Below are 115,343 nucleotides of genomic sequence, written 5' to 3'. Positions count from 1 at the left end.
CTCGTACCAGGGCGGCCACGTCGAGTACTTCAAGTACATGGTGGACCTGCTGCGCCAGCGCGGCGGCAGCCAGATCCAGGTGTTTGGCGGCGGCGGCGGGGTGATCGTGCCCGACGAAATCCGCGAACTGATGGCCTACGGCGTGGCCCGCATCTACAGCCCCGAAGACGGCCAGCGCATGGGTCTGGCCGGCATGATCGGCGAAATGGTGATGCGCTGCGACCAGGACCTGACCTTGCACGCTCCGAGCAGCCTTGACGCCATCCAAGGTCACACCGACGCCGCCTGGCGGGCGCTGGCGCAACTCATCACGGCGCTTGAAAATTCACAACAAAATCACCATCTGTCGCTTGATCTGAAAGCGCAAGCAGCTACAAAAACAATACCCATCATCGGCATCACCGGCACGGGCGGTGCGGGCAAGTCCAGCCTCACCGACGAGCTGATCCGCCGCTTGCGGCTGGACCAGGACGACCGCCTGCGCGTGGCCGTCATCAGCATCGACCCCAGCCGCCGCAAAAGCGGCGGCGCCCTGCTGGGCGACCGCATCCGCATGAACGCCATTGGGCCGTGGAAGACGGACGCGGGAAGCGCGGGGGCACGCATCTTCATGCGCAGCCTGGCCACCCGCGACTTTGGCAGCGAGATCAGCGCCGCCCTGCCCGACGTGCTGGCCGCCTGCAAGGTGGCGGGCTTTGACCTGATCGTGGTGGAAACCTCGGGCATTGGCCAGGGTGATGCCGCCATCGTCCCGCATGTGGACGTGCCCCTGTACGTGATGACGCCCGAGTTCGGGGCCGCCAGCCAGCTCGAAAAAATCGACATGTTGGACTTTGCCGAGTTCGTGGCCATCAACAAGTTCGACCGCAAAGGCGCGGGTGACGCCTTGCGGGACGTGGCCAAGCAGGTGCAGCGCAACCGCGAAGCCTGGACGCAAGCGCCCGACCAAATGCCCGTGTTCGGCACCATGGCCGCCCGCTTCAACGACGACGGCGTGACCGCGCTCTACCAGGCCTTGAAGCCCCGGTTGGCCGCGCTGGGGCTGCCCCTGACCGAGGGCCGACTGCCGGTGGTGAGCGTGCGCCACAGCACCAACCAGACGCCCATCGTGCCGCCCAGCCGCACCCGCTACCTGGCCGACATTGCCGACACCGTGCGCGGCTACAAGCAGCGCGCCCGCAGCCAGGCCCGCTTGGCACGCGAGATCCAGCAACTGCGTGCCGCCGCCGCCATGCTGGAGGTGGACCGACCGGGCAAAGCCAAGGCCGCCGAGGCCGCCCTGGAGCTGGCCCTGCAGCGCGAGGAACGCATGGACCCGTCGGCCCGCAAGCTGCTGGCCCAGTGGCCCGACATGCAAAAGGCCTATGCGGGTGACGAGTACGTGGTGAGAATCCGCGACAAGGAAATCCGCACCGCCCTCACCACCAAATCACTCAGCGGCACCCCCATCCGCAAAGTGGTGCTGCCCACCTACGAGGACCATGGCGAAATCCTCAAGTGGCTGATGCTGGACAACGTGCCCGGCAGCTACCCGTACACCGCGGGCACCTTCGCCTTCAAGCGCGAGGGTGAAGACCCCACCCGCATGTTCGCGGGCGAAGGCGACCCCTTCCGTACCAACCGCCGCTTCAAGCTGGTGAGCTCTGGTCTACCCGCCAAGCGCCTGAGCACCGCGTTCGACTCGGTCACGCTGTACGGCAACGACCCCGACCTGCGCCCCGACATCTACGGCAAGATCGGCAACAGCGGTGTGAACGTGGCCACGCTGGACGACATGAAGGTGCTCTACAGCGGCTTTGACCTGTGCAGCCCCAGCACCAGCGTGAGCATGACCATCAACGGCCCGGCCCCCAGCATCCTGGCCATGTTCATGAACACGGCCATCGACCAGCAACTGGAGAAATTCCAGGCTGACAACGGGCGCGACCCCACCGACACCGAGGCCGCCAAGATCCGCGAATGGGTGCTGGCCAACGTGCGCGGCACGGTGCAGGCCGACATCCTCAAGGAAGACCAGGGCCAGAACACCTGCATCTTCAGCACCGAGTTCAGCTTGAAGGTGATGGGCGACATTGCCGAGTACTTCGTGCACCACAACGTGCGCAACTTCTACAGCGTGTCCATCAGCGGCTACCACATCGCCGAGGCCGGGGCCAACCCCATCAGCCAACTGGCGTTCACGCTCAGCAACGGCTTCACGTTTGTGGAAGCCTACCTGGCGCGGGGCATGCACATCGACGACTTTGCGCCCAACCTGAGCTTCTTCTTCAGCAACGGCATGGACCCGGAGTACACGGTGCTGGGCCGCGTGGCACGGCGCATCTGGGCCACCGCCATGAAGGAAAAATACGGGGCCAACGAACGCAGCCAGAAGCTGAAGTACCACATCCAGACCAGTGGGCGCAGCCTGCACGCGCAGGAAATCCAGTTCAACGACATCCGCACCACGCTGCAGGCGCTGATCGCCATCTACGACAACTGCAACAGCCTGCACACCAACGCGTTCGACGAGGCCATCACCACGCCCACCGAAGACAGCGTGCGCCGCGCCATGGCCATCCAGCTCATCATCAACCGCGAATGGGGCTTGGCCAAGAACGAGAACCCCAACCAGGGCTCGTTCATCATCGAAGAGTTGACCGAGCTGGTCGAGGAGGCTGTGCTGGCCGAGTTCGAAAAAATCGCCGAGCGCGGCGGTGTGCTGGGTGCCATGGAAACCGGTTTCCAGCGCGGCAAGATCCAGGACGAGTCCATGCACTACGAGATGCTGAAGCACACGGGCGAATACCCCATCATCGGCGTCAACACCTTCCGCAACCCCAAGGGCGACCCCACGCCCGACACGCTGGAGCTGGCCCGCTCCACCGAGGACGAAAAGCAGAGCCAGTTGCGCCGCCTGCACGACTTCCACACCCGCCACGCCGACCAGGCCCCCGCCATGCTCAAGCGGCTGCAGCAGGCCGTCATCGACAACCAGAACGTGTTCGATGTGCTGATGGACGCGGTGCGCGTGTGCTCGCTGGGCCAGATCACCCACGCCTTGTTCGAAGTGGGCGGACAATACCGGCGAAACATGTAACCCTTGCCCATGCCTGTACCCCCACCCCCATCGCCAAACGTTCCGAAACAATCCGATTGGCGGGTGTACTGGCGACTGACGCGCCCGGGTTTTCTCAGCATCACCGTGGTGGCGGTGCTGCTGGGTCTATCCACGGCGTGGGCCTGCGGTTGTGGCTTCGACCCCGTCACGGCCGTAGTCACGCTGGTGCTGGCCTGCGCGGCGCACGCCGGGGCCAATGTGCTCAACGACTGCGAAGACGCGGTCAATGGGGCCGATGCGGCCAACCAGCAGGGGCTGTTTCCATTCACCGGCGGGTCACGCCTCATCCAGGCGGCTGAGGTGTCGGTTCGTGACGCCCGCAGCTGGGCCTGGGTGCTGCTGGGCTTGATGGTGCTGGGGGGCTTGTGGTTGGCCCTGCGCGCCGGGCCTGGGTTGGTGCTGATCGGTGCCGCCGGGCTGTTCCTGGCCTGGGCCTATTCATCCCCGCCGCTGGCCCTGATGAGCCGAGGCGTGGGTGAACTCACGGTGGCGCTGACGTGGTGGCTGGTGGTGGTGGGCGCCGATCACGTGCAGCGTCGGCATTTTTTCATCATGCCAGCGTATGCGGGCGTGAGCCTGGGCCTGCTGGTGGCCAACATCCTGCTCATCAACGGCGTGCCCGATGCCCCCGCAGACCAAAGCGTGGGCAAACGCACCTTGGCCACGCGCCTCCCCCCCAAAGCCCTGACAGCGCTGTACACCGGCCTGGCCCTGTTCGCCCACGCCTGGGTGGTGTGGGGGGTTTGGGCCTTGATTCCACCGCAAACGGCGCTGTGGTCCCTGCTGTCGCTGCCGTTGTCGCTGGCAGCCGCGGCCATGCTGTTCCGCCATGGCGAGACGCCTCAACGGCTGCGCCCTGCCATCGGATTGACGATTGCCAGCGCCAACCTCCATGGGCTGGCGCTGGCCGTGGGCATGGTGTTACCGCGCTGGTGACACCCGGGTGCCCGGGGCACCGCCCACCGTGGGCCCGGGCGTGGGCCGCGTGGGAAGAGCAGACGACGACGGGACGGCCCACAACGGGGGCACCTCGGGCACACCGGCCTCCGGGAACGGCACCTGCAAAGGCTGCGGCGCCATGCCCAGCGCAGCCTGCCCTTCCACTTGCGCCATCCAGCGCTGCAAGCTCAACAGATTGGCGGCAATGTCGGCCCGCGCCGGGGCCAGCTTCACCGCCCGCTGCAACAAACTGGCCGCCTGCTGGTAACGCCCCCGGGCAGCCTCGGCCACGGCCTGGTTGTTCAAGGCAATGGGGTCGAACGGGTTGATGGCGGTGGCATCCACGGCATCCAGACCTCTGCCAAAGGCGCTGCCCCCACCTTGGGTCGCGGCGGCAGGGAACACCAGTCCGCTGGGCTGGGGGTTGGATGTTCCGCACGCACTCAGGAGCGCAACGGCCCCCAACCAAACCCCGGTGCGCAACCCTCGAAAAACACGTCGTTGAACCATGATCACTGCCCCACCTTCAACACCTTGGGTGGCATCTTGGCCTGGGTGTAGATGGGGTCGAAGCTGTACCGCAGGTACACCATGCCCGCCGTCTGCGTGTAGTCAGACGCGTTGTCGATGGACACCTTGCCCCCCACGGCCCATTGCGGCGCAAACTGGTATTCGGCCTCGCCGCCCAGACGGAAGCCCAGCCCCGTCTTGGACTGGCTGGGGTAGAACGAGTTATAGCTGACCCCCACGGGTGCGGCCACCGAGTTGGCGGCGGCCACGGTTTCCCAGTTGGACTGCAGCGTCGCATCGCCCGGGAAGTAGGCGGCACTGTTTTCGCGGAAGCTCTGGATGCCAATGGAGCCATCCACCTTGTAGGCCACCTTGCCGTACCGGCCCGTCAACTCCAGCGGCAAGGCCAGGCTGAAATAACGTTGCGGGCTGAAGTAGCCCCCATGGCCCAGCGTGAAGTAACGGAGGTTGCGCTTGTAACCCAAGGCCGTGACGGCCACACCGGCCGTGAACTCCATGTCGGTGTCCTGGATGACCTTGTAGTACGCCCCACCGCCCACTTCAAAGCGGCTGTTGTTGACCACGTTCTTGCCTTGCAGGACGTGCAGGCCGCCGTAACCAAAGATGCCAAAGCGGCCTTGCTCAACCCCCACTTCCATGCGCCCGCCGGTGGCGGTGACACCGCCCCAGGTCCGCCCGGTCACGTCGTCCACCGTCCCGGCGTAGGACAGCAGGCTGTCCGTCACCGGACGCCTTGACAAGTCCAGCTTGAGTTTCACATCGCCAAAGCTGTCGTTGTAGGCCACGCCACCGACCACGTTGGCCACCTGGAACCCCAGCGGGGTGGTGCCCAAATCCAGTTTGAGGTGTGCGGTTTCATAACCGATGGACAAGGCCAGACCGGAGTCTTGCTGCTCCCGGGTGGTGCCCGTGCCGCCACCCACAATGGCCAGGGCGTTGGCCCCGAAACGCTGGGAGGCATTGAGGTCGGTGGCGTTGATGCGCCCGGCGCTCAAGAACACCGGCTCCATGCGCAACACCAGGTGCCCGCCCTGCCCCAAGGGATACCGCCCTTCGACCACGGTGCTGAAGTCGGTCAGCTCACTGGTGCCGGAATCCCCACTGCGTCCACGCCACATGCCGCCCGCGGAGATGGAGCCTGCGCGATCGGCCCGCAGCTCGTCGATTTCGCGCTGCAGGGACCCTGGACCCGCGGCCCGCCGCGCGGGAACCACCGGTGTGGGGGTTTCCCACGACGCCGCCGGCATGGGGCGAGGCGCTTCCACGACAGGTTGCGGTGCCGCCTGGGCGGTGAACGAGGGCGGCGCCTGCAACGGCTGCTGGTAGGGGGCTGGTGCGCTGCGATAGGCATCGGCCCCGGCGTTGAACGCAGACGACGGGGTGGCCGCCACCGGGGTGAGCACCGGAGCCGACATCACCACCGTGGGCGGGGCGAACACCGATGCGGGCGCAGCAGGCTGCTGCCAGGGGATGGACGCCGCGGGGGCCTGAATCGGCTCCTCGGCGTACACCGATGTCGGAACACTGCGCTGCGGTTGGTACTGCACCGGACGCATGGCATTGCGCGAGACGTCATGGTCTGCGCCATACACCGAGTCCGCCGGGCCCACACCCTCGCCCGCGCCGTTGAAGGACATCTGCTGCGGGTAAGTGGACGGGTAGCGAGGCGACACAGGCGCCGCCGACGAGGGCTGCCCCGTGGGCACAACAGGGGGCTGCATCACCGGCCGTGCGGCGGGCATTGGGCTGTTGACGACCGAGCGGCCCCCCAAGGGATTGGGAATGGGCGGCATGGCCTGCCCCGCCGCGGCACCGGAGCGCACCGGCGGCGTGGGCAGGGTGTAGTCCACCATGTTGACCCCCAGCGGACCGACCTTGGCCATCTGGCTTTGCGCCAGAGACACCTGCTGGGCCTGCTGAAGCAGCTCCACGGCCAGTTTGTTCTTGCCCTGCGCCCGAGCCAAACGCCCTTGGGTGGACAACACGTCGGGGTTGGACGGGGCCATGCGCCCCGCGGCGTCCAGCGCCGATTGGGCGTACTGCAAATCGCCCGCGGCCAAGGCCGCACCGCCAGCCGCCACCAAGGTGGGCACGTCCGGCTCGTCCATCAGCTGCAGCACCTGGTGGTACCAGGCCAAGGCCCGGGCGGGCTCCCCGGCGCTGTTGTACAAGCGGGCCAGCGCCTGTTGGGCGGGGATGTCGTTCGGACGTTCGCTCAGCAGTTGGGCGGCGATTTCATACGCTGCCGCGTAGTTGCCCGCCTCGCGCTGGGCATCCGCCTGGCGCACGCTGTAGGCCCAACGGATGTCGTCCACGTCTTTGCGCTGCGTGGGGTTCAGGATCTGGGCGTACAGCTGGCGCAACTGGGCCGCCAGCTCCACGTCCTGACGGGTGCGCAGCAGCAATCCGGCGTATTGCACCAGCAAATCGAGGTCGGGCTTGGGGGTCTGCGCCAGCAGGGTGCGCATCATGCCGATGGAGCGCGCTTCATCGCCCAGGTTGACCATGACCTGGGCGATGGCGGCCAGCAGATCGGCGTCCCGTCCGGCGGCTTTCAGGGCCTGATCCAGCGTGGACATGGCCGGCGCCTTTTGCCCCATGCGGGCCAGCACCTCGGCTTTGCCCACCTGCGCCCGAACCCACATCTTGCGCTGCAACTCAGCCATTTCCCGGGTGCGGGCCGACGTGGGGATTTTTTCGAGCATGTTGAGGGCCAAGGTGTATTCCTTGGCCTCGGCACTCATCAGTGCGGCGGCGTGCAATGCGTCGGGCATGTCGGGGCGGCTTTGCAGCAGCCCGTCCATCAGGCCAAAGGCTTCGCTGGTGGCCCCTGAGCGGTGGTACAGGCGGGCCAACTCCAGGCGCAACCAAGGGCTGTTGGGGTCCCACAGCAAGGCTTCTTCAAACGCCTGCATCGCCGCCACCGGGTCGCCCCGGGCGATGTCGGCCATGGCCTTGAGGCGGTACTGCTCCGCACGCAAACTGCCGTAGCCCAACTCTTCCTTGTCGGCTTCAGACAGCGACTCGGCCAGCGCCAGCGCTTCTTCTACCTTGCCTTGGCGCACCAACACCCCGGCAAAGCCTCGCAACACATCCACCGACTTGGGGTGCTGGGCCCTCACGACACGGTAGGCTTTCTCAGCGTCGTTCAACCGGCCTTCCTGAACCAGAAGGTCTGCCAACGCGGCAGGCGGGCGTTCCGCCTTGGGATCGAGTTGGGCGGCACGCTCGTACAAGCGCCGCGCCTGCGCAATGTCACCGCCTGCAGCAGCTTGGTCGCCCTCATCCAGGGCACGCCAGAAGCGGGCGGTGCCCAGGGCTTCTTCCCATTTGCGGTTGCCGCTGAGGCGAATGGCGTCCAGCAGCAGCTTTTCGGCTTCGGCAAAACGTTCCTGCTTCAGGCGCACCACGCCCAACCCACCCAACGCATCGGGATTGCGGGGGCCCGAAGACAGCAAGGTCTCGAAACGCTTCTCGGCCTCACCGATGTCCCCGATGTTGAGCGCCGAATAAGCATCGCGCAACGCAAGGCTGCGCGCATCCAGAGGACGGGGTGCCGTGGCCTGGTTCAGACCGGCCAAGCGTGCGCGGATGGCGGCATCACCCGGCTGCACATTCAGGTACGACTGATACAACCCGGCGTCTGTCCGCCCGGCCTCCAGCCAGATCAGGCCTTTGCGCCAGGCGTCGGTGGCGGCCACCCCCACGCTGGGCTTGCGCGCCAGTTCGGACAACAGGCGAATGCCCTCTCGACGGGTGGCCGCACGGTACGTCAGGTGCTGGGCATAGGCCAGTGCAACCACGGCATTCGACGGGTCTTCAGCAGACAAACGCTCCAGGCCTCGCCGGGCTTCTTCCCAGCCCGAACTGGTGCCCCCCAAGGTCTGGAAATACTCCAGCGCAATGGGGCCATTGAGGGAGCGCCCTTCCAGCAGCTGCCGGTACAGGCCCACGGCCTCGTCTTGGCGTCCGGCCCGCGCCGCGGCGCGTGCCTGGTCCAGCAATTTGGTGTTCAAGGACTTCTGCGTCACCGCCCCTTCGATGCGACGAATGGCCTCCTTGTTGGCCAGGGGCTGGCGCTTCAACTCCTCGGCAATCTGCCGGGCGGCTTCGGGTCGGTTGCTGTCAATCTCGTGCTGGGCCATGCCAGCCAGGGCGTCCGAGTTCTTGGGGTCGAGTTGAAGCAGGCGTTTCCACGCAGCGGCCGCCAAGTCCGAACGCCCCTTGGATTCCCAGAAACGGGCCTGCTCGGTCAAGGTCTTGATCGCCAGCGTGTTGTCCTGGGCAAACGCAGGCAAACCCGACAGGCACAGGGCCGCCGCAGACGCCGACGCCCACATGGCCAGCCATGGCTTGCGGTTCAAATGAGAAGGGTGATTCATGGTCGCAAAACCCGGTGTGGAACGTTGTGGGACGTTCTTCATTTGCCACTGACCCGACGGTTCGCCTGGCGCCGCAACAGGGTGTAGAGCACACCGGCCAGCAGGATCGCCACCACCACGATCAGAACCGCCGCCATCCAGGGGTTGTTGGACAGCAGCCAACGCACGGCCATCCAGGGCGGCAACGAACCCATGTAGTACGGCGATGCCGATTCCATGGCATCCACGTCCTTGCCACGGATCACCGAGATACCCCCTTGAATCTTGGACACCACATCGTCATCCATCAGGGCATTGAGCACGTCGGCCTGGCCTGCCGTGCGATCACTGGTGACGGCAACCACACTGCGGTTGGAGTTCATCGGGGATTTGAACCCGAACAGCACCGTTTCCCGCGCCAGCGTGGTGGCAGACAGGTCCGCCGTGACCAAGGTCTTTTCATCGGACGTTTCGTACCATGGCAGGTAGCGTTTTTTCAGGTCGGAGAGCGAAAACACGCGGGTCTCGCCATCGGCGGAGAATGGCATGGACTTCGCCCAGTCCTTGAACAAGGGCTGGTTGGCGGGGCCGCCCAGCAGCAAGATGTCCTTGTCTGCAAACTTCTGGGCATCCGCCGCACGTCCCACACTGACGCCATAAACCGCCAGGCCGGTTGAGTACCCCATGCGCCCCATCAGGGTGAGGTAGGTGCCGATGTCACCCGAGCTGTAGTTGTCGGGCAGGATCACCGCCGTTTCGGACAGGTCGGCCATGCGGGTGAAGGGAAAGCCCGAGTTGGCGAACGCACTCATGTCGGGCAACTTGATGTAATGCGGGAACTTGCTGATGTCGATGGTGGACTCGGGGTCGATGGCCGCCCTCACGTTGTCCAGCACCACGTCCTTGCAAGCACCTTCCTTGGGATAGTCAAAGCTGAAGTGGAACTGCACTTGGCTGCGCGAACGCATGTGCACCGCAGGCAGGTGAAAGGAGGCCTCCCCCGGCATCAGTTCGCCGGGCGCGATCTTGCTCACCAGGTTCATCAACGTGGAGTCGGGCGCCATGGAGCCTGGGTAGGCCAGCAGAGGGTACGACGCCACATAGTTGCCGTTGACCAGCACATTGAGGTTGGACTTGTCGGACTTGGGCCGGGGTGTGTAGCGGTATTTCAGGTTCACCGGAACCCCGGTGGTGTTCCACGCAAACAGGTCCGGGGGCGACATCAGGTTGAGCCGGACCAGGTCTGGCGTGAGGCCGCGCACATTCAACTCGCGCAGTGTGGCCACCTCGCCGAACTTCACCACACGGTCACTCGGCAGCCAGCGGGGGGCGTCATACGGCAGGCGAGACTTCAGGCCATCCAGCTTTGTCGCGGACACGGTTTGTCCGGCCAGCCCGGCCTTGCCCAGGCCCAATGACGAGGCGGCCGTTCGCAACTCAGCCCCGTCACGCCCCATGACCAACAGGACCTTGAAGCGGGGATCGGCCGGGTGGGTCACCACCGACAAGGTGGGGCCATTGATGGGAGGAATGTTCAGCAGGCCCTGCGGTTTGTCGTCATTGGTGGCGAAGACCACCACGTTGTCCGTGGGCAAGCGGTTCAAGTGGGCGGGAAACCAGGCACCACGGTAGCTGGCCAAGTCCCCAAACCACGAGGCCACGATGCCCGCCGCCTCCAGGGTGGCCGCAGAAGGGGTGGCACCGAACACAAACGGACGCTCCAGCCGACGGCCATCGCGTCGATCGAAAAACGGCGACGGCAGCAGCACCAGATCGTTCACCACCGACACGGGGGCCACCGTGAGCTGGACCGAACTGAGGTTGCTGACGTTCATCCACAAACTGGAGTGGAACGGGTCTTCACAATCCAAGGTGTAGTGGCCGATGAACTGCAAACTCAGTTGGTTGAAGTCGCTCGCCAGCCGGGGGTCGATGGTCACCTCGCGGATCAGGGCGGCCCCCGCCGTCTCCTTGGGCAAGGGGATGGTCTGAGCCACTTCCCCGTTGAGCATGACCTTGAGGTGCGACAGGTTGGTGAGCAGCGACGGGGAGTAGGAAAAATCAAGCTTGAGCTTGATTCCGGTGACCACCTCATCGGCCGGAATGCTGAACGGCACCGAATAGATGGAGTCGATGCCCCTCAGTTGAAACGATTGGGCGACCCCCAACTGCTTGAATGTGAAGCCGTAGGTGCGTTGAGGCAGAGGGACCGTCGCCGGAGCCTCCGCCGTTTCGGCTGCGACATCTGCCACCACCGCCGTTTTGGCCTTTTTGGTTTGCGCCCAGACATCGGGCGTCAATGAAGCCGACCCCACAGCCGCCCCCAACATGGCCGCGAGCAACAGTTGTTTTTTGAACATGATGTTCCTTGATCTCTCAAAATTCATGCAGCGCGAGTGTCGCCCGACACTTCGCTGGCGGATGCCAAAACAGGCGGAGTGGTCGAGGCCGACTTCGTCGATCCCTGCCCGGAGGCTGATTTTTTCTGCGGTGACGAAAGCAACCGCGATGTGCGCTCACGCCACCAGCCGACCGACAAGGTGCCCAGCACCTTGAAGCCAGCCAATCCCATGGACAGCACTTGCTTGAACGACTCCATGGGTTTGTCGGGCTTTCGACGGTCACCCCACACCACCCAACTGTCGGCACGGGCAAATGTGCATTGAACAAATTCCATGGACTGCTCGCTGGTCATGGGCTCGAACTGAATGCCGATCCGACCGCCACGATTCAAGGTGACCTTGCCTTCAAACTCATACTCGTCCAAACCCCGGCTGAGCGCCAGCTTGACCGACTCGCCCAAAGCCACGTCAACAGGCGCGGACACCGCCAAACCCACACCGCCATCGGAGTAATCGCTGGTCATGCAGGCGAACGATCGCCCATTGGCCAACCGCAATGCCGCGGGGAGTTTCATCTGCACCCGATGCGAATGCCTGACCTGACGGGTCTCGTTCGCCACCGCCACGCTGGCCCCCAGCATCATCAGGTTGTAGATGGTCCACAAGAGGTTGAGCAGGATGGTGTCGACGTCCGGGTCGGTCTGAAAAATCAGGCGCGCCACCCCCATGAAAAACCCAAAAACGCTCAAGCCCATCAAGATCAGGTAGGGCCGGGAAATGTCCCAGTCAAAATATTCCTTTTCATTCACCCCCCCTTTGGCCGTCACGTTGAACTTGCCAAACCTGGGGTTGATGACCGCCACCAGCACCGGGCGAAGGATGTACCAGGCCAGCACGGACTCGTACACCTCAGCCCAGAACGAATGCCGGAACTCCCCTTGCACCCGCGAGTTGGTCAAGTTGGCATGGAACAAGTGAGGCAAGGCAAACAATGCAATGTTGAGCGCCGAAGCCGAAATGACCTGAGAACCCAACACCAGGTAAGCCAACGGCGCGGTGAGGAAAATCAGGCGCGGCAAACCGTAGAAGAAATGCAGCATGGCGTTGGCGTAACAAAGCCGCTGCGCCAAGCTGAGCCCTCGCCCCAGAAAGGGGTTGTCCACCCGGAAAATCTGGGCCATGCCGCGCGCCCAACGGATGCGCTGGCCCACATGGCCGCCGAGGGATTCGGTCGCAAAACCTGCCGCCTGGGGAATGGCCAGAAAGGCGGTGGAATATCCCCGTCGATGCAGCTTCAACGCCGTGTGGGCGTCTTCGGTCACGGTCTCGGTGGCGATGCCACCCACCTCATCCAGACAAGAACGCTTCAGCACAGCACAAGAACCGCAGAAGAACGAGGCATTCCAAAGGTCGTTCCCATCTTGAAGCAAGCCGTAAAACAACTCGCCCTCGTTGGGCACCTTCTTGAAGGTGCCCAGGTTCTTTTCAAACGGATCAGGGGAAAAGAAATGGTGGGGCGTCTGGACCATGGCCAGCTTGGGGTCTTTGCCAAACCACCCCATGACCACCTGCAGGAAAGTCCGCGTGGGGATGTGGTCACAGTCAAAAATGGCCACGTACTCCGCGCTGCTTTGACTCAACGAGGCGTTGATGTTGCCCGCTTTGGCGTGGTTGTTGTTCGAACGGATGACATACACCGCCCCGGCTTCCGCTGCAAATTCGCGGAACTCGTCTCGCCGCCCATCGTCCAGGATCAGCACCCGAAGTTTGTCTTTGGGCCAATCCATGGCCAAAGCGGCATACACCGTTGAACGAACCACTTTCAAGGGCTCGTTGTAGGTCGGGATGAGGACGTCGACTGTGGGCCATGACGAAGTGTCCGCAGGCATGGGCACGGGTTTGCGCTCCAAGGGCCATGCGGTTTGGAAATACCCGAACACCAGCACGATCCAGGCGTACAACTCGGCAAAAAACAGCGTCGACCCAAACAGGCCATTGAGCCAGGTGTCGTACGAAATGGTTTCCGTGACCCGCCAATACAAGTACCGGGTCGAGGCCGTCAACGACAACACCATCAAGATCTGGGTGACGTACCGCCCAGGCAAGGTCCGCAAGAACAACGCCGAACCGAACGACATGACGGCCAAAGCAAACTGTTGGCCCGAAGTCAGCGGCACGGAAATGACCAGCCACACCACCGGCAACGACACGGCCAGCACCAACCACTGGACCCAGGACAACTGCCACCCGGTCCACCCGGCCAAGCGGCGAACGGCCTTGACAGCCAGCGCAAACCCCTTGCGCCGCGCCAACAGCCGCATTTGCAGACGCGCATACCGAATTCGACGAACGTTCATGGCTTCCTCGATCCGGCGAACGGCTGTGCCCGTTCAATCCATTCGTCCACCCAGGCCGCCAACTGATTGATGTCTCGGGTGGCCTCCCCGTGGGGCGCATATTGAAGAACCGGCTGATCAAAGGCCAGCGCTTCGCGCACCGATTCATCCTGATGCACGATGATGGGCGCCACACGATCTCCCAGACCGGATCGGACCACGCGGACCACATCACGCGACAGCGCACTGCCCGGGGGCACATCGTTGAGCACATAGGCAGAGCCCGCAAACCCGTGTCGCCCATGGCAATAGGTGTTCAGGATACGCTCCATGCCGGGGATGGTGGCGTAAGACGCCGCATCGGCATGAACCACCACCAAAGTCATGTCGGCCGCTCGAAGGGCCTGCTGCTGGTACAGCGACGGTCCCGGCGGGGAGTCAATCAAGACAACACCACGTGCAGGCACGCCCATTCGACCCAGCTGAACCGCCAGCCAGTCGGGGTGGCGAGAGAAATGCACCTCCAATGCATCGCGATCAGGCTCTCCCAGCCCACCAAACGGCAGCACCTGGACGCCACTGGTGGCACTGTGACGGACAGCGGACGACCAAGGCCGGTCAGCCAATGTAGCAAGCCCCAACCCATCCACTTCGGACACGGAAATGCCCAGATGCAAGCGCAAGGCATTCTGTGGATCAAGGTCCACCGCCAAGGTCGGCCGACGCCTGGAAAGCGCCATGGCCAGGTTGGCCGTGAGCGTGGTTTTGCCCACCCCCCCTTTGGCCGACACCACAGACAGAATCACCACTTGGCCAGCCTCTTGATCGGATTTCCAGAGATGGCTGGCGATGGCGTTTGCCGCTGCCCCACCATCCGACGAAACATGGACTGCAGCCCGGAGCCCTTGGAGGCGACCGCCTCTGCCGCCACAGCGCCAGAGGACCCGACACCGGCTGACACGACAGGAACGGCGGTGACCACCGGCGACACGCTGGCCCCAGTGGCATTGCCTCCCACAGACGAAACCGATCGCCCGACAACGGGCGCAACCGTTGGCACCGCCTCGGGAGCCAACGCGGGCGTCAAAGGGGCCGACATCAAAGGGGCTGACGTCACCACGGCCTGGCGCAACCGCTCCTGGTTCGCCAGGCTTGTCAACGGCTCCGAAGGGGCCGTGGGCGGGATCTGCACGCGAATCTGATCGAGCATGGGCCACTTGGACTTGGCCGAATCGACCTGCTGCGTGGCCACAATTTCCTGGTATGTCCCTGCATCGCCACCGAACCGGCGGAACAGGGTGTTGACATCTTCCGCTCGGGACATGTCTTCTCCTCAATGGTTTGAATGACCGCGGACAACCCGCAATCAACCGGCCTTCAGCTCGAAGGCCATGTGCATGGGTGCCCCGCTGTCTGGCAACGGGGACAACACCAACTCGGGCGGCGCCCCCGCCGCCTTGAGCCATGTGCTGTAAACACCCTCCAAAAATCCCCCCACCACTTCGGCATCAGCCTGCAGCGCGGCGGGCAGGGGACAGGCCCGATGCACCACCAGCAACGCCCCGCCTTGGTCCGTCAAGTTCACATACCCCCACGCCAGGGGTTGCCACACGGCGTTGATGGCCTGCTCCAGCGCGTCCAAACCCTCGACCTCGGCCAACGGGTGCAAGCCCGCAAAACGCTCACCGAGGCGCAACAAGAAGTGCCGATACTCCGTGGGGGACAGCTGTTCGGCCAACGCTTCTGACAAGACCAACAAGAAACCCGACCATTGGGAGGACACCCGCTCCAACGCCAAAAAACGCATCAAGTCAAGGGTGTCTTCAGCGCTGGGGACTTGATCGGGCATGACGAATCTCTGTTTGAAGTCAATTGGGGTTCATTTTCCCTCAGTGCAGCGGAACTTTCGCAGGCACAGCCGACACAACCGGCACCAGAACGGACCAGTTTGCACGCCCTGTTGTATTTCGGTGTCATGCATGTTGAACATGACATACTTGCCTCGCCATGCACTTGGCGCAGGATGCTGCCAAGCATTGTGAGGACCAACCCCCAGGGTTTGTCAACACACAGCGCCCCAACCCTGGGCATGCGCCAGCACGTCCGGACGAACCAAGCATCCACCGTGCCAGCCCTTCACCGCACCCCGTGCCCCATGCGTCTATTGCTCCACCGACTGCCCTTCCTCTCATTCCTGTTGCTGGCATGGAGCGTTTTGTGCGCCCATGCCCAGATCCCCGGCCTGCCCGGTGCGAGCGACCCTGCCCAGTTCCGATCGGAGCAGGTCCAAGCCCGACTCGTGGCCCACATGCCCGACGGGCTCGCGGCCCACAAAACCGTGTGGGTGGGACTGCAACTCACCCACAGCCCCCACTGGCACACCTATTGGAAGAACCCCGGTGACTCGGGCCTGCCCACCCAACTCGATTGGCGTTTGCCCGCTGGCGTGAGTGCTGGGGACATCCGCTGGCCCACCCCCCAGAAGTTTCCACTGCCGCCACTGGCCAACTACGGCTACGACGGTGAAGTGTTGCTGCCGGTCGCCCTCACCTTGCCCGCCGATTGGCAAGGCAACCGCCTGGAGGTGGGCCTGCACGCATCTTGGCTGGTGTGCAAGACCGAGTGCATTCCCGAAGAAGGCGACTTTCGCCTGACCCTCCAGGCCGAAGCCCCCCTCACCGTCGACGGAAGGCGGTTCGAAGAGGCCGCCCAGGCAGCGCCCCAGGACATGAAACCGGGCACATCCCTCGTGGAGATTGACGGGAGCTTTCTGCGCCTGACCCTGGACAACCTGCCCCCCGCATGGCGCGGCAAGACCTTGGAGGTGTTCCCCGAAGAGCCCAACCTGGTGGAGCCCGGCGGGGCGTGGGCGCAGTCCTGGCATGGCACGCAGTGGCAGGCACGTGTGCCCCAACACAGCATGCGCAGCGAAAGCCCGGACCACATGACCGTGGTGCTGTCCGCCCCCTCCGGCGGCCACGCGCCCGCGGGCGTTCGCCTCTCGCTCCCCGTGAAAGGCACCTGGCCCCCAGCCGCCTCAGCCCCAACCCCCCTCAGCCCCGAGCTGGAAGCTGCCCTGAGCCGCAATGCCAGCGCAGCCAGCCAAGCAACCGCTCCGGCCATCGCCCCGGCCTCGACCGGCACCTGGTTGCTGGCCTTGGCCTCGGCCTTGCTGGGGGGCTTGATCCTGAACCTCATGCCCTGCGTGTTTCCGGTGCTGGCCATCAAGGTGTTGAGCTTTTCATCGCCACAGGGGCAGCCACGCTCCCACCTCGCATCGGGCCTCGCATACACCGCAGGCGTGGTGCTGTCGTTTCTGGCGTTGGGCGGGGTGCTGATGGCCTTGCGCATGGCCGGCGAACAACTGGGCTGGGGCTTTCAGCTGCAAAGTCCCGGCGTGGTGGCCGCCCTGGCGGTGCTGTTCACCCTCATCGGGCTGAACCTGGCCGGGCTGTTCGAGCTGGGCTCCTGGCTGCCCAGCTCCTTGGCCAGCCTTGAGCTGCGGCACCCGGTGCTGGACGCCTTGCTCACGGGTGTGCTGGCCACCGCCATCGCCTCGCCCTGCACCGCACCGTTCATGGGGGCCTCGCTGGGGCTGGCCGTGGGCCTGCCCACGGCCCAAGCCTTGGTCGTGTTCGCCGCCATTGGCCTGGGCATGGCCCTGCCTTACCTGGTGGCCAGCGGGGTGCCCGCCGTCGCTCGTCTGCTGCCCCGCCCCGGGGCTTGGATGAACACCTTCAAACAGCTGATGGCCTTTCCCATGTTCGCCACCGTGGTGTGGCTGGTGTGGGTGCTGGGCCAGCAGACCGGCATCAATGGCGCGGCCGCCCTGCTGGGCTGGCTGGTGGCCCTCACCCTCGTGCTGTGGGCGTGGCAACAGCCGGGGCGCAGCCGCTGGTGGCTGGGCAGTGCTTCGGCGCTGCTGTGGACGGCCCTGACCGTGGCCTGGGCCCCCCTGGCGCTCACCGAAGAACCCGCAACACCCGCGACGACATCGGAGGCGGACACCCAGCCCCTGGCCGCTGGCGTCTGGCACCCCTGGAACGCCGAACGCATGGCCCAGGTCCGCCGCTCGGGGCAAACCTTGCTGGTGGACTACACCGCGGCCTGGTGTGTCACCTGCCAATACAACAAACGCACCGTGCTCACCCGCCCGGAGCTGCTGGCCGACCTGGCCCGCGGCCAGGTGATGCTGCTGCGCGCCGACTGGACCCGGCGCGACCCGGCCGTGACCGCCGCCTTGGCGGAGGTGGGACGCAACGGGGTTCCCACCTACGCGGTCTACCGCGCCGGGCAGCCCCCTCAACTGCTGTCGGAACTGCCCAGCCTGGACGAGGTGCGGCAGGCGGTGCTGAGCCACTGAGCACGGTGCCGTGGAAATTTCTCATTAAGGTGGGCAGGGATAATCCATCCATCGCGCGCCAACACACATCCAACATGAGCTTCGCCCCCCTGCACAACGACACCTTTTTGCGCGCCTGCCTGCGCCAAGCCACCGACCACACCCCCCTGTGGCTGATGCGCCAAGCCGGACGCTACCTGCCGGAGTACTGCGCCACCCGAGCCAAGGCCGGCAGCTTCATGGGCCTGGCCACCAATGTGGACTACGCCACCGAAGTCACGCTGCAGCCGCTGGAACGCTACCCGCTGGACGCCGCCATCCTGTTCAGCGACATCCTCACCGTGCCCGACGCCATGGGCCTGGGCCTGAGCTTTGCCGCGGGCGAAGGCCCCAAATTCGCCAAGAACGTGCGCGACGAAGCCGCCGTCAACGCCCTGGCCGTGCCCGACATGGACAAGCTGCGTTACGTGTTCGACGCCGTCACCAGCATCCGCAAGGCCCTCAACGGGCGGGTGCCCCTCATCGGCTTCTCGGGCAGCCCGTGGACCCTGGCCTGCTACATGGTGGAAGGCGGCGGCTCGGACGACTACCGCGCCGTCAAGACCCTGATGTACAGCCGCCCCGACCTGATGCACCGCATCCTGGCCATCAACGCCGATGCGGTGGCGGCCTATCTGAATGCACAGATCGACGCCGGTGCCCAGGCCGTGATGGTGTTCGACAGCTGGGGCGGCGTGCTGGCCGACGGCAAGTTCCAAGAGTTCAGCCTGGCCTACACCCGCCGCGTGCTGGAGCAGCTGAAAACCGAGAAAGACGGGCAGCGCATCCCCCGCATCGTGTTCACCAAGGGCGGCGGCCTGTGGCTGAACGACATGAACAGCCTGCCCTGCGAGGTGCTGGGCATGGACTGGACCGTCAACCTGGCCCGCGCCCGTGCCGTGGTGGGCGGTGACGTGGGCGGCCCCGGCAAGGCTTTGCAAGGCAACCTGGACCCCAACGTGCTGTTCGCCTCGCCCGCCCAGATCGAGGCCGAAGCCATCCGCGTGCTGGAAGACTTTGGCATGCCCCACACCGACCGTGGCACCACCGGCCCCACCCACATCTTCAACCTGGGCCACGGCATCAGCCAGTACACCCCGCCCGACGCCGTGGCCGCACTGGTGCAGGCCGTGCACAGCCACTCGCGGCGCATGCGCACCGGCGGCTGAGGACGCGCGGCCGATCCACCGGGGGCCCAGAGCCGACCGCGGGTCGGCTTTTTTTTTGGGGCTCTAGCACAAAAACAGCCGAAAATCACGCCGCCACCCACCGCGTTATGCACACTTTTTGGGAATCCGGTGGCCTCAGCCCACGCCCGATAGCATCCCCTGCTACAGAACGGCTAGCGATTGCAAGTCATTGATTTTCAAAGGAATCGCAGAATTGCCTTTTTTTTGAGCACCCCAGTCAAACCCTTGATTTCCGTGGGGTCGGACCGGTTTTGGACACGCTGTCCACAAAGTTATCCACAGAAAACGGGGATACCCCAGGAAACGGTGACAAATCAATGACTTGCGCCCGGATTCATGAGTTCGATTGAAAAAACCCCTGCAAGCCAGCCCTTTGCGGTGTCCGTGGTGGTGGCCCTGCCGTCCCACGCTGGGTTGGGGGCCGAACTCAGCTACCTGAGCGCCCAGCCCTTGCCCGCGGGCACCCTGGTCCGCGTGCCCCTGGGCAAGCGGGAGGTGTTGGGGGTGGTGTGGGACGCCGTCCCGCCCCCTCCCGACCTGGACGCGAACTGGCGCAGCGTGCTGGAGGTGTTGGACGGCCTCGCCCCCCTGGGCGCCGATTGGCGGCACCTGCTGGGGTTTGCCGCCCGCTATTACCAGCGCAGCCTGGGTGAGGTGGCCCTGGCCGCCCTGCCGCCGTCGCTGCGGGAGCTGACGGCGGTGCAATGGCAACGCCGACTGCGCAAACTCGACAAACGCGTGGCCCTCGGCCCAGAACACGCCCCCGACAGCGCCACGACAGACGCGCCGGCCGAGGCGCCACAGCCCAGCGAGCAACAGCACGCGGTGCTGCAAGCCCTGGCCCAGCCCGACGCCCAGGCCCGCCCGGTGCTGCTGCACGGCGTGACCGGCAGCGGCAAGACCGAGGTCTACCTGCAATCGGTGTCCCGCCTGCTGGCCGCTGACCCCGCCGCCCAGGCCCTGGTGCTGGTGCCCGAAATCAACCTCACCCCGCAGCTGATGGGACGCTTCATCGCCCGCTTCGGCCCCCACGACGTGGTGGCCTTGCACAGCGGCATGACCCCGGCCCAACGGCTGGACAGCTGGCTGCTGGCCCACCAAGGGCGTGCCCGCATCGTGCTGGGCACCCGCACCGCCGTGCTGTGCAGTCTGCCCGGGCTGCGGCTGATCGTGGTGGACGAGGAGCACGACCCCAGCTACAAAAGCCAGGAAGGGGCCCGCTACTCGGCGCGGGACCTGGCCATCTACCGCGCCCGGGCCTTGCAACAGGCGGGCACGCCGTGCCAGGTCATCCTGGGTTCGGCCACCCCGTCGCTGGAGAGCTGGCATGCCGCCGAGCAAGGCCGCTACCTGCGGCTGGACATGCCCGCCCGGCAGGGCGACGGGGCCCTGGCCACCCTGCGCCTGATCGACATGGCCCGCCAGCCCAAGGGCGCGGTGCTGGCCCCGGCCTTGGTGGACGCCATCACCGAACGCGCCCAGCGCGGCGAACAAACCCTGCTGCTGCTCAACCGCCGCGGCTACGCCCCGGTGCTGAGCTGCCACGCCTGCGGCTGGAAAAGCCATTGCCCCCATTGCAGCGCGTACCGGGTGTTCCACAAGGTGGACCGCACGCTGCGCTGCCACCACTGCGGCCACAGCAGCCGCGTGCCCCACGCCTGCCCCGATTGCGGCAACTTGGACATCAGCCCGGTGGGCAAAGGCACGCAGCAGCTGGAAGAACAGGTGTCGGCCCTGTTGTCGGGCGTGTCCGGCCCCCACGGGCGGGCCTTGCGCGTGGCCCGCATGGACGCCGACACCACCCGCACCAAGGGCAGCCTGGAGGAGCAGCTGGACCGCGTGCACCGCGGCGAGGTGGACGTGCTGGTGGGCACCCAGATGGTGGCCAAGGGGCACGACTTTCGGCGCATCACCCTGGTGGCAGTGCTGAACGCCGACTCCGCCCTGTTCGCCAGCGACTACCGCGCCCCCGAGCGCCTGTTTGCCCTGCTGATGCAGGCCTCGGGCCGCGCCGGGCGGGATGCCGAGCTGAGTGGCCGCAGCGAAATGTGGGTGCAGACCTGGCACCCGCAGCACACCGTGTTCAAGTCCCTGGCCCGGCACGACTTTGCCGGGTTTGCCCGGGCCGAACTGGCCGAACGCGAAATGGCCGGGCTGCCGCCCTACGTGCACCAGGCCCTGCTGCGGGCCGAGGCCCGCACCCAGGAGGCGGCCCAGGCCTTCCTGAGCGCGGTGCGCACGGCCATTGGCACGCTGGACGGTGCGGAACACCTGACCGTCTACCCGCCCATCACCCCCACCATCCAGCGCGTGGCCAATGTGGAGCGGGCCCAAATGCTGTTGGAAAGCCCCTCACGCCCCGCCTTGCAGCATGTGCTGGCCCATTTGCCCCCGCACCTGGCGCAGGCCCGCAGCCTGCCCGAGGCCAAGGGCTTGATCCGCTGGGCCGTGGACGTGGACCCGCTGGGCATCTGACACTACACATTTCATAGCTGCTTGCGCTTATAAAAAAGCGCTAGAGGCCAAAAAAGCTTCAAGCCTCTGGGTGAATTCCTCAGGGGCGCAGCAGGCTGACCGCCGCCGAAAAGGTCAGGAACGCCGCCGCGGTGGACACCAGGATGATGCGGGCGATGCGGCCGGTGTCCGCCCCAAAACGCTCGGCCAGCAGCGACACGTTGCTGGCACTGGGCAGCGCCGCCACCAGCACCATCACCGTCAGGTTGAAGCGCTCCAGCGGCACCCCCAGGCGGATGGCCGCCAGGCCCACCAGCAGCACCAGCACGGGGTGCAGCAGCAGCTTCATCAAGGCCACGGGCACGTAGTCGGACAGGGGGGCGGGGTGGTCCACCGTCATCTGCGCCCGCGCCAGCACCGCCCCGATGGTGAACAGCGCCACCGGCGAAGCGGCATCGGCCAGCAACCAGGCGGTTTTTTCCACCGGCGCGGGCAGTTTGAACTGCACCGCCGACGCCACCGCCCCCAGCACGATGGCCCAGGGCATGGGGTTGGTGAGCACGCCGTGCAGCGCCTTGCGGGCCGCGGCCAGCGCCCCTTTGGCGCCGCCCTGGGCACCGTCCAGGCGCGACAGCGCAATGCACAGCGAACTGGTGACCACCATGTCCACCACGATGAGCACGATCACCGGCCCCACGCTGCGCGGGCCGATCAGCGTGGCCAGCAACGGCACCCCCATGAAACCGGTGTTGGGAAACGCCGCCACCAGCGCACCCAGCGAGGCGTCGTTCCAGCGGATGCGCTTGTTGCGGGTGGTGGCAATGGCAAACGCCACCATCACCAGCGCGCACAGCAGGTAGACCCCGAACACCGAGGCGTCCAGCAGCTCGGCAATGGGGGTGGTGGAGCCAAAGCGGTACAGCATGCACGGCAAGGCGAAGAACAGCACAAAACCGTTCAGGCCGCCAATGGCGTCCAAGGGCAGCACCCGCCGCCGGGCGGCCACAAATCCACAGGCCACCAGCGCAAAAAAGGGAAACGTCACCCACAACACGTTGAGCATGGGCGCTGATTGTGTCAGCGCCTGCACGCCGGTGGGCGGTCGGGGCCATGGGGTGGATCGCGGCGCATTGGGGCGACAATCGCCGCCGTGTCAAACGCAGCCCCCCTTTCCGCATCCGCCGTTCCCGTCTATTCGTCGCTGACGAATGGCCTCAACCCCGCCCAGGCCGAGGCCGTCATGCACCTGAGCGGCCCCAGCCTGGTGCTGGCCGGGGCCGGTTCGGGCAAGACGCGGGTCATCACGCACAAGATTGCCCGCCTCATCGAGGCCGGTCTGCCGCCCGAACGCATTGCCGCCATCACCTTCACCAACAAGGCCGCCGCCGAAATGCGCGAACGCGCCCGCCACCTGGTGGGCAAGGCGGCGCAGAAGGTGGTGATCTGCACCTTCCACGCCCTGGGCGTGCGCCTGCTGCGCCAGGACGGCAAGGTGCTGGGGCTGAAAGACAGCTTCAGCATCCTCGACACCGACGACATCACCAGCCTGCTGAAGGACTGCGCCGGTGGCACCACCGACGCCGCCACGGCCCGCCAATGGCAATGGACCATCAGCAACTGGAAAAACGCCGGGCTGGACGCCGCCGCCGTGCTGGCCCAGGCCCGCAACGACGACGAGCGCGCCACCGCGGTGCTGATGCAGCGCTACGAAGAGCGCCTGTCGGCCTACCAGGCGGTGGACTTTGACGACCTGATCGGCATGCCCCTCAAGCTGCTGCGCGAGCACGACGAAGTGCGCGAGCGCTGGCAACAGCAGCTGGGCCATGTGCTGGTGGACGAATACCAGGACACCAACGCCACCCAGTACGAGCTGCTCAAGCTGCTGGTGGGCCACCCGCACAACGAGCGCGCCCGCTTCACCGCCGTGGGCGACGACGACCAGAGCATTTACGGCTGGCGCGGCGCCACGCTGGACAACCTGAAAAAGCTGCCGCTCGACTTCCCCGCGCTCAAGGTCATCAAGCTGGAGCAGAACTACCGCTCCACCAGCGCCATCCTGCGGGCGGCCAACAGCGTCATCGGCCCCAACCCCAAGCTGTTCCCCAAAAAGCTGTGGAGCGACCTGGGCGAAGGTGAACCCGTGCGCGTGGTGGCCGCGGACAACGAGGACCACGAGGCCGAGCGGGTGGTGGCCCGCATCCAGAGCATCCGCGCGGGCACCGGCCCCAGCAGCAGCCCGCACCGCGAGTTCAAGGACTTTTGCGTGCTCTACCGCGCCAACCACCAGGCCCGCCAGTTCGAGCAGGCGCTGCGCAAGGCGCAGATTCCGTACAAGGTGTCGGGCGGCACCAGCTTTTTCGACCGCGCCGAGATCCGCGACCTGTGCGCCTGGCTGCGCCTGCTGGTCAACAACAACGACGACCCCGCGTTTCTGCGCGCCATCACCACGCCCAAGCGGGGCATCGGCCACCAGACGCTGGCGGCGCTGGGCGAGTTTGCCGGGGCACACAAGCTCAGCCTGTTCGAATCGCTGTTTGCCCATTCGCTGCCCGCCGCCCTGCCCGCCCGTGCGGTGCACGGCCTGCATGAGTTCGGCCGTTGGGTGAACGAGCTGGAGCACCGCGCCCGCCACACCACCGGGGCCGACAACGCCCGCACCTTCCTGGCCGAGTGGCTCAAGGACATGGGCTACGAGCAGCACCTGTACGACAGCGAAGAGCACGAAAAGGCCGCCGCCGCCCGCTGGAGCAACGTGACCGACTTTTGCGACTGGATGGCCAACCGCTGCGGCGGCGTGACCGAAGAATCGGGCGGCAGAACCACCGATATGGGCACCGAGACCGAGCGCAAAAGCCTGTTGGAGGTGGCCCAGACCATCGCCCTGCTGTCCACCATTTCAGAGCGGCAGGAAGAGCAGAACGTGGTCACCCTGTCCACCCTGCACGCCTCCAAAGGGCTGGAGTGGCCGCATGTGATGCTGGTGGGCGTGAACGAGGGGCTGCTGCCCTTCAAGCTGGACGAGCTGGAGTCCAACCCTGGCGACGGCCCGGACAGCAGCGCCGCATCCCTGGCCGCACGGCTGGAGGAAGAGCGGCGGCTGATGTACGTGGGCATCACCCGCGCCCGCAACACCCTGGTGGTGAGCTGGTTGAAGCGCCGCAAGAAGGGGCGCGAGTACATCAACGGCAAACCCAGCCGCTTCATCGCGGAAATGGCCCTGGACGAAAAGACCAGCCGCGAAGACCCCCGCGAAAAGCTGCGCGCCTTGCGGGCAGAATTCGCTCTGCGCGCCAGCAACGCCACGCCCCCACGCTGAACCGCCCCCCGCCTTCCCTTCCATGAAACGCCTTGCACACGCTCTGCTTTTGGTAGCTGCTCTCGCTTTTGATGAAAGCGCTACCGCCCAAAAGGACCTCAAAGATTCCACCCCCTCGGTCACCGCCGCCTGCCTGTCGCCTGCGCAGGTGGACAGCCAGCACCTGCACGGGCTGTGGCAGGTTCGGCTGTACGACGGCCCCCTGCCCGCGGACGCCCGAACGCCCGTCACCGCCACCCCGCTGCTGCAAGGCACCTTGCTGTTCGAGCGCCACCCCGAGCACGACGACAGCCTGCGGGGCACGCTGAAGCTGAAAGGCGAATCGGCGGTGCACTGGCTCTCCGGCGACCTGGACGAAGGCGAACTCATCCTCGACGAGTCGGACGACGGGCACCGCATTTCCGCCGTGTGGGTGGCCTACCCCACGGCCCCGGGCTGCGGACGCGAGTTGCGTGGCAACCGCCGCCTGGCCGACGACGATCGCCTTCAGACCCTGGTGCTCACCCGCGCCCCCGGCTGGCAATGACGCCTGACGCCCCCGCGCCTGCGCCTGCGGTAGGCGTCCTCACTTTTTCACAACGACAGGGAGAACACACATGTCCATGGCCCACGATGCCTTGATGCAGCTGCTGAAAATGGTGGCCGCCAACCAGGCCTCTGACCTCTACCTCACCACCGGCGCCCCGCCCTCCATTCGCATCCAGGGCGCCAAGCACAACGTGGGCGAACAACGCCTGGCCGTGGGCCAGACCCGCGAGCTGATCTACTCGGTGATGAGTCACGAGCAAATCATGCAGTTCGAGGCCACGCGCGAGGCCAATTTTGCGCACCGCGCCGAAGGGGTGGGCCGCTTTCGCTTCAACGTGTACCAGCAACGGGGCGAGGTGGCCGTGGTCGCCCGCTTCATCAACAACGACGTTCCCGACCTGGCTCACCTGGGCTTGCCCAGCGTGGTGTCGCAGCTGTCTTTGCTGCCCCGAGGCCTGGTGTTGGTGGTGGGCTCCACCGGATCGGGCAAAAGCACCACGCTGGCGGCCATGATCAACCACCGCGCCCGCTCGGCAGCCGACCACATCATCACCATCGAAGACCCCATCGAATACCTGCTGCAACACCAGCGCTCCACGGTGGACCAGCGCGAGGTGGGCGTGGACACCCTCAGCTTTGACGATGCGCTGCGCAACGCCATGCGCCAGGCCCCCGACATGATCGTGATTGGCGAAGTCCGGGACCGCGCCACCATGCAACACGCCATGGCCTACGCCGAAACCGGGCACCTGTGTGTGACCACGCTGCACGCCAACAACGCCCATCAGGCGGTCAAACGCATCCTGAACTTCTACCCCGACTCCGCCCACCAGCAGCTGCTGATGGACCTGTCCATGAACCTCAGTGCCGTGGTCGCCCAGCGCTTGTTGCCCGGCACGCAGGACAACATGGTGCTGGCCAGTGAAGTGATGCTGCGCACCGCGTTTGTGGCCGACCTGATTCGCAAGGGCCAGGTGGACGAGTTGAAGGCCGCCATCGTGAAAAGCGGGGAAGCGGGCATGCAGTGCTTCGACCAATGCCTGATGGACCTGGTGGCCCAAGGGCACATCAGCCCAGAAACGGCCATGGCCCATGCCGATTCACGCACCGACTTGAGCCTGAAGCTGAGGCTGGCGGGCAGCACCAGCCGCTGACGCCCACCACCGTTCCGGTCAAGCGGTCCACCGCCAAGGCGGTGGTTTCGACGCGCCACAAAGCAAAAAAGCCTCATCGGAGACCGATGAGGCTTTCAAGCAATACAACGTGGTGCCCATGGCGGGAATCGGACCCGCGACCTCTCCCTTACCAAGGGAGTGCTCTACCACTGAGCCACATGGGCCACTGCCACTAGTGGCGAATTGGAGCGGGATAAGAGGCTCGAACTCTCGACCTATACCTTGGCAAGGTATCGCTCTACCAACTGAGCTAATCCCGCAAAACTTGGTGGCCTGGGTAAAAAAACAGAATCAACAAAATGCTGAATCCATCCATTCACGTTCCCAAGCGATCTCAGAATTATACACAAATTTTCCAACCATCGGCAAGCATGGCGTACACCGCTGCGAGGTAATGCTTGGATGTCGATTGCAGTCCACATGGGTGACGGGCTCAGCAAGAGCTGAGCCCGTCACCCATCACAAGAAGCAGGCCGGAGGACCGTCCATCGCCCCCTGCTGAACCGTCATCCGTCAAAAAAGCCGATCGTAGGAAACCGTGGCACCTTTCAGAATTTGGCATTGCGTCGAATACGCGTTACCCAATGCGGTGTTTGACGAGTCTGTGAACGTCACTGTTGCCGTCGTTGCATTGAACACGACCGAAGCGGAGACCGCACAAGCGGCGTGCATCATCTGACCACTCACATTGAGCGTGCTCCCACTCCATGACCCCAGCAGCAAGTCCCACATGTTTACTTGAGAAGGGAAGACAGCGCCCACAATCGATGTGATGCTAATCCCCGTGGCAGGCACAATGGTGTAATGCGTCACAACCGCCGAAGACCCGTTTGAATGTACGGAAATCCAGTCATTCGAAGCGGATCTCAATTGGTAAATGCCGTCATAGGTACCAGCAGCCTGAGAAAGCGCTGACAGCCCCGCAAGTGCCACCGCTGCAATCGTCTTTTTCATTTTTCACCCTTTTGAAAAAATACCCCATGCCATGGGGTGTTGTAGAAAGCCTGCGCCAGATGTAGAAAAGCCCTAGAACCGAAAAACGGCGCTAGGGCTTATGGTGCTTGGTGGCCTGGGGCGGAATCGAACCACCGACACGCGGATTTTCAATCCGCTGCTCTACCAACTGAGCTACCGGGCCAAGACCAAAATTATAGCACTACTTTTTGGACTCTTTCAAGTGGTTGAAAAATCACAGCGCTCCGCGCTTGCTGCGGGCCAGGTCCACCCCCAGCTGCTTGAGCTTGCGATAGAGGTGGGTGCGCTCCAACCCGGTCTTCTCGGCCACGCGGGTCATGGAGCCGGACTCCTTGGCCAGGTGGAATTCGAAATAGGCTTTTTCGAACGCGTCGCGGGCATCGCGCAGCGGTTTGTCCAGATCGAAGTTCTGGGTGGGCACGGGTCCCAGCTCCAGCACAGGCTCGGCCAACACACCACCGGTCATGGCGTACTCAACCGTGATGTCGGTCACGGTGCGGGGGGGCACCCCTGCGGCGGGACGCACCCGATCCACCGACTTGACCAGCCCCTGCTCCACTGCTTTGAGCAGCTTTTGCAAAGTGATGGGCTTTTCGAGGAAGGACATGGCCCCAATGCGCGTGGCCTCCACCGCCGTGTCGATGGTGGCGTGTCCGCTCATCATCACCACAGGCATGTTCAGCAGCCCGGCACTGGACCACTCTTTGAGCAACGACACGCCATCGGTGTCGGGCATCCAGATGTCCAGCAGGACCAGGTCGGGACGCGACGCCAGCCGGGCCGCACGGGCCTGGGCTGCGTTTTCTGCCAATTCCACCGAATGGCCTTCATCGTTCAGGATTTCCGACAGGAGATCCCGAATCCCCAACTCGTCATCCACCACCAAAATGTTGGCCATGAAACCTTGCTCCCATGAGGGCTGTTGTTAATTCGCAACTGCGAATGATACCGTGACTTGCCCCCCCACCGTCCGGCCTTCGGCCTGCCGGTTGCTGAGCTCAATGCGGGCGGCATGCTCGTCCAGGATTTTCTTGACCACGGCCAACCCCAGCCCCGTGCCTTTGGCCTTGGTGGTGACATAGGGCTCGAACGCGCGCTTGAGGATGTGGTCAGGGAAGCCCGTGCCGTGGTCTTGCACCACCATGCGCACGCGGGCGCCCGTGCCCGACAGACGCGTGCGGATGCACACGGGCGCCCCACCGGGCGGCGTGGCGTCCTGGGCGTTTTGCACCAGGTTGTGGATGACTTGGCGCAACTGCTGGGCATCGGCCCGGATGGGCGGGCACCCTTCGTCCAGGTCCAGCACCACCTGCCCCCCCGCGGGCTCGTACAAGGCCATCACATCGGTGATCAGGGCATTCAGGTCCAGTGGCTGGAGGTTGGCGGCGGGCAAGCGGGCGTAGTCGCGGAACTCGTTGACCAGACGTTTCATGGCGTCCACCTGGTCCACGATGGTCTTGACGCTGCGGGTCAGCAAGGCCCGTTCGGTGCCCTCCAGCTTGTCTTCCAGCTTCATGGCCAGGCGTTCGGCAGACAGTTGAATGGGGGTCAGCGGGTTCTTGATTTCGTGGGCCAGACGGCGAGCCACCTCGCCCCAGGCTTTGGCGCGTTGGGCGGACACCAGTTCGGACACATCGTCGAACACCAGCAGGCGTTTGCGCCCCGGCAGCCAGGCCCCGCGGGCCACGATGGTGATGCTTTCGGCAAACGGGCCGTCGGCCGAGGTGGCCCCCCACTCGAAGGACTGCTGCCAACCGCCGCTGCCCAGGGGTGCCTCGGCGTCGGCGTGCCCGCCCTCGTCGTTCACGTCGCCCAGGTCAGCGGCCATGCGCTCGAACTCGGTCAACGCCCCCTGGGCCAGCACCGCCAGCCCGGGCACGGCCTCCAGGGGCTGGCGCAGGTAGGCCGCCATGGGCGTGCGCAGGATGCGGGTGGCACCGGGGTTGATGGAGTCGATCAACCCATGCTCGTCCAGCACCACCACACCAGCCGTCAGGTTGTCCAGGATGGTCTGCAAATGGGCCCGGGCGGCGTCGGCCTGGCGAACGCTGTCGTCCAGGGCGTGTCGCGTGTCGGCCAGCTGCTGCGTCATGTCGGCAAACGCCCGGGTCAAGCCCCCCAACTCGTCACGGGACGACAGGGCGGCGCGCGGGGTCAGGTCGCCCTTGGCCACGTCGCGCACCCCCTCAGCCAGCATCAGCAAGGGGCGCACCAGCTGGTTGCCGACCAGTGCCGCCAGCAAGATGGCCAGGAACACCGACAAGAACAGGGCCAGCGTCAAGGTGCCGATGTACATGCGCCGCAGACCGGTGCGCACCAGCGCTCGCTCCTGGTACTCGCGGTTGGCGGCCTGCACCGCCAGGGCGTCGGCCACCACCGCATCGGGCAGGTTGTAGACGACTTGCAGGTAACGGGGCTCGGTCCCCAGGCCGAAGCCCGGGTTGTTCACCAGGGTCCACACCCGGATGCGCGCGGCCCCCCGCTGGGTGGCAATGCCGCCGATGTCGGGGGCGTCGTCCAGCCCTTCGGTCTGGCTGACCGTGCGTTGCGAACGCACGGACCGCAGCAGGCTGGGGGAGGGGCGTTCGGGCCGCAGGCTGAAGCGGGATTCGCCCGCGCTGGCCACCAACTGCCCGGAAGCGTTCCACAGCTGCACGTCGGCCACCGAGGTTTCTTCGCGGATGCGCTCCAGCACCAGGCCCGCCCGGTTGTCGGACACCGAGGTCAACTGGGTGGCGGCCGATTGGCTTTTGGTCATCACGTCCACCACCAGGGCGTCAATGACCGAACGGCCCAGGTTGACGCCCGCGGTCAAGGCCGACTCGACCCGCACGTCAAACCAGCTCTCAATGGAGCGGGACACGAACTGGTAGGACACCCCGTAAATCAGCAGCCCTGGCAGCACGCCCACCAGCGCAAACACCCCGGCAATTTTGGCCAGCAACTGGCTGCCGAATTTCTTGCGCCGAAAACGCGCCACCAGCCGCGCCAGGGCCCAGAAGATCACCCCCCCCAGCGTGAGGGCCACGAGCACGTTGACCAGCAGCAAGCGGCCAAAGTTTTCTTCGTACAAGGCCCGGTTGTCGGTGGCCACGGTGAGCATGAACAGCAGCACCAGGATGAGGCCGCTGAAGAACACGGCCGCCACCAGCAGGGCCCAACGCCGACGCACGGCGCGTGCGTGAGCGGCATCGGCCAAAGGGTCGCCGGTGTGTTTCATGGCGAACGGGTGGAAGAAGGGTCAGAGCCCTCGTCGGCGGTCGGGGCCGCCGGGGAGAGCTGGTCAGGGACCTCCAGCCGCCGCCGAAGGTCCACCCCCCAGTCGTTGCGGGTGTTCACCCCCAGCTGAAAGGGCCGGGGCAACAGCGCGGGGTCCAGCCAGAAACGGAAGTCCAGCAGCAAGCCCTTTTCGCCCTCGACCTGGGCGGTCTCGGCCACCTCCCACCCCGCCACCCGCGAAATGGCCGCCAGCGCCGTGGCCAAGGTGGCGTGGTTCTGGTGCAAGGCGTATTGGAGCGAGCCTCCCGGCCCGCCCCCCGACGCCACGCTGACGCGCCACTGGCGGGTGAGGGGTTGGTAGGCCAGGCGGTAGGTGCGGGCCCGGCTGGCCAGCTTCTTGTCGGACCAATACCAACGCTCGCGCAGCACCTCGGTCTGCATCACGAAGTACAAGGGCACAGACTTGAGCAAGGCGTCTTCCACCGTGGGGGGCAAGTCCACCAGGATGGCGGCCGACAAGCTCAGGCCTTCGGACGTGCGTTGCACGCTGACCTCTTGCAACTCGGCTGCCGCGTGGGCCGCTCCCAGCAGCCCGGCCCACACCACCAGGGCGGCCAGCATCGCCCGCAGGGCAGGGGCGCACAGGCGCCACGCAAGCAGGCCCCGCCGCGCCCCCAGTCGGTCAGGGGGCTGCCTTGTCCCAGCGTGCGTAGAAAAAGCCATCGTGCTCACACCCGGGATTGTCGGCCATGGCCGCTGCACCCCCGCGGTGGGAGGGGAACAAATGCCCGGGCGCGGGGCACGCCACGGCGTCGCTGTGGCGCTGTTGAAACGCCGCGACCTGGGCGGCCCCTTCGGCCTTGAAAACCGAGCAGGTGGCATACACCATGCGCCCCCCGGCCCGCAGCAGCGGCCACAGGGTGTCGAGCAGTTGCTGCTGGGTCTGGGCCAGGGCGGCCACGTCAGCCTCGCGGCGCAGCCAGCGCACATCGGGATGGCGGCGCACGATGCCCGAGGCGGTGCACGGGGCGTCGAGCAGGATGGCGTCAAACGGCTGGCCGTCCCACCAGCGGTCGGGGTGGGCGGCATCGGCCACCTTCACCGTGGGGGCAAGGGGCAAGCCCATGCAGCCCAGCCGGGCCAGGTTGTCGTGGATGCGTTGGGCGCGCTGGGCGTCGATCTCCAGCGCCAACAGGTCCACCACCAAACCCATGCGGTGCGCCAAGGCCAGCACATGGGCGGTTTTGCCACCGGGTGCGGCACAGGCGTCGAGCACGCGCAAGGGCCGTTGAACACCACCGGGAGCAGTCGACTCGGGCGTCCACCCCGACAACAGCAGCGGCGCGGCCAGCTGCGCGGCGGCGTCCTGCACGGCAAAGCCGCCCTGGGCGTAGCCGGGCAAGGCCTCCACCGCGGTGTGCTGCGCCAGCCAAACGGCATCTGACTCGCCCGCCATGCCCTGGGGGACCGCCTCCGGTACCCCCCACGGCAAGTCCATGGCTTGTGCCGCCACCCCGGCCTGCGCCAGCTGCTGGAGGTGGGTGGAACGGTCCGTGCACAGGCGGTTGGTCCGCAACACCAGCGAGGCCGGCTGCTGGCTGGCGGCCAGCAGCGCCTGCCAATGCTGGGGATGGTCTCGGCGCACCCGCTTCACCCACCACGCGGGGTGGTTGTAGCGGGCCTCCCAATCGGCGGCCTGGACTTCGGGCACCAGGGCGTCCTGCTCACGCAGGAAGCGGCGCAGGCAGGCATTGACCAGCGCCACCTGCCGACGGCCGATGGTGTGCGCCGCGTCCACCGCCTGGTCCACCACCGTGAAGGCTTCGTAGTGGGGGGCGGCCGGGGCATCGCGGGCCGCCAGCAGCGACAACGCCACCTCCAGCAACGCCGACACGGCGGGCGCGGGTGCATGTTCGGTCAAACGGCGCAACAAGGCCCGCGCCAGCCCCAGCTGCCGCAGGGCATGGAAGGCCAGGGCTTGCACGCCGGGCCGCAGGGCCGCGGGCACCTGGGGCAGTGCATCGGACAGCGAACGCCCGGCCTCCACCGCCTGCACACAGCGGGCGGCCTGGATGAGCTGTTGCGACAGCGGCGCGGGGGTCACGCCGCGGCCCGCCGGTTGAGCAAGGCCACCGACACACGCGAGTTGGGCTTGCGGCCCAGGTGGTCGCTGATGTACTGGGCGGCGTCGACCAGGCGGTCCAGGTCCAGCCCGGTGTCAATGCCCATGCCGTGCAGCATGTAGACCACGTCTTCGGTGGCCACGTTGCCGGTGGCGCCCTTGGCGTAGGGGCAGCCACCCAAGCCGGCAATGGAGGTGTCGAACTGCGCCACGCCCAGCTCCAGCGCGGCCAGGGTGTTGGCCAGCGCCTGGCCGTAGGTGTCGTGGAAGTGGCCGGACACCTGGGCCACGGGGTAGTGGCGCAGCGCAGCGTCCAGCGCGGCCTGCACCTTGCGCGGGGTGCCCACGCCAATGGTGTCGGCCACACCGACGTGGTCCACGCCAATGTCCTTCATCAAGCGGGCCACCAGGGCCACCCGCTCGGGCGACACCTCGCCTTCGTAGGGGCACCCCACTGCACAAGAAATTGCGCCTCTCACGCTTAATCCAGAAGCGTGAGCAGCTACAACAACAGGAGCAAACCGCTCGATGGACTCGGCGATGGAGCAGTTGATGTTCTTCTGGCTGAAGGCCTCGCTGGCCGCGCCGAACACCACCACCTCGTTGGCCCCGGCGGCCAGCGCGCCTTCAAAACCTTTCAGGTTGGGGGTGAGGACCGAATACACCACGTCGTTGCGCCGCGGCAGACCAGCCATGACCTCGGCGGCATCGCCCATTTGCGGCACCCATTTGGGCGACACGAAACTGGTGGCCTCCAGGTGGCGCACCCCGGCTTGTTGCAGGCGGTCGATCAGCCCGATCTTGATGGCGGCGGGCACCATCTGCTTTTCGTTTTGCAGCCCGTCGCGGGGGCCCACATCGACCAGTTTGACGCGGGCAGGAAGGTTTTGGAGGCTCATTTCTAATCCTGAATATTCGTTTTACAGCTAAAATATGCTCAACACGGCCCCCTTCAACCCAACTGCTTCGGCAGGCAAGTTGCTTGGGGGTTTTTTATTGACCGGTCGCCTCAGCGCCCAACTGGTCTGCCCAGGTGGCTCCCGCGCCCATGCTGGCCAAGTTCAAACCCAGATGATCCAAATTCGGAAACGTCCTGAGATGGGTTTTGACACGGTCAGCCCAAGATGAGGTCGGATTGATCACCCCCAGCAAGTGGCGTAACAAACACAACAGCAAAAAACAACGCGCCAGCGCATGGGCATTGCAGGCAAACGGCACAACCCAAGGCATTTCCGATGCGGGTGGCAGCCTGGGTTGATCGACCATGTTGCGGTTCCACAAACGGCTGTGGTGGGCGCACACGTTGCGCAGGTAATTCAAGCTGCGCAGCCAGGTCGCAAACACCCGCCCATTGCTGACCCCATATTTGGCCGCGATGGCATCTTGCTCGGCCTCGCGCATACCGGCAAACAAGGTAGACAGTGCGCCAAAGTCCCACACCTCGCACGCCACCCAAATGGCCAAGGGCAAGCCGTATTTGGTTTTGTTGTGGGTCACAAACTCTTCTTTGGAACGGCCGATCAATTGCGCATGTTTGGTCAACCACTCGTGATGTTTGGTCAAGCCAGAGTCTTTGCCCACCTCCTTGCTGAAGGTGTCGTGAAACAAGTCTGCCCGCAAGTAGGCAAACGGATCCAACTTGCCGAGCGTGTACGACACATCGACGCGCAACGCCACTTCCACCCGTTCCAGCGCATCCATGACCAACAAGCGCAACTGCTTGTCAAACACATACAGGTGCACCGCATTTTCAAACGTGGCACCGGGTTTGAAAGTGTCCAGCGCCATGGTTTCCACCTTGGCCTTTTGCTTGCCATGTCGAGGCTTATCAAGCACACAACAGGGACCAGACCGTTCACGCAAAGCAAACCAGTACCCACTGAGGCGGTAGTACCCAATGCGGTGCAAGTAGGTCAACGCCTTGTCGCGATCCGATACCGCCAAGCCACGGGCCTGCAGCCGTTCAAGCTGCTGATCCAGACTGAGCCAAGGTTTGAGATAACTCATGCCGCGATTGTGGTGTGCGCAACAACAGCCAGCGCAAGCTCAGTAGCCGAGAGACCGGTTCACCACGCCCGCCACGGGCTGGCCCGCCGCCAGGGCGCGGATTTTGCCCGCAATCTGCGCAATGCTCTCGTCGCGCAGGGTGCGGGCCGAGGTGTGGGGCGTGAGCGTCAGTTTGGGATGCCCCCAGAACGGATGCCCCTCCGGCAAGGGCTCGGTGCGGAACACGTCCAGCGTGGCCCCAGCCAGATGGCCTTCGTCCAGCAGGGCCAGCAGGTCGGCCTCCGCCAGGTGGGCACCACGGGCCACGTTGACCAGGTAGCCCCCGGGCTGCAGCCGCGACAGGGTGTGGCGGTTGAGGATGTTCTCCGTCTGCGCCGTCAGCGGCAGCAGGTTGACCAGCACCCGGCACGACGCCAGGAAGTCGTGAAACCGCGCCTCGCCCGTCAGCGTCTGCACGCCCGGCACGTCCTTGGGGGAACGGCTCCAGCCCAGCACGGGGAATTCGAACACGCGCAGCGCCTGCGCCACCCGCGTGCCCAGCACGCCCAGGCCCATGACGCCCACCGTAAAGTCGGATCGCAGCCGCGGCTTGCGGAAGGCCCAGCGACCTTGGGCCATGTCGCGTTCGGACACGTCGAACTCGCGGAAATGGCGGATGACGGCCTGGCACACGTACTCGGCCATCTGCACCGACATGCCGGCGTCGTCCAGCCGCACCACCTGCACGCCCGGCGGCAGTTGCAGGCGCAACAAGGCATCCACCCCGGCCCCGATGTTGAACAGGGTTTGCAGCCCAGGCTGCTCGTCGATGAAGGCCTGCGGCGGGGCCCAGACCACCGCGTGGTCGGCCTGCGGGGCCCCGTGGGTCCACAAGAACACGTCCGCTTCGGGCAAGGCCGCCCGCAGGCCCGCGAGCCAGGGTTCAGGGGCCGTGCCCGTGCAGCAAAACACAATTCGCATGGCTACAAAAACAATAGCTGCCTGCGCTTATTGAAAAAGCGCCAGGCAGCAAAAAAGCTTGAAGGAATCCAGTCCCCTGGTTCCCCGCGGGGGTCAGGCGGGGGTCAGCTTGAGCAGCTCGGCCCCTTCGGTCACCTGATCGCCCGCAGCGTACAGCAGTTCGGCCACCACGCCGTCGGCGGGGGCGGCGATGGTGTGCTCCATCTTCATGGCCTCCATCACCGCCAGGGCCTGGCCCTTGCGCACCGTGTCGCCCGCCTGGACGGCGAAGGACACCACCTTGCCCGGCATGGGCGCGGTCAGCCGACCGCCTTCGCCCTGGCCGTCGCCCGCGTGGGCCAGCAGGTCCACCGACACGATGTGGGTGGCCCCGGCGTCGGTGTGGATGTGGGCCACCTCGCCGCGGCGGTAGACGGTGACGCGGGTGCGCTGCCCGGCAAATTGCAGGTCAATGGCGTCACCCTGGCCGCTGGCATGGGGCTGGAACGACAGGGGCCCTTCGGCCACCGCCCCACCCTCGCCCACCGCCAGGTGCAAGCCACCGCCGTGTTGGTAGGTCAGCGCGGCGGGCACGGTGCCGTCGTGCCCGGGGTATTCAAACGCAAAGCGGCGCACCAAGGTGCCGTGGCTGCGCCAGCCATCGGTGCGGCTGAAGGGGTCAGGGCCTTCCCCGGCCCGTTCGTCCAGCAGGGTGCGGGCCACGTCGGCGGCGGCGGCCAGGGCCAGGCCCACGGGGTCTTGCTGGAACAGCACCGCCGATTCGCGCTGGATGAGGGCGGTGTCCAGCCGGGCCTGGGCAAACGATTCGCTGCGGACCACATGGCGCAGGAACTGCACGTTGGTGGTCAGGCCCACGATGTGGGTCTGGGCCAGCGCGGCGTCCAGCCGGGCCAAGGCCTGTTCGCGCGTGTCACCGTGGACGATGAGCTTGGCCACCATGGAGTCGTAGTAGGGGCTGATGGCATCACCTTCGCGCACGCCGTCGTCAAACCGCACCGGGGCCACCGCAAACGATGCGGCGTCGGGCTTGCGGTACACCTGCAGGGTGCCGGTGGCGGGCAGGAATTGTTTGTCGGGGTTTTCAGCACAGATTCTGGCCTCCAGCGCATGGCCTGAAAGCGTGAGCTGCTCCTGTTTCAGGGGCAGCGGCTCGCCACTGGCCACGCGCAGCTGCCACTCCACCAGGTCCAGGCCGGTGATGGCTTCGGTCACCGGGTGCTCGACCTGCAGGCGGGTGTTCATTTCCATGAAGTAGAACTTGGCCCCCACGCTGGCCCCTGCCGGGGCTGCGCTGCCCCCCAAGGGGGCGCTCGCCAGCTTGGGGCGGCCCGGCGCTGGCTCGGTCATGGCCTCCATCGCGCCGTCCAGCCCGTAGCCCTGGGGCTGCTCCACGATGAATTCCACCGTGCCCGCGCCCACGTAGTTCACGGCGCGGGCGGCGGCCACGGCCACCTGGCCCATGGACTGGCGCAGCTCGGGCGTCATGCCGGGGGCGGGGGCTTCTTCCAGCACCTTCTGGTGGCGGCGTTGCACGGAACAATCGCGCTCGAACAGGTAGACGGCGTTGCCATGGGCGTCGGCAAACACCTGGATTTCGATGTGGCGGGGGCGCTGCACGTACTTTTCGATCAGCACCGCGTCGCTGCCAAAGCTGTTGATGGCTTCGCGCTGGCAGCTGGCCAGCGCGGCGGCAAAGTCTTCGGCCTTTTCCACAATGCGCATGCCCTTGCCCCCGCCGCCCGCGCTGGCCTTGATGAGCACGGGGTAGCCGATGCGGTCGGCCTCCCGTTGCAGCAGGGCCGGGTCCTGGTCGGCCCCGTGGTAGCCCGGCACCAGCGGCACGCCCGCGGTTTCCATCAGGCGTTTGCTTTCGGCCTTGAGGCCCATGGCCAGGATGGCACTGGCGGGCGGGCCGATGAACACCAACCCGGCGGCGGCGCAGGCGTTGGCAAAGTCTTCGTTTTCGCTCAGGAAGCCGTAGCCCGGGTGGATGGCCTGGGCTCCGGTGGCCTGGGCGGCTTCGATGATGCGCTCCCAGCGCAGGTAGCTGTCCTTGGGGGCACTGCCGCCGATGTGCACGGCCTCGTCACAGGCGGCCACGTGTTTGGCGTTGGCGTCAGCATCAGAGTACACGGCCACGGTTTTCACCCCCAGGCGGCGGGCGGTGGCGGCCACACGGCAGGCGATTTCGCCCCGGTTGGCGATCAGGATTTTGTTGAACATGGTTGGATCTCCAGTCGTTGTTCGGGGCTCAGGCCAACCAATTCGGTTTGCGTTTTTGCAGAAAGGACTGCACACCCTCGCGCCCTTGTTCCGAGGCGCGCAGGTCGGCAATGCTTTCCACGGTGCGGGCCACCAGCGCAGCGTCAATGCCCTGCCCCGCCACGTCGTGCAGCAGGGTTTTGCAGGCCGCCACGGCGTGGGGACTGGCGGTGGTGAGTGCCTTGAGCAGTTCGTCCACTTTGGCATCGAGGGCGGGCGCGTCGGCCACCACCTCGTGCACAAAACCGATGCGCAAGGCCTCGGCGGCGCTGAAGCGCTCGGCGGTCAGGAAGTAGCGGTGTGAGGCCCGCGCCCCCATGGCGCGGATGACGTAGGGACTGATGGTGGAAGGGGCCAAACCCAGCTTGACCTCACTCAGGCAGAAGGTGGCGGTGTCCACGCTCACGGCCATGTCGCAGGCGGCCACCAGGCCCATGCCCCCGGCAAACACGTCGCCCTGGATGCGGGCCACCGTGGGTTTGGGGCAGGTGTAGAGGGCCTGCAGCATGGCGGCGAGCTTGGCTGCGTCGGCCAGGTTCTCGTCGCGGGTGTAGTCGGCCATGCGGCGCATCCAGTTCAGGTCGGCCCCGGCGCAAAAGGCTGGCCCCTCGGCGGCCAGGACCACGGCGCGCACGGCGGGGTCTTGCCCCACCGCCGTGAACGCCTGGGTGAGTTCGGCAATCACCTCGTCGTTGAAGGCGTTGCGCACCTCGGGGCGGTTGAGGGTGATGCGGGCCACGTGCCCAGCGGTGGAAATGCTCAGGTTGCTCATGCCTGTCCCCTCACATGCGGAACACGCCGAACTGGGTGTCGGGGATGGGCGCATTGAGCGCGGCACTCAGGCCCAGGGCCAGCACCCGGCGGGTGTCGGCGGGGTCAATGATGCCGTCGTCCCACAGGCGGGCGGTGGCGTAATAGGGGTGGCCCTGGTCTTCGTACTGGCGGCGAATGGGGGCTTTGAAGGCCTCTTCCTCCTCCATGCTCCACTGGCCGCCCTTGGCCTCGATGCCGTCGCGTTTGACGGTGGCCAGCACGCTGGCGGCCTGCTCGCCGCCCATGACGGAAATGCGGGCGTTGGGCCACATCCACAAGAAGCGTGGGTTGAACGCCCGACCGCACATGCCGTAGTTGCCGGCACCAAAACTGCCACCGATGATGACGGTGAACTTGGGCACCTGGGCGCAGGCCACGGCAGTCACCATCTTGGCACCGTTGCGGGCAATGCCTTCGTTTTCGTACTTGCGGCCCACCATGAAGCCGGTGATGTTCTGGAGGAACACCAGCGGCACCTTGCGCTGGCAGCACAGCTCGATGAAGTGCGCGCCCTTCAAGGCCGATTCGCTGAACAAGATGCCGTTGTTGGCGATGATGCCCACGGGCATGCCTTCAATGTGCGCAAAGCCACACACCAGCGTGGTGCCGAAACGGGGCTTGAATTCGTGGAAGTCCGACGCATCGACGATGCGGGCGATGATTTCGCGCACGTCAAAGGGTTTGCGACTCTGCTTCCCCGTTTCATCGGTGGGGATCACGCCGTACAGCTCTTCTGCTGCGTATTTGGGAGCTGCTGGCGCTTTTAAATCAAGCGCTGGAGCCTTTTTTTGATTCAAATGCGCCACCGCCTGCCGCGCCAGGGCGATGGCGTGCAGGTCGTTCTGCGCCAGGTGGTCGGCCACGCCGGACAAGCGGGTGTGCACGTCGCCACCGCCCAGATCCTCGGCGCTCACCACTTCGCCCGTGGCCGCCTTCACCAGCGGCGGCCCGCCCAGGAAGATGGTGCCTTGGTTTTTGACGATGATGGTTTCGTCGCTCATGGCGGGCACGTAGGCACCGCCCGCCGTGCAACTGCCCATAACCACCGCAATCTGCGAAATGCCCTGCGACGACATGTTGGCCTGGTTGTAGAAGATGCGGCCAAAGTGGTCCCGATCGGGAAACACCTCGTCCTGGTTGGGCAAATTGGCGCCGCCCGAGTCCACCAGGTAGATGCAGATCAGGCGGTTTTGCTGCGCGATTTCCTGAGCGCGCAAGTGCTTCTTGACGGTGAGCGGGTAGTAGGTGCCGCCTTTCACGGTGGCGTCGTTGCAGACGATCATGCAGTCCACCCCGCTCACCCGGCCAATGCCCGCGATGATCCCGGCACACGGAGCCGCGTCCTTCAAACCACCTTGGCCGTCTTTTTCCTTGTACATGTCCAGCGCCGCCAGCGGAGCCAGCTCCAGGAACGGGGTGCCCGGGTCCAGCAGCATCTGCACCCGGTCACGCGGCAGCAGCTTGCCGCGGGCGGTGTGTTTGGCGCGGGCCGCCTCACCCCCGCCGTTGGCCACCCGGGCCACTTGGGCGCGAAGGTCTTCAACCAACCCCCGCATGGCCTGGGCGTTGGCCTGGAAGTCGGCCGATCGGGGGTTGAGTTGGGTGTCAAGAACAGTCATGGTAGTGGGCAAGGCAAACGGGTTCAAACGCAGCATGTCTGCGGGTCATTCTGGCCGATGCGGGCTTCGTTGCGTTGACACCATGGTTGCAAATCCTGCCAAACTAAGGCATGGACGCCGCACACCCAACCGCCTCGCCCCCCGTTGCAGCCACCCCCATGGCGTTTGTTCGCGCCATGCTGCTGGCCTGTGAGCACCGGGGCCACAACCCCTCCGCAGCGCTGGCATCGGCGCAAATTGAGCGCGCCGACACCCTGCGCAGCGAAGCCCGCATCACCGCCGCGCAAATGGAACGGCTGTCCGACCAATTGATGCGGGAACTGGATGACGAAGGCCTGGGGTGGTTCCGCCGACGCCTGCCCTGGGGCAGTTACGGCATGCTGGCCCGCGCCAGCATCACCGCGCCCACGCTGCGCGTGGCCTTGCAACGCTGGTGTCGGCACCACGCATTGCTGACCGACGACCTGCACCTGACACTGACCGAACAAGCCACGGCACACGGGCCGGTGGCGGTTCTCTCACTGGTGGAAACGCGTTGTGCCCCATGGCTGCAGGGCGAATGGCGAGAGTTTTGCCATGTGTCCCTGCTGCGCAACGCCTTGGGCCTGAGCAGTTGGCTGGTGGACTCGCGCATTCCCCTGAACGCAGTGCATTTGGCCTACGAGGCGCCGGACCATGCGTCAGCGTACGGCGTGCTGTTCAACGGCCCCTGCCATTTCGGCACCGCATGCACCCAACTCAGCTTCGACCATCACTACCTGGACCTGCCCCTGCGTCGCGATGAAACGGCCCTCAGGCACATGCTGCAACGGGCGTTGCCGCTGACCGTTCACACCTACCGCAAAGACCGCCTGCTGGTGAACCGCGTGCGTCAGACCCTGGCCCAACACCCTGAAACCCTGCGCAATGCGCAAGCCCTGGCCGACCACTTGCACACTTCGGTGCGGACGCTGCACCGACAACTGAAAGAGGAAGGCTCCAGCCTGCAAGCCCTGAAAGACCATGTCCGCCGAGACCTGGCCACCCGGCTGCTGCTGCGCACGCAGCAACCCATCAAAAAAATAGCCCTTGCCGTTGGTTTTGACAACGACAAGAGCTTCAGTCGGGCCTTCAGGGGCTGGACGGGCCAGTCGCCTGAGGCGTTTCGAGAATTGAGGGACAGTCGCCTGCCCGCGCTCAACGCCTCAAGATGACCCGTCAACGAATTTGAGTACTCTCAACCACTTTCGGGGTGATGAACACGAGCATTTCTGACTTCTCCATGCTCTTGCTTCGGTTTTTGAACAGATTTCCCACCACAGGCACATCACCCAGCAAGGGAACCTTGTTCTCAGCCTCTTGCTCCGTGGATTCGAAAATACCGCCGATCACCACCGTTCCACCGTTTTCCACCAACACCTGCGTTTGAATCCGTTTGGTGTTGATCGCGCGAGCCCCCAACAGCAATTCGCCGGGGCTGTCTTTATTGACTTCCACTTCCAAGATGACGGCCCCTTCAGGGGTTATTTGAGGCGTCACCTCCAGTTTCAAACTGGCCTTCTTGAACGCGATGGTGGTTCCCCCATTGGGAGCGGTGGTCTGGTACGGAAATTCCACACCCTGTTCAATGATGGCCTTGACCTTGTCGGCCGTGACCAACCGTGGACTGGACACCACTTTCCCGCGACTGTCGGCTTCCAACGCCGACAACTCCAAATTCAGAAAGCGATTGGCCGCTGGACTGAACAACGACAAGGCAAACGACGTCGGAGAAACCCCGCCAAGGCCCGTGGCGGGCAAATTGACAAAATTGTTTGCCGTTGCAGCAGCGGGTGACGTGATGCCCACGGTCGAATTGATGGCGTCATAAGAGCCTCCAAACGCCACTCGGTTGCCAGACCCGACGGCATAGCCGGCGTCACCCCCACGAATGCCACGCATGTCGGAGCCACCGAGCTTCACACCCAGTGACCGACCGAACTTGTCGTCGGCCTCCACGATGCGCGCCTCGATCAGGACCTGCCGGACCGGCACATCCAACTTCGTGATGAAGGCCTGAACCTGCTCCAACCGCGAAGGGATGTCGGTCACAAACAGTTGGTTGGTTCGGGGTTCGGCAATCACACTCCCTCGGGAGGACAAAATGCTCCCTGCCCCCGCCCCAGCAGCGCCATGAGCACCCCCTGCACCGCCTGCCGCTGCGCCTGCACCAGATGAGCCGATCTGCGCAGCAACGTCACTGGCTTTGGCGTAATTGAGCACAAACGACTGGGTTTTCAGCACCTCCATGGACTCGATGGAAACCCGTGACTCCAACTCAGCCTTGTCTCGTGCCGCCAGTTCGTCCATGGGAGCCACCCAGATCACATTGCCGGACTTCTTCATTCCCAAGCGCTTGGATTGCAAAATGATTTCCAAGGCTTGGTCCCAGGGAACGTCCTTCAGCCTCAACGTCACAGCGCCACCCACGGCATCGGAGGTCACGATGTTGAAGTTGGTGAAATCGGCAATGACTTGCAGCAGGGCACGGACGTCAATGCTCTGGAAATTCAATGACAACTTGTCCCCCCCATAGCCTGGACCTTGCACAAGCTTGTTGGGGTCTTGCTTTTGTTCCCGAACCTCAACCACAAGACGTCCATCCGTCTGGAATGCGCTGTGCTCCCAATTGCCGCGGGGGGTGACGGTGATTCTCACACTCCCAGAGGCAGTCTCAGCAGACACCTCTTGAACCGGGGTTCCGAAATCACTCACATCCAGCTTTCGCCGCAAAAATTCGGGCAACTCATACCTGGGAACCGTCACCACCAAATTCCGCCCTTTGACCGCAATGTCCACTTCGGGCTGCTGTTGATTGAAATCAACCACCAAGCGACCTGCACCATCGGCTCCACGTCGAAAGTCAATGTCGCGAATTGCCGAAGGCGCAGCGGAAACCAATGGGGCTGCGGAGGCCGTGTCTACCGCGGCCACAGCCCCCTTTGAGACATCCGCAACACCACCTTCTTGAAGAATCACATCAACTTGCGTCCCCCGCCGAACCAGCTTGAACGGCGTGGGTTGTTGCAAGTTCAGGATGACCCGGGTTTTTTCACCCGCCTGGACGACATTGGCAGAACGCACCGTGCGCAAACCGAGGGCAATGCTGCCACGGTCCACCGCCGATTGAACCCCCTGAAAATCCAACGCAATCCGCGCCGGAGTGGCCGTCGAAAAACTGACCGGGTCCACTGCCAGTGCGTCGGTCGTGTCGATGGTCACCATTTCCTGACCGGCCACCACCTGTCCGACCAAACTTTTGATGGTGTTCTGAGCCGTTGCAGCACCCGACCAACACATCACCACACCGACCCACACCAGCTGGGTCACAGCGACACCCAAAGACGTCGCGCCCAACCGACCCATTTGCATTTGTTTCATTTCGCGCCCTCCTGCAACTGCAGTGTTGCCTGACGCTCAATCCACTCGCCCGCTGCGTCCTGCACAATTTCTCTGAGTACCACTTCTGTATCCGTGATCTTGATGACTTTGCCGTAGTTTTGCCCCAAATAGGCCCCCGTCTGAACTTGATAGATCAGCTTATCCACTTTCAGAAGCGCTGTTTGTCGCCCGGCTTTCTGCAGAGTCCCCACCATGGACAGCGCATCCAAAGGAAACGCCTCCAAGGGCTCTTTTCTTCTGGCCAGCTCCGGGGCAATCAATTCTTGATTCCCCAAGGAACTGGCCATTTCCGCCTTCAAAGCGCCCAACAAACGTTGCATGGCAAACGGATCGACCTTGCTCTCCACCTGGTAGGCTTGTGGATGGAACTTCACAGGAGGGGACACGGGCTCTGTCCGCGGATGCATGCCGTTGCGCTGCTCTTGCATCCACGCTTGCAAATCCGCCTCTGGCGCATCGGTGCACCCGGTCAAACACGAGACCCCCAGCAACCCCGACAAAAGCAAGAACCGAACTGTCATTTTCCTGCCGCCTTCTTTGCTGCAGCCTTGCGCTGAGCTTCCACTTCATCCATGTCGAGGTACCGGAACGTCTTGGCAGTGCCCTCCATGACCAACTGCGCAGACTTGTCTTTCTGGGTCGTCAACTGAATGTCATTCAACGTCACGATGCGTGACAACTGAGCGATGTCCGCAGAGAAAAGTCCCAGGTCGTGATAGCCACCCGTGATGCGAACTGAAATGGGCAATTCAGCGTAATAGTCTTTGACCACCACCAAGCCAGGGCGAAAAAGCTCAAACTGCAAACTGCGGCCCAACCCCGCTTGGTTGATGTCTGACAGCAACGCATCCATTTCCGCCTTGCTGGGCAACTGCTTCTCCAGTTGATTCACGTACTGACGCACGTCCTCAAGCTGCTTCTTCAAGGCATCCAGGTTGATGGCCTGTGTCAGCTTGTCACGGTACACCTGACGCAGCTCAACCTCTTTCTGCTGATGCGTTTCCAATTCAACAGAAAGCCCATCCAGCCAAAAGTACCAAAGCGCAGCAAAAACAACCAGGAACAGAGACAACAGCAGCGCAAATCGAGGCACCACTGGCCATTGAGAGGGATCATTCGGATTCAATCCCACAAACTGGGACTGCAACTGCCCAAACGAGTCTTTCAAATCAATTTTCAAACTCAGATCTTTGGCCATGCGATCTCACCCCTTTGGCTGAGAAACCCCAGCAGGGGCACCTTGACCAGCATTCTTGCTTTCGGGCTTCACCAGCTGCACTTTCACATTGAAGCTGAAAACCCGCCGCTGTTCACGATTTGAAACCGACTGAGAGGCTGCAATGATTTCAATCAATTCCGGTCGATTCATCCATTCGCTGCCCGTTGCAAGGTTCCGCAACAGTTCGGACACCCGCTCCTGCGACTGGGCCATGCCCGTCACCGTCACCGACTGTTTCTCTTGCTTCACCGACGTGAGGTAGATCCCATCAGGGATCAGCGTGACCAGATCACTGAGCAAATGCACAGGGGTGTTTCGATCCGACTGCAAGTTCTCCACCGCTTGCTGCCGCGCTTTCAAGCTTTGAATCTCCGCTCGCAGCGATGCAATGTCTTTGATCTGGTCATCCAGCTTCTTGTTTTCCTGTTCCAAAAATGCATTGCGAGTCTGCTGGACCTCAATCCCATGCTGATACCAAAGGCTGACCAGGAAGGCCATCCCGCCCCCCAGCAATGCAGCCAGCAGCGAAGAAGCCATGAAGGCTTCCTTGCGTTTCTTGCGCGCAGCCTCTCGATGAGGCAACAGGTTGATGAGGATCATTGGAAGAACCTCCGCAACGCCAACCCCGTTGCCGTGAGGTAGGACGCCGATTCACGGGTCAACTTGGAGGCACGAACTGCAGCCCCCAACTCCATCCCGTCAAAGGGGTTCACCACCATACTGGCGAAAGAGGTTTGAGCTGTCACCTCCTCTGTCAGCCCAGCCACCGCAGCAGTACCGCCGGCCAACAGGATGTGGTCCACGCGGTTGTGTGGCGTGCTGGTGAAGAAGTACTGCAAGGCTCTGTAGATTTCTTGCGTCATGCTCACCACAAAAGGGCGCAAGACGGTCTGCGCATAGTCTTCTGGCAGGTCGGCTGCACGCTTTTTCTGCTCAGCTTCATCCAGCGAAAACCCGAACTGGCGCGCAATCATCTGGCTCAGCTGAGCCCCTCCGAACGCCTGGTCCCGCTCATACAAGGTTTCACCGTTTCGAATGATTTGCATGCTGGTGGTCACTGCGCCGATTTCGAACAGCGCCACGAGTGAATCCTTTCCTCCACCGGGGAGACTCGACTCCACCAGCCTGGCCGCAGCCACACGCGATGCGTAGGGCTCAATGTCAACCACCACCGGATTCAAACCTGCCGCTTCTGCCAGCCCCTGGCGGTCCAGGACTTTTTCCTTGCGTGATGCAGCAATGAGCACCTCAACGTCGCTGGGAGACGTCTCGCAGGGCCCGATGACGCAAAAGTCCAGGCTCACCTCATCCAGCGAAAAAGGAATGTACTGGTTGGCTTCCGACTCCACCTGGATTTCGAGCTCGGTCTCGCTGAGCCCCCCAGGCAAGATGATTTTTTTGGTGATGACCGACGAGGCGGGCAGCGCAAACGCCGCATTGCGGGTGCGACTGCCGGCTTTGCGGACCGCTCGGCGAACGGCCTCGGCCACCTCATCGAACTTCTCGATGTTGCCATCGGTCACCCAACCCCGCTCCAGGGGCTCCAGTGCGCAGCGCTCCAGTACAAGTTGACCCGCCCGATTGCGAGACAACTCCACCACCTTCACGCTGGACATGCTGACGTCCACGCCCATCAAAGGAGCGGGTTCTCGGCTGAACAGCGATGCCAGATCAATCAAACGGCGCTCCCGACGGTAGAAAAAATGATGGAGTAAACGTTTCAATGCTATCAGTAAGTGCTTTTGGCACCCAACTTTTTTGGCTTTGGCAGCCACCCCACCCGTTGCCAAAAGCCGACGTCCGTTGGACCGCGCACCATTTTTATAATGGCCGACCGACCAAAGGACCCCATGGCTGATCAGGACACAACACGTCATTCCGAGCGAAATGCTCCTGCCGCAGCGCGGCGACTTCCGATGGTGGTGAAGGTCCTGGGCATCCTGCTGGGACTGGCGGTGGCCGGTGCGGCATCCGTGGCCATGGTGATCGGCGTGGCGCTGGCCATGGCCTACCCCAACCTGCCGGAAGTGACCGCGCTGTCCGAGTACCGCCCCAAACTGCCCTTGCGGGTGTACTCCGCAGAAGGGGAACTCTTGGCAGAGTTCGGCGAGGAACGGCGGGAGTTCACCCCGTTCGATCAAATCCCCAAGGTGATGAAAGACGCGGTACTGGCCGCGGAGGATGCGCGCTTCTTTGAGCACGGCGGCGTGGACTACGTGGGCATGGTCCGAGCAGGCTTGGCCAACTTCGGGCGGGCCAAAAGCCAGGGGGCGTCGACCATCAGCATGCAGGTGGCTCGCAACGTCTACCTGACCGCGGAAAAGACCTACACCCGCAAGATTTATGAAATCCTGCTGACCTTCAAGCTGGAACACACGCTGTCCAAGGAGCAGATCCTGGAGATCTACATGAACCAGATCTTCCTGGGTCATCGCGCCTACGGTTTTGCTGCGGCCGCACAGGCTTATTACAACAAGCCACTCAAAAACCTGACCATCGACGAAGCCGCCATGCTGGCCGGCTTGCCCAAGGCCCCATCGGCCTTCAACCCCATCAGCAACCCCAAGCGGGCCCGGGCTCGCCAGCTGTACATCATCGACCGCATGGCGGAAAACGGGTTCATCACCCAGGCCGACGCTGAACAGGCCAAGGCCGCGCCCATGCACATCCGCCCTGCGGCCAGCATTCAGCGTGTGCGGGGCGATTACGCCGCTGAAATGGTGCGCCAAGCCATCCACGACCAATACGGAGACGAAGCCTACACACGGGGGCTCAACGTCACCACCACCATCCGCAGCAGCGAACAACAAGCGGCTTACCGGGCCTTGCGTCAAGGGCTGATGGATTTCGAACGTCGCCAACGGTACCGGGGCCCAGAGAAGTTCGTCGATCTGCCTGACAACGGACCGGCACTGGACGATGCCGTGGACCTGGTCCTGGCCGACGTTCCCGACAACGGAGACCTGCTGTCTGCGGTGGTGCTGGACGCCTTGCCCAACAAGGTGACCGTGGTCCGCCAGGATGGGGGGCCCATTGAAATCACCGGTGAGGGACTCAAGCCCGTCCAGTCTGGCCTTTCCGACAAAGCCCCGCCCCACATCAAGCTGCGCCGGGGCGCAGTGGTTCGCATCGCCAAAGCAAACAAGGGTTGGGAAATCACCCAGGTACCGGAAGTGGAAGGTGCTTTTGTGGCGCTGGACCCCCGAACCGGCGGCATTCGATCTCTGGTGGGCGGCTTTGATTTCCAGAAGAACAAGTTCAACCACGTCACTCAGGCGTGGCGCCAGCCGGGGTCGAGTTTCAAACCCTTCATTTACTCGGCGGCCCTGGAAAAGGGCATCACCCCCAGCACCGTGGTGTATGACTCTCCCTTGTTCTTCAGCGCCACCACCACCGGCGGAAAGCCCTGGGAGCCCAAGAACTACGACGGCAAGTTCGAAGGCCCCATGACCGTGCGATCGGCGCTGGCCAGGTCCAAAAACATGGTGTCCATCCGCATCCTTCAGGCGGTGGGAACACAAACCGCCCAGGAGTGGGCCACCCACTTCGGATTTGACGCGGACAAGCACCCGCCTTACCTCACCATGGCGCTTGGGGCTGGCTCCGTCACCCCGTTGCAAATGGCCAGCGCCTACAGCGTGTTTGCGAATGGGGGGCACCTGCTCCCGCCCATGTTGATCAGCAAAGTCACCGATGCGCAGGGGCGCGTGCTGGTGGAGTTCACGCCTCCGGCCTTGTCGGAAGACAACCGGGCCATTCCCGAGCGCAACGCCTTTGTGATGGACAGCCTGCTGCAGGAAATCACCCGCGCAGGCACCGCCGCCAAGGCCCAGGCCACGCTGAAGCGCCCTGACGTGTATGGCAAGACCGGCACCACCAACGACGCCATGGATGCCTGGTTCGTCGGCTTCCAGCCCACCGTCACCGCCGCCGTCTGGGTGGGCTACGACACGCCCAAAAACCTCGGCAGCCGGGAAACCGGTGGCGGGCTGAGTCTGCCCATTTGGATCAGCTACATGCAGGAAGCACTCAAAGGCGTGCCGGTGACGGAACCCCCGGTGCCCGAAGGCGTGACCCAGGTGGGTGGCGACTGGTATTTCACTGAATTTGCATCTGGCAACAGCGTGCGTCAGCTGGGCAACGCGGATGACAGCAACGCAGGCCCCATGGACGGCGGGACACCCCCGGCCTCCAACGAAGAGCGCAAAGGCATCCTGGACCTGTTCCGCAATTGACCCCTCGGCAATGAGCGCAAAGGAGCCGGGGGCGGCTCGCCCCAGCCTTGCAAAGGATCACCCAAACGTCAGGGGCACGCCCGCTTGATCGGAGGCGGCCTGACTGAGCAGCGCAAACAACTCCACCCCGGTTTTGGTGCACCGCCACTGACCGGCATCGTCGCAACGGAAGTGATACCCCCCCTGCCGGGCGGCCAGCCAGATCTCGTGCAAAGGCTTTTGCAGGTTGACCACGATCTGGCTGCGGTTGGCAAAGGTGAGGGTGATCATGCCGCCCACCCGCTGGTTGTCCACGTCGGCATCGGTGGTTTCGTTCAAACGGTCGCAGGACAGTTCGATGGCCTTCAAGGCACGCTCGGCCTGATCCAAATACTCAAGGTCGGTCATTAGAATCTTTCGAATGGTCCAGATCAGCAAAATTCTAGGGGTGCCCCAACAACCCAGGCGGCAGCCCGGACAGCCCCCCGCAAACACACCGTGGCGCAAACGCATTCGCCTGACGGGCATGGCGGCGGCGCTGGCCGCCTGCGTCTTGTGCAGCGCCTGCGGTCAAAAGGGGCCGTTGTACCTGCCACAACCCACGGACAAGCCACCGTCCTCCGGTGCCGGCGCAGCCAAGAACTCCTGATTCAATAGCTGCCTGCGCTTTTATATCAAGCGGTAGAGGCCATTTTTTTCCTCACTTTTCGCCACCCCCACAACGCCAGCAGCACCAGCCCGTACAGCCACGCCTCGGTCATGAGGTTTTTGCCGGCACGCATCCAGACGAAGTGCAGCACCGCCAACAGGGCCACGGCCCACACCCCTTGGTGAACCCGCCGCCACCACACCGCCCCCATGGCCCTGACCACGCCATGCGGCGAGGTGGCCGCCAGCACGCACAGCCCCAGCCACGCCGAAGCCCCGGCCCAAATGAACGGGCGTTGCACCACGTCTGACCACAGGTCCGCCCAATCCAAACCCATGTCCAGCCAGGCGTAACACAGGGCATGGAGGCAGCCGTAGGCAAAGGTGCTCAATCCCAGCATGCGCCGAAACCGGGCCAGCACCGGCAAGCGCAGGCTTTGGCGCAGCGGCGTGACCGCCAAGGTGACGCACAACATCCGAAGCGTCCAATCGCCCGTGGAGCGAATCAGCGTTTCAGCCGGGTTGGCCCCCAAACCACCCAGCACGGCCCCCCACAACAGCCCCAGGGCGGGCGTGGCAACCCACAGACCCAACACCCACTTGGTCCCCGGCTTCAACAAAACGGCGGAAATTCGCGCACGCCACGGCAAGGAAGAACGTGGAGCGGCCACGGTCAGAAGTTCTGCCGCAAGTCCATGCCCGCGTAGAGCGGCCCCACCTGGGCCTCGTAACCGTTGAACATGAGGGTTTTGCGCCGCTTGGCGAACAGACCGTCCTCCCCGATGCGGCGTTCGGACGCCTGACTCCACCGCGGGTGCGCCACCTCGGGGTTGACGTTGGAGTAAAACCCGTACTCCTGCGGGGCCGCTTGCTGCCAGGACGACACCGGCTGCTTCTCCACCAGGCGGATTATCACCAGCGACTTGGCGCTTTTGAAGCCGTACTTCCAGGGCACCACCAACCGAACCGGCGCCCCATTCTGATTGGGCAACACCTCGCCGTACAGGCCCAAGGCCAGCAGGGTGAGCGGATGCATGGCCTCGTCCAGACGCAGGCCCTCGGTGTAGGGCCAGTCCAGCACCCGGCTGCGCACGCCGGGCATGGCCCCTCGGTCGGCCACGGACACAAATTCCACAAACTTGGCGGACCCCAACGGCTCGACACGCCGAAGCAAGGCCGACAACGAATACCCCACCCACGGGATGACCATGGACCAGCCTTCGACACAACGGAGGCGGTAAATGCGCTCCTCCAACGGGGCCAGTTTGAGCAGGTCGGCCAAGTCAAAGGTGCGCGGCTGTTTGACCAAACCCTCCACCTGCACCATCCAGGGCGATGTTTTCCATGCCCCCGAGGTGCGCGCCGGGTCGGTCTTGTCGGTGCCGAACTCGTAAAAGTTGTTGTAGCCCGTCACATCGGCGTAGGCGGTGGGCTTGTCCAGAACCACCGCCCCCTCGACTTTGGAGGCCTCTGCCGCCAGCGCAGGCCGTTTGCCGGGGCGAGCCATGGCCGCCATGGCCGCCGTGGCATCCCGGGCCGCCCATGCACCCAACGAAGTGCCCACCCCCAGCGCGGCCATGCGTTGCAACCACTGCCGCCGCTGCTGAAAAACCTCGCGCGGGGTGATGTCGCTGCCCTTGGGGTGGACAAAACCGCTGGACGAGGTCTGGATCAGCATGGAAGCGCTCCGATCAAAGGGTGCCGTAGCTGTGAAGGCCGGACAGGAACATGTTGACACCCAGGAAGGCAAAGGTCGTGATGACCAAGCCCATCAACGCCCACCAGGCCGACACCGCACCACGAAGGCCCTTCATCAGCCGCATGTGCAACCACGCAGCGTAGTTCAGCCAGACGATGAGCGCCCAGGTTTCCTTGGGGTCCCAGCTCCAGTAGCCGCCCCAGGCATCGGCCGCCCACAAAGCCCCCAACACGGTGGCGATGGTGAAAAACGCAAAGCCGATGGCAATGGCCTTGTACATCACGTCGTCCAGCACCTCAAAGCTGGGCAGACGGGCCGCAATGCGCTTGCGCCCGGCCAGGATGCCTGCTGCCACCAGCGCTGAAATGCCGAAGTACACAAACCAGTAGCCCGCCCCACCCGCTGTCTTGCCTTGGCGGAACACCACCGGCTCAAAGCACAGCACCACACCCAATGCCCACAGGGGCAGCAGCTTCACCCAATGCGACTCCGCGGCGTGCAGCTTGATGAGGTAGGCAAACGCCACCATGGCGGCAATGGCAAAGGTGCCGTAGCCCACGAAGTTGGCGGGCACGTGGATCTTCATCCACCAGCTTTGCAAGGCCGGAATGAGCGGCTGGATTTGGTGTGCCTCCCGCACCACGGTATACCAGAGCAGAAAGCCCACCGCGGCACTGACCACCAGCATCACGAACGCCCCCAGGGAACGGGTGCCGTACACGGTCTCGTAGTACAGGTAGAACAGCGCTGTGAGCCAGCAGAACAGCACGAACACCTCATAGAGGTTGCTGACCGGGATGTGGCCGATGTCCGGCCCCATCTGGTGCCCCTCGTACCAGCGCACCAGCGTGCCCACCAGCGCCAGCACCACCGCCGCCCAGGCCACCTTGGAGCCCAAGGCTTCCAGCGTGGCCCCGCTGCCCTTGGAAAACACCCCCAGCCAGTAGAACAAGGTGCTCATGAAGAACAGCACACTCATCCACAGGATGGCCGACTGGCTGGACAAAAAGTACTTGAGCAAGAACACCGTGTCGCCGCGTGCCAGATCGGCCTTGCCGTCCACTTGGTACAGACCAATGGCCAACAGGGCCAATGCCGCGGCCCCCACCATCAGCAGACGCAAAGGACGCCAGAACCACCCCACCCAGACCAAGGCCGGCACCGTGCCCGCAAAAATGGACACCTCGTACACATCCATGCCACCGCCGTAGCGGAACAACACCCAGGCCGCAGCCACCAGGCACAGGGCGGCAAACGCCCAATCCCCGGCGTTGCGTTGACTGAAATAGCCCGGGTTCAAGACCACGGCGCCCCCGGACTGGGGGCTGGGGGACGACGCGTGAAGGGTGGGGCTGTTCATGGGGTGGGAGGGATGTCTCGTCAAACAGAAATGGACGGGTTGGGGCGTGAGCCCACTCAAGCACCTGTGTGGAGCAGATGCCCCCGCAGACGCTCAAACTCCTGGTCAACCTCCAGGGTCTTGCGGTTGGTGGACATCGCCATCACCGCATGGGTTCCTTCAGGTGGCGCAGAAGAGGTGCTCTCCCGGGGTGCCAGCCAGACCCACAGCCGCTTCTCGCGGATGTACAGCATGGCAAACACGCCCACCACAAGCAAGAAACACCCCAGGTACACAATGGTCTTGCCCGGTGCCCTGGACACCTGGAACACGCTGGCCTGAACCTGTTTGAAGTCCTCCAGCAGGAAGGTCATGGGCGCGGCGTAAAAAAACGCATCGCTCAGGCTGATGACCGCCTGCGACATGAACGCCTGCGCCGCGGCATCCCGCGCCATGGGAGGCTGGCCCGCCTGCTGGCGTGCCAGTTGGTTCAACTCGAACAACGAACCGTTGAGGATGCGCACCAGCACTTCACCGGCCTTGTCACGCTCCGATTCGGGCACATTGCCTTCCATGAACCGAGACACCGCCTGCAAGCCACCCTTGGGCGCATCGGGCCCCATGGTCTTGAGGGCAGGTTCGGCCCCCGCAAACAAACCCAAGGCCCGCTCGGCCGATCCTTGCAGCGCCTGCAACAGCTCGGGACGCCCCGGCTCCACCGCCTGCTCCGCGTAGCGACGGACCGCCTGTTGACGCAGCTTGGGGTCACGCAGGGCATCGCGCAGGTGCAGCCAACCGTCCAAGCTGCCTTGTTCGTCGGCCGGAATGCGGAGGTAACGGAACGGCATGGACGGCGATTCACGCATGCCCAGCAGGAACAGGCGGTTGCCATCGATCTCCACCGGGGCCATGTAGTTGTTGAATTCCACCGCCTGGCCCGCCGCGTCGCGCAGCTTGTAGCTGAAGCTGGGGCCAATGTTGCGCAGCACCTTCTCGGTGGGGGTCTTGTTGGCCGCGCCCAGGCGGCTTTCGATGGCGTGACGCAGGTTGCCCGCATCGCCGCCCGCCGGAGTGGCCGAATCCGACCCGAAGTTCTCGACGTTGATGACCCGCAGCCCCGTGAATTCCAGGGTCAGTTTTTCTGACCCATTGGACAACTGGGTGGAGCTGCCCACCAAACCTTCCAGCGTGAAGGGCTTGGTGGCCGCATTCATGGGCACGGCCTTGAGCTGGAGGGTGGAACCACCATCGTCAAAACTGGACTGGAAAATTTCCACCCCTTTGTAGCGGAAAGGATGGTTCACCTCCACCCGTCCGGGGGTGGCTTCGCCCGTGGCCAGGTCGTGCACCACGATGTCGCTGGCAAACAGCTTGGGCATGCCGGTGGAGTAGAAATCGACGGTGAACTTCTTCAGCTCCACCGCAAACGGCAGGTCTTGCAGCAACACCCCGGTGGGCTGGCTGAGGATGACGGTGGAGGCACGCCCCCCCTCGGGCACCAGCAGGTTGCCGCGGAACGTGGGATTGGAGGTGGACAGTCGGTGTTGCGGCGGCACGTCGGCAATCATTCCGCCACCCGAATAGACCTCTTTGCCGTTGAACCAGGTCTGTGCTCGAACGATCAGGTCGCCATCCAGCAAGCCGCCAATGCACACCAGGACGATGGCCCCATGCGCGGCCAGGTAACCGATCTTGTTGGCAGACCCGGCCTTGGCCGCCACCATCCACCCCTGCCCGTCGGCGGTGGGGCGGGGTTGCAGTTTCACCTTCCAGCCCGACTGCACCAGGGCCTGGCCGATGCGCTGGGCCTGGGTTTCGGGATCGGCCCCCAAATCGGCCTCGGCCCGGTGGCCAAACGCCTTGAGGCTTTGTTCGCGGATGTTTTCCTTGTGGGTGCGCAGGTCCGCCAGGATTTTGGGGGTGTTGCGGGCAATGCACAGCGAGGTGCTCACCACCAGAAACGCCAGGATGAGCAGGAACCACCAGGCGCTGTAGACCGAGTACAGGTCGAACCGGCCAAACACCTCGGACCAGAACGGACCGAACTGGTTGACGTAGTTGTTCAGGGGTTCGTGCTGTTTGAGCACCGTGCCGATGACCGACGCGATGCAGATCACCGTCAGCAGCGAGATGGCAAACCGCATGGACGACAACAGCTCCACGGCATCATCCAGCCAGCGCTTGCCTGGGCGGGCGGGCTGTTCGTCAAACGTGGCAGCGGTCATCCGGGAGTCCGATCAAGGGCAGAAAAGCAGGCAAAAAACAAACAGGCAGGCCGACCCGAGTCGACCTGCCTGCATCAGAAGGGCCTGAGGACCAAAGGTTCCGGCGTTGCGGTTGAAACCTGCATGGTCAGGCATGAACATGAATGGCGGCTGAAGCGTCCTGCTGACACAGGAAAACGCCCCGCCACCGAAGCGAATTCAACGCAGGCCGGCGATGTAGTCGGCCACGGCCTTGATTTCGCGGTCGTTCATCTTGGCGGCCACCTGGGCCATTTGCAGGCTGTTGCCGCGCACGCCGTCGCGGAACGCGGTCAGCTGGGTCACCGTGTACTCGGCATGCTGGCCGCTCAGACGGGGGTACTGGGCGGGAATGCCAGCGCCATTGGGGCTGTGGCAACCAGCGCAGGCGGCAATCTGACGGTCGGGAATGCCGCCACGGAAAATGCGTTCACCCAGGACCACCAGGTCTTTGTTGACCGCGGCACCCTGCACCGGTTTTTGGGCGGTCAGCCAGGCGGCCACGTTGCGGGCGTCGTCCTCGGACAATGCCGAGGCAAAACCCTTCATGACCGCGTTGTCACGCTTGCCGGACTTGAACTCGGTGAGTTGCTTGAACAGGTAGTCGGGGTGCTGGCCTGCCAGCTTGGGGTTGGCCGGGGTGGTGGAGTTGCCGTCTGCAGCATGGCAAGCCACGCAGACCTGCCCGAACAGTGCTGCCCCCTTGGCCGCATCGGGCTTGGCCGTCTGAGCCTGGGCTGCGAAAGAAACCGCTGCAAGGGCAACGGCACCGACGGAGGTAGCAAACAATTTCATGGCGTGGGCAGGATTGGGTCTATAAACCTGCCAATTTTACAATGGCGCTTTGCCCGCGCTTTGCCATGACCGAGCCAAACACCCCTGCCTTGACCCCGGTCACCCCCGACCCCAGCGCCCAAAAGGCCCTCGACACCCGCACCGCCACGGCGTGGATGCACACCGCGCGCTTCCTCACCACGGCCCCGCAGCTGCAGCACCTGCCTGCGCTGAACGTGCCCGAAATTGCCTTTGTGGGCCGGTCCAACGCGGGCAAATCCACCTGCATCAACACCCTCACCCAGCAAAAGCGGCTGGCGTTTGCCTCCAAAACCCCGGGGCGTACGCAAAGCATCAACCTGTTCTCGCTGGGCAAACACAACCAGACCGACGCCGTGCTGGCCGACCTGCCGGGCTACGGCTACGCCGCCGTGCCCAAGGAGGCCAAGCTGCGCTGGCAGCGCGTCATGGCCAACTACCTGCGCACCCGCCCCAACCTCACCGGGGTGGTGATGCTGTGCGACCCGCGGCTGGGTGTGACGGAATTGGACGACATCCTGCTCGACGTCATCCGCGAACGGGTGTCCGACGGCCTCAAGCTGCTGGTGCTGCTCACCAAGTCCGACAAGCTCACCCGGGTGGAAGGCCAGAAGGTGTTGTCCATCACGCGACTGCAAGCGGGTGGCGGTGAAGTCAAACTGTTCTCGGCCTTGAACAAGAACGGCGTGGACGATGTGTCGCTGCTGCTGTGGCAATGGGCGCAATCCGCCCAGGCCAGTTTCCAGAGCGCCCCCGCGACCGACACGTCGGCCGACACGCCCCCCGACGAACCCGAGTCCCTCGACCCCGAAGACCCCGCCCCATGATCGAAACCCACCTCCGCGACCTGCCCCACGGCATCACCCTCAGTTGCCGTGAGACCGGTCCCCTCGGAGGTCGGGTGTTGATGTTTGTGCACGGCTTCCCGGAGGCCGCCTTTGTGTGGGACGGGCTGATGCGGCACTTTGCCCAGCCCGAACACGGCGGCTATCGCTGCGTGGCCCCCAACCTGCGGGGTTATGAGCGCTCCAGCCAACCCACCGGGGTGGAAGCCTACCGGGCCAAGCACCTGATGCACGACCTGGCGGCCTTGGCCGCGGTCGTCACCGCCAGCGCCGAGGGCTCGTGCGCCCCGCAGCCCCTGGCCGCCCTGATCGCCCACGACTGGGGCGGCGCCATCGCCTGGGGCCTGGCTGCCACCCAACCGGCGCGGATGGCGCGGCTGATCATCCTCAACGCCCCCCACCCCGCCACATTCCAGCGCGAGCTGGCGCACAACCCCGCGCAGCAGGCGTCCAGCGCGTACATGAACTTCCTCACGCGGCCCGATGCCCCCGACCTGCTGGCCGCCGACGACTTTGCCCGCCTGTGGCCCTTTTTCGAGAACATGGGGGCCACCGACGGCCCGCACGCCTGGCTCACCCCGGAGGTGCGAGACCAGTACCGGGACGTGTGGCGCTTGGGGCTGCACGGCCCCTGTGCGTATTACGCGGCGTCACCCCTGCGCCCGCCCACCGAGACCGACCCGGCGGCGGCGGGCGTTCAACTGCCCCCGGGCCTGTGCCACATTGCCGTGCCCACGCAGGTCATCTGGGGGCTGGCCGACACCGCCCTGCCCCTGGCCTTGTTGGACGGGCTGGAAGACTGGGTGCCCCATCTGCGCGTGGACCGCGTGCCCGGGGCCACACACTGGCTGGTGCACGAGCAACCGGACACGGTGGGTCGACTGATGTCTGAATTCCTGAATTGATAGCTGCTTGCGCTCATCAATAAAGCGCCAGAGCCCAATTTTCTTAAAGAAAACACCCCCAACGGGTGGGACTGAGCGTTCAGCCGTACACCGACGGCTGGCCCGCAGGGCGCGTCTTGAAGCGCTTGTGCACCCAGAAATACTGCTCGGGCTGGGTCAGCACCATGCGCTCCAGCTCGTGGTTCATGCGCTGCACATCGGTCTCCAGATGGGTGCCGGGGTAGTCGGCCCAGGCGGGCGACACGTGCACGCGGTAGCCCTGCGGCGTCAGTTCGGCCCGCACCGCCACCACCCGGGCACGCCCCAAGGCGGCCAAGCGGGGCAGCGAGGTCAACGTGGCCGCGGACACGCCAAAAAACGTGGCCCACACGGCGTCGCCCAGGCCGTGGTCCATGTCGGGCAACAGGTACAGCGGTTTGCCCGAACGCATGGCCGAGGCCAACGGCTTGAGCCCCTGGTCCTTGGCGATCACCAAAGGATTTCCAAAGCGCTGGCGGCCCACCGCCATCCAGTGGTCGATGAGCTTGTCGTTCTGCGGCGCGTACAGCCCGCAGCAGGTGCGCGGCAGGTGCAGGGTCAGCGCCATCCAGGCGGCGTCCAGCCCCACAAAGTGCGGCCCGAACACCACCACGGGGGCGTCACCCGCCAGCGCATCCACCGCGCCCACCAGCTGCACCCGCTGGGCCACCACGTGGCGAGGAGCGCCCCACAGCCAGCCTCGGTCCAGCCAGGCCTGCCCAAAAAAGATGAAGTGCTGGCGCACCGCACGGGCCACCTCGTCGTCGGACTGCAGCGGAAAACACAGCCGCCAATTGGTCAGGGCCACCCGACGACGACGGCGGGCCAGGGCATGCAGGGTCAGGCCCATCAGCCGCCCCAGCGCCCGCACCCAGGGCAGCGGCAGGCGGGCGCACACCCACATCAACCCCAGCATGAGGCGTTGCATCCAGGGTTTCATGCCTCGCCCTCGCGCGGGGTTTTGTAGCGGTTGTAGGCCCACAGGTACTGGCCGGGGGCCTGGGCAATCAGCCGCTCCATGGCCCGGTTGACGGCGGCAGCGGCGGCCTCGGTGTTGTCGGGCAGCGGGGCATCGTCCCAGGGCTGGACGTGCACCACATACCCGCGCCCCCAGGGCAACCGTTCACCCCAGGCCAGCAGCACCGTGGTGTTGGGCGTGCGGGCGAGCCGGGCGCTGAGGGTCATGGTGTAGGCCGATTGCCCCCAGAACGGTGCCCACACGCCCTGACCGGACGGGGGCACCTGGTCGGGCAGCAGCCCCACCGCTGCGCCGCTTTTCAGGGCTTTCAGCAACTGCTTGACCCCGGCCAGCGTGGTGGGCGCGGTGTCCAGCCCGGGGCGCACCCGGGCCGCACCGATCACCTCGCGCAGCCACGGCTGGCGCGCCGGGCGGAACAGCACGGTCATGCCTCGTCCCGACCCGTCTTCCTTGCAGCCAAACCGCTCGGCATAAGCCCGGGCGGTGATTTCGAAGCAGCCCATGTGCGGCGTCAGGAACAGGATGCCGCCGCCCTGCGCCAACACCGCCTCGATGTGCTGCGCCCCGTCCATGTGCACCGGCACGCGTGCACCCATCCACAACCGCGGCAGCTCGGCCACCATGCGCCCGGCGTGGGCCACGGCCCGCCAGCGGTCCCGCCGCCCCACGCCCGCCAAGCGGGCGTTGTGGCCCAGCCGACGCCGGTAGGCGGGCGAGGCCAGATAGACCACCCAGCCCAACAGTGCGCCACAGGCATGCAAGGCCCACAAAGGCCATCGGCTGAAAAATCGGAACAGGGCTGTCACAAGCTTTGGAATTCGGAAGACACCTCAATCAACCCCCGACAAGGCGGCTTTTGTGGCGTTAGGGTCACCCCCAGGTTGGATTACACTGCCCGCGTCGTCGAGTTACTGAACAACTTGCGGGACGACGCCGGGCCGCCGCCCAGCAGGACACACGCCCAGGCAAAGCGCCTTCACCGAGTGTCAACCCCACCGCTAAAGCGTTCGCCAGCGCTCTTGCCAAGGCGAACTGCCTTTCAACCACAGGAGTGTATTCACATGGCGAACGACTTTCTTTTCACGTCCGAATCGGTTTCCGAAGGCCACCCCGACAAGGTGGCTGACCAGATCTCCGATGCCATCCTGGACGCCATCTTCGAGCAAGACCCCCGCAGCCGCGTGGCCGCCGAAACCCTGACCAACACCGGGCTGGTGGTGCTGGCCGGTGAAATCACCACCAACGCGCACGTGGACTACATCCAGGTGGCGCGCGACACCATCAAACGCATCGGTTACGACAACACCGAGTACGGCATCGACTACAAGGGTTGCGCGGTGCTGGTGGCTTACGACAAGCAGAGCAACGACATCGCCCAGGGCGTGGACCACGCGAGCGACGACCACCTGAACATCGGCGCCGGTGACCAGGGCCTGATGTTCGGCTACGCCTGCGACGAAACGCCCGAGCTGATGCCCGCCCCCATCTACTACGCCCACCGCCTGGTGGAGCGCCAGGCCCAGTTGCGCAAGGATGGCCGACTGCCCTTCCTGCGCCCCGACGCCAAGAGCCAGGTGACCATGCGTTATGTGGACGGCAAGCCCCACAGCATCGACACCGTGGTGCTGTCCACCCAGCACAGCCCCGACCAGAGCGAAACCGCCCACAAGATGAAGGACAGCTTCATCGAGGCGGTAATCGAAGAGATCATCAAGCCCGTGCTGCCCAAGGAGTGGCTGCAGAACACCCGCTACCTCATCAACCCCACAGGCCGTTTTGTGATTGGCGGCCCGCAAGGCGACTGCGGCCTGACCGGGCGCAAGATCATCGTGGACACCTACGGCGGTGCCTGCCCCCACGGCGGTGGCGCCTTCAGCGGCAAGGACCCCTCCAAGGTGGACCGCTCAGCCGCTTATGCCGCCCGCTACGTGGCCAAGAACATCGTGGCCGCCGGTCTGGCCCGCCAGTGCCAGATTCAGGTGGCGTATGCCATCGGGGTGGCCAAGCCCATGAACATCACGGTCTACACCGAAGGCACGGGCGTCATCCCCGACGCCGAGATCGCCAAGCTGGTGGAAGCCCACTTCGACCTGCGGCCCAAGGGCATCATCAACATGCTGGACCTGCTGCGCCCCATCTACAGCAAGACCGCCGCCTACGGCCACTTTGGCCGCGAAGAGCCTGAGTTCACCTGGGAGCGCACCGACAAGGCCGCCGCCTTGCGTGCCGCCGCCGGGCTGAAGTAACCCAACCCGCGTCTCTGCAGGAGCCCGCCATGCGCTCGACCCCACTCGCCTTGGCCCTGTTGGCCGCCGCCACGCTGGGGCTGAGCGGCTGCGCCACCCTCAGCGAAGAAGAGTGCAAAACCGCCGACTGGGGCCGCCTGGGCTACCAGGATGGCGCGGCGGGCCACCCCGAAAGCCGCTTGGCCGAACACGCCGAGGCCTGCGCCAAGGTGGGCATCCGCCCCCTGGCCGACCTGTGGCGTGGCGGGTGGGACCAGGGGGTGCGCGTGTACTGCGTGCCCCGCGTCGGCTGGAACGAAGGGCTGGCCGGACGCAGCTACCAGGGCGTGTGCCGGGGGCGGGGGGAAGAGGCTTTCCTGCACGCCTACCAGACCGGCGCGGACATCCACCGCGTGCAGTTGCAGATCAACAGCAACGCCTCCGAAATTCACCGGCTGGAGCGCCAGCTGTCCAAGTCCAAGGACGACAAGGAGCGCCACCGCCTGCGCGAGCGCTTGCGCGACCTGGACTGGGCGCAATCGCGGCTGCGCTCGGAACTGGGTACGCTGCGCTTCAACGCCCCTCGGTACTGACAGGGCCGACGGGCGCAGCCCTCACCTCACTGCACCTCCCCATTGAGCAGCCGCTCGGCCAAGGTGCCGTCGTCGGAGCGCGACATGGGCGTGGCCTCTTGGCTGGCCATCATGGGCGGGGCTTGCACGGGGAGGACCGGGTCAGGCTCGGGCAGGCCCCAGGGGCGACGAAAGTGCACGCCCTGCCTGGCCCAATAGCCGCTGTCCAGCCGTTCCAGCTTGACCGCGCCACCCGTTGACGGGGCATGCACAAAACGCCCCTGCCCCACGTAAATGCCCGCGTGGTTGGTGCGTCCCTTGACGGTGAACACCACCAGGTCACCCGTGCGAACCCCGTCGCGTGGCACCGCCTGCCCCCAGTCGCTCAGCTCCGCCACCGTGCGCGGGGTGCGCAGCTGGGCCGCGTGGCGGTACACATAGGCAATCAGGCCCGAGCAGTCAAAACCCGCCTCGGGCGTGTTGCCACCGTAGCGGTAAGGGGTGCCCACCAACCCCATGGCGTACAGGGTGGCGGACTGGGCTGCATCGGAGACCGGGGGCTCAGGCGTCCGCAGGGGTTCGGCCTGCCCCACGGACGGACGTTGTGGCACGGGGGTTCCGCACCCCGTCAACACCAGGGCCAAGGCAAAAAAGAGAGGTTGCCACCATTTCATGGGGGCTGATTGTCGAAGCAATTCACTCCGAAATCCAGAGCAGCTCACGCTTTCTCAACAAGCGCTGCAGGGCCAGCACGCATAAATTTTGAAAACCCGGACTTGAAATGCACGGCGCCAGCCCTATCATTAGCACTCGCTGGGGTTGAGTGCTAGCAGCGCCCGCCGCCGCGGAGCCTCCGCCCCACCGCCGCCCCCTTGAGGGGTGGCAACCCATCCTCGTTTCGATGTTGTTCCTTCTGATTTAGGAGATGTTATGAACCTGCGTCCTCTCGCCGATCGCGTGATCGTCAAGCGCCTGGAAAATGAAACCAAGACCGCCTCTGGCATCGTGATCCCCGACAACGCCGCAGAAAAGCCCGACCAGGGTGAAGTCCTGGCCGTCGGCCCCGGCAAGACGAACGACAAGGGCGAAACCAAGGCCCTGAGCGTGAAAGTGGGCGACCGCGTGCTGTTCGGCAAGTACAGCGGCCAGACCGTCAAGGTCAACGGCGACGAACTGCTGGTCATGAAAGAAGATGACCTGTTCGCCGTGGTCGAGAAGTGATCGACCAGAACTCCTGATTTGATAGCTGCTACCGCTTTCAAATAAAGCGATAGAGCCATTTTTGTTTGAATTTTTGAATTTGTAGGAGCCAAACATGGCAGCAAAAGACGTGGTTTTCGGCGGTGAAGCCCGCGCCCGCATGGTTGAAGGCGTGAACATCCTGGCCAACGCGGTCAAAGTGACCCTGGGCCCCAAGGGTCGCAACGTGGTGCTGGAGCGCTCGTTCGGCGCCCCCACCGTGACCAAGGACGGTGTGTCCGTGGCCAAGGAAATCGAACTGAAGGACAAGCTGCAGAACATGGGCGCCCAGATGGTCAAGGAAGTCGCTTCCAAGACCTCTGACAACGCTGGCGACGGCACCACCACCGCCACCGTGCTGGCCCAGGCCATCGTGCGCGAAGGCATGAAGTACGTGGCCGCCGGCATGAACCCCATGGACCTCAAGCGCGGCATCGACAAGGCTGTGGAAGCCCTGATCGCCCAGCTCAAGGCCGCCTCCAAGCCCACCACCACCAGCAAGGAAATTGCTCAAGTGGGCTCCATCTCCGCCAACTCTGACTCCAGCATCGGCGAAATCATCGCCAACGCCATGGACAAAGTGGGCAAGGAAGGCGTCATCACCGTGGAAGACGGCAAGAGCCTGCAAAACGAACTGGACGTCGTGGAAGGCATGCAGTTCGACCGCGGCTACCTGAGCCCCTACTTCATCAACAACCCCGAAAAGCAAGCCGCCCTGCTGGACAACCCCTTCGTGCTGCTGTACGACAAGAAGGTGTCCAACATCCGAGACCTGCTGCCCACGCTGGAGCAAGTTGCCAAGGCCGGTCGTCCGCTGCTGATCATTGCCGAAGACGTCGAAGGCGAAGCCCTGGCCACGCTGGTGGTCAACACCATCCGCGGCATCCTGAAGGTCGTGGCCGTCAAGGCTCCTGGCTTCGGCGACCGTCGCAAGGCCATGCTGGAAGACATCGCCATCCTGACCGGTGGCAAGGTCATCGCCGAAGAAGTGGGCATGGCCCTGGACAAGGTGACCCTGGCCGACCTGGGCCAAGCCAAGCGCATCGAAGTGGGCAAGGAAAACACCACCATCATCGACGGCGCTGGCGCTGCCGCTGACATCGAAGCCCGCGTGAAGCAAATCCGCGTGCAGATCGAAGAAGCCACCTCCGACTACGACCGCGAAAAGCTGCAAGAGCGCGTGGCCAAGCTGGCTGGCGGTGTGGCCGTGATCAAGGTCGGCGCTGCCACCGAAGTCGAAATGAAGGAAAAGAAGGCCCGCGTGGAAGACGCCCTGCACGCCACCCGCGCTGCGGTGGAAGAAGGCATCGTGGCCGGTGGTGGCGTGGCCCTGCTGCGCGCCCGCCAAGCCGCTGGCACCATCAAGGGTGACAACGCCGACCAAGACGCTGGCATCAAGCTGGTGTTGAAGGCCATCGAAGCCCCCCTGCGCGAAATCGTGGCCAACGCCGGTGGCGAGCCTTCCGTGGTGGTCAACGCCATCCTGGCCGGTTCGGGCAACTACGGCTTCAACGCCGCCAACGACACCTACGGCGACATGATCGAAATGGGCATCCTGGACCCCACCAAGGTCACCCGCACCGCCCTGCAAAACGCCGCCTCCGTGTCCAGCCTGATGCTGACCACCGAGTGCATGGTGGCCGAGGCCCCCAAGGACGACGCACCCGCCATGCCCGGCGGCATGGGTGGCATGGGCGACATGGGTGGCATGGGCATGTAAGCCCGCGCCGCTGGGTCGAGGGCAGGCCATCCGCCCGCCCTCTGTCCGCACAAAAGCCCCGCAGGCCCCGCGCCTGTGGGGCTTTTTTCATGGCCAGTCCACAAGGCAGCCTGCGCAATTCCGTTCAATACAAGCGTGCGGCGGCTTCCTACAGTGCGCCCTTTCTTCTTCCACAGGAAAGGGCAAACACATGCTGGAACTTCTGATCGCCATGGGCCTGTTCGCGCTGGTGGGCGCCATCACCCCGGGGCCGGTGAACATCCTGGCCATCCGTCGAAGTGCCTCTGGGCATGGACGGGCCGCAACGGCCTATGTGCTGGGGGCCAGCCTGAGCTACACCCTGGTGGTCTGGCTGATGGGCAAAGGGGGTGAACAGGTGCTCCACAACACCTGGGTGGTCGAGACCATTCGGTGGGCAGGGGCCGCCTACCTGCTTCACCTGGCATGGCGCATTGCGATGGCCAGCCCGTCCGCACTGGCAGACGGGGTCGATGCCGCAGCCCCATCGGTGGCGCGGGCGTTCATCGATGGCGGGGTGGTCCAGACCTCCAACCCCAAGGCCTGGATGGTGGCCTCGGCAGGCGTGGGCCTGTTTGTGTTGCCCCAACCGGACGTGGCCGCCGCGTTGCGGTTGTTTTGCGCCGTGTCGCTGCTGGCGTGCTGCATGGGCGTGGGGTGCTGGGCCGTGGCCGGGCGTCTGCTGCGTCAATGGCTGGCGTCGGCGGCGCGCCAACGCCTGTTCTACCGCGCCATGGGGGTCTTGCTGGCGTGCAGTGTGGTCCACATGCTCCGATGAGCGAACATCGCCCCATGCCCCAAGCGCACACCCACCACATTCACCGTCACGCGGCGGCCCCCTGGGTGGAGCTGCGCACCAGCGTCAACACCTTTGACTGCTACCGCGCCCACGCCCATGCCGAGTACTGCATCGGCATCGTGGACCAGGGCTGCGCCACCTTTCACCACCCGGAGGGCCCGAGCACCATCACCCCCGGTGCGGTGGTGCTGATCGAGCCCCAGGTGGTGCACGCCTGCAACCCCTTGCCGTCGCAGGTCTGGTCTTACCGCATGCTGTTCATCAACGCCGCGTGGCTGCACCAGGCCGTTGCCCCGCTTTGGCACATGGACACGCCCCCTGAGGGGTTGAGCTTTCTGTCCCGCTGCCTGAACGATCCCGGCCCCCGGCATGTGGTCCACAGGCTGTGCCAGCCGGTGGACGGCGAACATGCCGCGCAGGCCCTCGCCCACACCCTGCCCGCATGGGTGGCGGGCCTGAGCCGCCCCGGATGCCCACGGTCTGACACCCCAACCCCCTCCGAATTGGCCCCGGCCTTTGCGGCCCTGCACACGGCGCAGGACCAACGCCTCAGCATCCGCGAACTGGCCGCGGCCTGTTCGCTGAGCGAATCCCGGTTCATCCGTCGGTTTCGGCAGGCCATGGGCATGACGCCCGGCCATTACCTGCAAAACCTGCGCCTCAACGGGGCCCGGCGTCTGCTGTCGCAAGGGGCAGCACTGGCCGATGCCGCCCATGCCATGGGTTTTGCCGACCAGGCCCACCTGCAACGCGCCTTCAAGGCCCACCACGCCATGACGCCCGGCGCGTACAGAAATGTCGACCTCCCTGCGGGGCGCAAAGGACACGCATGACCCAGCAACTCGGCAAATGGATGGTCTGCATCGGGCTGGTGATGGCGGTGGTCGCCGGGTGGATGAAGACGGCGCTGCCCGAACCCAAGCTCTTGCAAGCGGGCGTGCTGAACGACCCGGTGCAAACCGCCGTGTCCCGCCCGCCGATGGCCATCAGCGTGGGGGGCATCGACTACAGCGTGCAGCCGCTCTACACCTACGACCTGTACGGCATGGTGGTCAGCAAACACGACGCCAACGCGTGGTGGGACTACCTGCACCGCGAATGGAACGACAAGCTCAACGTGGTGGACCTGTGTGTGGTGTGGGGCCAGAACGCACGCACCGGCGGCTACCGCGGCATCCAGTTTTCGAGCGGGCAGTTCACCTGCAACTACGAAACCTCGTCCGATGAGGTCTGGCAGGGGTTTGACGTGAACGCCATCTCCAACAACCACCTGCTGACCGACAACCCCACCCTGGCGCGCCAGATGCGGGAGGTGCGCGTCGGTGACCAGATTCACTTTCGCGGCCACCTTGCCGAGTACTCGCACCACCACGGCTTTGCCTTCAAGCGGGGCACCAGCACCGTTCGCACGGACACCGGCAACGGCGCCTGCGAGACGGTGTATGTGGAGGCGTTCGAGGTGCTGCGGCGCGGCGGCGGACCGTGGCACACGCTTCAGTGGGTGGGCGCGGGCTTGCTGGTGCTGGGTGTGCTGGGGTGGTTCACCCTGCCCAGGCGGGTCAACCGGGGCTGAGGGGCTCTGTCGCGGCTGTGGCGGCTGTGGCGGCTGTGGCGGTCAGCAGCCGTTGCGCCAATTGAACCAATGCCGTCTTCAGCGCTGGCGGGTGCAGCACCGAACACGCCATGGGCAAATGCGCCAATTCCCTGGCCATCCAATCCAAATCATCGACTTGGGCATGCAGCAGCACGCCGTCTGACGTCAGTTCCAGATCGCCCAAGGATTGGGGGACGGCATGATGCGCTGCCACGGCATCCGTGTGCAGGCGCACCCGCACCGAATGGGCGCGGGGCATGCGGGCAATGCTTTGCCTCAAATGTTGGACGGGGTCGAATGGCTGAGGGCGGTCAAAACGCTCGGAACCCAACTGCACCGACTCCATTCGGTCGACACGAAAGCTGCGCACCGACTGGCGCAAGTGGCAAAACCCCACCACATACCAAGCCCCGCCCCGAAACACCAAGGCATAGGGGTCGAGCACCCGGTCGCTGCGTTCTGCCCCCGTGTTGACGTAGCGCATGTGCAGGCATTGGCCGGTTTCAATGGCCTGACTCATCAGCATCAGACGGTCTGCGGACGCGTCCACGGTCCCTGCTGCCTGCATGTCCAGGTGCACGTGGTCATTCACAGCTTGCAACTGCACTTGCAGCGCCAGAGGCATGACGCGCAGCAACTTGGCCTGGGCGCTGGCCTGCGCCGCCACGGACGGTGACAACCGCAGCTTCTGCGCGGCCAGCAACCCCAAGCCCACAGCCAAGGCCTCGTCTGCGTCAAGCATCAAGGGCGGCAGTTTGTACCCTGGCGCCAGCGCATACCCCCCCTGCAAGCCGCGCACTGCACGCACCGGAATTCCCATGTCCACCAAGCGCTGCATGTCACGGCGAATGCTGCGGCCATTCACCCCCAGGCGCTGCGCCAAATCCGGGCCACTGAGTTGACCGTGCGCCTGCAACAGAGACAGCAGGCGCAAAAGGCGGGCGGTGGGGGCGGACATCGGGACAGTGTGCCGCAAATACAGGTCATTTTCTGTCCGCTTTGACTTCTACAGTTCCGAGATTCCTTATTTTCTGGAGAAGAAACCCATGCCTTCCATCACTCAACTGGGACTGTTCACTGCACTGGTGTTCGGCATCATGGCCTTGCCCGGCATGGACATGGCCTACATCCTGTCGCAAACCTTGGTTGGCGGACGCACGCGCGGCCTTGTAGCGCTGGCGGGCATTGTGGTGGGCGGTTTGTGCCACACGGCAGCCGCCTATGCCGGGCTGGCGTTGTTGATTGCCTCGCAGCCGGATTTACTGAGGGCACTCCTTTGGGCTGGATGCGCCTATTTGGGCTGGATCGGGTGGCAACTGTGTCGAGTGGACGCGGCACCGACCATGACAACAGACCCCAAAGCCCCTCCGAGCGGAAACCCTCGGGTGTTTGGACAAGCCACACTCACCTGCCTGCTCAACCCCAAAGCCTATCTGTTCATGTTCAGCGTGTTTCCACAGTTTTTGCAGCCAAACCCGTCCACTCTGGGGCTGCAATGCATGCTGCTGGGCGGCATCATTGCGGGCATTCAGGTACTGGTTTACGGCATGGTGATCGGCGCCGCCAGTCAAGCGCACACACGACTGTTGCAGCATGCCCGCGCCTGGATTTGGGTCCATCGCGGCATGGGCGCGTTGCTGATGGCGGGGGCGGCGGTCACAGTGACGCTGGGCCGATAGACACACTGGACACATCCGCCATGGACATCACAAAAAAACAGCCTCTTGCGCTTTATAAGAAAGCGCAAATAGCTATTAAATCAAGAGCAGTCATTCGCACAGGCAAGCAGGCAGGTGCGCGCAACGCCCACCACCATCAAACGTGATGGGGCCACCAGGGGACCGTCAGCCCACCGACTCCCAGCGCCCGCTGCGTTCAGAGCGCCACAAGGCGTCGATGACCCGCGCCTGGGCCACGGCGTCGGCCAGCGCGTGGCGCGGCTCGCCGTCTGCGGCCAGGCCGCGCACCCGGCGCGAGAAGGCTTCCACCTCCAGCCGGTACTGGTCCACCGGGGCCAGAGTTTCGACGGTGATGCTGCTGCCATCCAGGCGGCCTCCCTCGTCCAGCGCCAGCTTCATGGACGCATCGCGGGCGGCGTTGAAAGGCACAAACAGCTCGACCCGCCCCGTGGTGCCCGCCACCTGCACGCGCTGGAACGGCACGCTTTGTGTGGACACCATGAAGCTCAGCTGCCGCCCGGAGCCAAAGTCCAGCAGGGCGCTGGTGAGGCGGTCGGTGCCCAGCACGGGGTCACGGTCCACCAGGGCCACCACGCGCTGCGGTTCGGACTCGAACACGTAGCGCCCGGCCAGGATGGCGTAACAACCAATGTCGTACAAGGCCCCGCCGCCCATGCCCAGCTGGTTGCGGATGTTGTTGGCGTCGTCGTTGTGATAGGCAAAAAACACCTGCACGGCCCGCGGTGTGCCGATGCGCCCCGTGCGCACCAGCTCGCGGGCGCGCAGCCACTGCGGGTGGTGGCGCACCATGAAGGCTTCCTCGATGTGCACCGCGGCATCGGCCTCGGTGGCGCGCTGCGCCTCGGCCACACTCAGGGCAAACGGCTTTTCGCACAACACGTGTTTGCCTGCCGCGGCGGCCTGCAGCGTCAGGGGCACGTGCAGGTGGTTGGGCAGGGGGTTGTAGATGGCCTCGATGGCGGGGTCGGCCAGCAGTTCTTCGTAACTGCCGTAGGCCAGCGGGGTGTCCCCGGAATGGGTGGCCAGACCGGCGGCGGCCTGGGCCGCCGACAGCGTGCGCGAACCAATGGCCCGCAGTTCCACCAGCGGGCTGGAGAGCATGGCCGGGATGACGTGCACACGGGCGATTTTGGAGGTGCCCAGCACCCCCCAGACGACGGGTTTCATGGCGTGTCAGAGGTAGCTGTTGAGCAGGTTTTCCAGGAACTCCTGACGACCGGAGACGGGCTGCACATCCTGGTTGCGCGTGAGCGCGTGGGCGGCCACATCGTCCAGGCCCATGCGGCCCGCCAGGATGTCCTGCCCCATGGGGGCGGCCCACCCGGCGTAGCGGGCGTCCACGTGCTGACTCAGGCGACCGTCGGTGAGCATCTTCTCGGCGATCAGCAGGGCGCGGGCGGACACGTCCATGCCGCCGATGTGGCCGTGGAACATGTCTTCGGGGTCGATGCTCTGGCGGCGCACCTTGGCGTCAAAGTTCAGGCCGCCGGTGGTGAAGCCGCCGCCTTTGAGGATGAGGTACAGCGCCAGCGCGGTTTCGGGGATGTTGTTGGGGAACTGGTCGGTGTCCCAGCCGCACTGCATGTCACCCCGGTTCATGTCGATGGAGCCGAAGATGCCCAGGTCGATGGCGGTGGCAATTTCATGCTCAAAACTGTGGCCCGACAGGGTGGCGTGGTTGGCTTCGATGTTGACCTTGATTTCCTTGTCCAGCCCGTAGCGGGTGAGGAAGCCGTACACGGTGGCGGTGTCAAAGTCGTACTGGTGTTTGCTGGGTTCGCGGGGCTTGGGCTCGATGAGGATGGTGCCCTTGAAGCCGATCTTGTGCTTGTACTCCACCACCATGTTCAGGAAGCGGCCCATTTGGTCCAGCTCCTGGCCCATGCGGGTGTTGAGCAGGGTCTCGTAGCCTTCGCGCCCGCCCCACAGCACGTAGTTTTCGCCGCCCAGTTTCAGGGTGGCATCCATGGCTTCTTTCACCTGCAAGGCGGCCAGGGCAAAGATGTCGGGGTTGGGGTTGGTGGCCGCGCCCGACATGAATCGGCGGTGGCTGAACAGGTTGGCCGTGCCCCACAGCAGCTTCATGCCGGTTTCCTGCTGCTTGGCCCCCAGCACGTCCACCATGGCGTGCAGGTTGTTCACGCTCTCGCGCGGGGTGGCACCTTCGGGGGCCACGTCGCGGTCGTGGAAGCAGTAGTAGGGGGCACCCAGTTTGCTGAAAAATTCAAACGCCACATCGGCCTTGGCCTTGGCTGCGGCCATGGGGTCGGCCATGTGCTGCCAGGGGCGCTGGAAGGTGTCGCCGCCAAACGGGTCCAGCCCGTTCCAGCAGAAGCTGTGCCAGTAACACACGGCAAAGCGCAGGTGCTCTTCCATGCGTTTGCCCAGCACCAGGCGGTTCTTGTCGTACCACTTGAAAGCCAAGGGGTTGGTGGACTGGGGGCCTTCGTAGGCGACGGGGCCCACGTTGTGGAAATAGGTGCTCATGTCGTTCTCGGAATGAAGAAGGTCAACGGGGACGGTACAGGTTGCGGAATTGCTGGTAGCGCGGGGTCAGCAGGGCTTGCTCATCCGCGTCGGGGAGGAAATGCGCGGCCACGGCAGGGCTTTGGCACACCGCCGAGGGATCGCCCCCGGTGGCCAGCCAGGCCAGGCGTGCAGCCCCCAGGGCGCCGCCCAGGGCGGAGCTGTGGTGGGTGACCACCTCCACCCCCAGGGCACTCGCCAGTTGCTGCGCCCAGAAGGCGCTGCGCGCTCCGCCGCCCACCAGGGACAGGCGCTGCACCTGGCTGCCGGCGGCGTTCAGGGCCATCAGCCCGTCTTTCAGGCCAAAGGTCACGCCCTCCATCACGGCGTAGCCCAGGCGGGCGGCGTCGGTGTCGAAGTCCAGCCCATGGAAGCTGCCGCGCACGGCGGCGTCGTTGTGGGGCGTGCGCTCACCGCTCAAGTAGGGCAGGAACAAGGGCGCGGCGGCGCGTGCCGACGCCGACAGCCCGGCGGCCTGCGCGGCCACGGTGCCTGCGTCGGGGGCCCCCACCAGTTGCGTGACCCATTGCAGCGCACTGGCGGCGGAGAGCATCACGCTCATCTGGTGCCAACGGTCGGGCAGCGCGTGGCAAAACGCGTGGGTGGCGCTGGCGGCGTTGGGCTGGTAGCTGGGGGTCACCACAAACAACACCCCACTGGTGCCCAGCGACAAGAACCCCTGCCCCGCTTCGGTCACGCCCATGCCCACGGCGCTGGCGGCGTTGTCGCCCCCGCCCCCGGCCACCGGCACACCGGGCGTCAGGCCCAGGCTGTGGGCCACATCGGCCTTCAGGCCCGCGCTGACCGCACTGCCTTCCACCAGCCGCGGCATGTGCGCCTGGGTGAGGCCGGTGAGGGCCAGCAAGGTGTCGGACCACGCCCGCTGCTTCACATCCAGCCAGAGGGTTCCGCTGGCGTCCGACAGGTCGGTGACGTGTTCCCCGGTGAGCATCAGCCGCACGTAATCCTTGGGCAGCAGCACCTTGGCCACCTGGGCAAACACCTCGGGCTCGTGCGTGGCCACCCAGCGCAACTTGGGGGCGGTGAAACCGGGCATGGCCAGGCTGCCCGCCAGTTCGGGCAAGGCCGGGCATTCGGCCATCAGGTCCATACATTCGGCGGCGCAGCGGGTGTCGTTCCACAAGATGGCGGGGCGCAGCACCCGGTTCTGGGCGTCGAGCAGCACCGCACCATGCATCTGGCCCGACAGGCCAATGCCCCGCACCGCCGCATAGGCCGCCGGGTGCTGCGCACGCAGCGTGTGCAGGGCCTGTTGTGTGGCCGCCCACCAGTCGGCAGGGTTTTGTTCGCTGTGCCCCGCGTGGGGGCGCGAGACCGTCAGCGCCACCCCGGCCGAGCCCACCACCGTGTGGTCTTCACCCAAGAGCAGCACCTTGACTTCCGAGGTGCCAATGTCAATGCCCAGATGCATGTTGTCTCAATCCGTTTGAAAGTCTGCAAACACAGCAGCCCGTGCGTGCATGGGCCGCAGGTCGTGGTGCCACACCAGCGCCGCCGCCCCCACCGCAGACGCCCACAACCCGTAACGTGCCGGGCGCACGTCGGGCGCGGCCATGCCGGCACGGGTTGCGTAGGCGGCCAGCGTGTCTTGCGCCACCCGAACCATGTCCGGGTGGCGCACACACGATGCGCCGCCCACCACCAGGGCGCTGGGGCTGAAGGTGGTCCAGAGGTTTTGCAGCACCACCCCCAGGTACACCCCGCCCTGCGTGGGCCGGTCCAGGCGCGACAAGGCCTTGGCCCCGAAAAAAGCCTCGGCACACCCCAGGCGGCCACAGGAGCACAGGGGGCCGTCGATCTGCAAAATGGTGTGTCCAATTTCCCCGGCCATGCCCTGCACGCCGGTGAACAGGCGGTCGTTGAGCACAATGCCCGCGCCCACGCCCACGTCGCAGGTCACGAAGATCAGCGAGCCCTGGGCCTGGTCGTCGGCAAACTCGTATTCGCTCAATGCGGCGGTGTCGGCCTCGTTTTGCACATGCACCGCCACCGGGGGCATGCCCGCCTGCAGCAGGGCCTGGGTGATGAGGGGCACAAACGCCACGTTGCGCCAACCCAGGTTGGGGGCAAACCGCACGATGCCAGTGGCCTCGTCAAACGTGCCCGGCAAGCCCACCCCCACACCCGACACCTGCACCCCTTGCAGCGACAGCTGGCGGTGCGCTTGCGCCACCCGCGGGGCCAGTTGCTGACACACCGCCTGGGGTTGGGCATCGGCCAAGGGTTCTTCCCACGAGCACAACACCTGCCCGGTGGGCGACACGCCCACCACCCGCAGGACCTCCACGGCCACCTCCACGCCCACAAACGCGCGGCGCGTGCCGTCGATGTACAGCGGGGTGGACGGTCGGCCCAGGCCCTGGGGGGTGGCCACGGTGCTTTCGGCAATCCAGCCTTCGTCCAGCAGCTCGCGCACCAGCAGGCTCACGGTGGACTTGGTCAACCCGCTTTCCTGCGCCAGCTGGGCCCGCGACAGGCCTCCGCGCTGGCGCAACAAGCGCAGCAGCACGCTGCGGTTGATGCGTTTGACAAGCTGTTGATCGCCAGTGGTTTTCATGGGAAAAGATGCGTTGCGGGGGATTTCACCGATGGGGGGATTGAACCTTGCCCTCGGGTTGCTTGCCCGCAATGATCATGCCCAGGACCTCGTCCTCCGTGACGTCGCTGGTGCGGTAGGTGCCCACCAGCTTGCCGTTTTTCATCACCGCCAGTCGGTCGCTGAGGCCAAACACATCGGGCATGTCGTGGGTGATGAGGAAAATGCCCACGCCTTCCGCCTTGAGCTGGCGCACCAGGTTGCCCACCATGGCGGTTTCCTCCGGCCCCAGGGCGGCGGTGGGTTCGTCCATGATGAGGATCTTGGCGTTGAAGTAGATGGCCCGCGAAATGGCCACCACCTGACGCTGTCCGCCAGACAAGCGACGCACCGGGATGTGCACGTTCTTGAAGTTCTTGTTCAGGCGCTGAAACACCTGGCGGGCGTCGGCCCCCATGCGGTGGTCGTCCAAGGTGTTCCAGCGCGTGAGCAGTTCACGCCCCAGGAACAGGTTGGCCACGGCGTCCAGGTTGTCGGCCAGCGCCAGGGTCTGGTAGATGGACTCGATGCCGCAGCGCTGCGCGTCCACCGGGGTGCGGATGTGGGCGGGTTGGCCCGAAATCAGCACCTCGCCGCTGTCGATGGGGTAGGCCCCCGCCAGCATCTTCATCAACGTGGACTTGCCCGCGCCGTTGTGGCCCAGCAGGGCCACCACCTCGCCCGGGTACAGGTTGAGGCTGACGTCTTCGACCGCGTGCACCCCGCCAAACGACTTGGCAATGTGGCGCATTTCCACCAGCGGCTGAGAAGGGTTGTGGGCGCTCATGCGGCGTCTCCCGTCAGGCGGCGGTACAGCACGTCGAACACCACCGCCACGATCAGCACCTGACCGATGATGACGTAGCGCACCCCGATGGACACGTCCAGCAGCAGCATGCCGCTGTCGATGCTCTGCATGATCAGGGCCCCCAGCACCGAGCCCAGGATGGACCCGCTGCCCCCCGCCAGCGAGGTGCCGCCGATCACGGCCGCGGCAATCACATACAACTCCATGCCCGTGCCCAGCGAGTTGGTGCCGGCGTTCAACCGGGCGATGGACACCATGGCGGCGATGGTGATCAACACCCCCATCAACGCAAACAGCATGAGCGTGACCCGCCGCACCGGAATGCCCACCAAGGCCGCGGCCTCGGGGTTGCCACCCATGGCAAACACGTAGCGGCCAAAGCGGGTGCGGTGCACGATGAACGACAGCACCAGGGCCACGCCACCCCAGATCAGCACGGGAATGGGGATGCCTTGCGGCGCATCCTTGCTGGGAATTTGGTAGGTATTCATGGCAGCCACGAACGTCAGCACCAAGGCCATGGGCACCAGGGCCAGCAGGCCATCGAGCCACAGCGCGTTGTTGGGCACGCCGTACTTGGCCTTGGCGCGCCGCTGGGCCCAGGTCTTGCCCGCCAACAGCAGCACCAGCACCCCCGCCAGCGCCCAGCTGGCGTCCACGCCAATGGCGCCGTCAAACCCGCCGCCCAGCCGCTGGAAAAAGGCGTCGTTCACCGGCTGGGTCTTGCCGTCGGCCACCAGGAAGGCGGCGCCACGAAACGACATCAAACCGCCCAGCGTCACCACAAAAGAGGGAACGCCCAGCATGGCGGTCAGCGCCCCCTGGTACAGAGACACGGCGATGGCCACGGCCACGCCGGCCAGCGAGGCTTCCAGCCAGTGCCAGCCCGCCGTGTACATGAGGGTGGCGACCAGCACCCCCACAAACCCCATGACCGAGCCCACCGACAGGTCGATGTGGCGCGCCACGATGACCAGCACCACCACCGTGGCCACGATGCCCACCACGGCGGTCTGCTGGGCGATGTTGTAGAGGTTCTCGGGCGACAGGAACAGCCCGCCCGACAGCACGTTGAACACGATGGCAATGAGGGCCAACACCATTCCCATCATCACCAGCCGCCAGTCAATGGCGGCTTGTTTCAGGGCATTGAAGACCAGGTTCACAAACGCTCTCCAAGGGTACAAAAAGGGGACCGCAGGCAAGCCCATGCCTGCGGTCTCAGGCCTCGCCCGCAGGCGTCACTTGCAGGCTGCGGGAGCCTTGGCGGCGTCCACCCCCTTGCAGAGGTCTTCCTTCTTGATCCAACCGGCCTTGACCACCACGTCCAGGTTCTTGGCGGTGATGGGCACGGGTTTGAGGAACTGCGCTTGCAGCGCCACCTTCTTCTCGCCCCCGTTCCAGGTCTGGGCGCCGGCCACCTTCTGGCCCTTGGCCAGGGTCACGGCGGCGGCGGCGGCATCACGCCCCAGGTCACGGGCGTCTTTCCACACCGACACGGTCTGTGTGCCCAAGGCCACACGGTTCAGGGCGGCGTGGTCGCCGTCCTGGCCGGACACGGGAATGCCCTTGATGCCCTTGGCCGTCAGTGCGGCCACCACACCACCGGCGGTGCCGTCGTTGGAGGCCACCACCGCATCCACCTTGCCGCCGGTCTTGGTGAGGATTTGCTCCATGTTCTTCTGGGCCACTTCGGGCTTCCAGCCCTCGGTGTATTCCTCACCCACGATCTTGATGTCACCCTTCTTCACCGCAGCGTCGATGATTTCCTGTTGACCACCCCGCAAGAAGTTGGCGTTGGGGTCGGTCGGCGAGCCTTTGATCATCACGTAGTTGCCCTTGGGCTTGGCCTCGAACACGGCCCGCGCCTGCGCACGCCCCACCTCCACGTTGTCAAAGGTGATGTAGAACACCCCGGGCGCTTCGATCAGGCGGTCGTAGGCCACCACCGGGATTTTTTGTTGGTTGGCCTTGTTGACCGCGGGCAGGATCGCGTCCTTGTCCATGGCCAGGATGATCAGGGCCTTGGCGCCTTTGGCGATCAGGCTGTCGATGTCGGCCAGCTGCTTCTCGGGCGAGCCCCCGGCGTCCGCGCTGATGTAGGAGGCGCCATCCTTGGCCAACTGGGCCTTGATGGCCGCCTCGTCCGTCTTCCAGCGCTCTTCCTGGAAGTTGGACCAACTCACCCCCACCACCTGAGCGAACGCACCGGCGCTGGCCAAGCTCAGCGCCAGGGTGGACAGTGTTGCCTTGAATTTCATACGCGTCTCCAGTTGCTCGGCCTGTTGCAGGCCTTTGGTTATGAATGGGCTCGGCAGAGCCATCGCCTTGCCGCATGCATGACCACGCACTTAGTAAGGACGACGAACAAATTATTTGTTCAAGTCCCACGCTTCCAACATTGGTGCAAACCCGAGCAGGGGAAAACGGCAGGCAACCTCCGTCTCTCAGGCTGCCCTCGACATCCGGCTGCGGCCCAGGGCCGCAGGGCGTCAAACCTTCATCAGCGCTTCCAGCTTGATGGCGTCGGCCACAAAGGCGCGGATGCCTTCGGCCAGTTTTTCAGTGGCCATGGCGTCTTCGTTCAGGGCGAAGCGGAAGGCGGCTTCGTCCAGTTGCACGCGCTCGATGTCCATGGCCCGGGCCGCCTGGGCGTCCAAGGCGGGAGACAACGGGGCGTCGGACGCGGCCAGCTGCGCCAGCAGTTCGGGCGCAATGGTGAGCAGGTCGCAACCGGCCAAGGCCTGGATCTGCCCGATGTTGCGGAAGCTGGCCCCCATGACCTCGGTGGCGATGCCGTGGCGCTTGTAGTAGTTGAAGATGCGCGTGACCGACTGCACGCCGGGGTCGTTGCCCCCCGCACGGGCGGCCTCATCCCACGACGCTCCGGCCTGCTTCTTGTACCAGTCGTAAATGCGCCCCACAAACGGCGAAATCAACTGAACCTTGGCCTGCCCGCAGGCCACGGCCTGACCAAAACCGAACAACAGCGTCAGGTTGGTGTGGATGCCCTCGCGCTCCAGTTGCTGGGCGGCCTGGATGCCCTCCCACGTGGACGCGATCTTGATCAGCACCCGGTCGATGTGCACACCCTCGGCCTGGTACAGCTCGATGAGGCGACGGGCCCGGGCCACGGTGGCCGTGGTGTCAAAGCTCAGGCGGGCATCGACCTCGGTGGACACGCGCCCAGGAATGTGGGTGAGGATTTCACAACCAAACCGCACCAGCAGCCGGTCCATGACCTCGCCCAGATCGCGGTCACCAAACCGCGCCAGGGTCTGCGCCAGCAGCGGGGCGTACTCGGCCTTTTGCACGGCCTTGAGGATGAGCGACGGGTTGGTGGTCGCATCCTGGGGCTTGTACTGGGCAATTTGCAAAAAGTCGCCGGTGTCCGCGACCACGGTGGTGTGGGCTTTGAGTGCGTCAAGCTGGTTCATGCAGGGTATTATTCCAGAGGTAATCTTGTTTCACCGATTTTCGTAACCACCCGTCATGTTGGAACGCATCAAAGCCTCCTTGTCCTCGTTGGCTCCCGCAGAACAACGCGTGGGCAAATTGGTGTTGCTGGACCCTCGCACCTTTGCCAGCCTGCCGGTCACCGAGCTGGCCGCACGGGCCCACGTCAGCAAACCCACGGTTGTCCGGTTCTGCCGCAGCATGGGCTATGACGGCCTGAGCGACTTCAAGCTGAAGCTGGCGGGCACGGTCAGCGAGGGCGTGCCCTTCATCCACCGCAGCGTGGATGTGGACGACAAGGTCGGTGACGTGATGGTCAAGCTCATCGACAACACGGTGGCGGCCTTCCTGAAATACCGCAACGATGCCTCCACCCACGCCATCGAAAAGGCGGTGGATGCCATCGTCAACGCCCACACCCACAACAAACGCATCGAATTCTTCGGGGCGGGCAACTCCGGCATCGTGGCGCAGGACGCGCAGCACAAGTTCTTCCGCCTGGGCTTGCACACCATTGCCTACAGCGACGGCCACATGCAGGTCATGAGCGCCAGCATGCTGCGCCCGGGCGACTGCCTGGTGGTCATCAGCAACTCGGGCCGCACCCGCGACCTGATGGATGCCACCGACATCGCCCGCAAACACGGAGCCACCACCATCGTCATCACCGCCAGTGGCTCCCCCCTGGCCGCCGCCGGACACATCCACCTGGCCGCAGACCACCCCGAGGGTTATGACCGCTACAGCCCCATGACCTCGCGGCTCATGCACCTGATGATCGTGGACGTGCTGGCCACCTGCGTGGCCTTGCGCATTGGCGGCAACAAGCTGCAGCCGCTGCTGAAGGAAATGAAGAACAACCTGCGCAGCAAGCGCTACGCCTGAGCCCCACAACACATCGCCCAGTTCAGTCCACCCCGGTCAGCAAAGACACCAGGCGGACCAGCAACACCCCCGCCAACAGCAGCATGAATCCCCAGAACGCGCGAGAGGCGTTGCGTCTGGCCTCGGGGTTCACACACAACTCGTAGCCGCCATACGCCAGCCCGGCCACCACAAACGGGCCCACCAGCAGCATGCCGGTCGCAGGGATCACCACCAGCCCGCCCCAGCTGTCGGCCCAGTTCATGCCCCACAGCTGGCGAACGAGCATCACGGCCCACACCATGCCGCCCGCCCACAGCAGCACGGCCGCCACCCGGTTGGACAGGCCACGCGCCACCAGCGCGTACACCACGAATCCCCCCAGCAACATCAACCAGGGGAGCACCCGGTCGACCAGCTTCCGCAGCGCAGCCCCCCCCATGGGCCTGTTCGCGACTCGGAGCCACTTCGACCGCCCCCCGCACCCCCTGGCTGACCACGGTAGCCTCCATCCCTGCACACCGCCCCAACTGCTCGCACGACCCATGCTGCCGCAGGAAGGCTTGGGCTTGGTCCTTGTGTCGCCAACCCAGCGTGGTCACCAAGGCTGCATAGGCCTGCGGGCGGTCAAAGTCGAGGGCTTCAATGCGCCATTCCCGGGCCACTTCGGCCGCCAGCAGGCCCTCCTCCAGCGGATGCCCCGGCGGCCACGACTCCGGATTGGCGCTTCGGCACAGCCAAGCCTGAGACGTCCCGGGCATCAAGGCCAAAGGGGCCGCGCCACGAGGCAACTCGCAGTGCCAACGCTGCGGGGCGCCACCCACCCGGTTCAAGGCCACGAGATCGAACGGCCCCAGCGTGAGTGGCACCGTGACCTGTGACGTAAGCCATCCCCACATGAACAACCCGCGCACACGCCCATCGGTCTGGTGGTGAGCCCACACACCGGGCAGCACCTCCAGCAGCTGCGCACGAAGGCCTTCGATCTCGCCGGGAATGGGCGGGGATCGCTCCTCACGCTGGAAGCGCAACGACCGTTGCACCACCTGCTGCCAAGCCTGCGGCGTGGCGGGCTGGGGCTGGCGAGCCATGGCGGCACCCCCTTCTTCCACCCCCTGCCCCACCGTGGGTGCGGGCGCGGCGGCTTGGCCCTGCAATTGGCGAACCCACACGCCCGCCAGGTGATGGCGCAACGCCATCGCCTCCGAAGGAAACCCCAAGGCCTCCAGGACATCGGGCCAGTGCATGGAAACGGAGGCGTCGGACGACATGGACGTGGCGTTCAGCGCCCGCATGGCCGGGCTGTCCGGCGTGGCTCGGGTGGCCTCGGTGCGCACGATGCGGGTCTGCGCCGCAGCAAGGGTTGGGGCCACGATCAGCACCGCAAGAACGCTCACCACCAGTCGCAGCCATCCAGAGGCAAAAATTTGGAACATTTTTAACCTCTTGCGCTTTATTCAATTAAACCTGTTGCTACCAAATTTGATGCATCTCTTTTGCAGGCCGGTCAAGCCGCCCACTGCAGCAACAGCAAAGCACCAGCACAACAACAAATGGAGCGCAAAAAGCACATCCCAAAAGCGCCACACGCGGATTCAGCCAACAGATCCTGAAACCAACGGCATGCCCTGCTCGACCAGGCCGGCATGCAAAGCCGCGCCCAGCGGCAACACATCGTCATTGAAGTCGTACCGGGCGTTGTGCAAGAAGCAACTGCCCACACCGTTCTCCGCCCCCTGGCCCAGCCGCAGGTAGGCGCCAGGTTTGGCTTGCAGCATGAACGAAAAGTCTTCGGCCCCCATGCTGGGCTCCATCTCCCGATCCACATGATCAGGGCCCACGATGGACTCGGCCACATCGGCAGCGAAGCTGGCGTCCTCGGGCGTGTTGAGCGTGGCCGGGTAGATGCGCTCGAACTGCACACTGGCGGTGGCCCCAAAGCCCAACGCCACCGCGGAACAGATCTCATGCAATCGCTGCTCCACCAGTGCCTGCACCACCGGATTGAACGTGCGCACCGTGCCCACCAAGGTGGCCTCACCCGGCACCACACTGAACGCCCCCAAATCGCCTGCCTGCATGGCACACAGGCTGATGACCGCACTGTCCAGCGGGCGCACCGTGCGCGACACAATGCTTTGCACCGCCGTGATGATGTGGGCGGCCACCAGCACGGGGTCCACCGTCAGGTAGGCATGCGCCCCATGACCGCCCTTGCCGGTGATGTGGATGGTCACCCGGTCGGCAGCGGCCATCATCGGCCCCGGATTGATGCCCACGGTGCCCGGCCGCATCTGCGGCCAGTTGTGCATGGCGTAGACCGACTGGACCGGAAACCGCTCGAACAAACCGTCGTCGATCATGGCCTTGGCCCCGGCATGGCCTTCTTCCCCGGGCTGGAAGATCAGCACGGCAGAGCCATTGAACCGGCGTGTTTCCGCCAAATAACGGGCAGCACCGACCAGCATGGCCGTGTGGCCGTCGTGTCCGCAACCATGCATCACCCCGTGACGGGTGGATCGCCAGGGAAAATCGTTGTGCTCCGTCATGGGCAAGGCATCCATGTCGGCCCGCAGACCCAACATGCGCCCGCTGTCACGCCGGTGGCCATGGATGACCGCCACAATGCCCGTTTTGCCCACTTGGGTGTGGATTTCATCCACGCCACAAACCTTCAACGCATCCACCACCCGCTTGCCGGTGTACAGCTCTTCGTAGCCCAGCTCTGGATGAGCGTGAAGATCGCGACGCAATGCCGTCAGTTCGGGCAAGAACTGGGCAATATGGGCAAAAGCTTGGCCTTGCGCTCGGTAGCGCACGGCAGACGGCGTGAGTTTGATTCGGGTCATGACAAAAAAGGCCCATCCGTGACAGCGTCATGAAACCCACCGGGCTCAAGCATGCCCCTCGGCAATCCGAAAAGCAAAGCATGGGTCAAAACACCGTTCAGCTGGAGCTGACAAAGTATGCATCAATGCCCTGTCTCTGGTGTGCCCACCCGAAATGCCCACCCGAGCCAGGGCCATGATCAGGGTTTCCCCCAAAGCAAGCCACCCTGTCAGCGTGGTTAAGAGTTGTTGTTTTTAGCGCAAAGCCCACCCTCGTTTTTGGCCCAAAACCGAGACACCGGCCCGCCATTTCGTTACATTGACACCGTTGTTGCTGGTGTGGTCATACCCTGGCACACAGGGCAACTTCCAAGCACACAACCCCTTTTGTTCACTGTTCAAAGGATCCCCCATGAAAAAATCTCTCGTTGCACTGGCCGCCATGGCTTTTGCCGGCATTGCCGCTGCTCAGTCTTCCGTGACCCTGTACGGTGTTGCTGACATCTATGTTGGCGACAGCGACGCTCCCGGCTCCAAAGTGGCAGCCGGTTCCGGCGGCGTGGCTTCCAGCCGCTGGGGCATCAAAGGTTCTGAAGACCTGGGTGGCGGTCTGAAGGCCAACTTCCAATTCGAACAAAAGGTCAACCTGGGCGACGGTTCCACCTCCGCCGGCTTCACCCGCCAAGCCAACGTTGGCTTCAGCGGCGGTTTCGGTACCGTCAAGCTGGGCAAGAGCTGGAACGCCCTGGACGACGTGTTCGGCGCTGGCAACAGCGGTTTTGACTCCGCCCTGTCTGCCAACGCTGGCGGCGTGTGGCTGAATGGCTACGCTGGTGAAGCTGTTGCTCAGCTGTACTACGCAACCCCCAACTTCAACGGCTTCGCCGCTGCTGTCAGCACCCAGCTGAATGGCAACGCCACCGCCGGCAAGACCAGCGCCTTCAACGTGACCTACGCTCAAGGCCCCCTGGCCGTGGCTCTGGGCTACGAAGACAACAAGAACACCACCCTGGCTCCCGTCCAAAAGGGCACCATGCTGAACGGTTCCTATGACCTGGGTTCCGCCAAGCTGATGGCCAGCTACTACACCACCAAGCCTGCCGTGGGCGCTCGCACCAACTCTTACCAGTTGGGCGCTGACATCCCCGTCTCTGGTGCTCTGACCGCTTCCGTTGGCTTCGCCAGCTCCAAAGTGTCCGGCTCCGGCTCCACCTCCCGCGCATTCAGCGTTGCCGCTGCTTACGCTCTGTCCAAGCGCACCACCGCTTACGCTGGTATCCGCGCTGCCAACCAAGTTGGCAAGGACCTGTGGGCCGTTGGCGTGAACCACAAGTTCTGATCTCCTCCTTCCGAGGAATTCAGCTCAAAAACCCCGGTCCTCGGACCGGGGTTTTTTTATGCCCACTCGTGATTGATTGAGCACAGCCCAAAGAAAGGCCCTTGGGCAGCGAGGCAGGACTTGGGTGGGGCTGGCCCTCCACCCACTTTCAGCGCAAACCCTCACCGGCCCTGAGTCCCCCGAAACCTCGGACACAAATTCCAGACACAAAAAAGCCCGCCGAAGCGGGCTTTTCAGACTGAAGGTTGGCGCAAAACGCCAACCGGCGTCATCAGAAGTTGTGGCGAACGCCCACACCGTAGGTGTTGACACTCGTAGCACCGGCGCGGTGCAGAACGCCGTAAGCGAAGGTGCGCTTGGACAGAGCGTATTTGCCTTCCAGCACGTAGTCGGTGGACTTGACGGCAGAGCCGGTGTCGCGAGCCAGGTCAAACGTCAGGGTCACAGGGCCCAGGGGAGCGGAAGCACCCAGAGAGAAGCCCTTGCGCGCATCGGCCGGATCAAAGAAACCGGCTGCCACCTTGACAGTGCCGAGGTCATAAGAACCGCCCAGAGAAATGCTCTTCTTTTCGCCATCCACCTTGGCGTAGGTCAGGCCAGCGACCACGGGACCTGCTTTGTAGATGACATTCATGTCAACCTTTTGCTTGCCAGCGTTGTTGCCAGCCAGCTTGACACCCAGGGTTGCGGTCAGGCCACCCATGTTGGGGGTGGTGTAGGCAATCATGGCGTCGTTGCGGGTAGAGTTGGTGAAGGCGAACTTCGTGCCAATCACCGCATAGTTGGCGGCACCCGTCAGCTCATAGGCAGCAATGCCGTAGAAGGTGGGGGACAGGCTGCGGCCAGCGCGCACAGAACCGAAACCACCGGCCAGCTCCAGGAATGCGTTGCGTTGGAAGGTGTTGGCATCGGTGGCACCCGTGGCCAAGTTCACACCGGCTTCAAACACGAAGTTGGCCTTCAGACCGCCACCCAGGTCTTCAGAACCCTTCAGGCCCCAACGGCTGTTGCCGTTGTTCAGCAGGCCATTGGCAGAAGCGGCCACTTTGGCACCAGTGGCTTTGGCCACGGAAACGTCGGCCACGCCATACAGGGTCACGGAAGATTGGGCGAAGGCGGCACCGGTGGCGGCCACAGCAGCCAGTGCAATCAGGGTCTTTTTCATTGAGGTTATCTCCAAGGTTGAAAAAAGAGGCATTGGGCGTGGCCCGCAAACCAACCTCCGTTTTGGGAAGTTGCTCCAATTGCACCAGAACGTTGCGCGTTCGGCAAAGATTGCCTGTCTTTTCGGCAACCCCATTCTGTGCATCGTTGCACCATCACAACACGGCACTTTTTTGGTGCATTTTTCTTGAATGAAAAATTGATGGCTGCTTACCCATTGAATTCATTGGAAAATTCGGCATGCTTCAAGACCCTTTGCTGCGATCTCTGGACGCGACCTTGCGCGCACTGCTGGCCCCCACGCCCGCCCGAGGGGCCATGCCACAGCCGGACACCCCGTCAACCCCGCTCTCGGCTTACGAGAAAGACGCTGCAGGCGCTTTGATGCGCGTCAACCATGTGGGAGAGGTGTGTGCCCAGGCCCTGTACACCGCGCAAGCATTGGGGGCCCGGGTGTTCTCCCAGGATGACGCCCTGGCCCGGCATTTCGAGGCCGCGGCGGACGAAGAAGGCGACCACTTGGCCTGGACCCGCCAGCGCATGGCCGAACTGGGTGCACGCCCTTCGCTGCTGAACCCGTTGTGGTACGCCGGGGCGTTCAGCATCGGGCTGCTGGCCAGCCGGGTGGGCACTGCGGCCAGCCTGGGTTTTGTGGTGGAAACCGAGCGCCAGGTGGAGGCGCACCTGGACAGCCACTTGCAAAAGCTGCCTGCGCAAGACCACGCCTCGCGCACGGTGGTGACCCGGATGCGGGACGACGAAATCCGCCACGCCCGCCAAGCACAACAGGCAGGGGCTGCGGAAGTGCCCCTGCCGGTGAAATGGCTGATGAAAGGTGCGGCCAAGGTGATGACCACCGTGGCCCACCGGATCTGAGGCCGACGACGCTCAGACTTCGATCAGGTCAAAACCGGTGGTGATGGTGGCCGTTTTGCCCAGCATGATGCTGGCCGAGCAGTATTTATCGTGGCTCATGGCAATGGCCCGCTCCACCGCCGCAGCGGGAATGCCCTTGCCCGTGACCGTGAACTGCATGTGGATCTTGGTGAACACCTTGGGATCGGTGTCGGCCCGCTCGCTGGTGAGCTTGACGCTGCAGCCGCGCACATCGTGCCGCCCGCGTTTGAGGATGAGGACCACGTCGTAGGCCGTGCAGCCGCCCGTGCCCGCCAACACGGTTTCCATGGGCCGGGGAGCCAGGTTGGCCCCACCGTTTTCAGGCTTGGCGGCGTCGGGGGCGCCGTCCATGGTCAAAACGTGGCCGCTGCCGGTTTCGGCCACAAAACCCATGGCCGAGCGGGTGCCACTGTGTCCGGTCCAGGTGACGGTGCATTCCATGCTGAGAACTTCCGGTGAAGGGGTAAACCAGGGACCGCGAGGATAACGCGGAATGCACCCTCAGCGCAGGTCCCCGTCCACGTACCACCATTGACCCTGCTCCCACACAAAGCGGCTGGTTTCGTGCAGCCGCACGCCCCGCCCGCCGATGCGGGAGCGGGCCACAAACTCCACCTCGGCATGGGTGGCATCCAGCACGCGGTGCTGGCGCACCTCCAGCCCCAGCCAGCGCTGGGTGGGGTCCAGCGTCAGGTCGGTCGGGCAGGTGGTGGCGTGCCAGGTGAGCCGCAGGTGCGCCACATCGCCCCGCACAAAGGCGGTGTAGCGGGAGCGCATGAGGGCCTCGGCATCGGGGATGTGCTGTGGCTGGCCCAGGTAAGGCCCGCAGCAGTCCGACAACCGAAGCGCCTTGCCCTTGAGCTGGCGGCCACAGGGGCAGGGGCCGTCGTCAGCCGGAGACGGCACGCTCATGCCTGCGCCAGCGCGCGCTGGATGAGGATTTTTTGCACGTCAGACGTGCCTTCGTAAATCTGGCACACCCGCACGTCGCGGTAGATGCGCTCCACCGGAAAGTCGCTCACGTAGCCGTAGCCGCCATGGATCTGAATGGCGTCGCTGCACACCCGCTCGGCCATTTCGCTGGCGAACAGCTTGGCCATGGCCGCCTCTTTCAGGCAGGGCTGCCCGGCGTCGCGCAAGGCGGCGGCGTGGTGGGTGAGCGAGCGGGCCGCCTCGATCTGCGTGGCCATGTCGGCCAGTTTGAAACCCACCGCCTGGTGGTTGAAGATGGGTTGGCCGAAGCTCTCGCGCTCTTTCGAATACCTCAGCGCACATTCAAACGCACTGCGCGCCATGCCGATGCTTTGCGCGGCAATGCCGATGCGCCCGCCCTCCAGGGCACTGAGGGCGATCTTGTAACCCTCGCCCTCCGCGCCAATGAGGTTGGCGGCGGGGATGCGGCAGTTTTCGAAGTTGATCTGCGCGGTGTCGCTGCTGTGCTGGCCCAGCTTGTCCTCCAGGCGAGCCACCACGTAACCCGGCGTGGCCGTGGGCACGATGAAAGCGCTCATGCCGCGTTTGCCCGCTGCCTTGTCGGTCACGGCGATGACGATGGCCAGGTCGGCATGTTTGCCGCTGGTGATGAACTGCTTGACGCCGTTGAGCACGTAGTGGTCGCCATCCTTCGCCGCAGTGGTCCCGTCACCGGAAGCGGCCACCCGCACAGCGGTGGTCCGCAGGGCCGACGCATCAGAGCCCACATGCGGCTCGGTCAGGCAGAACGCGCCCAGCATGTCGCCCACGGCCAGTGGGCGCAGCCACTGGTCTTGCTGGGCGGCGTTGCCGTACTTCATGAGGATGGCGTTGACCGGGCAGTTGGTCACGCTGATGGTGGTGCTCACGCCGCCATCGCCCGCGGCGATTTCCTCCAACACCAGCGCCAGCGTCTGGTAATTGAGGCCCGCGCCGCCCTGTTCCTCAGGCACGCAGATGCCGTAGCAGCCCAGCTCGGCCAGGCCCTTGTGAACGTCCTGGGGGAAGGTGTGCGCCTTGTCCCACGCCGGGGCGTGGGGCCAGATTTGTTCCTGCACAAAGGCGCGAACGGCGTCGCGCACCATGGTTTGGTCTTCGGTCAACAACATGGGGGGCTTTCTGCGGGTCAGAGCACTTCCAGCGCCACGGCGGTGGCTTCACCGCCGCCGATGCACAGGGTGGCCAGGCCTTTCTTCAGGCCACGGGCCTTGAGGGCGTGGATGAGGGTGACCATGATGCGTGCCCCGCTGGCCCCGATGGGGTGGCCCAGCGCACAGGCCCCGCCGTTGACGTTGACCTTGTCGTGCGGCACGTTCAGCTCGGCCATCAGGGCCATGGGCACCACGGCAAAAGCCTCGTTGATTTCCCACAGGTCCACCTCCCCCACCGCCCAACCGGCCTTGGCCAGCGCCTTTTGCGAAGCACCCACCGGGGCGGTGGAGAACCATTCCGGTGCCTGGGCGTGGGTGGCGTGCGACACGATGCGTGCCAGGGGCGTGCAGCCCAACTTCGCAGCGGTGCTGGCCTTCATCATCACCAGCGCAGCGGCCCCGTCGTTGATGCTGGAGCTGCTGGCGGCGGTGATGGTGCCGTCTTTCTTGAACGCGGGTTTGAGGGTGGGGATCTTGTCCAGCTTGACCTTGCCCGGGCCTTCGTCGATGGACACCACCACGTCGCCGCCGCGGCCCTTGACGGTCACGGGGGCGATTTCGGCGGCAAACGCACCGCTTTCGGTGGCGGCCTTGGCGCGCTGCACGCTGGCGGTGGCAAAGGCGTCCTGCTGTTCGCGGGTGAAGCTGTACTTGGCGGCGCAGTCTTCACCGAAGGTGCCCATGCTGCGGCCGGGTTGGTAGGCGTCTTCCAGGCCGTCGAGCATCATGTGGTCGTAAATGCGGTCGTGGCCGATGCGGTAGCCGCCCCGGCCTTTGAGCATGAGGTAGGGCGCGTTGGTCATGCTCTCCATGCCCCCGGCCACCAGCACCTCGTGGCTGCCGGCCAGCAGCATGTCGTGCGCAAACATGGCGGCACGCATGGCGGAGCCGCACATCTTGGAAAGCGTCACCGCGCCGGCGCTTTGGGGCAGACCACCCTTGAACGCGGCCTGGCGGGCGGGCGCTTGGCCTTGACCGGCCATGAGGCAGTTGCCGAACAGCACCTCGGTCACCAATTCGGGCGCAATGCCCGCCCGCGCGACGGCGGCTTGGATGGCCACGCCGCCCAAATCATGGGCGGCCAGCGAGGCGAAGTCGCTCTGGAAGGCCCCCATGGGGGTGCGGGCGGCGCCGACGATGACGATGGCATCAGGGTTGAGGGACATGGCTTCTCCTGTTTTACACATGAAAATGGCACCTAGCGCTTTATATGAAAGCGTAAGCAGCTACAAAAACAATATCAATCACCGCCCCTTCAGATGGACCAGGGCGAGGCCGCGTGGTGGGCGCTGGGGCGGAACCGCTTGTCCTGCTCGTAGGGGAACACGTCGTGCACATGCCCCTCGCGGATGCGGGCCTGATGGCTTTGCCAGAACTCGGCGTCCAGCAAGTCGGCATGGTGGGCCATGAACACCTGGCGCACCAGCGGGTTGCCCAGCAGGAAGGGGCCAAAGGTTTCGGGGAACACATCGTTCCGGGCCACCGGGTACCAGACCTCGCCGGACAGTTCGTCCTCCTCGTTGCGGGGCGGGGGCACGCGGCGGAAGTGGCAGTCGGTGACGTACTCGATTTCGTCGTAGTCGTAGAACACCACCTTGCCGTGGCGGGTGATGCCGAAGTTCTTCCACAGCATGTCGCCCGGGAAGATGTTGGCCGCCACCAGGTCCTTGATGGCGTTGCCGTACTCGACCACGGCCCGGGTGAGCTGCTCGGTGGCCTTGCGCAGCGCGGTGTCGTCGGCCCCGCTGTTGGGGGCCAGCACGTCAAACGCCTCTTGCAGGTAGAGGTTGAGCGGGATCATGCGCCGCTCGATGTACACGTGTTTGAGGATGAGTTCCACCTGGCCGTCGCCATCACGGTCGGAAATTTCCAGCTGGCTGGGTGCGAACTTCTGCAACTCGGCCACCAGCTCGGGCTCGAACCGCGCCAGTGGAAAGGCCACGTTGGAGAACTCCAGCGTGTCGGCCATGCGCCCCACCCGGTCGTGCTGCTTGACCAGCAGGTACTTGCCCCGGATCTGCTCGCGGGTGGTGTCCTTCTGGTGCGGGTAATAGTCCTTGATGACCTTGAAGACGAACGGAAAGCTGGGCAGATCGAACACCAGCATGACCATGCCCTTGATGCCCGGCGCGGTGCGAAACGCGTCGGTGCTGTGCCGCATGTGGAACAAGAAGTCGCGGTAGAACAGCGTCTTGCCCTGCTTGGCCAGGCCCAGGGCGTTGTAGAACTCGGCCCGGGGTTTGCGCGGCATGAGGCTGCGCAGAAACTGCACGTAGGCGCTGGGCACCTCCATGTCCACCATGAAGTAGGCCCGCGCAAAGCTGAACAGCATGAGCAGGTCGTCCTCGCCGTGCAGCAGCGCGTCGATCACCAGCCGCCCCTGCGCGTTGTGCAGGATGGGGAGTGCAAACGGCAGCTCCTGAAAACCGTTGATGAGCTTGCCCACCACATAGGCGCCCTTGTTGCGGTAGAACAGGCTGGAGAGCACCTGGATCTGGAAATTGGCCCGCAGCCGCCGGTGTTCGTACAGGGGCAGCAGGCGCTCGTGCACCCAGCGGGTGTCACGGTCGAAATCTTCGAACGGCAGGTGCAGCGCAAAGTCGCGCACCATGCGCCGGATGTCCTCCAGCACCGAGCCCGCCTTGGGGTAGTAAGAGCGGTAGGTGGGTTTGTGCGCCGGGTCCTGGTTCTCGATGTACTCGGTGCTGGCCGCGGGGCGCACGAAGATGAAGTCGTTCTGGAAATAGGTGCGGTGCAGGATCTTGGTGGTCACCGAGTTGAAGAACGACTCGGCCAGCTCGGGCTGCTTGTGGTCGATCAGCATGCCCACGTACAGCAGCTTGACCTGGTGCCACACGTCCATGGGCTGTTGGGAGGCGGCAAACTCGCTCTCCAGCCGCTTGGAGCATTCCTTGACGCGCAGGTCGTAGAACTCGATGCGCTCCTTCTGCGCCCGCTGCTGGCCGCGCCAGTCGGCGGTTTCGAAGCGGTGCTTGGCCCGGGCGGACTCGGCGCGGAACAGGCGGTAATGGCGGTTGAAGCCGTCCATCAACGCCTTGGCGATCTCATGCGCCACCGGCGAGTCCAGCCGGGGTGGTTTCACGACCCGCCCCCAGGCACCAAAATGCCCGACGCCGTGGCACTCATGCCCGCCCGTGGGTAACGCTTGAGGGCCTTGCGAAACACGTCCATCACCTCGTGCGGGCCGGACATGGACACACCCATGTCCTTCACCAGCCCGTCTTTCAGGCCGTAACACCAGCCGTGGACCGACACCTTCTGGCCCCGGGCCCAGGCGTCCTGCAGCACATTGGTCAGGGCCACGTTGCCCACCTGTTCGATGACGTTCATCTCACACAGCACGTCTTCCTGCACCTCCACGGGCAGGTGGTCCAGGCGCTTGCGGTGGCGCATTTTCACGTCGTGCACATGGCGCAGCCAGTTGTCGGCCAGCCCCACGCGCATGCCCCGCAACGTGGCCAGCACGCCGCCGCAGCCGTAGTGACCCACCACCAGGATGTGCTCCACCTTGAGGTACTCCACGGCAAACTGGATGACCGACAGGGCGTTCAAGTCGGAGTGCACCACCACGTTGGCGATGTTGCGATGCACGAACACCTCACCCGGCTCCAACCCGGTGATCTGGTTGGCGGGCACCCGGCTGTCGGAGCAGCCGATCCACAGGTACTTGGGGTTTTGCTGCTGCGCCAGAGCCTTGAAATAACCCGGGCGCTCCAGCTCGACCTGGGCGGCCCAGCGGCGGTTGGCGTCGATGAGGTTTTGAAGGGGATGGTTCATGCCGTGCATTGTGGCCGAGGGCATGCTGCACCGCAGCAACCCCACAACACGTCAGGCTGATGGATCAGCAGGTTTCGGCGAACAGTTCGCGGCCAATCAGCATGCGGCGGATTTCCGACGTGCCCGCGCCAATTTCGTACAGCTTGGCGTCGCGCCACAGGCGGCCCAGCGGGTACTCGTTGATGTAGCCGTTGCCCCCGAAAATCTGCACGCCGTCGCTGGCCATCTTGGTGGCCTGCTCGGCACACCACAGGATGACGCTGGCGCAGTCCTTGCGCACCTGGCGCACGTGCTCGGTGCCCAGCTGGTCGAGGTTCTTGCCAATGGTGTACAGGAAGGAGCGCCCGGCCTGCAGCACGGTGTACATGTCGGCCACCTTGCCTTGGATGAGCTGGAACTCGCCAATGCTCTGGCCGAACTGCTTGCGGTCGTGGATGTAGGGCACCACGTTGTCCATCACGGCCTGCATGATGCCAATGGGCCCGGCGGCCAGCACGGCACGCTCGTAGTCCAGCCCGCTCATCAGCACCTTGGCGCCCATGTTCAGGCCGCCCAAAATGTTCGCCTCGGGAACCTCCACGTTGTTGAACACCATCTCGCCGGTGTGGCTGCCGCGCATGCCCAGTTTGTCGAGCTTTTGCGCGGTGGAGAAGCCCTTCATGCCTTTTTCAACGATGAAGGCCGTCACGCCCCGAGCGCCCATTTCGGGTTCGGTCTTGGCGTAGACCACCATGGTGTCGGCGTCGGGGCCGTTGGTGATCCACATCTTGCTGCCGTTGAGCAGGTAGTAGCCACCCTTGTCCTCGGCTTTCAGCTTCATGCTGATGACGTCGGAGCCCGCGCCCGGCTCGCTCATGGCCAGCGCGCCCACGTGCTCGCCGGAAATCAGCTTGGGCAGGTACTTTTCCTTCTGGGCCTGGTTGCCGTTGCGCTTGATCTGGTTGACGCACAGGTTGCTGTGCGCGCCGTAGCTCAGGCCCACCGAGGCGCTGGCGCGGCTGATTTCCTCCATGGCCACCATGTGGGCCAGGTAGCCCATGTTGGCGCCACCAAACTCTTCGGGCACGGTGATGCCCAGCACGCCCAGGCTGCCCATCTTCTGCCACAGGTCCATGGGGAACTGGTCGTTCTTGTCGATTTCGGCGGCGCGGGGGGCGATTTCGGCGACGCAGAAGTCGCGCACGGCGTCGCGCAGCGCGTCGATGTCTTCGCCAAGCATGAAGTTGAGGCCGGGAAGCTGGGTCATGTTGTCTCCTGAAAAAATAGCTGACTGTGCTTATGGATAAAGCGCTAGAGGCCAATTTGGCTCAAAACTCTTGAAGCCCCGGTGCCAGCGTTTGCCACACGCTTGATTTACGTTTACGTAAACGTCAATTATCAACCCAAACGGGGCCGCGTCAACCCATGCGCCCACCGACGGGCGTGGGCTCAAGCGGGGGAATCGGCGTCTTTGCGGGTTTTGACCAGCAGGGCGCGGGCCTGCTTTTCGTGCAGCTTGACTTCGTCGAGGTTGGCCAGCAGGTCGGCCATCTGTTCCTCCAGCTGCCGACGGTGCTCGGCCAGCACCTTGAGGAATTTCTCCAGCTGCGGGGCGGTGTCCCGCGGGCTGTCGTACATGTCGATGATGTCCTTGGCCTCGGTCAGGGACAGCCCCAGGCGTTTGGCCCGCAAGGTCAGCTTGAGGCGGGTGCGGTCGCGTGCGCTGTACTGGCGCACGCGACCGCCCGGCCCGGTGCGGGTGGGCGAGAGCAGGCCCATGTCCTCGTAGAACCGGATGGCCCGGGTGGTGAGGTCGAACTCGCGGGCGAGGTCGCTGATGGTGTAAGTGGGTGTTCCCATGGCTCCAACGTGAGGCAAGGCTGCCATCGTACCCCGTGGACCCATCGCCGCAAACGGACGAAGCCCGCCCGGTGCACTCATCATTTGGGGCATGCGCCCCAACTGCCCGTACAGTGTCAGGCTTCTTGACATCGTCTGACGTGTGACACCGTGACCCCACCCTCCTCGTCCACCGGAACAGCGCCCTTGAAGCTGAGCGACATCATGACCCGGCACATCGAGTGGCTGGACCACGCCGCGCCCTTGTCTGACGTGGCCACCGCCATGACCCGCGCCCAGATTTCCAGCGTGGTGCTGCGCGACGGTGACACCCCCGTGGGCATCCTCACCGAGCGCGACTTTCTGCGCCTGCTGGGCGAAGGGCGCTCCATGACCACCCCGGCCCACCAGGTGATGAGCCGCCCGCTGTACACCGTGCCGCAGGACATGCTGTTCGAATCTGCGTGGGCACGCATGTCGGTGGAGGGTTTTCGACACCTGCTGGCCACCAACGACCAGGGGGCCATCGTCGGCATGGCCAGCGAGACCGATTTCCGCAACCACCTGGACGCCACCGTGCTCCAGCGCATGGGCAGCCTGACCAGCGTCATGCAGCAGGACTTGCCCGTGCTGTCCCCGCACACCCCGTTTGCCGCGGCGCTGGACACCATGAGGGCGCACCACGGCAACTACGTGGTGGTGGTGAGCGGTGGGCGGGCCTTGGGGGTGTTGACGGAACGCGACATCCCCCGCCTGATGCTGGACCACCCCATGCCCGGCCTTTTGGACCAGCCGTTGTCCGCCCTGGCCCTGCCCCGCATCCACGCCATCGACCACAAGGCGTGGCTGAGCGAAGCCGCCCAGAAGATGCACGCCCTGGCCATCCGGCACCTGGTGGTGGAGGATGAGCAAGGCCATCTGGTGGGCATGCTGCTGTCGCACGACCTGATGTCGGCCCTGGGCTTGCAGATCTGGCAAAACCAGATGCAGGCCGAGCAGAAGCACCTGCAGTCCCGCACCCGCATGGCCGAGGAGCGGGTGGACCTGGCCGCCAGCGCCGCCTTGCTGGGGTTCTGGGATTTCGACGCCGCCAAAGACCGCATCGACTACAGCCCCCACATGGTGCGGTTGATGGGCGGCGATGGCAACACCACCGCCACCCGGCCCATGGAAGGCTTCATGGCCATGATCCACCAGGACCAGGTGGACCAGGTCAGCGCCAAGCTCCGCCATTCGCTGCGCCCCGAGGGCGACGGCAAGATCGACGTGGAGTACCAGGTTCGCGGCCTGGACGGGCAATGGCGCTGGGTGCAGACGCGGGGCCAGGTGGTGCAACGCTCGCCCGAGGGCCAGGCCCTGCGGGCCGTGGGCGTGACCATGGACATCCAAAAGCGCAAGGAGCAGGCCGCACTGCTGGAACAGCTGTCGCACACCCTCAACCGCTCTCCGGTGATCGCGGTGTCATGGACGCCGGAGCCGGGCAGCCCCATCGTGTTTGTGAGCGACAACGTTCGCCAGTGGGGGTACGAAGCTCAGCGCTGGATGGCCGATCGGCAATCGTACGAAACCCTGATCCACCCCGACGACCGCCAGCGCGTGATGCACGACGCCTTGCAGCACCTGGCCCGGCAGGAACACAGCTTCAACCAATCGTACCGGGTGGCGGCCGCTGAGGGCCACTGGCGCTGGATCGACGACCACTCCTGGGTGGAACTGGACCCCAAGGGCCACGCCCGACAGGTGCACAGCGTGCTGGTGGACATCACGGTGCGCAAGCAACTGGAGCTGGTGGCCGACATCGAACGCCGCATCCTGGAACGCCTGGTGCTCAACACCCCCCTGGCCGAGGTGCTGGCCTTGTTGATCGAAGGCTACGAGCAGTTGCTGCCCGGCATGACGGGCTCGATCTTGAAGCTGGACCCCATCCACCAAACCCTGCACCCGGCCAGCGCCAGCCGCCTGCCCGCCAGTTACCTGCAGGCCATCGACGGCCTGCCCATTGGGCCCAAAGTGGGCTCATGCGGCACCGCGGCCTACCACGGGAAAACGGTGATCGTCGGCAACATCGCGTGTGATGAGCTGTGGTCGCCCTATTGCGGACTGGCCCAGCAGTACAACCTGCAAGCCTGCTGGTCCATCCCCATCAAAGGCCCACTGGGCCAAGTGCAAGGCACGTTTGCCATGTACAGCGCCACCCCGCGTGAACCCCTGCCGCACGAAATCACCGCGCTGGAACAGGGGGCCCAACTGGCGGGCCTGGCCATCGAACGCGCCCACAACGAACAGATGCTGCGGCAACTGTCGCTGGCCGTGGAGCAAAGCTCCAACTCCATCGTCATCACCGACCTCCACGCCCGCATCCAGTACGCCAACCGCGCCTTCCTCGACATCACCGGCTACACCCTCGAAGAAGCGCTGGGACAAAACCCCGCCATCCTGAAATCCGGCAAGACCCCCGCCACGGTGTACCAGGAGATGTGGGCCCGACTGAGCCAGGGGCACGCCTGGCAAGGCGAGTTCATCAACCGCCGCAAGGACGGCACCGAGTACGTGGAGGCGGTGCGCATCTCCCCCGTCAAGCAAGCCAGCGGCGAAGTCAGCCACTACCTGGCCATCAAGGAAGACATCACCCAGCGCAAGGTGGCCGAGCAGCAGATCCACCGGTTGGCCTATTTCGACACGCTCACCGGGCTGCCCAATCGCCAGCTGCTGACCGACCGGTTTGCCCAAACCCTGAGCCTGGCCAAGCGCCAGGGCAGCCCGCTGACGCTGATGTTCATTGACCTGGACCACTTCAAACACGTCAACGACACCCTGGGCCACCCTGCGGGCGACCAGTTGCTGATCGAGACCACACGCCGCCTGTCCGCGTCGGTGCGAACGGAAGACACGCTGTCGCGCCAGGGCGGTGACGAATTTGTGCTGCTGCTGCCCAATTGCGGACCGGTGCAGGCCGCGCAGGTGGCCGAAAAGCTCATGGCCAGCCACGCGGAATCGGTGCGCATCGAGGGGCATGACGTGACCGTCACACTGTCCATCGGCATTGCCCTGTACCCCAACGACGGCACCGACTTCAACAGCCTGTCCAAGGCGGCCGACGTGGCCATGTACCGCGCCAAGGAAGAAGGCCGCAACACCTACCGCTTCTTCACCACCGACATGCAGGTGCGCTCCAGCCGCACGCTCACGCTGGAAAGCCATTTGCGCCGTGCCCTGGAAAAGAACGAACTGCAACTGGTGTACCAGCCACAGGTGTCGCTGGCCGACGGGCACCTGGTGGGCGTGGAAGCCCTGGTGCGTTGGCAACACCCCACCCTGGGCGTGGTGTCGCCGGGCGAGTTCATTCCCATGGCGGAAAGCAATGGCCTCATCCTCCCCATTGGCGAATGGGTGCTGCGCACCGCGGTGCAACAGGCCAAGGCCTGGATGGACCAGGGCATGGGCAAGATGGTGATGGCCGTCAACCTCTCGGCCGTGCAGTTCCGGCATGCGGGGCTGTCCATCCTGGTGGACCAGGTGCTTCACGAATACGACCTGCCGCCCGAGTGCCTGGAGCTGGAACTGACCGAAAGCGTGGCCATGAGCGACCCCCTGGGGGCCGTGGTGGCCATGGACGAGATCGGGGCCCTGGGCGTGCGCATGGCCATCGACGACTTTGGCACCGGCTACTCGTCGCTGAGTTACCTCAAACGCTTCAAGGCCGCCAAGCTCAAGATCGACAAAAGCTTTGTGCAAGACATCACCACCGACCCCGACGACAAGGCCATTGCCAGCGCCATCATCGGCCTGGCCAGCAGCCTGGGGTTGCGCACCATTGCCGAAGGGGTGGAGACTCCAGGCCAACTGGCCTGGCTGCGCATGCAGGGGTGCGACGAAGCCCAGGGCTACCTGTTCAGCCCGCCGGTGAATGCCGAAGGCCTGGAGCGTTGGGCCCGCAGCCAGGGCCTCATTGCCTGAACCGTCCCCAGTGCGCCCTCAGGCCACGGCGTGGCGGTTGCCACCCTGCTGACGGGCCAGGACCTGTGCGGCCTCAGCCTCGGACAGCAGCAGGGGGGCATCGTCCCGGCTGCGCGGCACCCACCCGGCCACGCCCACGCTGACCGTGACCCCGACAGCGGGGAACAAGGGGTGCGGCAACTGCAAGGCCGACACCGTGTGCACCAGCCGCAAGGCGGCCTGGGCCGCGCCGTTGCGGTCGGTCTCGGGCATCATGACCACCAACCGATGGTCGCTGTGCCGCGCCACAAAATCGGTGGTGCGCTTCATGGCCCCGGCCACGGCCTGGGTGACGGTGCGCAAGCAGTCGTCCACCACCGCCAGCGCCTGTGGATCGACCGTGCCCCCAAAATGGTCCAGGCCCACCACCAGCACGGCCAAGGGCTGTTCGCCCCGAAACGCACGGGCCACTTCTTCCGACAGCCGCTGGTCGAAATACCGCCGGTTGGCCACCTGCAACAACTCGTCAAACCGGGCATGCACCTCCAGGCGCTGGGCCAGCGATGCCATCTGCCGCTCGGCATCGGCCAAACCCTGGGTTTGGGTGGACAGGTCGTGGTACAGGCGCCCCACCATGTTCAGCAGCGCCCGCAAGCCCTTGTCGGACACGGCGGACTCGCGTTCGTAGACTTCGCTGGGCAATTGCCCCGCTTCAATGTGGCGCATCTGCCGCACCATGGCCTGGTCCACGCCCAGCACATGCAGGCCGATCCACGAGGACAGAAAACCCATCATGCGACCATTGAGATCGGGCAGGGTCTGGCGGTCGTTCCACATTTCGCGCAGGTTGCGGATGAATTGCTCGTGCTGGCGGCGGTGCACAAACTGGTGCCGCTCGTCCAGCCCTTGCTCCTGCATCAACGCTTCTTCACTGGCAAACTGCGCCCGGGCATAGGCCATCAGGCGGTCGAACGCCCGGCGCATGGCCAGCTCGCGCTTGTCGGCCGGGTAGGCAATGTCGAACTGGGTGCGATGCAGCTCGTTGAAGATGTCGATCAGGCCACGGTGCTGGTCGTCCATGGCCTGCAAACCTGTGCTGAAGCTGCGGTCCCAAACAAACAAATCCATGGTGTCCACTCCGGGCCAAGGCAACAGGCCCCATGGCCCGACTGTAAACCCCGTGCGCCGACCCGTCAGCCCGCAAAAGCCCGGTTGCGACCCGCTTGTTTGGCCTGGTACAGCGCCATGTCGGCCTGTGCCAACAGGTGCGAGCCAAAGGTCGCATCGGACCGCTCATCGGGTGCGGCACTGGCCACCCCCACGCTGAGGGTGACCACGGGGGCTGCATCGGAAGCAGCATGGGCCAGCGCCATGGCGCGCACCGCCTCCACCACACGCCATGCGACTTTCAGGGCGCCGTCCGGCGGCGTGTCGGGCAACAGGGCCACCAGCTCCTCGCCGCCGTAACGGGCCAAGAAATCGGTGCGCCGCACCATCACCCCGCCCACGGCCTGGGCCACGGCCTTCAGGCAGGCGTCTCCGGCGGGATGGCCGTAGGTGTCGTTGTAACGCTTGAAGAAGTCCACATCCATCATCAGCACGCCCAGCATGTGGCGGTTGCGGCGGGCACGGGCCACCTCTTCGATCAGGCGTTCATCAAAGTACGCCCGGTTGGCAATGCCCAGCAAGCCATCGCGCCGCGAAAACGCCTGCAACTGGGCATTGGCCTCTTGCAGTTCGGCATTGGCTTCGGCCAGCGCCTGGGTACGCTCCTGCACCCGCTGCTCCAGGTGCTGGTTGGCCATGACCAGGTCGGCGTTCTGCTGCGCCAGCACGTGGTAGAGGTTGCCCACCATCTTCAGCAGGGCCTGGGTGCCGGGGTCGTGGTGCAGGACCTCGCGGTCGAAGGCTTCCGTGGCGGACAACCCCTGGTCCATGGAGTGGATCTGGCGGGCCATGGACTGGTCCACCCCCAGGATGTGCAGGCCCAGCCAGGAGGTCAGGAAGCCCATGATGGTTTCGGACGGATCGCGCAGGCTGTGCCGCAGCGCCCACATGCGCTGCACCTGCTCCACAAACTGCACATGCAGCTGGCGGTGGGACTCGGTGTGTCGCGGGTCCAGGCCCCGTTGGGCCATCAGGGTTTCCTCGTCGGCAAAGTGCCGGGCCGCGTACTGGGTGAGGCGGCTGAAAATGGCCTCCAGCTCCTGGGCCGTGGTGGTCGATCCGTGAAACAGCGAGGTGTTGAGCACGTTGAACAGGTCCACCAGCATGTGGTGTTGCTCGTCCACCTCGGCCAAGCCGGTGACGAAATTCTGATCCCACTCAAACGTGTCCATGTGCTCCCCGCCTACAAACGGTCGGCGGGTATTAGACCCAGTGGCGAACGCAAGCGGACGCCGATTCGCGGCTTTATTGAGCTTCGTCAATAAAGCCAACTCACCTCACCAGGGCGGCAGTCGCTCGCCCTTGAGGCGCGCACGCAAAGCGGCGTAGTCGGGGATGACACTGGCCACCGTCTGCCAAAACCGCAGGCTGTGGTCCATGTGACGCAGGTGCGCCAACTCGTGCACCACCACGTAGTCGATGACCTCCGGCGCAAACTGCATCAGGCGCCAGTGCAGGCGGATGGAGCCGTCGGCCTTGGCGCTGCCCCAGCGCGTGGCGGCCGACGACAGGCGCAACTGCGTCCAGCGCACCCCCAGGGAGGGGGCATGGTGGTCCAGGCGGGCGCGGAAATAGGCTTCGGCCCCCAACATCATCCACGCCTGCACGGCGTCGCGGATCTGGGTGGCCGACGCGCCACTGGCCAACGCCACCCACAACACGCCGTCGTCCAGCCGCACGCGGGTGCCGGGGTCGGGCTGTCCCAGCCGCACCGTGAGCGGCTGCCCCAGCCAGGGCAAGGCCACGCCATCGGCCCACACCACGGTGGCCTCCTTCAGAGCGGCATGCTGTTGCGCGGACTGAACCAGTTTGCGCAGCACCCAGTCGGCCTTCGACTGCACCGCGGTGTCCACCACCCCCTGCGTGGCCCAGCGCGGGGCCGTGACCGTGAGGCCCTGGGCGTTGACCACAAACCCGATGCTGCGCCGCTGCCCCCGCCGCAGCAGGTAGGCCACCCGCTGGCCGTTGAGCAGCGCCTGCCGATTGGCCTCGGGGTGATGGGGCAACACCGCCAACAAAGCCGGGGCATTGAGTCCTTCCTGGCGCGGCTTGGCCGCGGGCGGGCGGGCCCGGGTCGGCGCGGGGTCCATGGAAACCTGCGGGGCCGACGGGGGGGCGTCGTCCTCCAGGCCGTCCAGCAGGCTCAACTGTTGCGCCATGCCTCAGGGCCGCTCAGGTGTAGGCGTCGGGGTCCAGGCGGCGCATTTCCGCCTCGATCCAGGCCTCGACCTCGCGCATCAGCTCGTCGGGCTGACGGCCCACGCTGGGAATGGCAGGGCCGATGGAGAACACCACGGTCCCCGGGCGTTTGATCAGCGCCTTGCGCGGCCAGCACCGCCCTGAGGTGACGGCCACCGGGATCACCGGCGCACCGGTTTCCACCGCCAGCCGGGTCCCGCCCGACTTGTACACCCCCTTCTGGCCGCGATCGACCCGCGTGCCTTCGGGGAACATGATGACCCAGGTGCCCTGCGCCAGCAGCCGGCGGCCTTGCTCCACCACCCGGTTGAAGGCCTGGGCCCGCTTGCTGCGGTCGATGTGGATCATGTCCATGCGCGCCATGGCCCAGCCGAAGAACGGCACGTACAGCAGTTCCTTCTTGAACACGTAGGCCAGGGGGTGCGGCATCAGCGTGGGCATGGAAAAGGTTTCCCAGGTGGACTGGTGTTTCACCAGCAGCACCGCCGGGCTGGTCTTGCCCGTGGGCAGGTTTTCACGGCCCAGCACCTCGTTGCGGATGCCCAAGATGACCTCGCCCCCGCGCACCGCCACGCGCAGCCAGGCCGCACACATCCAGTAAATGCGGGTGGGCGAGGCAAACACCGAGGACAGCACCACCACGAGGCTCCACGGGATCACGGTGACGGCCATCCACACCAGGTGCAGCAGGGAACGGATCAGATTCATTTGATTAACCAAAAACAGGTCCAGCGCTTTTATTCATTGAACCTTCAGCTACAGTTTCAATACTGCGTCAGCAACACTTCGACAAAGGCGGGCAGGTCCTGGTGCACCTGCGTGCCCGGGGGCAGCCCCGGTGGCAGGCTGCCATCGCGGTGGCACTCGGAGTTGCCGGTCAACAGCAAATGGGTGGGGCACCCGGCCAAGGCCGCGGCCTGCGCGTCCCACACCGAGTCGCCCGCGGCAGGCACCTCGGACAAGGGCACGCCAAACCGCGCCCCGATCTGCTCGAACAAGCCCGGCCCCGGCTTGCGGCAGCGGCACTGGTCTTCGGGGGTGTGCGGGCAGTAGAACACCGCCTCGATGCGCCCCCCCACCGCCGCCAGCGCCTTGTTCATCTTGTTGTGGATGGCGTTGAGCACCGTCACATCCAGCAAGCCCCGGCCAATGCCGGGCTGGTTGCTGGCCAGCACCACCTTCCAGCCTGCGTGGTTGAGGCGGGCCACCGCCTCCAGGGCGCCGGGCAGGGGCACCCATTCGTCGGGGGTGGTGATGAAGTCGTCCCGCGGCAGGTTGAGGGTGCCGTCGCGGTCCAGGATCAGCAGTTTCATGGCAGCTCCCAACCCAACACAAACCAGCCTTGCCAGTGGCCCGGGGCCAGCTTCAGGGTGACACGCTCGGGCTTGGCCAGCAGCGCGGGCGTTGGGTTTTCCACCACCACCCGATGCAGGCCGCCTTGCTCGGGCCACTCCACAAACAAGCGGGCACCGCCCACGCCACGCGACGAGGCAGGCACTTCCTGCACCGCCACCAGCTTGAACGACTCGGTCCGCTGCACCTGCAAGCCGCGTTGGTTGGCCTGCTCACGCCAAGCGGCCCAGGACCCGCCCAGCCACACCAAGGCCCACAAGGCCAGCAGCACCCACAACACCCCCTGCCGCACACGGGTGCCCGGACGGGCCCAACGCGCCCAGGCCAGCCGCGCCACCAGGGCGGCCACCAGCAAGGCACCGCCCCACACCATCAGGGCATGGACCAGGGCATCGGGATCGGGGGCCAGCGACAGCGGGGCGGGCCAGCTCACGCCCGGGGCCTCGCGTTCGTCCTTCAAATTCCAGCGCAAGGCCACCCACAACAGCACCGGCAGCACCAGCGCATTGCCAATGAGCTGCTTGCGCCAACCCAGCTTGGGGGGCGTTGCTGGGCGGAGGGTGCCGTCGTCGTCCATGGCCATCGACCCCGCTCAGGCCGCCAGGCGACCGAGGTCGGCCACGCGGTTCATGGCGTTGTGCAGGGTCTTGAGCAGGCCCAGGCGGTTGGCCTTGAGGGCCGGGTCGTCGGCGTTGACCATCACGCCGTCAAAAAAGGCGTCCACCGGGGCACGCAGCGCGGCCAGGGCCTGCAGGCTGCCGGTGTAATTGCCGGCGGCAAACGCGGCATCGGCGGCCGGGGCCACCTCGGCCAGGGCTTTGGCCAGGGCCGCCTCCGCGGCCTCGGTCAGCAGCGCGGGGTTGACCTGCGCCAGCACCTCACCCTCGGCCTTTTTCAGGATGTTGCCCACCCGCTTGTTGGCCGCGGCCAACGCCGGGGCTTCGGGCAGGGCGGCAAAGGCGCGCACCGCCTCCAGGCGACGGCCAATGTCGGCCAGCCGCTGCGGGCGCAGGGCCAGCACGGCGTCCACTTCCTGGGCGCTGTAGCCTTGCTCGCGCAAGCCGCCGCTGATGCGGTCATAGAAGAAATCGGCCAACGCGCTTGCGGGGTCTGTGATGAGCGCTCCAAATGCAGGAGTGGCCAGCGCCAGCAGCTCGGACAGGTCCAGCGGCAGGTCTTTCTCGACCAGCATGCGCACCACACCCAGCGCATGGCGGCGCAGGGCGAACGGGTCCTTGTCGCCGCTGGGCAGGTTGCCAATGCCAAACATGCCCACCAGGGTTTCCAGTTTGTCGGCCAGGGCCACGACCACGCCCACGGCGTTGCGGGGCAGCTCGTCCCCTGCAAAACGGGGTTTGTAGTGGTCTTCGATGGCGTCGGCCACGGTGTCGCCCAGTCCGTCGTGGCGGGCGTAGTAACCACCCATGATGCCTTGCAGCTCGGGGAACTCACCCACCATGTCGGTCAGCAGGTCGGCCTTGGCCAGGCGTGCGGCCAGCAGGGCTTGCGCGGCCAGTTCGGCCCCGCCCAGCTTGAGGCCGATGGTTTCGGCAATGGCGCACACACGCTCCATGCGCTCGCCCTGGGTGCCCAGCTTGTTGTGGTAGACCACCTTGGACAGGCCGGGCACGCGGGCTTCCAGCGACTTCTTGCGGTCTTGGTCGAAAAAGAACTTGGCGTCGGCCAGGCGCGGGCGCACCACACGCTCGTTGCCGCCGGTCACGGCGCTGGCGTCGTCGGGGCGGATGTTGCTGACCACCAGAAACTGGTTGGTCAATTTCCCAGCAGCGTCCAACAAGGGGAAATACTTCTGGTTGGCCTTCATCGTGAGGATGAGGCATTCCTGCGGCACGGCCAAAAACTCGGGTTCGAACTGGCACACCAGCACGTTGGGGCGCTCGACCAGCGCGGTCACTTCGTCCAGCAGGGCGTCGTCTTCAATGGGTTTGCAACCACCGCCCACTTCCGCGGCCTTGGCGGCCAGTTGGCGGGCGATCTCGGCCTTGCGCTCGGCAAAGCTGGCGATCACCGCGCCGTCACGGGCCAGCGTTTCGGCATAGGCGTCGGCATGGGCCAGGGGCACGGGGTCCATGGCGGCTTCGAAGCGGTGGCCGTGGGTGGCATTGCCCGCGTTCAGGCCCAGCGCCTGCACAGGCACCACGGTGCTGCCGTGCAGCGCCACCAGGCCGTGCGCGGGGCGCACGAAGCTGACGCTGGTCCAGCCCGGCAGCTCGCAGCCGCTTTGCAGCTGGTAGCTCATGACCTTGGGGATGGGCAGCTTGGCGATGGCCTCGTTCAGGGCTTTTTGCAGGCCGGTGGTCAGGTCGACGCCGGGCACCACGCTGTCGAGGAACAGGGCCTCGGCCTTGCCATCGGGCTGGCGCTTCAGGCGGGCCAGCACGGCAGCGGGATCGGACACGTCCAGCCCCATGCCGCCCAGGCGCTTGAGCAGCGCGGCACTGGGTTGGCCGCTGGCGTCCAGGCCCACGGCCACGGGCATGAGCTTGACGGTCTGCGCCTTGTCGGCGGCCTTGGCGGCCACACCCACCACATGGGCGGCCAGACGGCGGGGCGAGGCATAGGCGGTCACGGCAGCGTCAGCCGCGGCCAGGCCCTGGGCCTTGAGCTGGTCGGCCAGCACGGAGGCGAAGGCGTTGCCCAGCTTGTTCAGGGCTTTGGGGGGCAGTTCTTCAACGAACAGTTCAACGAGGAGGTTGTGTGTGGTCATGTGTCGTGCTCCGGCTCAGGCCACTTTTTTGTCCATCTGTGCCACCCACTCACGCGGGGCCATGGGGAAGCCCAGGCGCTCGCGGCTCTCGTAGTAGCTTTGCGCCACGGCACGGGCCAGGTTGCGGATGCGGCCGATGTAGGCGGCGCGTTCGGTCACGCTGATGGCGCCGCGGGCGTCCAGCAGGTTGAAGCTGTGGGCGCATTTCAGCACCTGCTCGTAGGCGGGCAGGGCCAGTTGCTGTTCCATCAGGTACTTGGCCTGCCTTTCGTGGGCACCGAAGGCGGTGAACAGGAAGTCGGCGTCGGAGTGCTCAAAGTTGTAGGTGGACTGTTCCACCTCGTTCTGGTGGTACACGTCACCGTACTTGAGGGTGTCGGTCCACTGTAGGTTGTAGACGTTGTCCACGCCTTGCAGGTACATGGCCAGGCGCTCCAGGCCGTAGGTGATTTCGCCGGTGGCGGGTTTGCAGTCGATGCCGCCCACCTGCTGGAAGTAGGTGAACTGCGTGACTTCCATGCCGTTGAGCCACACCTCCCAGCCCAGACCCCAGGCGCCCAGGGTGGGGTTTTCCCAGTCGTCTTCGACAAAGCGGATGTCGTTCTTCTTGAGGTCGAAGCCCAGTGCCTCCAGGCTGCCCAGGTACAGCTCCAGGATGTTGGCGGGGGCGGGCTTCAACACCACTTGGTATTGGTAGTAGTGCTGCAGGCGGTTGGGGTTTTCGCCGTAGCGGCCATCCTTGGGGCGGCGGCTGGGCTGCACGTAGGCGGCCTTCCAGGGCTCGGGGCCGATGGCGCGCAGGAAGGTGGCGGTGTGGCTGGTGCCTGCGCCCACTTCCATGTCGTAGGGCTGGAGCAGGGCGCAGCCCTGGGCATCCCAGTAGGACTGCAAGCGAAGGATGATTTGCTGGAAGGTGAGCATGGACGGTGCAGGAACGACGGAGCGCTGCAAAAACACACCGCCGCAGACCGGGCACAGGCGAGGAAGCGGCGGGCAGGAAGCGGGGATTTTACGGGCGCAACCCTGCCGCCTCCCGGCGGGCCTTGCGGGCAGCCCCCTGGGCCACCGCGCACACCACCCCTCCGCAGGCCAGCCCCAGCGGCCACAGCCCCCAGCGCGAGGCCCAGCGGGCATAGGGCGTGAGGCCGTCTCGACCCTCCACCGTCCCCTGCAGCACCGCCGTTTGCAGGCGCGGCGCGGCCTGCAACACCTGGCCCTGGTGGTCGATGAGCACCGTGGCCCCGGTGTTGGTGGCCCGCACCATGGGCCGCCCCAGTTCCTTGGCCCGCAGGCGTGAAATGTGCAGATGCTGGTCCAGCGCCACGGTGTTGCCAAACCAGCCCAGGTTGCTGACGTTGACCAGCACCGTGGGCGCACGCGCGGGGTCGGCAAAGCCGCGGGCCAGTTCCTCGCCAAACAGGTCTTCGTAACAGATGTTGGGGGCCACACGCTGCCCCGCCCATTCGAAGGCCCCCTGCCCCAGGTCGCCCCGGTTGAAGTCGCCCAGGGGGATGTTCATGAGGTCCACAAACCAGCGAAACAGCGGCGGGATGAACTCGCCAAACGGCACCAAGTGGTGTTTGTCGTAGCGGTAGACGGGTTGCGCACCGCCACCGTCCCAGTCGCCGGGCGACGTCCCGGTGAGCAGGCTGGCGCGGGCGGCCTGGGCCGATTCGGGCGTGAAGGCCCACACGGCGTTGGCATAACCCGCCGCGGCATTGCCCAGCGGAATGCCCAGCAGCGCCGCATGCTGCCCCTGGGCCAGCGCCCCCAGCAGGGACGCCCAGCGTTCGGTCTCCACCGTCTGCGGCAGCAGCGGGAACGCCGTTTCGGGGGCCACCACCAGCGCCCCCGGTGGCAGCGGCGCGGGCAAATTCTGGCCCGCCAGTTGGGTGCCATACAGGGTCAGCGCACGTTCCACGCCCAGCCCGGGTTCGAACTTTTCGTCTTGGGCGATGTTGCCTTGCAACAGCGTCACCGGCAGCACGCCGGTGGGCCGGGTGGCCAGCGCATCCGGCAGGTGCCGGGCTTGCCACGCCTGCACCGCAGGCCCTGCGGCCAGGCAGCCCGCGCCCAGCAGGACCCAGACCAGCGCACGCCGGGGGCTGCGCGTCCACACCACCGCCAGCGCCGCGGCGCTGCCTGCGGCCACGGCCCCCATGCCATACACGCCCACCCAGGGGGCCAGCCAGCCCAGGCTGTCCACATGGGCGTAACCCACCGCCCCCCACGGGAAACCGGTGAACCAGGTGGCACGCGCCAACTCGGCCAAGGTCCACAGCGATGCAAAAACAAGAACTGAAACACCAACACCAGAAAGCGCAAGACGCCAAAAAACCCATGAAATGACTGCGGTGTACAGCGCCAAAAATGCCGCCAGGGCCAGCACCGCCAACACCGCCAGCGGCGCGGCCAGCCCGCCATAGGTGTGCATGGAGATGAACAGCCACCAGAACACCGCCACCAACCAGCCCGTGCCAAACGCCCACCCCAGGGCCAGGGCCTGCCGCGCCTGGGCGCAGCGGCGCAACGCCACCAGCCAAGCCGCCATGGACAGCCCTTGCAACAGCGGCCACGGCTGCCCGGCAGCGGGCCAGAACACCGTGGCCGCCGAAGGCAAGGCCAGCCAATCGGCCTGGGCCACACCCCAGGGCCAAGCCACCGACAGGCCTTGGACCACGCCCAGCAGCCAGGCCCATCCGGCCAACCGGGCCCACTGCGGCCAGCCCCAGCGGGCAGGGGTCAGGGCAAGCATGGGGGTGTGCGTGTCCGCTGCAACGGGCTCAAATGGGCTCGGCCACCGCGGGTCGCCGGGCCTTGAACCACTTGACCGCCCCACCCCGGGCGTGCAGCACCTCGAAGCGCCAGCCTTGCAGGAAGTGGCTTTCGCCGCGCTTGGGCACATGACCCATTTCGTGGGCGATCAGGCCGCCAATGGTGTCCACCTCGGCATCGGAGAGCTGGAGGTCGAACTCTTCGTTGATGCGGGCAATGGGCGTGTCGCCGCTGATGCGCCAAGTGCCATCGGCCAGGGCAAAGATGTCGCCTTCGGCCTCGTCGTCGTCGAACTCGTCTTCGATTTCGCCGACGATTTCTTCCAGCACGTCTTCGATGGTGATGAGCCCGGCCACGCGGCCAAACTCGTCGATGACGATGGCCAGGTGGTTGCGGTTGCCCCGGAACTCGCGCAGCAGATCGTTCAGGCCCTTGCTTTCGGGGATGAAGGTGGGCGGGCGCAGCAGGGCGCGCAGGTTCAGCTCGGGTGCCCGTTGCAGCTTGAGCAGGTCTTTGGCCAGCAGGATGCCGATGATGTTTTCCCGCTCCCCCTCGTACACCGGAAAACGCGAGTGCGCGGTGTCGATGACGGCGTGCAGCAGCTCGTCAAACGGGGCGTCGATGTTGAGCACGTCCATGCGCGGGGCGGCCACCATCACGTCGCCTGCGGTCATGCCGGCCAGGCGGATCACCCCTTCCAGCATCACCCGCGATTCGGTGTTGATGATGTGGCGGTCTTCGGCCTCGGAGAGCGAGGCGATCAGCTCTTCGGTGGAGTCGGGGCCGGGGTGCAGCAGTTCGGCAATGCGTTGCAGCAGGCCGCGCTTGTCCTCGGGGCGGTGCGCCGATTTGCCATGGCGCGTGGGCGGTAAAGCGGACGGGTGCGAAGGGTTCGCAGGGTGAGGGTCAGCCACTGACGGAAACGGAAAGTGATGAAGGGGCACAGGATACCCCAATGGTTTTTCAGCGTGTTTGCAATCGCGCCATCACGTCGGCCCACACCGCGGGGTGTTCGGCCAGCGCCATGTGGCCCACGTCGGTCAGCAACCGGTCTTCCGCACCCGGCCACAGGCCGGTGCCCGCGGGCATGACGATGTTGTCGGCCAGCGAGTGCCAGCAGACAAACCGCTGCGCCCGCTCGGTCGGGACCGTCGTTTCCGCCGCCGCCAGGGCCTGAAGCCAGGCGCTGTGCCAACGCATCTGGCGGGCGTTGCATCCCCGCCCGCCCCAGGCCAGCCAGGTGCCGTGGTGCGGGGTGCCCAGGGTGACCACCTGGTGAATGTGCGCCCAGGCGTCGGGCTGCTGAGCCAGCCAACTGCGCACCACCAGGCCGCCCATGCTGTGGGCCACCACCAGCGGGGGCAGTCCTCCGCTGGCCTGTTGCAACCGGGCCATGGCCTCGGCCAACAACGCACCATGGGAGCCGATGTCACCCCACAGGGGCTCCAGGTTGATGGCGATGACGGGGTGCCCCGCCACCCGCAAGCGCCTCACCCAGCCCGACCACATGCCCCGGTTGCAAAAGTAGCCGTGCACCAGCAGCACGCCGCGGGCGGGCTGGGGCAGTGACTGAACGGGGCAATGGTCGGGCTCGGCCCGCCAGCGCCAGGGCTGAAGCCAGCCAAAGATGCGCACCGAATCGCCCCACTCCCGCGCCCAGGCCTTCACCCAGCCCCACGGCCCGGGTCGGCCCACACACCCGCGGCAGCCCCAGGCGGCCAACGCAAACTGCAGCCCCAGCAAGCCGGGGTGGGCCAGTGCCCCCGCCCACCACCACGCACTGCGCCCGGGCCACAAGGCCATGAGCCAGCACCCCAGCACCCCGAGCGACAGCACCCGTTGCACCCGGGCGGCGCTGGAGCGGGCAGGCAAGGTGCAAGGGGCCGGGTGCATGACCTGTCCTGTGGCGTGGTGGCGCTTGGACCCTCAGGCCAGCGGCTGGGATTCGCGGCCCAGGCGGCGGATCAGGTCTTGCGTGAGGCGGTTGACCAGCCCGTAGATGGACAGCTGGGGGTTGGCCCCGATGCTGGTGGGGAACAGCGAGCCGTCGTGCACCGACAGGTTGGCCACCTGCCAATGCACGCCGTCGGGCCGCACCACGCCGCGTGTGGGGTCGGCGGCCATGCCGCAGCCCCCCATGACATGGGCGCTGACCACCCGGGTTTGCAGCGGCACCATGGGCAGGGCGTGGATGGCGGCCTGGGCCTGCGCCCAGGAGGTGTAGCGTTCGGCCTGCTCGTGCACGGGCAGCACCCAGTCGGCCCCGGCGGCAAACTGGATTTCGGCCATGCTGAGCAGGGCTCGGCGGGCCCCGTCCATCACAAACGGGGTGAGGGGGTAGTCCAGTTCGGCAGAGCCATCGGAGCGCAGGCGCACCTGGCCACCGGGTGACTCCGGGGCAAAGCCGTCACGCAGCAACGCCAGCTGGATGTGCTGGTGCGGCAAGGTGCGCAGCCGCTCGGCCTGCGCCTGGCCCCAGCCGGGGATGCTGGAGGCAAAAATCACCGGGTGAATGGGCGGCGCTTCCAACTTGTAGCCCATGGGCCCGTCCACCGCCTGGGTGTTCAGGAAGTGGTCGGTGTAAATGGTTTGCGGCGCCCCCGCCCAGCCTTCCACGGGCTGGGCAAAGTGGGCGGCGCTCATCACCACCGGATGCAAGAAGGTGCGGGCGCCCAGCCGTTGGTGGGGGTCCGGGGCCTGGGAGCGCAGCAGCACGCCGGGGGAGTTGATGGCCCCCGCAGCCAGCACCACGTGTTTTGCTTCAATGGTGATAGCTGCTTGCGCTTTCACATCAAGCGCTGGATGTGTTTTTTTATCATGAAAAAACGTCTTCACCTGGGTGATGCGTCCGTCGGCCATGACCAGGCGCTCCACCTGGGTGTTGACCAGCAGGCGTGCGCCGTGCTGCAAGGCCGTGGGCACGCCGGTGAGCAGTTGCGACTGTTTGGCGTTGGTGGGGCACCCCATGCCGCACGAGCCCAGGTTCCAGCAGCCCCGCACGTTGCGGCGGATGCCAGACACGGGTATGCCCAGGCGGGTGGCGCCTTTGCGCATCAACTCGTTGTTGGTGTTGGGCGGCACCTCCCAGGGGGACACGTTCAAGCGCCGTTCGGCCTGTTCGAAATAGGGCAGCAGCGCAGCTTCAGTGAGTTCGCTCAACCCGAAGTGGTCACGCCAATGGGTCAGGGTGTCGGCGGGCGTGCGAAACGAGCTGGTCCAGTTGACGGTGGTGGAGCCCCCCACGCAACGGCCTTGCAGGATGTTGATGGCTTTGTCCGCGGTTTTGCGGGCGGCGCTTTCCTGGTAGAGCGAGGGGTAGGCCTCGCTTTCGAGTTGGTTGAAGTCGCGGCTGGTCTTGAGGGGGCCCTCTTCCACCATCAGCACGTCAAACCCCGCACGGGCCAGCAATTCGGCGCTGATGCCGCCCCCGGCGCCGGTGCCGATGACGAGCACGTCGCACGCCAGTCGCTCGGGCGGCACCCCGTCGTGACCCAACACTTTCCATCCAGATTGAAGCCCCTGCACCCAGGGGTCGGGCAGTTTGCTCACAGCGGTGTCGGGCCGGGGTAACCCAGCACGGTCCATGTTGATGGGTCTGAAAAGTAGGTGGCGCCGGTCAGGTCGTGCAGTGCCAGGTAGGCTTGTTGGCGCGGGGCCAGGCGGCTGGATCGCATGTCTTGCAAGGCGGCTTGCACCTCGGCCACGGACGCCTCAACCCAATCGGGCCCCAGTCCGGCCACCGTGCGGCGCCCCAGGGGCAGGGTCAGCAGCGTCAGCAGTTGTGCCAGCTCCTTTTGGGTGTGTGGGGGCAGGCTGGCCACCGCCTGGTTGAGGCGATCCTGCCATGCCACCAAGGCGGTCTGCCGATCTTGAGGGAGGGTGGGCAGCACGCCATCCAGAAACGCCTGCGCCACCGCCCGCCATACAGCGGCGGCGGGCTCGCCAAACTGGTTCCTTTGCCAGGCGGGGGGCCGACTGACGAGCCAGCCCCCACCCGCCGCGGCCACCGCCACGGCCCCCAGGCCCCAGCGCAGCCAGCGTCGTCTTGTCAGTTGAATGTGGTTCACCCGCGGCACTATCGCACCGGTGTTGGGCAACGCGTAGGGGAGGATCTCTAGGGACGTCAGACCTGCGAGCAGGTCCGCCGACAATGGGGCCTGCTGCTCAAGCCACCCATGGACACTTCCACCCTCACCCTGCGCCAACACCTGGAACGGGTGCAGGCCTGTCACCAGGCCGCCGTGGACGAGGGCTTGATGCCCTGGCTTTCCGCCGTCCGACAGGTGCAGGTGCAGCGGTTTCGGTACACGTATGCCGACCTGCTGGCGAGCCCCGCACACCGGGAGGCCACCACGTTTTTCCTGGAAGAGCTGTACGGCTCGGACAACTATGCACAGCGTGATGCCCAGTTTGCCCGCATTGCATCCGCGCTGGAGCGCCTGTTCCCGCCCAGCGTGCTGTCCCTGGCCTTGCAGCTGGCCCATGTGCACGCCCTCACCGAGTCGCTGGATTTGGCGTTAGCGCGCGCGTGGGCGCAGGTGCGCCCCACCCCGCCGACCATGTTCACCCCCGCTGGTCTCGCCGTGTGCGCCGCCGATTATGTGGCGGCGTGGCAGTCGCTCGGTCACCGGGATGAACGGGGGTCTCAATTGACCGGAGTGGTCGACATGGGTCACCAGCTGACTCATGTGGTTCGCATCCCCGGCCTGCGCACGGCGCTCAAACTCATGCGCAGACCGGCCCGTGCGGCGGGTCTGGACCTGTTGCAACGGGTGCTGGAGGGGGGCTTCGACGCTTTCCGCAGCCTCCAAGACCCATCCGCATTCCTCGATGTCATTGGCGCCCGGGAGGCCGCCTGGATGTCCACGTTGTTTGATCGGCCCGGCGACGCCCAACACACCCTGAGGTGTTGCCTCACGCCCACGCCAAGCCGTTGATCCGTGTGTGCTTTGCGTGACAGGACTCAGGGCTAGCCCTGAATCCCCGTGCCTGTCGGCCCAGGGAGAATGTCCGCAGGAGATCACATGGACACCAACAAACCCTGGTTGAACAGCTATCCCGAAGGCGTGCCTCACGATGTGAACCTGGACGCCTACCCGTCGCTCGTGGAGTTGCTCGAAGAGTCTTTCCGCAAAAACGCATCCTCGCCCGTCAGCGTGTGCATGGAGCGGTGGATGAGCTACGGGCAACTGGATGAATGGTCCACGGCCATGGCCGCATGGCTGCAGGCCCAGGGGCTGTCCCCAGGTGCCCGGGTGGCGCTGATGATGCCCAACATCCCGCAGTTTCTGATCGTCATGGTGGCCATCCTGCGGGCGGGCTACACCTGCGTGAATGTCAACCCGCTCTACACGGCGCGTGAACTGGAACACCAGCTGAAAGATTCCGGGGCCGAGGCCATCTTCATTCTCGAAAACTTTGCCCACACGCTGGAAGAAGCCATTGTGCACACACAGGTCCGGCACGTGGTGCTCGCGTCCATGGGCGACATGCTGGGCTTTTGGCATGGCCGTTGGATCACGTTCGCGGTGCGACACCTGGCGCGCATGGTCCCGGCGTTCAGGCTGCCTCTGCATGGGCCGCAGGGCGACATTGCGGTCCAGACCTTTTCAACCGTGTTGCGCCAAGGGCATTCGTTGGCCTTCACACGCCCGGCGTTGACGCACCAATCGCTGGCCTTCCTGCAGTACACCGGCGGCACCACCGGCTTGTCCAAGGGGGCCATGCTGACCCATGGCAATGTTCTGGCGGCCACCTTGCAGGCCGAAGCCTGGTTCTCGCCCGCCCTGGCTCGGATTGGCGATGTCCGCAAAGCCAACAACATCGCGGCCTTGCCGCTCTATCACATCTTCGCGTTGACGCTCAGCCTGCTGTCCATCCGCGGGGGATCGTTCATGACGCTCATCCCCAACCCGCGCGACATTCCCCGGTTTGTGGACGTTCTGAAGAAGCGCCCCTTCCACCTGCTGCCCGCGGTCAACACATTGTTCAACTCGTTGCTGCAAAACCCGCAGTTCCGCAACCTCGATTTCTCCACCCTCGTCGTCTCACAAGCGGGGGGCATGGCGGCCTCGGAAGGCACAGCGCGTCATTGGCTGCAAGTGACGCACTGCCCCATGATCGAAGGCTGGGGCATGAGCGAAACCTGTGCCATTGGCACCAACAATCCCGTCACCAACCGGGAGTTCACCGGCTCCATCGGGTTGCCCTTGCCAGGCATTGAAATCGCCATCAAAGACGATGAGGGCAGGTCACTGCCCGTGGGTCAAGCCGGGGAGATATGCATCAAGGGGCCCAACGTCATGGTGGGCTACTACAACCAGCCCACGGAGAACACCAAAACATTCACCTCCGACGGTTTCATGCGAACGGGAGACATCGGCATCATGGACACCGCGGGCTACACCAAGATCGTGGATCGCAAAAAGGACATGATCATCGTGTCGGGCTTCAACGTGTTCCCCAACGAACTGGAAAACGTGATATCCCTCTGCCCTGGCGTCGTGGAATGTGCCGCAATCGGCATTCCCGATGCGAAATCTGGCGAAGCGATCAAGGTGTTCATCGTGAAGGGCGACCCCACCCTCACCGAAGAGCAGGTAGCGGCCTACTGCCACGACAACCTGACGGGCTACAAACGCCCCAAACACATCGAGTTTCGAGACGAACTGCCCAAGACGAACGTCGGCAAGATTCTTCGGAGAGAGCTGCGCCGTTGAGCGACGGGCACCCATTCTGCAGCTTGGCTTTCACGTAACTGTTCACCCCCCTCAGCCTGATGGGTGGAATTTCAAAACTGATAGCATGGTCATCAAACAGAGCAAGCAGTAGAGTTCCGTGCCACCCGAAACCCCAAAGCCCCCGCCATCCGAGCTACCGCAGAGCGTGGACGCCTGCCATGAACTCATAGGCAAGCTCTGGGATTCGATGCTGGAGCAGCACCAGAGGCTGAGCCAGTTGGAAGAACGGCTCAAGCTCAACTCCCGCAACTCCTCCAAGCCCCCCTCCAGCGACGGCCCCGGCACACCGCCCGCACCACGCCAGCGCCCCAGAAGCGGCAAGAAAGCCGGAGGGCAACCAGGACACAAAGGCAGCCACCGCGCCATGCTGCCCCAGGACGAGGTGCACCAGGTGGTCGTGTGCGAAGTGCCCCCTCACTGTGATTGCGGTGGAGCCATCCAGGCCGATGCAAGTCAGGACAGCGCCATGCGCCACCAGGTGTTCGAGCTGCCGCAGATCCAGCCCATCGTCACCGACTACGTGAGGTTGCGTGGTGTGTGCACCGCCTGTGGTCGCAAACACCATGCCCCCTTGCCGGTGGGCGTGCCCAGCGGACAACTGGGTCCCAAGGCCTTGGCCTTGGTGGGCACGCTGGCCAGCCAGTTCCACCTCACCCAGCGCAAAGTCCAGGCCGTGCTGGCGCACATCATGGGCATGCGCTTCAGCCTGGGGGCCATCTCTCAAGCCCATGGTCTGGTGGCCCAAGGGCTTCAGGCCCCCGTGCAACAACTCCAAGCCCAGCTGCGGCATGTGCCCGTGTGCCATGCCGACGAAACCCGTCACCAAAGCCATGCCCACACCCTGTGGACCTGGGTTCAAGCCAGTGACTGGGGCGTGAAGTTCACCATCGATCCCTCACGCGGTCAAAGCACGGCCAAGGCCATTTTGGGCGAGCGGCCTGACTTCACCCTGGTCAGTGACCGCTACGCCGCCTACAACTACCTGCCCCTGCAACAACGCCAGGTGTGCTGGGCGCATTTGCTGCGTGACTTCGAGCGCATGGCCGGGCGATCGGGCCAGGCAGGACAGATCGGCAAACGTCTGGGCACTTACGGGCATGTGCTGTTTCGCTGGCGGGGTCGAGACAAGCTCGATGGCAAGCACACCGCTTGGCTGCAAAAACGCATGCACAGCCTGCTGACCTTGGGGGCTGGCCAACGCGCATGCAGCAAAACGGCCAACACCTGCGCCAACCTCATCAAGGTGTGGGATGCGCTGTGGACCCCCTCTGTCACGATAGATGACCGCTCCGTGTGTAAAACCCGAAGAACCCTGGAGGGGGCAGGAAAGATGGAGAGATGCCGGTCTACAGTGAGCAATACAAGGAACAGCTGGTCAGAAAGCTGATG

At 65.0% G+C, this 115,343-nt stretch carries 95 protein-coding genes and 3 tRNA genes (1 of these 98 running past the window's edge); 29 read left to right on the top strand and 69 right to left on the bottom strand.

From position 1 onward, the window contains the following. A protein-coding gene (gene icmF / locus ACYVB7_RS16990; protein WP_460509671.1) for a fused isobutyryl-CoA mutase/GTPase IcmF crosses the window boundary here: on the top strand, window positions 1–3,079 show its 3' portion. It extends 230 nt beyond the left edge of the window; the window shows 3,079 of its 3,309 coding nt (coding positions 231–3,309); its start codon lies beyond the left edge, outside the window; the stop codon is at window positions 3,077–3,079. 63 nt (window positions 3,080–3,142) lie between these two features. Next, window positions 3,143–4,036, top strand: coding sequence for a prenyltransferase (locus ACYVB7_RS16985; protein WP_460509670.1), 894 nt, complete (start codon window positions 3,143–3,145; stop codon window positions 4,034–4,036). Here the strand turns inward: ACYVB7_RS16985 and ACYVB7_RS16980 are convergent. The 7 genes from ACYVB7_RS16980 to bcsD form a co-directional block, all read right to left on the bottom strand. Next, complete coding sequence (locus tag ACYVB7_RS16980; RefSeq protein ID WP_460509669.1) at window positions 4,022–4,444, bottom strand: hypothetical protein; 423 nt, start codon at window positions 4,442–4,444, stop codon at window positions 4,022–4,024. The two genes, ACYVB7_RS16985 and ACYVB7_RS16980, sit on opposite strands and share 15 nt — an antisense overlap. 107 nt (window positions 4,445–4,551) lie before the next feature. Further along, window positions 4,552–8,952: a cellulose synthase subunit BcsC-related outer membrane protein gene (locus tag ACYVB7_RS16975; protein WP_460509668.1), complete on the bottom strand. Its 4,401-nt coding sequence runs from the start codon at window positions 8,950–8,952 to the stop codon at window positions 4,552–4,554. Between the two features lie 38 nt (window positions 8,953–8,990). Further along, window positions 8,991–11,291 carry a cellulose biosynthesis cyclic di-GMP-binding regulatory protein BcsB gene (gene bcsB / locus ACYVB7_RS16970; RefSeq protein WP_460509667.1) on the bottom strand — a complete coding sequence of 767 codons (2,301 nt, stop codon included), beginning with the start codon at window positions 11,289–11,291 and terminating at the stop codon, window positions 8,991–8,993. Between the two features lie 23 nt (window positions 11,292–11,314). Next, window positions 11,315–13,630 (bottom strand): glycosyltransferase family protein, encoded by a 2,316-nt coding sequence (bcsA, locus tag ACYVB7_RS16965; protein ID WP_460509666.1) that lies wholly within the window; start codon window positions 13,628–13,630, stop codon window positions 11,315–11,317. Further along, window positions 13,627–14,418 carry a cellulose biosynthesis protein BcsQ gene (gene bcsQ, locus ACYVB7_RS16960; RefSeq protein WP_460509665.1) on the bottom strand — a complete coding sequence of 264 codons (792 nt, stop codon included), beginning with the start codon at window positions 14,416–14,418 and terminating at the stop codon, window positions 13,627–13,629. Before bcsQ ends, bcsA begins: the two co-directional genes overlap by 4 nt. Then, window positions 14,412–14,933 (bottom strand): cellulose biosynthesis protein BcsP, encoded by a 522-nt coding sequence (bcsP, locus tag ACYVB7_RS16955; protein ID WP_460509664.1) that lies wholly within the window; start codon window positions 14,931–14,933, stop codon window positions 14,412–14,414. Before bcsP ends, bcsQ begins: the two co-directional genes overlap by 7 nt. 42 nt (window positions 14,934–14,975) lie before the next feature. Beyond that, window positions 14,976–15,458 (bottom strand): cellulose biosynthesis protein BcsD, encoded by a 483-nt coding sequence (gene bcsD / locus ACYVB7_RS16950; RefSeq protein ID WP_460509663.1) that lies wholly within the window; start codon window positions 15,456–15,458, stop codon window positions 14,976–14,978. 306 nt (window positions 15,459–15,764) lie between these two features. Here bcsD and ACYVB7_RS16945 point away from each other — a divergent pair, with 306 nt between their 5' ends. The 3 genes from ACYVB7_RS16945 to priA all read left to right on the top strand — a co-directional run bounded on the left by ACYVB7_RS16945 (window position 15,765) and on the right by priA (window position 21,655). Continuing rightward, a complete protein-coding gene (locus ACYVB7_RS16945) occupies window positions 15,765–17,972 on the top strand; it encodes a protein-disulfide reductase DsbD family protein (protein WP_460509662.1) in 2,208 nt (735 codons plus the stop codon). 74 nt (window positions 17,973–18,046) lie between these two features. Further along, window positions 18,047–19,159 carry a uroporphyrinogen decarboxylase gene (hemE, locus tag ACYVB7_RS16940; RefSeq protein WP_460509661.1) on the top strand — a complete coding sequence of 371 codons (1,113 nt, stop codon included), beginning with the start codon at window positions 18,047–18,049 and terminating at the stop codon, window positions 19,157–19,159. 357 nt (window positions 19,160–19,516) lie between these two features. Next, on the top strand, window positions 19,517–21,655 hold the full coding sequence (gene priA / locus ACYVB7_RS16935; RefSeq protein ID WP_460509660.1) for a primosomal protein N': 2,139 nt from the start codon (window positions 19,517–19,519) through the stop codon (window positions 21,653–21,655). 79 nt (window positions 21,656–21,734) lie between these two features. Here the strand turns inward: priA and ACYVB7_RS16930 are convergent, their stop codons facing one another. Then, window positions 21,735–22,697, bottom strand: a complete 963-nt coding sequence (locus tag ACYVB7_RS16930; RefSeq protein WP_460509659.1) for an AEC family transporter — start codon at window positions 22,695–22,697, stop codon at window positions 21,735–21,737. Between the two features lie 138 nt (window positions 22,698–22,835). Between ACYVB7_RS16930 and ACYVB7_RS16925 the strand changes: the two genes are divergently transcribed. The 3 genes from ACYVB7_RS16925 (at window position 22,836) to ACYVB7_RS16915 (ending at window position 26,632) form a co-directional block, all read left to right on the top strand. After that, window positions 22,836–24,950: an ATP-dependent helicase gene (locus tag ACYVB7_RS16925; RefSeq protein ID WP_460509717.1), complete on the top strand. Its 2,115-nt coding sequence runs from the start codon at window positions 22,836–22,838 to the stop codon at window positions 24,948–24,950. Window positions 24,951–24,972: 22 nt separating this feature from the next. Then, window positions 24,973–25,476, top strand: coding sequence for a hypothetical protein (locus ACYVB7_RS16920; protein ID WP_460509658.1), 504 nt, complete (start codon window positions 24,973–24,975; stop codon window positions 25,474–25,476). A gap of 70 nt (window positions 25,477–25,546) precedes the next feature. Further along, window positions 25,547–26,632, top strand: a complete 1,086-nt coding sequence (locus ACYVB7_RS16915) for a PilT/PilU family type 4a pilus ATPase (protein WP_460509657.1) — start codon at window positions 25,547–25,549, stop codon at window positions 26,630–26,632. A gap of 110 nt (window positions 26,633–26,742) precedes the next feature. Here ACYVB7_RS16915 and ACYVB7_RS16910 read toward each other — a convergent pair. The 14 genes from ACYVB7_RS16910 to ACYVB7_RS16845 all read right to left on the bottom strand — a co-directional run bounded on the left by ACYVB7_RS16910 (window position 26,743) and on the right by ACYVB7_RS16845 (window position 40,630). After that, window positions 26,743–26,817: transfer RNA gene (locus ACYVB7_RS16910), tRNA-Thr, on the bottom strand. Window positions 26,818–26,837: 20 nt separating this feature from the next. Further along, window positions 26,838–26,913: transfer RNA gene (locus ACYVB7_RS16905), tRNA-Gly, on the bottom strand. A 253-nt stretch (window positions 26,914–27,166) separates the two neighbouring features. Next, window positions 27,167–27,607, bottom strand: a complete 441-nt coding sequence (locus ACYVB7_RS16900) for a hypothetical protein (protein WP_460509656.1) — start codon at window positions 27,605–27,607, stop codon at window positions 27,167–27,169. A 108-nt stretch (window positions 27,608–27,715) separates the two neighbouring features. Next, a tRNA-Phe gene (locus ACYVB7_RS16895) sits at window positions 27,716–27,791 on the bottom strand. A gap of 51 nt (window positions 27,792–27,842) precedes the next feature. Continuing rightward, a complete protein-coding gene (locus ACYVB7_RS16890) occupies window positions 27,843–28,526 on the bottom strand; it encodes a response regulator (protein WP_460509655.1) in 684 nt (227 codons plus the stop codon). Window positions 28,527–28,553: 27 nt separating this feature from the next. Next, window positions 28,554–30,848 carry a sensor histidine kinase gene (locus ACYVB7_RS16885; RefSeq protein WP_460509654.1) on the bottom strand — a complete coding sequence of 765 codons (2,295 nt, stop codon included), beginning with the start codon at window positions 30,846–30,848 and terminating at the stop codon, window positions 28,554–28,556. After that, the gene (locus ACYVB7_RS16880; protein ID WP_460509653.1) at window positions 30,845–31,468 is read right to left on the bottom strand and encodes a DUF4390 domain-containing protein; all 624 of its coding nucleotides are present in this window, start codon (window positions 31,466–31,468) and stop codon (window positions 30,845–30,847) included. The genes ACYVB7_RS16885 and ACYVB7_RS16880 overlap by 4 nt, the downstream gene beginning before the upstream one ends. Before the next feature lie 61 nt (window positions 31,469–31,529). Next, window positions 31,530–32,951, bottom strand: a complete 1,422-nt coding sequence (rsmB, locus tag ACYVB7_RS16875) for a 16S rRNA (cytosine(967)-C(5))-methyltransferase (protein WP_460509652.1) — start codon at window positions 32,949–32,951, stop codon at window positions 31,530–31,532. Continuing rightward, entirely contained in the window at window positions 32,948–33,868 is a 921-nt protein-coding gene (locus ACYVB7_RS16870) for a hydroxymethylglutaryl-CoA lyase (RefSeq protein WP_460509651.1), read from the bottom strand. The genes rsmB and ACYVB7_RS16870 overlap by 4 nt, the downstream gene beginning before the upstream one ends. Before the next feature lie 94 nt (window positions 33,869–33,962). Next, complete coding sequence (locus ACYVB7_RS16865; RefSeq protein ID WP_460509650.1) at window positions 33,963–34,976, bottom strand: Abi family protein; 1,014 nt, start codon at window positions 34,974–34,976, stop codon at window positions 33,963–33,965. A gap of 39 nt (window positions 34,977–35,015) precedes the next feature. Next, window positions 35,016–35,936 (bottom strand): 2-hydroxyacid dehydrogenase, encoded by a 921-nt coding sequence (locus ACYVB7_RS16860; protein WP_460509649.1) that lies wholly within the window; start codon window positions 35,934–35,936, stop codon window positions 35,016–35,018. Window positions 35,937–36,029: 93 nt separating this feature from the next. Next, window positions 36,030–38,159, bottom strand: coding sequence for an acetyl/propionyl/methylcrotonyl-CoA carboxylase subunit alpha (locus ACYVB7_RS16855; protein WP_460509648.1), 2,130 nt, complete (start codon window positions 38,157–38,159; stop codon window positions 36,030–36,032). A 28-nt stretch (window positions 38,160–38,187) separates the two neighbouring features. Continuing rightward, on the bottom strand, window positions 38,188–38,970 hold the full coding sequence (locus ACYVB7_RS16850; protein ID WP_460509647.1) for an enoyl-CoA hydratase/isomerase family protein: 783 nt from the start codon (window positions 38,968–38,970) through the stop codon (window positions 38,188–38,190). A 10-nt stretch (window positions 38,971–38,980) separates the two neighbouring features. Then, a complete protein-coding gene (locus tag ACYVB7_RS16845; protein WP_460509646.1) occupies window positions 38,981–40,630 on the bottom strand; it encodes a carboxyl transferase domain-containing protein in 1,650 nt (549 codons plus the stop codon). Window positions 40,631–40,740: 110 nt separating this feature from the next. Between ACYVB7_RS16845 and ACYVB7_RS16840 the strand changes: the two genes are divergently transcribed. Then, entirely contained in the window at window positions 40,741–41,823 is a 1,083-nt protein-coding gene (locus ACYVB7_RS16840; RefSeq protein ID WP_460509645.1) for an AraC family transcriptional regulator, read from the top strand. 4 nt (window positions 41,824–41,827) lie between these two features. On the opposite strand, the gene pilQ is transcribed toward ACYVB7_RS16840, so the two are convergent. The 5 genes from pilQ to ACYVB7_RS16815 are packed head-to-tail and all read right to left on the bottom strand — an operon-like array spanning window position 41,828 to window position 46,948. Then, entirely contained in the window at window positions 41,828–44,020 is a 2,193-nt protein-coding gene (gene pilQ, locus ACYVB7_RS16835; RefSeq protein WP_460509716.1) for a type IV pilus secretin PilQ, read from the bottom strand. 5 nt (window positions 44,021–44,025) lie between these two features. Next, complete coding sequence (locus ACYVB7_RS16830) at window positions 44,026–44,571, bottom strand: pilus assembly protein PilP (protein ID WP_460509644.1); 546 nt, start codon at window positions 44,569–44,571, stop codon at window positions 44,026–44,028. Then, window positions 44,568–45,248, bottom strand: coding sequence for a type IV pilus inner membrane component PilO (locus tag ACYVB7_RS16825; RefSeq protein WP_460509643.1), 681 nt, complete (start codon window positions 45,246–45,248; stop codon window positions 44,568–44,570). Before ACYVB7_RS16825 ends, ACYVB7_RS16830 begins: the two co-directional genes overlap by 4 nt. 6 nt (window positions 45,249–45,254) lie before the next feature. Then, window positions 45,255–45,869, bottom strand: coding sequence for a PilN domain-containing protein (locus ACYVB7_RS16820; RefSeq protein ID WP_460509642.1), 615 nt, complete (start codon window positions 45,867–45,869; stop codon window positions 45,255–45,257). Beyond that, entirely contained in the window at window positions 45,866–46,948 is a 1,083-nt protein-coding gene (locus ACYVB7_RS16815) for a pilus assembly protein PilM (RefSeq protein ID WP_460509715.1), read from the bottom strand. Before ACYVB7_RS16815 ends, ACYVB7_RS16820 begins: the two co-directional genes overlap by 4 nt. A gap of 237 nt (window positions 46,949–47,185) precedes the next feature. Between ACYVB7_RS16815 and ACYVB7_RS16810 the strand changes: the two genes are divergently transcribed. Continuing rightward, window positions 47,186–49,504, top strand: coding sequence for a penicillin-binding protein 1A (locus tag ACYVB7_RS16810; protein ID WP_460509641.1), 2,319 nt, complete (start codon window positions 47,186–47,188; stop codon window positions 49,502–49,504). Between the two features lie 57 nt (window positions 49,505–49,561). Here the strand turns inward: ACYVB7_RS16810 and cyaY are convergent, their stop codons facing one another. Further along, the gene (gene cyaY, locus ACYVB7_RS16805) at window positions 49,562–49,891 is read right to left on the bottom strand and encodes an iron donor protein CyaY (RefSeq protein WP_460509640.1); all 330 of its coding nucleotides are present in this window, start codon (window positions 49,889–49,891) and stop codon (window positions 49,562–49,564) included. 13 nt (window positions 49,892–49,904) lie between these two features. Between cyaY and lptM the strand changes: the two genes are divergently transcribed. Beyond that, complete coding sequence (lptM, locus tag ACYVB7_RS16800; protein WP_460509639.1) at window positions 49,905–50,132, top strand: lipoprotein; 228 nt, start codon at window positions 49,905–49,907, stop codon at window positions 50,130–50,132. A 25-nt stretch (window positions 50,133–50,157) separates the two neighbouring features. On the opposite strand, the gene ACYVB7_RS16795 is transcribed toward lptM, so the two are convergent. The 5 genes from ACYVB7_RS16795 to ACYVB7_RS16775 all read right to left on the bottom strand — a co-directional run bounded on the left by ACYVB7_RS16795 (window position 50,158) and on the right by ACYVB7_RS16775 (window position 56,207). Next, on the bottom strand, window positions 50,158–50,748 hold the full coding sequence (locus tag ACYVB7_RS16795; RefSeq protein WP_460509638.1) for a protein-methionine-sulfoxide reductase heme-binding subunit MsrQ: 591 nt from the start codon (window positions 50,746–50,748) through the stop codon (window positions 50,158–50,160). 56 nt (window positions 50,749–50,804) lie between these two features. Then, window positions 50,805–51,809 (bottom strand): protein-methionine-sulfoxide reductase catalytic subunit MsrP, encoded by a 1,005-nt coding sequence (gene msrP / locus ACYVB7_RS16790; protein ID WP_460509637.1) that lies wholly within the window; start codon window positions 51,807–51,809, stop codon window positions 50,805–50,807. Window positions 51,810–51,822: 13 nt separating this feature from the next. Beyond that, window positions 51,823–53,190 carry a cytochrome c biogenesis protein gene (gene ccsB, locus ACYVB7_RS16785; RefSeq protein WP_460509636.1) on the bottom strand — a complete coding sequence of 456 codons (1,368 nt, stop codon included), beginning with the start codon at window positions 53,188–53,190 and terminating at the stop codon, window positions 51,823–51,825. A gap of 56 nt (window positions 53,191–53,246) precedes the next feature. Then, the gene (locus ACYVB7_RS16780) at window positions 53,247–55,394 is read right to left on the bottom strand and encodes a cytochrome c biogenesis protein ResB (RefSeq protein WP_460509635.1); all 2,148 of its coding nucleotides are present in this window, start codon (window positions 55,392–55,394) and stop codon (window positions 53,247–53,249) included. Between the two features lie 198 nt (window positions 55,395–55,592). Further along, entirely contained in the window at window positions 55,593–56,207 is a 615-nt protein-coding gene (locus ACYVB7_RS16775) for a c-type cytochrome (RefSeq protein ID WP_460509634.1), read from the bottom strand. Between the two features lie 65 nt (window positions 56,208–56,272). On the opposite strand from ACYVB7_RS16775, the gene yihA reads away from it, so the two are divergent. Both yihA and ACYVB7_RS16765 read left to right on the top strand, forming a co-directional pair. After that, complete coding sequence (yihA, locus tag ACYVB7_RS16770; protein ID WP_460509633.1) at window positions 56,273–57,052, top strand: ribosome biogenesis GTP-binding protein YihA/YsxC; 780 nt, start codon at window positions 56,273–56,275, stop codon at window positions 57,050–57,052. Further along, complete coding sequence (locus ACYVB7_RS16765; RefSeq protein ID WP_460509632.1) at window positions 57,049–57,975, top strand: alpha/beta hydrolase; 927 nt, start codon at window positions 57,049–57,051, stop codon at window positions 57,973–57,975. Before yihA ends, ACYVB7_RS16765 begins: the two co-directional genes overlap by 4 nt. A gap of 79 nt (window positions 57,976–58,054) precedes the next feature. On the opposite strand, the gene ACYVB7_RS16760 is transcribed toward ACYVB7_RS16765, so the two are convergent. Together ACYVB7_RS16760 and ACYVB7_RS16755 are read right to left on the bottom strand one after the other, a co-directional pair. Then, on the bottom strand, window positions 58,055–58,933 hold the full coding sequence (locus ACYVB7_RS16760) for a lysophospholipid acyltransferase family protein (protein ID WP_460509631.1): 879 nt from the start codon (window positions 58,931–58,933) through the stop codon (window positions 58,055–58,057). Next, entirely contained in the window at window positions 58,930–59,742 is an 813-nt protein-coding gene (locus ACYVB7_RS16755; protein ID WP_460509630.1) for a lysophospholipid acyltransferase family protein, read from the bottom strand. The genes ACYVB7_RS16760 and ACYVB7_RS16755 overlap by 4 nt, the downstream gene beginning before the upstream one ends. Before the next feature lie 291 nt (window positions 59,743–60,033). On the opposite strand from ACYVB7_RS16755, the gene metK reads away from it, so the two are divergent. Both metK and ACYVB7_RS16745 read left to right on the top strand, forming a co-directional pair. Further along, the gene (gene metK / locus ACYVB7_RS16750; protein ID WP_460509629.1) at window positions 60,034–61,218 is read left to right on the top strand and encodes a methionine adenosyltransferase; all 1,185 of its coding nucleotides are present in this window, start codon (window positions 60,034–60,036) and stop codon (window positions 61,216–61,218) included. 29 nt (window positions 61,219–61,247) lie between these two features. Next, entirely contained in the window at window positions 61,248–61,790 is a 543-nt protein-coding gene (locus tag ACYVB7_RS16745) for a DUF2799 domain-containing protein (protein WP_460509628.1), read from the top strand. A gap of 26 nt (window positions 61,791–61,816) precedes the next feature. Here ACYVB7_RS16745 and ACYVB7_RS16740 read toward each other — a convergent pair whose 3' ends face one another. Beyond that, window positions 61,817–62,380: a C40 family peptidase gene (locus ACYVB7_RS16740; protein WP_460509627.1), complete on the bottom strand. Its 564-nt coding sequence runs from the start codon at window positions 62,378–62,380 to the stop codon at window positions 61,817–61,819. A gap of 319 nt (window positions 62,381–62,699) precedes the next feature. On the opposite strand from ACYVB7_RS16740, the gene groES reads away from it, so the two are divergent. From groES to ACYVB7_RS16715, 5 genes are all read left to right on the top strand, one after another. Next, window positions 62,700–62,990, top strand: a complete 291-nt coding sequence (gene groES / locus ACYVB7_RS16735) for a co-chaperone GroES (protein ID WP_460509626.1) — start codon at window positions 62,700–62,702, stop codon at window positions 62,988–62,990. Window positions 62,991–63,084: 94 nt separating this feature from the next. Further along, on the top strand, window positions 63,085–64,728 hold the full coding sequence (gene groL, locus ACYVB7_RS16730; RefSeq protein ID WP_460509625.1) for a chaperonin GroEL: 1,644 nt from the start codon (window positions 63,085–63,087) through the stop codon (window positions 64,726–64,728). A gap of 190 nt (window positions 64,729–64,918) precedes the next feature. Then, on the top strand, window positions 64,919–65,524 hold the full coding sequence (locus tag ACYVB7_RS16725) for a LysE family translocator (protein WP_460509624.1): 606 nt from the start codon (window positions 64,919–64,921) through the stop codon (window positions 65,522–65,524). Between the two features lie 14 nt (window positions 65,525–65,538). Next, window positions 65,539–66,378 (top strand): AraC family transcriptional regulator, encoded by an 840-nt coding sequence (locus ACYVB7_RS16720; protein WP_460509623.1) that lies wholly within the window; start codon window positions 65,539–65,541, stop codon window positions 66,376–66,378. Further along, window positions 66,375–67,118 (top strand): hypothetical protein, encoded by a 744-nt coding sequence (locus ACYVB7_RS16715; protein ID WP_460509622.1) that lies wholly within the window; start codon window positions 66,375–66,377, stop codon window positions 67,116–67,118. Before ACYVB7_RS16720 ends, ACYVB7_RS16715 begins: the two co-directional genes overlap by 4 nt. Here ACYVB7_RS16715 and ACYVB7_RS16710 read toward each other — a convergent pair. Next, on the bottom strand, window positions 67,105–68,097 hold the full coding sequence (locus ACYVB7_RS16710; RefSeq protein WP_460509621.1) for a helix-turn-helix transcriptional regulator: 993 nt from the start codon (window positions 68,095–68,097) through the stop codon (window positions 67,105–67,107). The genes ACYVB7_RS16715 and ACYVB7_RS16710 overlap by 14 nt on opposite strands. Window positions 68,098–68,104: 7 nt before the next feature. Here ACYVB7_RS16710 and ACYVB7_RS16705 point away from each other — a divergent pair, with 7 nt between their 5' ends. Beyond that, a complete protein-coding gene (locus ACYVB7_RS16705) occupies window positions 68,105–68,818 on the top strand; it encodes a LysE family translocator (protein ID WP_460509620.1) in 714 nt (237 codons plus the stop codon). Window positions 68,819–68,838: 20 nt separating this feature from the next. Further along, complete coding sequence (locus ACYVB7_RS16700; protein ID WP_460509619.1) at window positions 68,839–68,964, top strand: hypothetical protein; 126 nt, start codon at window positions 68,839–68,841, stop codon at window positions 68,962–68,964. Between the two features lie 19 nt (window positions 68,965–68,983). On the opposite strand, the gene ACYVB7_RS16695 is transcribed toward ACYVB7_RS16700, so the two are convergent. The 8 genes from ACYVB7_RS16695 to tal all read right to left on the bottom strand — a co-directional run bounded on the left by ACYVB7_RS16695 (window position 68,984) and on the right by tal (window position 78,206). Beyond that, entirely contained in the window at window positions 68,984–70,006 is a 1,023-nt protein-coding gene (locus ACYVB7_RS16695; RefSeq protein ID WP_460509618.1) for a Gfo/Idh/MocA family protein, read from the bottom strand. Between the two features lie 6 nt (window positions 70,007–70,012). Continuing rightward, on the bottom strand, window positions 70,013–71,326 hold the full coding sequence (gene xylA, locus ACYVB7_RS16690; RefSeq protein WP_460509617.1) for a xylose isomerase: 1,314 nt from the start codon (window positions 71,324–71,326) through the stop codon (window positions 70,013–70,015). A gap of 22 nt (window positions 71,327–71,348) precedes the next feature. Next, window positions 71,349–72,797 (bottom strand): xylulokinase, encoded by a 1,449-nt coding sequence (gene xylB, locus ACYVB7_RS16685; protein ID WP_460509616.1) that lies wholly within the window; start codon window positions 72,795–72,797, stop codon window positions 71,349–71,351. Between the two features lie 6 nt (window positions 72,798–72,803). Then, on the bottom strand, window positions 72,804–73,943 hold the full coding sequence (locus tag ACYVB7_RS16680; RefSeq protein WP_460509615.1) for an ROK family transcriptional regulator: 1,140 nt from the start codon (window positions 73,941–73,943) through the stop codon (window positions 72,804–72,806). A gap of 25 nt (window positions 73,944–73,968) precedes the next feature. Further along, the gene (locus tag ACYVB7_RS16675; RefSeq protein WP_460509614.1) at window positions 73,969–74,748 is read right to left on the bottom strand and encodes a sugar ABC transporter ATP-binding protein; all 780 of its coding nucleotides are present in this window, start codon (window positions 74,746–74,748) and stop codon (window positions 73,969–73,971) included. Then, the gene (locus ACYVB7_RS16670) at window positions 74,745–75,881 is read right to left on the bottom strand and encodes a sugar ABC transporter permease (protein WP_460509714.1); all 1,137 of its coding nucleotides are present in this window, start codon (window positions 75,879–75,881) and stop codon (window positions 74,745–74,747) included. The genes ACYVB7_RS16675 and ACYVB7_RS16670 overlap by 4 nt, the downstream gene beginning before the upstream one ends. A 129-nt stretch (window positions 75,882–76,010) precedes the next feature. Then, the gene (xylF, locus tag ACYVB7_RS16665) at window positions 76,011–77,030 is read right to left on the bottom strand and encodes a D-xylose ABC transporter substrate-binding protein (RefSeq protein WP_460509613.1); all 1,020 of its coding nucleotides are present in this window, start codon (window positions 77,028–77,030) and stop codon (window positions 76,011–76,013) included. A 231-nt stretch (window positions 77,031–77,261) separates the two neighbouring features. After that, window positions 77,262–78,206 carry a transaldolase gene (gene tal / locus ACYVB7_RS16660; RefSeq protein WP_460509612.1) on the bottom strand — a complete coding sequence of 315 codons (945 nt, stop codon included), beginning with the start codon at window positions 78,204–78,206 and terminating at the stop codon, window positions 77,262–77,264. Between the two features lie 55 nt (window positions 78,207–78,261). On the opposite strand from tal, the gene ACYVB7_RS16655 reads away from it, so the two are divergent. Continuing rightward, window positions 78,262–79,110 (top strand): MurR/RpiR family transcriptional regulator, encoded by an 849-nt coding sequence (locus tag ACYVB7_RS16655; protein ID WP_460509611.1) that lies wholly within the window; start codon window positions 78,262–78,264, stop codon window positions 79,108–79,110. 22 nt (window positions 79,111–79,132) lie between these two features. Here ACYVB7_RS16655 and ACYVB7_RS16650 read toward each other — a convergent pair whose 3' ends face one another. Next, complete coding sequence (locus tag ACYVB7_RS16650) at window positions 79,133–79,495, bottom strand: hypothetical protein (protein ID WP_460509610.1); 363 nt, start codon at window positions 79,493–79,495, stop codon at window positions 79,133–79,135. 1,189 nt (window positions 79,496–80,684) lie between these two features. Next, window positions 80,685–81,938, bottom strand: coding sequence for a M20 aminoacylase family protein (locus ACYVB7_RS16645; RefSeq protein ID WP_460509609.1), 1,254 nt, complete (start codon window positions 81,936–81,938; stop codon window positions 80,685–80,687). Window positions 81,939–82,329: 391 nt separating this feature from the next. On the opposite strand from ACYVB7_RS16645, the gene ACYVB7_RS16640 reads away from it, so the two are divergent. Further along, window positions 82,330–83,256, top strand: a complete 927-nt coding sequence (locus tag ACYVB7_RS16640) for a porin (RefSeq protein ID WP_460509608.1) — start codon at window positions 82,330–82,332, stop codon at window positions 83,254–83,256. A 271-nt stretch (window positions 83,257–83,527) separates the two neighbouring features. On the opposite strand, the gene ACYVB7_RS16635 is transcribed toward ACYVB7_RS16640, so the two are convergent. Then, window positions 83,528–84,421, bottom strand: a complete 894-nt coding sequence (locus ACYVB7_RS16635) for a porin (protein WP_460509607.1) — start codon at window positions 84,419–84,421, stop codon at window positions 83,528–83,530. 239 nt (window positions 84,422–84,660) lie between these two features. Between ACYVB7_RS16635 and coq7 the strand changes: the two genes are divergently transcribed. After that, window positions 84,661–85,296 (top strand): 3-demethoxyubiquinol 3-hydroxylase, encoded by a 636-nt coding sequence (gene coq7 / locus ACYVB7_RS16630; RefSeq protein ID WP_460509606.1) that lies wholly within the window; start codon window positions 84,661–84,663, stop codon window positions 85,294–85,296. Window positions 85,297–85,308: 12 nt separating this feature from the next. Here the strand turns inward: coq7 and ACYVB7_RS16625 are convergent, their stop codons facing one another. From ACYVB7_RS16625 to ACYVB7_RS16590, 8 genes are all read right to left on the bottom strand, one after another. Then, window positions 85,309–85,758 (bottom strand): OsmC family protein, encoded by a 450-nt coding sequence (locus ACYVB7_RS16625; RefSeq protein ID WP_460509605.1) that lies wholly within the window; start codon window positions 85,756–85,758, stop codon window positions 85,309–85,311. Between the two features lie 60 nt (window positions 85,759–85,818). After that, on the bottom strand, window positions 85,819–86,229 hold the full coding sequence (locus ACYVB7_RS16620; RefSeq protein WP_460509604.1) for a YchJ family protein: 411 nt from the start codon (window positions 86,227–86,229) through the stop codon (window positions 85,819–85,821). Next, window positions 86,226–87,398, bottom strand: a complete 1,173-nt coding sequence (locus ACYVB7_RS16615) for an acyl-CoA dehydrogenase family protein (RefSeq protein ID WP_460509603.1) — start codon at window positions 87,396–87,398, stop codon at window positions 86,226–86,228. The genes ACYVB7_RS16620 and ACYVB7_RS16615 overlap by 4 nt, the downstream gene beginning before the upstream one ends. A gap of 17 nt (window positions 87,399–87,415) precedes the next feature. Beyond that, window positions 87,416–88,606, bottom strand: a complete 1,191-nt coding sequence (locus tag ACYVB7_RS16610) for a thiolase family protein (RefSeq protein ID WP_460509602.1) — start codon at window positions 88,604–88,606, stop codon at window positions 87,416–87,418. Between the two features lie 89 nt (window positions 88,607–88,695). Further along, window positions 88,696–90,543, bottom strand: coding sequence for a bifunctional isocitrate dehydrogenase kinase/phosphatase (aceK, locus tag ACYVB7_RS16605; protein ID WP_460509601.1), 1,848 nt, complete (start codon window positions 90,541–90,543; stop codon window positions 88,696–88,698). Next, complete coding sequence (gene can, locus ACYVB7_RS16600) at window positions 90,540–91,238, bottom strand: carbonate dehydratase (protein ID WP_460509600.1); 699 nt, start codon at window positions 91,236–91,238, stop codon at window positions 90,540–90,542. The genes aceK and can overlap by 4 nt, the downstream gene beginning before the upstream one ends. Before the next feature lie 64 nt (window positions 91,239–91,302). Continuing rightward, window positions 91,303–92,484: an isovaleryl-CoA dehydrogenase gene (locus ACYVB7_RS16595; protein ID WP_460509599.1), complete on the bottom strand. Its 1,182-nt coding sequence runs from the start codon at window positions 92,482–92,484 to the stop codon at window positions 91,303–91,305. A gap of 182 nt (window positions 92,485–92,666) precedes the next feature. Continuing rightward, the gene (locus ACYVB7_RS16590; RefSeq protein ID WP_460509598.1) at window positions 92,667–93,104 is read right to left on the bottom strand and encodes a MerR family transcriptional regulator; all 438 of its coding nucleotides are present in this window, start codon (window positions 93,102–93,104) and stop codon (window positions 92,667–92,669) included. Window positions 93,105–93,227: 123 nt separating this feature from the next. Here ACYVB7_RS16590 and ACYVB7_RS16585 point away from each other — a divergent pair, with 123 nt between their 5' ends. After that, window positions 93,228–97,013, top strand: coding sequence for an EAL domain-containing protein (locus ACYVB7_RS16585; RefSeq protein WP_460509597.1), 3,786 nt, complete (start codon window positions 93,228–93,230; stop codon window positions 97,011–97,013). 18 nt (window positions 97,014–97,031) lie between these two features. Here the strand turns inward: ACYVB7_RS16585 and ACYVB7_RS16580 are convergent, their stop codons facing one another. From ACYVB7_RS16580 to ACYVB7_RS16520, 13 genes are all read right to left on the bottom strand, one after another. Continuing rightward, window positions 97,032–98,120 (bottom strand): diguanylate cyclase domain-containing protein, encoded by a 1,089-nt coding sequence (locus tag ACYVB7_RS16580; protein ID WP_460509596.1) that lies wholly within the window; start codon window positions 98,118–98,120, stop codon window positions 97,032–97,034. Window positions 98,121–98,185: 65 nt separating this feature from the next. Continuing rightward, entirely contained in the window at window positions 98,186–99,331 is a 1,146-nt protein-coding gene (locus tag ACYVB7_RS16575; protein ID WP_460509594.1) for a GGDEF domain-containing protein, read from the bottom strand. 105 nt (window positions 99,332–99,436) lie between these two features. Then, the gene (locus ACYVB7_RS16570) at window positions 99,437–100,318 is read right to left on the bottom strand and encodes a M48 family metallopeptidase (protein ID WP_460509592.1); all 882 of its coding nucleotides are present in this window, start codon (window positions 100,316–100,318) and stop codon (window positions 99,437–99,439) included. A 13-nt stretch (window positions 100,319–100,331) separates the two neighbouring features. Next, window positions 100,332–101,066: a lysophospholipid acyltransferase family protein gene (locus tag ACYVB7_RS16565; RefSeq protein ID WP_460509590.1), complete on the bottom strand. Its 735-nt coding sequence runs from the start codon at window positions 101,064–101,066 to the stop codon at window positions 100,332–100,334. A gap of 56 nt (window positions 101,067–101,122) precedes the next feature. Beyond that, window positions 101,123–101,671, bottom strand: coding sequence for an HAD family hydrolase (gene gmhB, locus ACYVB7_RS16560; protein ID WP_460509589.1), 549 nt, complete (start codon window positions 101,669–101,671; stop codon window positions 101,123–101,125). Continuing rightward, window positions 101,668–102,294 (bottom strand): hypothetical protein, encoded by a 627-nt coding sequence (locus ACYVB7_RS16555; protein WP_460509587.1) that lies wholly within the window; start codon window positions 102,292–102,294, stop codon window positions 101,668–101,670. The genes gmhB and ACYVB7_RS16555 overlap by 4 nt, the downstream gene beginning before the upstream one ends. A 9-nt stretch (window positions 102,295–102,303) precedes the next feature. Then, complete coding sequence (gene glyS, locus ACYVB7_RS16550) at window positions 102,304–104,439, bottom strand: glycine--tRNA ligase subunit beta (RefSeq protein ID WP_460509585.1); 2,136 nt, start codon at window positions 104,437–104,439, stop codon at window positions 102,304–102,306. Between the two features lie 15 nt (window positions 104,440–104,454). Then, the gene (gene glyQ, locus ACYVB7_RS16545) at window positions 104,455–105,360 is read right to left on the bottom strand and encodes a glycine--tRNA ligase subunit alpha (RefSeq protein ID WP_460509583.1); all 906 of its coding nucleotides are present in this window, start codon (window positions 105,358–105,360) and stop codon (window positions 104,455–104,457) included. Between the two features lie 88 nt (window positions 105,361–105,448). Next, complete coding sequence (gene lnt / locus ACYVB7_RS16540; RefSeq protein WP_460509581.1) at window positions 105,449–107,194, bottom strand: apolipoprotein N-acyltransferase; 1,746 nt, start codon at window positions 107,192–107,194, stop codon at window positions 105,449–105,451. A 28-nt stretch (window positions 107,195–107,222) separates the two neighbouring features. After that, window positions 107,223–108,128 carry an HlyC/CorC family transporter gene (locus tag ACYVB7_RS16535; protein ID WP_460509579.1) on the bottom strand — a complete coding sequence of 302 codons (906 nt, stop codon included), beginning with the start codon at window positions 108,126–108,128 and terminating at the stop codon, window positions 107,223–107,225. Between the two features lie 49 nt (window positions 108,129–108,177). Then, a complete protein-coding gene (locus tag ACYVB7_RS16530; protein ID WP_460509578.1) occupies window positions 108,178–109,107 on the bottom strand; it encodes an alpha/beta fold hydrolase in 930 nt (309 codons plus the stop codon). 33 nt (window positions 109,108–109,140) lie between these two features. Continuing rightward, window positions 109,141–110,763 (bottom strand): GMC family oxidoreductase N-terminal domain-containing protein, encoded by a 1,623-nt coding sequence (locus ACYVB7_RS16525; protein ID WP_460509577.1) that lies wholly within the window; start codon window positions 110,761–110,763, stop codon window positions 109,141–109,143. Continuing rightward, on the bottom strand, window positions 110,760–111,281 hold the full coding sequence (locus ACYVB7_RS16520; RefSeq protein ID WP_460509576.1) for a hypothetical protein: 522 nt from the start codon (window positions 111,279–111,281) through the stop codon (window positions 110,760–110,762). The genes ACYVB7_RS16525 and ACYVB7_RS16520 overlap by 4 nt, the downstream gene beginning before the upstream one ends. 108 nt (window positions 111,282–111,389) lie before the next feature. On the opposite strand from ACYVB7_RS16520, the gene ACYVB7_RS16515 reads away from it, so the two are divergent. The 3 genes from ACYVB7_RS16515 (at window position 111,390) to tnpC (ending at window position 115,341) form a co-directional block, all read left to right on the top strand. After that, window positions 111,390–112,151: an FFLEELY motif protein gene (locus ACYVB7_RS16515; protein WP_460509575.1), complete on the top strand. Its 762-nt coding sequence runs from the start codon at window positions 111,390–111,392 to the stop codon at window positions 112,149–112,151. An 87-nt stretch (window positions 112,152–112,238) separates the two neighbouring features. Further along, on the top strand, window positions 112,239–113,933 hold the full coding sequence (locus tag ACYVB7_RS16510) for an acyl-CoA synthetase family protein (protein WP_460509573.1): 1,695 nt from the start codon (window positions 112,239–112,241) through the stop codon (window positions 113,931–113,933). A gap of 118 nt (window positions 113,934–114,051) precedes the next feature. Then, on the top strand, window positions 114,052–115,341 hold the full coding sequence (gene tnpC, locus ACYVB7_RS16505) for an IS66 family transposase (protein WP_460509572.1): 1,290 nt from the start codon (window positions 114,052–114,054) through the stop codon (window positions 115,339–115,341). Window positions 115,342–115,343 lie beyond the last annotated feature (2 nt).

It is taken from the genome of Hydrogenophaga soli (assembly GCF_054777695.1).
This window is presented reverse-complemented; position numbering and strand designations above follow the sequence as displayed.

Bases quoted from the DNA above. Each gene is read 5' to 3' on its own strand.
- ACYVB7_RS16615 (WP_460509603.1), bottom strand. From the start codon at position 87,398: ATGTTGTTGACCGAAGACCAAACCATGGTGCGCGACGCCGTTCGCGCC.
- xylA (WP_460509617.1), bottom strand. From the start codon at position 71,326: ATGAGCACCTATTTCCACAACGTGGGCCCCGTCGCCTACGAAGGCCCC.
- lnt (WP_460509581.1), bottom strand. From the start codon at position 107,194: ATGCTTGCCCTGACCCCTGCCCGCTGGGGCTGGCCGCAGTGGGCCCGG.
- ACYVB7_RS16870 (WP_460509651.1), bottom strand. From the start codon at position 33,868: ATGAGCCTCCAAAACCTTCCTGCCCGCGTCAAACTGGTCGATGTGGGC.
- xylB (WP_460509616.1), bottom strand. From the start codon at position 72,797: ATGCATCTGGGCATTGACATTGGCACCTCGGAAGTCAAGGTGCTGCTC.
- ACYVB7_RS16900 (WP_460509656.1), bottom strand. From the start codon at position 27,607: ATGAAAAAGACGATTGCAGCGGTGGCACTTGCGGGGCTGTCAGCGCTT.
- ACYVB7_RS16890 (WP_460509655.1), bottom strand. From the start codon at position 28,526: ATGGCCAACATTTTGGTGGTGGATGACGAGTTGGGGATTCGGGATCTC.
- ACYVB7_RS16510 (WP_460509573.1), top strand. From the start codon at position 112,239: ATGGACACCAACAAACCCTGGTTGAACAGCTATCCCGAAGGCGTGCCT.
- groL (WP_460509625.1), top strand. From the start codon at position 63,085: ATGGCAGCAAAAGACGTGGTTTTCGGCGGTGAAGCCCGCGCCCGCATG.
- ACYVB7_RS16710 (WP_460509621.1), bottom strand. From the start codon at position 68,097: ATGTCCGCCCCCACCGCCCGCCTTTTGCGCCTGCTGTCTCTGTTGCAG.
- groES (WP_460509626.1), top strand. From the start codon at position 62,700: ATGAACCTGCGTCCTCTCGCCGATCGCGTGATCGTCAAGCGCCTGGAA.
- tal (WP_460509612.1), bottom strand. From the start codon at position 78,206: ATGAACCAGCTTGACGCACTCAAAGCCCACACCACCGTGGTCGCGGAC.
- ACYVB7_RS16845 (WP_460509646.1), bottom strand. From the start codon at position 40,630: ATGACTGTTCTTGACACCCAACTCAACCCCCGATCGGCCGACTTCCAG.
- ACYVB7_RS16565 (WP_460509590.1), bottom strand. From the start codon at position 101,066: ATGAATCTGATCCGTTCCCTGCTGCACCTGGTGTGGATGGCCGTCACC.
- ACYVB7_RS16920 (WP_460509658.1), top strand. From the start codon at position 24,973: ATGAAACGCCTTGCACACGCTCTGCTTTTGGTAGCTGCTCTCGCTTTT.
- ACYVB7_RS16645 (WP_460509609.1), bottom strand. From the start codon at position 81,938: ATGACCCGAATCAAACTCACGCCGTCTGCCGTGCGCTACCGAGCGCAA.
- metK (WP_460509629.1), top strand. From the start codon at position 60,034: ATGGCGAACGACTTTCTTTTCACGTCCGAATCGGTTTCCGAAGGCCAC.
- ACYVB7_RS16865 (WP_460509650.1), bottom strand. From the start codon at position 34,976: ATGAGTTATCTCAAACCTTGGCTCAGTCTGGATCAGCAGCTTGAACGG.
- ACYVB7_RS16825 (WP_460509643.1), bottom strand. From the start codon at position 45,248: ATGGCCAAAGATCTGAGTTTGAAAATTGATTTGAAAGACTCGTTTGGG.
- ACYVB7_RS16975 (WP_460509668.1), bottom strand. From the start codon at position 8,952: ATGAATCACCCTTCTCATTTGAACCGCAAGCCATGGCTGGCCATGTGG.
- glyS (WP_460509585.1), bottom strand. From the start codon at position 104,439: ATGACCACACACAACCTCCTCGTTGAACTGTTCGTTGAAGAACTGCCC.
- ACYVB7_RS16625 (WP_460509605.1), bottom strand. From the start codon at position 85,758: ATGGAATGCACCGTCACCTGGACCGGACACAGTGGCACCCGCTCGGCC.
- ACYVB7_RS16720 (WP_460509623.1), top strand. From the start codon at position 65,539: ATGCCCCAAGCGCACACCCACCACATTCACCGTCACGCGGCGGCCCCC.
- ACYVB7_RS16820 (WP_460509642.1), bottom strand. From the start codon at position 45,869: ATGATCCTCATCAACCTGTTGCCTCATCGAGAGGCTGCGCGCAAGAAA.
- ACYVB7_RS16765 (WP_460509632.1), top strand. From the start codon at position 57,049: ATGATCGAAACCCACCTCCGCGACCTGCCCCACGGCATCACCCTCAGT.
- can (WP_460509600.1), bottom strand. From the start codon at position 91,238: ATGAACCATCCCCTTCAAAACCTCATCGACGCCAACCGCCGCTGGGCC.
- ACYVB7_RS16850 (WP_460509647.1), bottom strand. From the start codon at position 38,970: ATGAGCAACCTGAGCATTTCCACCGCTGGGCACGTGGCCCGCATCACC.
- ACYVB7_RS16725 (WP_460509624.1), top strand. From the start codon at position 64,919: ATGCTGGAACTTCTGATCGCCATGGGCCTGTTCGCGCTGGTGGGCGCC.
- pilQ (WP_460509716.1), bottom strand. From the start codon at position 44,020: ATGCAAATGGGTCGGTTGGGCGCGACGTCTTTGGGTGTCGCTGTGACC.
- ACYVB7_RS16530 (WP_460509578.1), bottom strand. From the start codon at position 109,107: ATGCACCCGGCCCCTTGCACCTTGCCTGCCCGCTCCAGCGCCGCCCGG.
- lptM (WP_460509639.1), top strand. From the start codon at position 49,905: ATGGTCCAGATCAGCAAAATTCTAGGGGTGCCCCAACAACCCAGGCGG.
- ACYVB7_RS16775 (WP_460509634.1), bottom strand. From the start codon at position 56,207: ATGAAATTGTTTGCTACCTCCGTCGGTGCCGTTGCCCTTGCAGCGGTT.
- ACYVB7_RS16715 (WP_460509622.1), top strand. From the start codon at position 66,375: ATGACCCAGCAACTCGGCAAATGGATGGTCTGCATCGGGCTGGTGATG.
- ACYVB7_RS16880 (WP_460509653.1), bottom strand. From the start codon at position 31,468: ATGCTGGCCGCCCTGGTGGTGTGGGCCGGGCTGCTGGGAGCGGCCCAC.
- ACYVB7_RS16655 (WP_460509611.1), top strand. From the start codon at position 78,262: ATGTTGGAACGCATCAAAGCCTCCTTGTCCTCGTTGGCTCCCGCAGAA.
- xylF (WP_460509613.1), bottom strand. From the start codon at position 77,030: ATGAAATTCAAGGCAACACTGTCCACCCTGGCGCTGAGCTTGGCCAGC.
- coq7 (WP_460509606.1), top strand. From the start codon at position 84,661: ATGCTTCAAGACCCTTTGCTGCGATCTCTGGACGCGACCTTGCGCGCA.
- ACYVB7_RS16670 (WP_460509714.1), bottom strand. From the start codon at position 75,881: ATGATGGGAATGGTGTTGGCCCTCATTGCCATCGTGTTCAACGTGCTG.
- ACYVB7_RS16675 (WP_460509614.1), bottom strand. From the start codon at position 74,748: ATGAGCGCCCACAACCCTTCTCAGCCGCTGGTGGAAATGCGCCACATT.
- hemE (WP_460509661.1), top strand. From the start codon at position 18,047: ATGAGCTTCGCCCCCCTGCACAACGACACCTTTTTGCGCGCCTGCCTG.
- ACYVB7_RS16570 (WP_460509592.1), bottom strand. From the start codon at position 100,318: ATGGCGCAACAGTTGAGCCTGCTGGACGGCCTGGAGGACGACGCCCCC.
- ACYVB7_RS16590 (WP_460509598.1), bottom strand. From the start codon at position 93,104: ATGGCAGCCTTGCCTCACGTTGGAGCCATGGGAACACCCACTTACACC.
- ACYVB7_RS16885 (WP_460509654.1), bottom strand. From the start codon at position 30,848: ATGAAACACACCGGCGACCCTTTGGCCGATGCCGCTCACGCACGCGCC.
- ACYVB7_RS16700 (WP_460509619.1), top strand. From the start codon at position 68,839: ATGGACATCACAAAAAAACAGCCTCTTGCGCTTTATAAGAAAGCGCAA.
- cyaY (WP_460509640.1), bottom strand. From the start codon at position 49,891: ATGACCGACCTTGAGTATTTGGATCAGGCCGAGCGTGCCTTGAAGGCC.
- ACYVB7_RS16915 (WP_460509657.1), top strand. From the start codon at position 25,547: ATGTCCATGGCCCACGATGCCTTGATGCAGCTGCTGAAAATGGTGGCC.
- ACYVB7_RS16930 (WP_460509659.1), bottom strand. From the start codon at position 22,697: ATGCTCAACGTGTTGTGGGTGACGTTTCCCTTTTTTGCGCTGGTGGCC.
- ACYVB7_RS16830 (WP_460509644.1), bottom strand. From the start codon at position 44,571: ATGACAGTTCGGTTCTTGCTTTTGTCGGGGTTGCTGGGGGTCTCGTGT.
- msrP (WP_460509637.1), bottom strand. From the start codon at position 51,809: ATGCTGATCCAGACCTCGTCCAGCGGTTTTGTCCACCCCAAGGGCAGC.
- ACYVB7_RS16695 (WP_460509618.1), bottom strand. From the start codon at position 70,006: ATGAAACCCGTCGTCTGGGGGGTGCTGGGCACCTCCAAAATCGCCCGT.
- bcsA (WP_460509666.1), bottom strand. From the start codon at position 13,630: ATGAACGTTCGTCGAATTCGGTATGCGCGTCTGCAAATGCGGCTGTTG.
- ACYVB7_RS16595 (WP_460509599.1), bottom strand. From the start codon at position 92,484: ATGACCCAGCTTCCCGGCCTCAACTTCATGCTTGGCGAAGACATCGAC.
- ACYVB7_RS16610 (WP_460509602.1), bottom strand. From the start codon at position 88,606: ATGTCCCTCAACCCTGATGCCATCGTCATCGTCGGCGCCGCCCGCACC.
- ACYVB7_RS16810 (WP_460509641.1), top strand. From the start codon at position 47,186: ATGGTGGTGAAGGTCCTGGGCATCCTGCTGGGACTGGCGGTGGCCGGT.
- bcsD (WP_460509663.1), bottom strand. From the start codon at position 15,458: ATGCCCGATCAAGTCCCCAGCGCTGAAGACACCCTTGACTTGATGCGT.
- ACYVB7_RS16620 (WP_460509604.1), bottom strand. From the start codon at position 86,229: ATGAGCGTGCCGTCTCCGGCTGACGACGGCCCCTGCCCCTGTGGCCGC.
- gmhB (WP_460509589.1), bottom strand. From the start codon at position 101,671: ATGAAACTGCTGATCCTGGACCGCGACGGCACCCTCAACCTGCCGCGG.
- ccsB (WP_460509636.1), bottom strand. From the start codon at position 53,190: ATGAACAGCCCCACCCTTCACGCGTCGTCCCCCAGCCCCCAGTCCGGG.
- ACYVB7_RS16575 (WP_460509594.1), bottom strand. From the start codon at position 99,331: ATGGACACGTTTGAGTGGGATCAGAATTTCGTCACCGGCTTGGCCGAG.
- ACYVB7_RS16760 (WP_460509631.1), bottom strand. From the start codon at position 58,933: ATGAAACCCTGGATGCAACGCCTCATGCTGGGGTTGATGTGGGTGTGC.
- ACYVB7_RS16840 (WP_460509645.1), top strand. From the start codon at position 40,741: ATGGACGCCGCACACCCAACCGCCTCGCCCCCCGTTGCAGCCACCCCC.
- ACYVB7_RS16780 (WP_460509635.1), bottom strand. From the start codon at position 55,394: ATGACCGCTGCCACGTTTGACGAACAGCCCGCCCGCCCAGGCAAGCGC.
- ACYVB7_RS16640 (WP_460509608.1), top strand. From the start codon at position 82,330: ATGAAAAAATCTCTCGTTGCACTGGCCGCCATGGCTTTTGCCGGCATT.
- bcsP (WP_460509664.1), bottom strand. From the start codon at position 14,933: ATGTCCCGAGCGGAAGATGTCAACACCCTGTTCCGCCGGTTCGGTGGC.
- ACYVB7_RS16515 (WP_460509575.1), top strand. From the start codon at position 111,390: ATGGACACTTCCACCCTCACCCTGCGCCAACACCTGGAACGGGTGCAG.
- ACYVB7_RS16745 (WP_460509628.1), top strand. From the start codon at position 61,248: ATGCGCTCGACCCCACTCGCCTTGGCCCTGTTGGCCGCCGCCACGCTG.
- priA (WP_460509660.1), top strand. From the start codon at position 19,517: ATGAGTTCGATTGAAAAAACCCCTGCAAGCCAGCCCTTTGCGGTGTCC.
- ACYVB7_RS16580 (WP_460509596.1), bottom strand. From the start codon at position 98,120: ATGGATTTGTTTGTTTGGGACCGCAGCTTCAGCACAGGTTTGCAGGCC.
- ACYVB7_RS16680 (WP_460509615.1), bottom strand. From the start codon at position 73,943: ATGAAAACCACTGGCGATCAACAGCTTGTCAAACGCATCAACCGCAGC.
- glyQ (WP_460509583.1), bottom strand. From the start codon at position 105,360: ATGCTCACCTTCCAGCAAATCATCCTTCGCTTGCAGTCCTACTGGGAT.
- yihA (WP_460509633.1), top strand. From the start codon at position 56,273: ATGACCGAGCCAAACACCCCTGCCTTGACCCCGGTCACCCCCGACCCC.
- ACYVB7_RS16945 (WP_460509662.1), top strand. From the start codon at position 15,765: ATGCGTCTATTGCTCCACCGACTGCCCTTCCTCTCATTCCTGTTGCTG.
- ACYVB7_RS16635 (WP_460509607.1), bottom strand. From the start codon at position 84,421: ATGAAAAAGACCCTGATTGCACTGGCTGCTGTGGCCGCCACCGGTGCC.
- ACYVB7_RS16860 (WP_460509649.1), bottom strand. From the start codon at position 35,936: ATGCGAATTGTGTTTTGCTGCACGGGCACGGCCCCTGAACCCTGGCTC.
- bcsB (WP_460509667.1), bottom strand. From the start codon at position 11,291: ATGTTCAAAAAACAACTGTTGCTCGCGGCCATGTTGGGGGCGGCTGTG.
- ACYVB7_RS16855 (WP_460509648.1), bottom strand. From the start codon at position 38,159: ATGTTCAACAAAATCCTGATCGCCAACCGGGGCGAAATCGCCTGCCGT.
- ACYVB7_RS16555 (WP_460509587.1), bottom strand. From the start codon at position 102,294: ATGGCCATGGACGACGACGGCACCCTCCGCCCAGCAACGCCCCCCAAG.